Here is a 112710-nt window from a genome sequence, read left to right on the forward strand (position 1 = left end):
CCTTATGGTGATGCGGTAGAGGAGCGTTCTGTAAGCCTGTGAAGGTGAGTTGAGAAGCTTGCTGGAGGTATCAGAAGTGCGAATGCTGACATGAGTAACGACAATGCGAGTGAAAAACTCGCACGCCGAAAGACCAAGGTTTCCTGCGCAACGTTAATCGACGCAGGGTTAGTCGGTCCCTAAGGCGAGGCTGAAAAGCGTAGTCGATGGAAAACAGGTTAATATTCCTGTACTTCCAGTTATTGCGATGGAGGGACGGAGAAGGTTAGGCCAGCCTGGCGTTGGTTGTCCAGGTTTAAGGTGGTAGGCTGAAATCTTAGGCAAATCCGGGATTTCAAGGCCGAGAGCTGATGACGAGTTGCCTTTAGGCGACGAAGTGGTTGATACCATGCTTCCAAGAAAAGCTCCTAAGCTTCAGATAACTGGGAACCGTACCCCAAACCGACACAGGTGGTTAGGTAGAGAATACCAAGGCGCTTGAGAGAACTCGGGTGAAGGAACTAGGCAAAATGGCACCGTAACTTCGGGAGAAGGTGCGCCGGCGAAGGTGAAGGGCTTGCCCCGTAAGCTTTTGCTGGTCGAAGATACCAGGCCGCTGCGACTGTTTATTAAAAACACAGCACTCTGCAAACACGAAAGTGGACGTATAGGGTGTGACGCCTGCCCGGTGCCGGAAGGTTAATTGATGGGGTTAGCGCAAGCGAAGCTCTTGATCGAAGCCCCGGTAAACGGCGGCCGTAACTATAACGGTCCTAAGGTAGCGAAATTCCTTGTCGGGTAAGTTCCGACCTGCACGAATGGCGTAACGATGGCGGCGCTGTCTCCACCCGAGACTCAGTGAAATTGAAATCGCTGTGAAGATGCAGTGTATCCGCGGCTAGACGGAAAGACCCCGTGAACCTTTACTATAGCTTTGCACTGGACTTTGAATTTGCTTGTGTAGGATAGGTGGGAGGCTTTGAAGTGGGGACGCCAGTTCTCATGGAGCCATCCTTGAAATACCACCCTGGCAACTTTGAGGTTCTAACTCAGGTCCGTTATCCGGATCGAGGACAGTGTATGGTGGGTAGTTTGACTGGGGCGGTCTCCTCCCAAAGAGTAACGGAGGAGTACGAAGGTGCGCTCAGACCGGTCGGAAATCGGTCGTAGAGTATAAAGGCAAAAGCGCGCTTGACTGCGAGACACACACGTCGAGCAGGTACGAAAGTAGGTCTTAGTGATCCGGTGGTTCTGTATGGAAGGGCCATCGCTCAACGGATAAAAGGTACTCCGGGGATAACAGGCTGATACCGCCCAAGAGTTCATATCGACGGCGGTGTTTGGCACCTCGATGTCGGCTCATCACATCCTGGGGCTGAAGCCGGTCCCAAGGGTATGGCTGTTCGCCATTTAAAGTGGTACGCGAGCTGGGTTTAGAACGTCGTGAGACAGTTCGGTCCCTATCTGCCGTGGACGTTTGAGATTTGAGAGGGGCTGCTCCTAGTACGAGAGGACCGGAGTGGACGAACCTCTGGTGTTCCGGTTGTCACGCCAGTGGCATTGCCGGGTAGCTATGTTCGGAAGAGATAACCGCTGAAAGCATCTAAGCGGGAAACTTGCCTCAAGATGAGATCTCACTGGGATCTTGAATCCCCTAAAGGGCCGTCGAAGACTACGACGTTGATAGGTTGGGTGTGTAAGCGCTGTGAGGCGTTGAGCTAACCAATACTAATTGCCCGTGAGGCTTGACCATATAACACCCAAGCAATTTGCTTTTGCAGATTGCGGTGGTGAAGATGACATGAACCGAAAGTTCGTAACGCATCACAAATATCACATATCCGAATTCGCTGGGCTGTCCAACAGGACATTCTGGCTACAAAATTTCTTGACGACCATAGAGCATTGGAACCACCTGATCCCATCCCGAACTCAGTAGTGAAACGATGCATCGCCGATGGTAGTGTGGGGTTTCCCCATGTGAGAGTAGGTCATCGTCAAGATTCATTTCGCAAAACCCCTATCTGCGCATGCAGGTAGGGGTTTTGTCTTTGGGCTGCAAAAAGTCTCAACGTTGCTTCTCCATCTGCCCGTGAGCAGGGCGTTGAAAAACAACAACTGTGTGTGATTAATGAATCATCCTGCGTAGGCTATGCCGCTCCGGACGAGGTCACTAGGATGATCGCCTTCGGGGCTAACTGAATTCATTCCTACCCTAGAGGCCCAAAAGGTGAAAGCCACTCGCCTGACGATGATCTGCCATGGACTAACGCTGGCGCAAAAGCGTGGGTATTTTCCTGAGCCGGAAGAGCCACTGGTGTCCGCACCCCACCGCTGCGTACCGCACGGTAAATTTCAGATCCTGACAGCGCCGGAACAGCGCGCTCAGCAAACCGCCCTGGCCTTGGGCGATGCAACAATTGCGTCAGGATTGGCGGATTGCAACATGGGGCGATGGCAAGGGCTGGCGTTAAAGCGCGTACAAGCCGAGCAGCCGTCAGCCTTGGCCGACTGGCTGGAGAACCCCGCGAGCGAGGTGCATGGAGGGGAGTCTTTTCAAGCGCTCTGCCATCGTATGAGCGTTTGGCTGAAGGATTTTGAGCTGCCGGGTGAATGGTTCGCTGTCACTCACCCAATGGTCATGCGTGCAGTATTGGTACAGGTGCTGGGCTGCCCAATGGTGGCAGCCCAACGCATCGATGTCCTGCCATTGTCACGCATCGAATTGAGCTTCAGCGGCCAGTGGCGGTTGAGGATCAACTGCCCTCAGAACGCCAGCTTATAGCCAATCAACAGTAGCATCGCGGCCAAGCACGGGCGCAGCACGCGGTCCGATATGCGCCCGGTCAGGTGGCTACCCAGGTAGATACCCGGCAGTGATCCCAGCAGCAGGTAGCCGAGCAATGACCAGTCCATGTTACCCATGCCCGCATGACCCAGCCCAGCCACCAACGTGAGCGGGACGGCATGAGCTATCTCGGTGCCAACCAGGCGACGTGTAATCAGGGAAGGGTAGAGCAGGAAGAGGGCGACGGTGCCCAGTGCGCCAGCGCCGATGGAGGTGAGCGTTACCATGACACCCAATACGACGCCGGTCAGGACAGTCAGGGTATTGAGGCTACGATCGCTCAGATGGTAATGGTCACCGGCGTGGCGGCTAGCGAATGCCTGCAACCGCGATTTGAACAAGATAGCCAAGGCTGTGAGGATCAATACAACGGCTAGGCCCTGCTTGATGATCGCGTTTACGGCCGTGGTGTCGGTGTGCAGCGTACTGAGGAACCACAGCGTCAGTGCAGCCGCGGGAACGCTCCCCAGGCTGAGGAGCCCCGTGATCTTCCAATCGATGTTCTTGTTACGCGCATGTACCCATACGCCGCTGGCCTTGGTGATCGCCGCATAGAGCAAGTCGGTACCCACTGCCGTTGCTGGGTTGATCCCGAACCACAGCAGGATTGGCGTCATCAGCGAGCCACCGCCTACACCTGTCATGCCAACGATGAACCCTACGACCAATCCTGCAATGGTAAAACCGAAAGAACCTACATCCATACGCTACTCGACTGCCCAGCTTTGCCCGTTATCGGATGCAGCCAGCATATAGATTTTTTTATAGCCAAATAGACTTGTTCGTTATTAGGTTATAACTGGGGGCAGCCCGCATCATGGCGCTGCCCCCATACGACGTTAAACAATCAGATCCGGAAACTGCCCACCAGCTGCTTCAACCGGCCGGCTTGCTGGGCCAATTGATCACAATGGCGCAGCGTTTCGTTGAGATTCTCCACACCCTGCTGGTTCAACGCATTGATCTGGGTGATATCCAGGTTGAGGCTTTCCACCACGGCAGTCTGCTCTTCGGTGGCGGTGGCCACCGACTGATTCATGCCGTCGATTTCGCCAATGCGCTGAGTCACGCTGGCAAGGCGTTCACCAGCCTGGTTGGCTACCTGAACGGTTTGCTCACTGGAAACCTGGCTGGTATTCATCGTATGCACCGCCTCGCGTGAGCCGACCTGCAGGCCGGTGATCATTCGATGGATTTCCTCGGCTGACTCCTGCGTACGGTGGGCAAGATTTCGCACTTCATCAGCCACAACGGCAAAGCCACGGCCGGCCTCGCCAGCGCGAGCGGCTTCGATGGCCGCGTTCAAGGCCAACAAGTTGGTTTGCTGAGAAATGCCCTTGATCACATCCAGGATCTTGCCAATTTCGTCGGTGCTGGCGTTCAGGGTTTCGATTTGTGCACACGATTCGCTGATGCGCTGCGACAGCGAGGTCATGGCGCTGATCGCTTCCTCCACCACGGCACGTCCATCGTGGGCCTGCTCACTGGCGCCGCTCGCATGCTGCGATGCATCGGCTGCGTTACGCGCGATTTCCTGGGTCGCGGCACCCAGTTCATTGATCGCTGCCGCCACGCTGTTGGTGCGCATGCTTTGTTCTTCAGAACCGTTGATGGAGGCATTGGAAGCGCTGACGACTTTTTCAGACAGGTCGTGGACCAGCCGTGTGGCCGAGGACACCTCGCTGATGGAGGCATGGATACGTTCAACGAAGCGGTTGAAAGAAGTAGCCAACTCGCCGAACTCATCCTGATGCTGCACCGCCAGCCGGCGGGTCAGGTCACCTTCGCCTTCGGCGATGTCACGCATGGCGCGTCCCATGGCGGTCAAGGGGCGCATCAGCACCGGAATCAGCAAGCCAAGCAGGCCTGCGATGGCAGCGACCGCGATGAGCATGGCGATCAGTGCCGAAGTACGGAACTGGCTCAGGGCTGCATAAGCCTTGTCCTTGTCGATCGAAAGACCGATGTACCACTTGGCCGAGGGCAGGCCCGCCACTGGCGCAAATGAGATCAAGCGTTCCTGGCCATTGAGCACGACGTCCTGCATACCCGGTGCAACGCGCAGGTTGGTGCCAGGGTAGATGTCCTTGAGGTTTTTCATGACCTGGTCTTTGTCAGGACTGACGATCACCTGGCCATCGCTGTCGGCGAGGAAGGCGTGGCCTATGCCGCCAAAGTCGACGCTGTTGATGATTTCGACCAGCGTATCGAGGCTGACGTCGCCGCCCACTACACCCAGCAGCTCGCCGTTGGACCGGCTTTTGACCGGGATGGCTACCGTCACCACCAAGCCACCCACAGCCGCTTGATAGGGCGGCGTCAGCAAGGTCTGGCCGGCGTTGGCAGCGGCGCTGTACCAAGGGCGTTTGCGTGGATCATAGTCTGCAGGCATTTGCGCATCAGGGCGCTGCGTGAATACCCCGTTAGCCTGGCCCATGTAGGTGAAGAGGAAGTTGCGCGTATAGGAAGGCTGATCCACCAGGCCAGCGAGGATGTCCCCCGTTCCGAGCTGGGCAATATCTTGGGCCAGGTTTTCCAGCACGAGAATGCGCCCGCTCATCCAGTTCTGCACGCTGCTGGCGGTCAATGCGCCGGATTGTTCCACCGATGCCTCGATGTTCTGCCGGATCGTATTGCGTTGCAGGTAATCGTTGTACAGCGTGAACAAGGCGAATGCCAGTACCACTACGCCGCTGGCGCTGAGCAGAATCTTGTGGCGAAATTTCAGGTTCATGTTTCGAGACCTTGAGCCATTAACGGGAGGGCACAGCGCGGGTGTGGTGCGCTGTCAGCCCTGTCGAAAGGGGTATCGGCGTGGCGGGTAAAAGGTTGATACGCCTACGGAAATTTCTCACAGCTTTCGACAAGCGGCGATCACCTCAAGGCCAGCCGCTCGACCAGTATCCTGGCAGCCTTGAGCAGCGGTTGCTGCTTACGCCAGAACACATGCACCGGGAGTTGCAGCTCGTTGCGCGTGTTCTGGAAGGCCAAACGTTTCAGGCGGCCTGCCTCCAACAGCGGCGCGACCCTGGACAGCGGCAGGTCACCCCAGCCCAGGCCTGCCTCGACCATCTGCAAGGCGAGGTCGAAGCTGTCGGTCGTCCAATGCGTGGCACCAATGACCATGCGCGGGTCGGTCAACGGCAGGTCGCGGCTGCGTACCAGGATCTGCCGCACGGCTGTAAGGTCTTCGAGGTTCTGTATTACACCAGGCCGTGCGGCCGGATGATGGGGAGCAAGGGTCGCCACCAGAGACTCGACGCCAATCAGCTGAAACCCGCGCTGCGGGTCGACGTGAAGACCTGCAAATGCCACGCACAGGTCGGCCCGACCGCTGTCCAGCAAATCCAGCGCTTGTTCTTGCGGCGCACTCAGTATCGCGACTTCAAGCAATGGATAACGTTTACCGAGCTCGGCAATGGCCGCTATTAGCAGCTGCTGATCGACGTCCGGCACCACCGCCAGGGTCAGGTTGCTTTCCAGGCCCTCGGAGAGCTCTACGGCATGCACTTGCAGCAAACCCAACTGCTCGGCAATCAACCGCGCATGGGGCTCAAGCGCAAGGGCTTGGACTGTGGGTCGAACATCGCGAGCTCCGCGCTGGAACAGGCTGTAGCCCAGCTCGGCCTCCAGGTTGCCGATTGCCATGCTGACCGCCGAGGGCACGCGCTGCAGGCTGCGCGCGGCGGCAGAGAATGAGCCTTTGTCCAGCACGGTGAGAAAAACCTGGATAGTTTCACTGGTGAATGACACACGCTTCTCCTGTCAGTCAGGCTGAAAGCTGCTGACTTTTACTGTCAGATGCAGTGACGCACTATACCCGGTCCAAGCCATTCAGATGAGGTCGATGCAGTGCAGGGTTTGAAGCGCAAACTGGTTTATGTGACGTTTTATGAATTGATTGGCCTGTGCATGTCCACCCTGGGTCTGGCCTACCTGTCCGACACCCAGGCTTCTCACACGGGGCCGCTCGCGGTGATGATCACCACCATCGCCATGATCTGGAACCTGGTCTACAACACGCTGTTTGAATATTGGGAAAGCCGGCAAGCCACACGAGGGCGCAGCGTGGCTCGGCGCGTAGTGCACGCAGTAGGGTTTCAGCTGACCCTCGTGATCTACCTGATTCCGCTGATCGCGTGGTGGTTGGACATGAGCCTGCTCGATGCGCTGCTGGTGGACATGGCATTCATCGTACTGGTGCCTTGCTATACATTTGCCTACAACTGGGCTTTCGACAAAATGTTTGGCCTGCCCAGTTCGGCAATGGCAGCAACTTGAGGCGCTGCTGTCAGCAGGTTCGCTGAAATCACCTGGCTCAGTCCAGTTGAAGCTTGGCTTCAAGCCGGTCAAGGTGCTCGTTCATCAGGGCGAGGGCGGACTGTGCATCGCCTCGCTCGAGCGCCTCGATCAGCGCTGCATGTTCTTGCCAGGCGCAATGGTCACAGCGCGGTGACTCGTAGCGCGCAATGATAAGGGACGTCATGGGCACCAACCCATTGAGAAAGCGCGACAACGGAGCATTGTCCGCCACCTGGGCCAGTTTCAGATGAAACTCACCACCTAGACGTATAGCGGCGCAGCGTTCGCCCTTTTCATGATGCACGCGTTCACGCTCGACCAATTGGCGCAGCTGCTTGATTTGCCCGGGACGGGCGCGCTCGACGGCCAGGGTTATCAGCGTGGTTTCGGCAAGCCGCCGCGCACTCAGTACCTGGCGTGCCTGATTCGGATCGGGCGCAACCAGATGAGCCGTATGGCTTGGGCGTTGTATCACTACCTGCTGGTCGCTCAAGCGCCCTAGCACTCGGCGGATGACCGTACGGCTCACGCCGAATGCCTGGCCCAGCGCTTGCTCTGGCAGCAAAGTGCCAGGCGGCAGGCGTTGCTCCAGAATGGCATCGAACAACCGTGGGTAGATCTGTTCGGCGCAAAGCCGGGTCTCACCGGCTGCAAGCAGGTCGGGCAGGTGATGTGCACCCTTCATGATTGCTCTCCTGGATTATGGGTGCCGATGTTCGTCCGGCACATTGAGCGCAATGCCCATGCGCAAACCCTCGGCGAGAATGTGTTGCCGCATCTGGGTGCTGGCCTGGGTGCTATTGCGCTCACGAATCGCCCGCACCACGGCTTCGTTTTCCTTGAGACGGGCGGCCAGGTGCTCGGGTGAATTGCGCAGCATGTCGGCGCTTTGCTTCAGGGCAATGCCCGTTTGCTGTACGACGCTCTGGAAAATGGGGTTGGTGGTCAGGGCAAACAGCGCCTGGTGGAATGCAATGTAAGCGTTCATGCCTGCTTCGCTGTCATCGGCCTCAAGGGCTTCACGCATGTCCATCAAGGTCAACCGTAACTGGCCGATGTCCTGGCTGTTGGCCGACTGGGCCACCAGTCCGACGATGAAGGGTTCGAGGGTATAGCGCAGTTCAAGCACATCGGCGAGGCTGGCCTGTGCACTGGCAGTGGACGCCGAAGCCGAGGTAGCTGTATCGGCATCCAGCACCAGCACACCTTTGCCTGGCAAAGCGCGCACCAGCCCAAGGGTCTCGAGCACGATGACCGCCTCACGCAGGCTCGGGCGGCTGATGCCCAATTGCTCGGCCAATTCTCGCTGGCCAGGGAGCATGTCGCCACTGCGCCATTGGCCACGGGCGAGGGCTTGACGCAGCTTTTCCACCACAGCGTTGACGACGGTTGATGAGCTGATCACGTTTCGCTCCTTCAGGGGCCGGCATGCGAGCCGGCCCTTTTCTTTCAGAATTCCTGTTGGTGGGCTGCAGGCTGCTTGCGCGGGTTATGCGCAAAGCCAGGCTTGCCGTCGAGCACGTTCTGAGCGCGCTCCAGGTCGATGTCTTTTTCCCAGCGGGCGATGGCCACGGTGGCAACGCAATTGCCGATCAGGTTGGTCAGCGCGCGTCCGATACCCATGAACCAATCCACAGCGAGTACCAGTACCAGGCCCACCACCGGGATCGCAGGGACTGCAGTCAGTGTCGCGGCAAGAATCACCAGCGCCGAGCCTGGAATCCCATGCGCGCCCTTGGACGTGACCAGTGAAACCAGCAAGATCGTCAGCAGGTCTGTCATCGCCAGGGGCGTACCGGTGGCATTGGCGATGAAGACAATGGCCAAGGTCAGGTAGATGGAGAAACCATCAAGGTTAAAGGAATAGCCAGTTGGAATCACCAGCCCGACCGTTGAGCTGCCGATGCCCAGGTGTTCGAGCTTGCGCATGATCTGCGGTAGCACGGCATCGGAAGAAGCCGTACCCAGGACGATGGTCAGCTCTTCGCGTAAATACTTGATCAGGGGCAGCAATTTCAGCCCCGACAAACGCATGACGGTACCCAGCACGATCAGCACGAACCCTGCGCACGTGAGGTAGAACAACGCCACCAGGCCGCCCAGATGCTGGAGCGACTCCAGGCCGTACTTGCTGGTCGTGAAGGCGATGGCGCCGAACACGCCAATGGGCGCCAGACGCACGATCATGCCCATGATGCGGAAGATCACATGGCTGAGCTCGTTGATCAGCCGCGAAATGCCCGCAGCCGAATCGCCCACCAGGTTGAGCGCGCTGCCGAACAGTACCGAGAACAACAGTACCTGCAGGATGTTGTTGTCAGCAAAGGCACCTACCACCGAGGTGGGGATCAGGTCCATAAAGAACGCTGTGGCGCCATGGATATGCTGACCACGCTCGGCCAGGCTGTTGGCATCAGCGCCGGACAACTGGTCGAGGTGGATGTTGGCGCCGCTACCGATACCACTGGTGAACGCGAACACCAGGCCGATGACCAGCGCCAGCGTGGTAAGCACTTCGAAATAGATGACCGATTTGAGGCCGATGCGACCGACCTTCTTCAGGTCACCGGCACCGGAAATACCGCTGACCACTACGCAAAAGACGATCAGGCCGATCAGCATCTTGATCAGCTTGATGAAGCCATCGCCGAGGGGTTTGAGCTGCAAGGAGAGGTCGGGGAAACTCAGGCCGCAGGCAACGCCAAGGGCCAGGCCCAGCACGACTTGAAGGAAGATCGAACGCGAGCACCATTTGAGCATGGGAGTGATCTCAGGTCGGTGTCCTTGCTTCGTTGGCCGCACGGGGCGAATGAGCGCAGGACTTAATTATTGTGGTCTTACCGGTTTGTTCAGCGCTTGGCCATAAAACGCCTATTTTCGGCGCAGTGCAAGCTTTTTTGGCCTTACCGGTCTGACCAGTCATGGTGCATGTAAACGCTCGATGCTCTGTTGGAGTGCATTAAATGTCAGCTCACCTATCAGAGGGCCTAGAGCTCAGGCAACATGCTACAGGCAGCAATAAGCTTGCCATGGAGGGCGGCATTCAACGCGAAAGCGTTTTAGATACAGATCCCAAGGGGATGTGATGAGGCTTGCGCAGGCCCGCGGGTTTAGCGCATCTGTGTTTATTGGAAACCCAATGGGGCAATAGATTGTTAGCTGAACCATACAGTGCGAATTGTCACGCGCTGGCAGGAGGAGCCGAGAGGAGTCTGGCGTTCGATATCAGAGGTGCGCGATTAGCGGTGACTAAACGCAGCGGCAGGGCGGGCAGGCTGGCCAATAATCGAATTCGCCTGAATGAGGATGGGGCGGTAGATAACCGCCCGTCGCTCAAGCAATGACGGCAGGGCCGCCATGCTCGCTTGCCTCAATCGCCGTGAAGCGTTTCGGCCGCATACAAGGTGTTTTCCAACAGGCAGGCGCGGGTCATCGGCCCCACGCCGCCTGGTACCGGGGTAATCCAGCCAGCACGGGGAAGGGCGGTTTCGTAGACGACATCGCCCACCAGCTTGCCATCCTCCTGACGGTTGATACCGACGTCGATGACGATGGCACCTTCCTTGATCCATTCGCCCTTGACCAACCCAGGCTTGCCGGCGGCAACGACCACCAGGTCCGCGCGCCCGACATGCCCTGCCAGGTCCTGGGTGAAGCGATGGCACACGGTGATCGTACAGCCGCTGAGCAACAACTCCAGCGCCATTGGCCGGCCAACGATGTTCGAGGCGCCGACGATCACCGCATTCATGCCGTACAGGTCCTGCCCGGTGCTCTGGAGCAGGGTCATGATGCCCTTGGGTGTGCAGGGGCGCAGCAGCGGGATGCGCTGTGCAAGGCGACCGACGTTATAGGGGTGGAAGCCGTCCACATCCTTGTCCGGGCGGATGCGCTCGAGCAGCAACGACGCGTCGAGGTGCGCGGGCAGCGGCAGTTGGAGCAGGATGCCGTCAATGGAGGGGTCGTCATTGAGGCGATCGATCAGTTCAGTAAGCGCTTCTTGCGTGGTGTGGCTAGGCAGGTCGAAGGCCTGCGACAGGAAGCCTACTTCTTCGCAATCCTTGCGCTTGTGCGAGACGTAGACCTGGGAGGCAGGGTCGGTGCCGACCAGAATCACTGCCAGGCCCGGCGTGCGCAGGCCCTCCTGGCGCCGCTGCGCGACACGTTGAGCGATTTGCTGGCGCAGCTTGGCGGCAATCGCCTTGCCATCGATTAGTTGTGCAGTCATAGACGCGTGATTAACCATCGGAAGGGAAACAATAAAGAACGCGTATTCTCGCACGACATGGCCGGAGGGCAAAGGCGGGCGGTCGGGCAAATGCCCTAACCCCTTCAATAATCTAAATTTTTTTTTAGAAAGTTGTTGACGACCCCAGGGGTCGGCTATAAGATTCGCCGCACTTGTCGGGCACAGCCTAGCACTGGTTGGCGAAGTCGGGCAGAATGAGTCGTTTGGCAGTGAGCTGTCAGTGCCTTGTTCGGTTAGGCTTCAAGCTTAAGCGCCCGTAGCTCAGCTGGATAGAGCATCCGCCTTCTAAGCGGATGGTCGCAGGTTCGAGTCCTGCCGGGTGCGCCACTTAGGCAGCTTTGGCAAGCAAGGTGTTTGAACGCGTTATGGTGGGCGTAGCTCAGTTGGTAGAGCGCTGGATTGTGATTCCAGTTGTCGTGGGTTCGATTCCCATCGTCCACCCCATATTCTTCGAAGGCGCCGCGCGGTAACTGGCGCCTTTGTTTTAAGCGTTACGCGGACGTGGTGAAATTGGTAGACACACTGGATTTAGGTTCCAGCGGCGCAAGCTGTAAGAGTTCGAGTCTCTTCGTCCGCACCATGCTTCAGTAAGGCAGTACCGTTACACCGCAATATGGTGGGCGTAGCTCAGTTGGTAGAGCGCTGGATTGTGATTCCAGTTGTCGTGGGTTCGATTCCCATCGTCCACCCCATCTTTAATACGAAAGGCGCCTTGATCGCGAGATCGGGCGCCTTTCGTTTTTGGTGCGCCCGGACCCTGTGTGGGTGCGCGACGCGGTCGATCCTGTGGTGATCGGGGCGGTCAACGCGCTGGACTGGCTCGCTCCCAAGCACCCGTCTTGCCTAATGGCTCGGCAGCGCTGCCTCGGGTCGTGGCGCCAGTATTTATTGCAAGCCGCCCTTGCAATCCGCTGGTTTCGTCCCAATAAAAGCTGATAGATTTCAGCCGGTTGAAACCCGGTGAAGCGGGAAATACCAGGACATAGCCAATGATCGCAAAAGAAGCCCGCCAGGCTGCCGCGCTGCAGCGTTTCGCCGAAGCGAACCCTCACTTGCTCGAAGAAATCCGCGCGCTGGATGCGCGTGAGCAGGCGCAGCAAATTCAATGGGCGTTCGAGGATGCCGCTGAAGAGCAAGGTATCCAGCCCTGGGAGCTCGCACTTGAGCTGATCGCCGAAACCCCGGAGCAATTGCGGGCCATGCGCCTTGAGACCCACCGGGAGGTGGCCGATGCGCTGGGGTTGTCCTGGGAGGAGTACTGCGAGTTCAACGAGATAGAGCCCGAATGAGGGGCGCGCAGTTCTAGGTGTATTTGTTGAGCAAGATGTTGCGGCAAGTGATCGTTGCAATGTCTGGCCAGGCTTCTTGGAAACAGGTCGCGCGGTTCGCCGTGCGGCCCTTGAAAGTTAATCGACCGGCGTTGTTTCAGGTCGTCCCGAGTGGGGTGACTTCTGCTGCGCGACTCACTAGAATGCTTGCCCTTGATTCTGGAGTCGGGCTAACGCCGGCTAACGTCTGTGCAACGAGGAATATCCATGCAAGTTTCTGTTGAAAACACTTCCGCTCTCGAGCGCCGCATGACCATCGCCGTTCCGGCTGAGCGCGTCGAGAACGAAGTCAACAAGCGTCTGCAGCAGACTGCCAAGCGCGCCAAGGTTGCCGGCTTCCGCCCCGGCAAGGTGCCCATGAGCGTGATCCGTCAGCGCTTCGAGGCCGATGCCCGCCAGGAAGCCTTCGGTGATCTGGTTCAGGCTTCCTTCTACGAAGCCATTGTCGAGCAGAAACTGAACCCTGCCGGCGCGCCGTCCGTAGAACCGAAGTCGTTCGAAAAAGGCAAGGACCTGGAGTTCGTCGCGATCTTCGAAGTATTCCCGGAGTTCACCGTTGCCGGCCTCGAGTCGATCACCGTCGAGCGCCTGAGCGCCGAAGTCGCCGATTCTGACCTGGACAAGATGCTGGAAGTGCTGCGCAAGCAGAACACGCGCTTCGAAGCCGTCGAGCGCGCCGCGCAAACCGATGATCAGCTCAACATCGACTTCGTTGGCAAGGTTGACGGTGAAACGTTCGCCGGTGGCTCGGCCAAAGGTACCCAGTTGGTGCTGGGCTCCGGCCGCATGATCCCAGGCTTCGAAGACGGCCTGGTCGGCGCCAAGGCTGGCGAAGAGCGCGTCGTCAACGTGACCTTCCCAGAGGACTACCAGAACTTGGACCTGGCCGGCAAGGCCGCCGAGTTCACCATTACCGTCAACAGCGTGTCGGCCCCTGTGCTGCCTGAGCTGAACGAAGCGTTCTTCGCCCAGTTCGGTATCAAGGAATCGACCCTGGAAGGCTTCCGCGCCGAAGTTCGTAAGAACATGGAGCGTGAGCTGCGCCAAGCCATCAAGACCAAGGTCAAGAACCAGGTCATGGACGGTCTGCTGGCTGCCAATCCGATCGAAGCGCCAAAGGCTTTGCTGGAAAACGAAGTCAATCGTCTGCGCGTGCAGGCTGTTCAGCAGTTCGGTGGCAACATCAAGCCTGAGCAACTGCCGGCCGAGCTGTTCGAAGAGCAAGCCAAGCGCCGTGTTGCGCTGGGCCTGATCGTGGCAGAAGTGGTCAAGCAGTACGACCTCAAGCCAGACGATGCCAAGGTTCGCGAGATGATCGAGGAGATGGCTTCGGCCTACCAGGAGCCTGAGCAAGTCATCGCGTGGTACTACAAGAACGACCAGCAGATGAACGAAGTGCGTTCGGTTGTGCTTGAAGAACAAGTTGTGGATACTGTTCTGCAGAAAGCGACTGTGACTGACAAGTCGGTCTCGTATGAAGAGGCCGTCAAGCCAGCCCAGGCACCTGACGAAGCCGAGTAAGCGGTCTTTTCGCAGGAAGCCCCCACAAGCCAGCCTTCGCGCTGGCTTGTGTGTATTCAAGCCATGACTATTTGGGAGTGAGCGCAGGACATGTCCCGCAATTCTTTTATTCAGCAGAGCTCTGACATCCAGGCTGCAGGCGGCCTGGTCCCTATGGTTATCGAGCAGTCCGCCCGTGGCGAACGCGCCTACGACATCTACTCGCGCCTCCTGAAGGAGCGCGTGATCTTCCTGGTTGGCCCGGTCGAAGACTACATGGCCAATCTCGTCGTCGCACAGATGCTGTTCCTTGAGGCGGAAAACCCGGACAAGGATATCCATCTGTACATCAACTCGCCGGGTGGGTCCGTAACCGCCGGCATGTCGATCTACGACACCATGCAGTTCATCAAGCCGGACGTATCGACCATCTGCATCGGCCAGGCCTGCAGCATGGGTGCGTTCCTGCTCGCCGCCGGTGCCAAGGGCAAGCGTCACTGCCTGCCGAACTCGCGTGTGATGATTCACCAGCCCTTGGGCGGGTTCCAGGGCCAGGCTACCGATATCGAAATCCATGCCCAGGAAATCCTGAACATCAAGGCGCGCCTGAACGAGCTTCTGGCCTACCACACCGGTCAGGATCTGGAGACCATCAAGCGCGACACCGAGCGTGACAACTTCATGAGCGCCTCGCGCGCAGCCGAGTACGGCCTGATCGACTCGGTATACGACAAGCGGCAACTGGCTTCCTGAAGCGGGAGGCCAGGGCAGGTAGGCGCATGATGCGCCTGCCTGCGGACTTGAAAAAGCCCGCAATTGCCTTCATCTTGTGTTGCAAGCCTACCGGATTGGATCGATCGAATGACTGACACCCGTAACGGCGAGGACAGCGGCAAATTGCTTTATTGCTCCTTCTGCGGCAAAAGCCAGCACGAAGTGCGCAAACTGATTGCCGGGCCCTCGGTATTTATCTGCGACGAGTGCGTCGACCTGTGCAATGACATCATCCGCGAGGAGGTGCAGGAAGCTCAGGCCGAAAGCAGCGCGCACAAATTGCCTTCGCCGAAAGAAATCAGCGGTATCCTCGACCAGTACGTCATTGGTCAGGAACGCGCGAAAAAGGTGCTTGCCGTGGCGGTTTACAACCACTACAAGCGCTTGAACCAGCGTGACAAGAAGGGTGACGATGTCGAGCTGGGCAAGAGCAACATCCTGCTCATCGGCCCGACGGGCTCGGGTAAGACCTTGCTCGCCGAAACCCTAGCGCGCTTGTTGAACGTACCGTTCACAATCGCGGACGCCACCACCCTGACCGAAGCTGGTTATGTGGGCGAGGACGTCGAGAACATCATTCAGAAGCTGCTGCAGAAGTGCGACTACGATGTGGAAAAGGCCCAGATGGGTATTGTCTACATCGACGAAATCGACAAGATTTCGCGCAAGTCGGATAACCCGTCCATCACCCGTGACGTTTCGGGTGAAGGTGTGCAGCAAGCCTTGCTCAAGCTCATCGAGGGCACCGTTGCCTCCGTACCTCCACAGGGCGGTCGCAAGCACCCGCAACAGGAATTCTTGCAGGTTGATACCCGCAATATCCTGTTCATCTGCGGTGGTGCGTTCTCTGGTCTCGAAAAGGTCATTCAGAACCGCTCCACCAAAGGTGGTATGGGCTTTGGTGCTGAAGTGCGCAGCAAGGAGGAGGGCAAGAAAGTCGGCGAATCTCTGCGTGAGGTCGAGCCTGACGACTTGGTCAAGTTTGGCCTGATCCCCGAGTTCGTGGGGCGCTTGCCCGTATTGGCAACGCTTGATGAGCTGGACGAAGCAGCGCTTATCCAGATCTTGACCGAGCCCAAGAACGCGCTGACCAAGCAGTACGCCAAGCTGTTCGAGATGGAAAGCGTCGACCTCGAGTTCCGCAGCGATGCGCTCAAGGCCGTTGCTCGCAAAGCTTTGGAGCGCAAGACTGGCGCCCGTGGCCTGCGTTCCATCTTGGAAGGGGTGCTGCTCGACACCATGTACGAGATTCCTTCTGCGAAGGAAGTCAGCAAGGTGGTGATCGATGAAAGCGTCATCGAGGGTACCTCGCAGCCGCTGATGATCTACGAGAACAGCGAGCCGCAAGCCAAGGCAGCGCCTGACGCCTGATTCAGGGCAGGTCACCTGACCGCGTAGCACAGAGGGGGCCTAGGGCCCCCTTTTTGCTTTTCCTGCGCCAGCGCTTGTAATTTCGCGGGTGTACCCCCACATTAGGTCCAAACATCAATTCCACGGTTTCCGGCCACTAAGGCCGCTGTAGAGGCGAAATCATGAAGACCACCCTCGACTTGCCTCTTTTGCCATTGCGCGACGTCGTTGTTTACCCGCACATGGTCATCCCGCTGTTTGTGGGGCGTGAGAAATCCATCGAGGCCCTCGAAGCCGCGATGACGGGCGAAAAGCAGATTCTCCTGCTCGCCCAGAAAAACCCGGCTGATGATGATCCGGGCGAAGACGCGCTATACCGCGTTGGTACCGTAGCTACTGTGCTCCAGCTGCTGAAACTGCCTGACGGTACCGTTAAAGTGCTGGTCGAAGGCGAGCAGCGGGGTACTGTCGAGCGCTTCAGTGAAGTCGACGGCCATGTGCGCGCTGAAGTGTCGCTGATCGACGAGACCGAGGCTGTCGAGCGCGAATCGGAAGTTTTCGTGCGCACACTGCTTTCGCAGTTCGAGCAGTACGTGCAACTGGGCAAGAAAGTGCCAGCCGAAGTGATGTCCTCGCTCAATAGCATCGATGAGCCCGGGCGCCTGGTCGACACCATGGCTGCCCACATGGCCCTGAAGATCGAGCAGAAACAGGAAATTCTGGAAATTGTCGACCTGCCAACGCGGGTCGAGCATGTCTTGGCATTGCTCGATGCCGAGATCGACCTGCTGCAGGTCGAAAAGCGCATCCGCGGCCGGGTGAAAAAGCAGATGGAGCGCAGCCAGCGCGAGTACTACCTGAATGAGCAGATGAAGGCCATTCAGAAAGAGCTTGGCGATGGTGATGAGGGTCACAACGAGCTCGAGGAGCTGAAAAAGCGTATCGAAGCCGCTGGCCTGCCCAAGGACGCCATGACCAAGGCCCAGGCCGAGCTGAACAAGCTCAAGCAGATGTCGCCGATGTCGGCTGAGGCCACCGTGGTGCGGTCCTACCTGGACTGGCTGGTTCAGGTGCCTTGGAAAGCCCAGAGCAAAGTGCGCCTGGACCTTGCCAAGGCCGAAGACATTCTCGATGCAGACCACTACGGTCTGGAAGAGGTCAAGGACCGTATTCTCGAGTACCTTGCCGTGCAAAAGCGCGTCAAGAAAATCCGTGGTCCGGTGCTGTGCCTGGTTGGTCCACCTGGCGTGGGCAAGACGTCCCTGGCCGAATCCATCGCCGCTGCGACCAACCGCAAATTCGTGCGCATGGCCTTGGGCGGGGTACGAGATGAAGCTGAAATCCGTGGCCATCGCCGGACCTACATCGGATCCATGCCCGGGCGGCTGATTCAGAAGATGACCAAAGTGGGCGTGCGTAACCCGCTGTTCCTGCTCGATGAAATCGACAAAATGGGCAGCGACATGCGCGGCGACCCGGCCTCGGCACTGCTGGAGGTGCTGGACCCCGAGCAGAACCACAACTTCAACGATCACTACCTGGAGGTCGATTACGACCTGTCGGACGTGATGTTCCTGTGCACCTCCAACTCGATGAATATCCCGCCAGCATTGCTGGACCGGATGGAGATCATTCGTCTTCCGGGTTACACCGAAGATGAAAAAATCAACATCGCAGTCAAATACTTGGTGCCCAAGCAGGTCAAGGCAAACGGCCTGAAAAAAGAAGAGCTGGAGATCGATGTCTCGGCTATCCGCGACATCATTCGTTACTACACGCGCGAGGCGGGTGTGCGCGGTCTTGAACGTCAGATTGCCAAGGTCTGCCGCAAGGTCGTCAAGGAGCACGCAGGGCAGAAGCAGGTCAAGGTCAAGGTCGCCGGCGAGCAGCTCGAACACCTGCTGGGCGTGCGCAAGTTCCGCTACGGCCTTGCCGAGCAGCAGGACCAGATCGGCCAGGTGACGGGTCTGGCGTGGACGCAAGTGGGGGGCGAGTTGCTCACCATCGAGTCCGTGGTCATTCCTGGCAAAGGTCAGTTGATCAAAACCGGCTCGCTCGGTGACGTCATGGTCGAGTCGATTACGGCTGCGCAGACAGTGGTGCGTAGCCGCGCCCGCAGCCTGGGGATCGCAGCCGACTTCCATGAAAAGCACGACGTTCACATTCATATGCCCGAAGGCGCCACCCCCAAGGATGGCCCAAGTGCAGGTATCGGTATGTGCACCGCGCTGGTGTCGGCCCTGACTCAAATACCCGTACGTGCGGATGTGGCGATGACAGGCGAAATCACGTTGCGTGGCCAGGTTCTGGCCATTGGCGGGCTCAAGGAAAAACTGCTGGCCGCTCACCGGGGCGGCATCAAGACGGTGATCATTCCTGAGGAGAACGTGCGCGACCTCAAGGAAATTCCAGAAAATATTAAACAGGATCTGCAGATCAAACCGGTCAAATGGATTGACGAAGTCCTGCAAATTGCGCTGCAATACGCCCCGGAGCCCTTGCCAGATGTGGCTTCCGACATTGTCGCGAAGGACGATAAGCGCGACACTGAGGCAAAGGAAAGAATTAGCACGCACTAGCAGTTTTAGCCTGGGGGGCTTTCTTGACAGTATTTTCGGCGCCTTGCTATAAAGCGGCACGTTATTGTCATCAGGCCACCCAGCACCGTTTTCACACGCTTTCTTTACATACTTAGAAACATACTCAATAGAGCACAAGGGGACTTACGAGTGAACAAGTCGGAACTGATTGACGCTATCGCCGCACAAGCTGACATTTCGAAAGCCACCGCTGGCAAAGCGCTGGACGCAGTGATCGAATCCGTCACCGGCGCCCTGAAGCAAGGCGACGATGTCGTTCTGGTCGGCTTCGGTACCTTCACTGTCAAGGATCGTGCTGAGCGTACCGGCCGCAACCCGCAGACCGGTAAGGCGATCAAGATCGCTGCCGCCAAGGTGCCAGGTTTCAAGGCAGGTAAAGGCCTGAAAGACGCCGTCAACTAAGTCGTCTCTTTCAGCCGGACCCGGCCTGGCCAGGTCCGAGCACGCTGAAGGCGGGACGCAAACGTTACCGCCTGATTCGTATGCTAAGAAAAGGCGCATCCTCGGATGCGCCTTTCTTTTATCAGGACTCTACCCACGCTCCGCGGTTGTCGACGCAGTGGTACAGCCGTCTCTGGGGGACGCATGCTGCAAAATATCAGGGACAATTCACAAGGTTGGATTGCCAAAACCATCATCGGTCTCATTGTCGTGCTGATGGCATTGACCGGGTTCGAAGCCATTTTCCAAGCCGCCAGCCACAGTCAGGATGCTGCCAAGGTCAACGGCGAAACGATCAGCCAGAACGAGTTGAGCCAGGCGGCCGACATGCAGCGCCGCCAGTTGGTGCAACAGCTGGGTAAGGACTTCGATCCTGCGCTGCTTGACGACAAGCTGCTGCGTGAAGAGGCCCTCAAGGGGCTGATCAGCCGCAAGCTGTTGCTCGAGGGTGCCAAAGACGCCAAGTTCGCGTTTTCCGACGCTGCGCTGGATCAGGTCATGCTGCAAACGCCGGAATTCCAGGTTGACGGCAAGTTCAACAGCGACCGTTTCGATCAGGTCATCCGCCAGATGGGCTATGGGCGTATGCAGTTTCGCGAGATGCTCGGTGAGGAAATGCTCATCGGGCAGTTACGTGCCGGAATCGCCGGCAGTAGCTTCGTAACCGATCAGCAAGTCGACGCTTTCGCACGCCTTGAAAAGCAGACCCGCGATTTCGCGTCCTTGACCTTCAAGGCCGACCCGGCTGCGATCAAGGTCAGCGACGAGGAGGTCAAGCAGCACTATGACGCCCATGCCAAGGAGTTCATGTCGCCTGACCAAGTCGTCATCGACTACGTAGAGCTCAAGAAATCGTCCTTCTTCGACCAAGCCAAAGTCACTGACGAGGCGCTCAAGGCTCAGTACGAGAAGGAGATCGCCAACCTTGCCGAACAGCGCCGCGCGGCGCATATCCTCATCGAGGTCAACGACAAGACGACCGATGCCCAAGCCAAAGCGCGTGCTGACGAAATCGAACAGCGCCTGGCCAAGGGTGAAGATTTCGCCGCGTTGGCGAAGGAATTTTCCCAGGATCCAGGTTCGGCCACCAACGGCGGTGACCTCGGCTTTGCCGGCCCTGGTGTGTACGATCCGGCGTTCGAACAGGCGCTGTATCAGCTGCACGACGGGCAGGTCTCAGCTCCGGTTCGTACCGAATACGGCTATCACATCATCAAGCTGCTTGGCGTCGAGGCGCCCGAGGTGCCGAGCTTCGCTAGCCTTAAAGACAAGCTGACCCGCGACCTCAAGACGCCACTGGTCGAGCAGCGCTACGTGGACGCCAGCAAGCAGTTGCAGGACGCCGCTTACGAGGCCTCCGACCTGGTACAGCCGGCCCAGGACTTGAACCTCAAGGTCCAAACGTCCGCTCCGTTCGGCCGCGAAGGCGGCGACGGCATCACTGCCAACCGCTCTGTGGTGCAGGCAGCGTTCTCGGAGGAAGTGCTGGAAGAGGGTGCCAACAGCACCGCCATCGAGCTTGATCCTGAGACAACGGTGGTACTGCGCGTCAAGGAACACCGCAAGCCTGCGCAGCTGCCACTCGAAACGGTTGCCAAGAACATTCGCGAGCACCTGGCCAAGGAGAAAGCCACCGCTGCCCTCAAGGCCAAGGCGGACAAGCTGATCGCGGGTCTGCGGGATGGCTCCATCGCCCCTGCGAGCGTTCAGGAAGGCCAGGGCTGGAAGCCCTATGAAGCCGTCTCGCGTGGTCAGGACGGTATCGACCCTGTCGAGCTGCAGGCATTGTTCCGTCTCGGCAAGCCGCAAGCCAAGGACAAACCCGTCTATGGCAGCGTAGTGCTGCGTGATGGCAGCCTGGTCGTGCTGCAACTCAAGGGCGTCAATGACGGTGCTGCGGCCACGGATGAAGAGAAGCAGCAGATCCGCCGCTACCTGGCGTCTCGTGCTGGTCAGCAGGACTTCGCCGCCTACCGCAAACAGCTGGAGGCCAACGCGGACATCACGCGTTACTAAAAGCTGTTTGGAAACACCCGACAGGCCGCCGCAAGCGGCCTGTTTTTTTACCTGAGCGAAGGCGTCGCTAGCGTTAGCGTTTGACGCCCTCATGATTGTCCAATGTGTCGCGTGCAATCTCGCGCCCCAGCGCGATCAGCTCGGGCGCCTTGTAAAACTCGAAGAAGCGGCACACACGTTTGGGCACGTTGATCAGTACGTCAGGCGGATAGCCGGCGATCTTGTACTGCGCCAGTGAAGTCTGCATGACTTCGAAGCTCTGGTTGATCAAGTCCAGCAGCGAAGCGGGCCCTACGTTGTCGATGATGAACGAGCCGGTGGCAGACTTGGGCGCGCCTTCGCTTTCGGGTGCAGCGGTGGGCTGCTGCGCCTGTGGATCTGCCGACTCGGCCAGCCAAGGGTTCGCGGGCGGAAAACGGTCGCGCGTCATGCCTTTTTCGATACGGACCAATTCTTCGGCGGGCTTGCGGCGAAATGGCAGGTGCGAGCCAAGCGAGTTGATCAGTGCATCGAATCGCATCTTGAAGGCCGCAGGCCGCTCTATCACCGGAAGTTGATAGTGCTTCTGGTTGGTCGCGTTGAGGTTGACCGCAATAATCAGGTCGCAATGGCTCGATACCACGGGCACGATGGGTAACGGATTGAGGATGCCGCCGTCGACCAGCATGCGGTTACCCTGAACGACAGGCGTGAACAGACTGGGTATGGCAGCCGAGGCACGCATGGCCTGATGCAGGCAGCCTTCCTGAAACCAGATCTCCTGCTGGTTGGTCAGGTCAGCGGCAACGGCGGTATAGGGAATGCGCAATTGCTCGATGTCGATGTCGCCTACTATCTTGCGGATCTGGCCGAAGACCTTGTCGCCTCGGATGGCGCCCAGACTGAAGCTCACATCCACCAGGCGCAGGACATCCAGATAGTCCAGGCTCTCGATCCAGCGCTTGTATTGCTCAAGCTTGCCTGCAGCGTAGATGCCGCCAACCACCGCTCCCATGGAGCACCCGGCGATGCAGGCGATTTCGTATCCGCGACGTTCGAGTTCCTCGATCACGCCGATGTGCGCATACCCTCTGGCCCCGCCTGATCCGAGCACCAATGCCACGCGTTTGTTCATCAACTTCCCTCAGCATTCGCGACTTGAACCCTACAATGCACGCATCGCACCCTCGGCATCAATGCGCAACCTGTTGAGCATGTGGTTTGCGAAGCCAAGCGGGCACTTTTGCAACGGGTTGGCGTCGAACGTGCATTGTTTCTTTCCCTCAGAGGTTCAACCGATGAAAGCCTGGATCTGCCTGCCGTTGATTGCCCTGACCCTTGCCGGTTGCGCTGGCAAGACGGCGTACCGTGACAGCTGTGCCACACAACTGGACGCCGCCTGGAAGGAGCTCGATCTGGCCAAGGCTGAAGGCTTTGCCGGGGCCGTGAGTTACTCCAAGGCGCTGTCGCTGCTCACTGGCGCCAAGACGCAACAGCAATTCGAGGGTTACGAAAGCTGCACGCGCAAGGCTGAAAAAGCACGCTTCTACATCCGTGAGTCCCGTGCCGGCCGTTGATCGAGGGTTGCCACGTGTCTGACATGATTGATCACCTCATCGCCCAGATCATCACCTTGCACGTCCGGCTCCTGGCGTGCCGCGAACGCCTGGCGGTCGACACCGACAGTGAAGCCTTGCACGATCTGCGCACCAGCGTGCGCCGCCTGCGCAGCCTGGTGCGACCGCTACGCGGGCTGCCGGGTGTGGAGCCACTCGAAAGTGCTGCCAAGGCTCTTGGAACGCTCACCACGCCGCTGCGCGATGGCGAGGTGCTGGGCGCCGCCCTCATTGCCCAGGGGGCCGAGCAAGCTGGCCGCAGGCGTCTGCAAGGGCGAGGACCATCTTATGCCAGCGTCGCACGCAGCCCGCAGCTGACCCGGCTGCTGGCGACGGTTGATGCGTTTCCCGCGTTTGTGCGTGGCGCAGAGCGCGATGGCCTGATTCAGGGGTTGGACAAGCATATCGAGAAACGCCTGCGCAAACAGTGGCGCAAACTGGCCGCGGCCTTGCAAGATCCCGAGCACGATCGCCACCGGTTGCGGTTGCTGATCAAACGGGCGCGGTACGCAGACGAAGCCTATCCCCAGTTCGGCCACGCCCCGAAGAAGCTTCAGCGCACCCTGAAACGCGCGCAGGGCGATCTGGGGGATTGGCATGACCGTCTGCAATGGCTGCTGCAAGCGCAACAGCATGCCGATCTGGCTGGCTGCATTCGCGGATGGGCACACGAACTGGAAGAGGCCGAGCGTCGGTCGGACAGCACGCTGGACGCGTTGGGTGAGGCGTTGGCCCACCACAAGCCCGGACAATGACCGATATGAAGGCTGCTGCGGGGGCTAGAGCCGGCTAGGATGGACATCCGTTACCCGTCCAGGAGCTGCCCAATGACGTTCGAACAAGTGCTTGAGGCTGCCAGAGCTCACCCCGACAGCGTACGCGTACCGGCAGGGTGGGGCCAGGGACGAGCGATCTTTGGCGGACTGATGGCTGCCATGGTGTTCGAGGCGATGCGTGCCCGGCTAGGCCATGACCGCCCAGTGCGCTCGCTGGCCATTACCTTTGTCGCCCCTGCTTCGGCAGATACTCCGATTCGTCTGGAGGTCGAAGTATTGCGCCAGGGCACGGGTGTCAGCACGCTGCTGGGCCGCGCCGTGCAGCAGGGGCGGGTGGTGACGCTGGTACAGGGCAGTTTCGGCGCCGCACGAAGCTCTGCGGTGTCCGTACTGCCCCTACCTGCGCCGCAGATGCCAGCCCTTGAGGAAAGCGCGGCAGCCTTGCCTCACATCCCGGGAGTGACCCCGGAATTCATGAAGAACCTGGAGTTGCGCTGGGCAATCGGTGGGCTGCCGTTCAGCGGCAATGACTCGCGCGTCATGGGGGGCTGGGTGCGCTTGCGTGACATGCAGGGCGGGGTAATGAGCGAGGCGCACCTGCTGGCATTGGTAGACGCATGGCCACCTAGCGTACTGCCCATGCTGAAACAGCCAGCGGCCGGCAGTACGCTTACCTGGACCATCGAGTTCGTGCAGCCTGTACGCTCGCTGAACGCTGGCGATTGGTGCCAGTACCGTGTGGAGACCGAATACGCACACGAGGGCTATGGCCATGCCGCCGCCGCATTATGGAGTGACGATGGCGCGTTGTTGGCCTTGAGCAGGCAAACGGTGACGGTATTTGCGTAAAGCCCATCACCGTCGAGGCTTATGACGGTCGCGCCAGGCCTGCCACCACGCGCCACTCAGGACGAAGCGCGGGAATGTGATGAACTGTTCGCTGAGCACGCGTTGAACCCGGTCAGTACGGTCGATGAAGGGCTCTTGAGTGTCCGCCTCCAGGCGGTGGCCGTGACGTTGAAGCGCAATGGCCGCGACCAGGGCGAGCAGACCGACGGCCAGCTGCACGATGTCCAGCCCTAACAAGCCAGACACGATCAACAACGCACCTAGAATGAACAGCGGAACCGCTATCAAATGCAGCACCAGGTTTGCAGGGTGACGATGACTATGCGGGTAGCCGCGCCATTGCCAGGCGAGCAGATTGGGTAGGCGTTTGTTCATGGGCACTTCCTCTCGGTCATGCCCAAAGCTTAGTGTGCAGGCGCGCGCAGAGCCAATCGGCGCTGGCTATGAACCTTATAGCTTCAGTTGACCTATGGCCTTGTTAAGCGCGCCGGCCAGTGTCGCGAGTTCCGAACTGGTGGTGGCCGAACCTACGGTCTGCTGCACGGTTTGCTCGGTGACATCACGGATGCTGACCACGGCGCGGTTCATTTCCTCTGCCACCTGGCTCTGTTGTTCGGCAGCCACGGCGATCTGGGTGTTGCTTTCACGCATCTGCGCCACTGCGCCGGTGATCTCGGCCAATGCCGCACCTGCTTCCTGGGCCTGTTTTACACAATCGTCGGCTTTGTAGGAGCTTTCCTGCATGAACTCGACCGCATCCCGGGTGCCTGACTGCAGGGCAGACACCATGGTGGTGATCTCGTCGGTTGATGACTGAACCCGTTTGGCCAGGTTGCGCACCTCATCGGCCACCACGGCGAACCCGCGCCCCAGGTCACCGGCACGGGCCGCTTCTATGGCCGCGTTCAGTGCCAGCAGGTTGGTCTGCTCGGCAATGCTGTGAATGACGCTGACCACGCCATTGATCTTCTGGCTGTCTTCGGCCAGTTGACGGATCATTTCGGCGGTCTGCTGGACGCCGCTGGAAAGCCCGGCAATGGACGTCTGCACACGATTGACCACGTCTTTTCCACTGCCGGCGAGCGTGTCGGCGGTCTGGGAAAGATCGCGGGTCGCCCCTGCATGCTGGGCGATATGGTAGACGGTGGCGGACATTTCATTGATGGCTGTCGCCGCTTGGTCGGTTTCGCTCTGCTGCCCCAGCATGCCGTGGCGCACGTCGTTCATGCTGGCCGCAAGACGCGCAGCACCTGAGTCGAGCTGTGCTGCAGTGGTGGCAACGGTGCTGACGATACGGTGGTAGGTACCCTGCATGGCATTGAAGGCGCCCGCCATCTGACCGACTTCGTCACCGCCCGCCAGGGGTACGCGCGCGGCCAGATCACCGGTTTTTTCCACGTGCAGCATCACGTCCTTGAGCGTGTTGAGCTGGCTGAGCAAAAAGCGGATCAGCAGTTGCGAAGCGGCGAGCATGGCCAGCATCAGAATCAGCACGCACACCGCATAATGCGAGAATCGATCGATGAAGACCTGGCGCAGGCTGGGTGACTGGGCAAGTACTGCGACGAAATGATCACCGCTTTGCAGCACATGAGCACCCTGTAATGGGTCTTGTCCCAACAGTTGGCTGGAGGGCAGTGCTACCCAGCCCTGTGCGCCGCGCAGGGCCTCCAGGGGCTCGCCGGCGAAGGAGGGCGTCTGCCCAGCACGCCAGGTGATGATGCTTGGCGAAAGAGGCAAAGGCTGGCTTTCGGGCCACGCCGCCAGCAGGCTTGCCTGTGCGGTGGCTTGGTGTACAGCCCCTTCAGCACGGGCGCGTTGCTCCAGGTGAACCGCGTACAGCACCAATAGCAAGGTGGTCACGAAGGCTACGGCGTTGACCGCCCAGAACTTGTATTTCAGTGAAACATTGCTAAGCCAGGCACCCATGGGCAGGTCTTCTCTGAGTTGAGCGAAAACAATATTGGCAAGGTGCCATCATTGTGCCCAGAGCGACTCGGAGGGTGTTGATATGTATCAAGAGATATCAGGGTAGCTACGGTAATTTGAAGAATGCCTTGGCCGTCGCAGTGGTGTGCGCGGCGGTTTCTTGCAAGGTTTCCCTGCGGTGCAGCGCCACTTCTCGCAGCACTTCAGGCAGGTACGCCGGCTCGTTACGCCCGTTCTTGGGCTTAGGGCGCAGGCTGCGCGGCAGTAAATATGGCGCATCGCTCTCCAGCATCAAGCGGCCGGTTGGGATACTGCCCACCAGTCCATGCAGGTGCGTCCCACGTCGTTCGTCACAGATCCAACCGGTGATGCCGATGTGCAGGTCCAGGTCCAGGTAGCTGAACAGGGCAGCACGTTCCCCGGTAAAGCAATGGACCACGGCTGCTTTCAACTGGTCGCGATACTCTTTCAGGATGGCCAGCAGGCGCTCGCTGGCGTCGCGCTCATGGAGAAACACCGGTAGCTGGCATTGCACGGCCAATGCCAGCTGGGCATGCAAGGCCTTTTCCTGAGCAGGGCGTGGAGAGAAGTCACGATTGAAGTCCAGGCCGCATTCGCCCACAGCGCGCACCCGCGGCTCGGCGAGCAGTTGGCGCATGTGCGCTTCGCTCTGGCTGTTCCAGCTGTTTGCATCGTGCGGGTGAACCCCGGCCGTCGCGAACAGGTGAGTTTGCGCGCTGTCCAGTTGCTGGCAAAGGTCAATTGCCTGTTCACTCACAGGCAGGCTGGTGCCTGTCAGAACCATTTGCGCGACGCCCGCTTCCAAGGCGCGGTTGACCACTTCCGCTTGGCGGTCATGGAAACTGCTGTTGGTCAGGTTGACGCCAATATCGATCAATTGCATGGTGCTACCTCGTGCCGCAGGGACGCCAGCATAGCAAAAGCCCGTGCCGAACTGGCTGTCCAAGAACTTCAAGTCCAGGGCGTGGTCTTTTTGACCTCAAGCCCAAACGTGGCGAACGTCATTGTTGGCTACCCACTCACGACGGATCCTTTGAATGCCACGCTACTGGCTCATGTTCATGCTGCTGTTAGGGCTGTCCCTGGCCAGCCAGGCGCAGACGCAGGTACGTCCCCCGGGCCCGCAGCACCACATCCCGCCGGCCAATGCCCGCGATCTCCAGCACATTCGCAGCAGCAAGGTCTTGCGCGTGCTGGTCAATCAAAGCCGCAACAGCTCCGGCGAAGTGAAGGGCGAGCCGGTGGGCGTCGAGTACTACCGCCTGCGCGCGCTCGAGCACTTCCTCAATGCCCGGGCACAGGACAGCCAGCGCATCGAACTCAAACTGATCCCCCGCGCCAAGGAGCAACTCCTGGGCGCACTGGGGCGCGGGGAGGGCGATTTGGCCGCCCCAGGCGAACTGCTCGATCCTGCCACGGTGCGTAATGTCGTGGCGACTGCCCCAGTACGTGATCAGGTGGCGCTGGTGTTGGTCGGACGCAAGGGGGAGCGCACCTTCAGCCAGGCAGAACAGTTGTCAGGCCGCACCATCGCGCTGACCAGCGCAAGTGCCGCGGGCCCGGTGATTGAGCAACTGAACCAGCGCCTGGCCTTGCGCAAGCGCCCTGCGGTCAAGGTCGAGTGGGTGGATCCGACCTTGGCCATCGAGGATGTGCTGGAGATGGTCCAGGCCGGGATCTATCACTTGACCGTGGTCGAGCAGCCAATCGCCCGCCGCTGGTCAAAGGTCATGCCGAAGCTGCGTGTCAACCCACGCGTGCACCTGGGGCCCCCGCAAGCCATGCGCTGGTACGTTGGGCGTAACTCGCCGCAGTTGCAGGCATCGGTCGACCGCTTCCTACAAAACTATCGTGCCCCTGACAACGAGGATGCAGCGTTCGAGCGCATCTATCGGCGTCAGTACCGGGTACACAACCCGCTCGCCCATCAGGACCGCCAGCGGTTGGCCTCGGTCAGTGCCGTGTTGAAAAAGCATGGCCAAGCGCAGCAGATCGACTGGCTCAACCTTGCCGCCTTGGCATTCAAGGAGTCGACCCTCAACCCGGCCGCGCGCGGGGCAGGGGGCGCACACGGGTTGATGCAGATCACGCCGGCAGCTGCCCAGCGGGTCGGGGTCAGCAACATCAAGACGGTGGACGGCAATGTCCAGGCCAGCGCGCGTTACCTGGCCCTGATCCGGCGCAAGTTCTTCTCCAGCCCCCGCATCAATGAGCGTGAGCGCATGGCGTTCGTGTTGGCCGCCTACAACCTCGGCCCCGAGCGCGTGCAAGCCATGCGCGCCGAAGCGCGCAAGCGTGGACTCAACGGTAACCAATGGTTCTTCCAGACCGAACGCATCGCCATGGAGCAGGTGGGCATGGGGCCGGTCAACTTCGTCAACAGCGTGAACAAGTACTTTCTGGCGTTCAATCGGGAGCGGCGGGTGCTGGAGCCCAAGGGCAAGCACTGAGCAGGGCCGCACCGGAGCAGGCAATTGGCCAGAATCGGGCGCTTGCATGTTCGGTTCAATCGCTCTAGCATGACGCCTGCGCCGATTTAAACAGCTACTTGCGGGGCGCAGAGACGCCCCAGGGGTGTTTCGAAATACCGCTAAAGCGCTGGTTCGGTGACGCCTCCCACCGCTGCCCAGCGAGATTGGCGAGGCGGAGAATGCACCATGAGTTGCCCACGTACCAGCGTTTGTCTAAGCCCTCTGCCTGTCAGTCAGGCATCGCGTACCCCGCGCATCCTGCTTGGGGGGCCGCACCAACCCACACTTTTGCGCCACCTCGAAGGTTTGTCCCGTCGAAGGGGCCAGGCCCGCGCATTCCTGATTCAGTTCGCCGAGACCGGCGAGCATTTCGCCCAGTACGCCAATGACCGGTTCGACCTTGCCGTGATTCAAGCACCCGCGCCCGAGGCCTCGGCCGAAGTGATCGGCCACCTGGTGCGTATCGCACGCCAAGGCCTGATCACGGCACGCTGAGCAGCCTGCGGTTCCGCGCAGCGGTGCAAAAGAATCAGGGTTTGACGAACCGGGGCGCGGTTTCGTGTGCATCGTATTGAATGTCGGTGACGTCCCAGTAGGCTTCCCCCGTTGGCGTGCGCACCGTGATCTCGTCCCCGACGCATTTGCCTATACAGGCCCGGGCCATCGGTGAATCGATGGAAATGAAGTCCTTGCGGTCGTAGATTTCATCCGCGCCGACGATTCGGAACCGCTTGCTTTCGTCCTCCTCGTTGGCGATGGTTACCCACGCCCCAAAGAACACTTTTCCTTCCTGCGCGGGCGAGTAGGGCACCACGCGCAGGTTCTCGATGCGCTTGCGAAGGTAGCGCACACGCCGGTCGATTTCCCTCAACCGTTTCTTGTTGTACTGATAGTCCGCATTTTCACTGCGATCGCCCAGGGACGCTGCCCAGGTCACTTTGCGCGTGATCTCCGGTCGCTCATCGCGCCAAAGCCAGTCCAGTTCATCTTTAAGGGCTTGGTAGCCTGCTTCGGTGATGAGGTCAGTCGCCATGTGTGCCTTTTTCCGTATTCGAACCTGGCCGACAGGGTCGCTGCGCGCACGGGGAGGCGGCGCAGGGTAGCCGGGAGGCTACAGACGTTAACCGCCCAGCAGCGCCATGTACAAGCACTGGGCACTGTGGTTGGAAGAAGGGGCGACGGCTTGGGCCGGCAGAGCCTCCGTCCGCTTACTGCGGACGGGGGCGGTCAGGGCGCAGCTCCTGGGCATCAAGCCGTTTGGCCGTGGCCTTGGGGCGTCTGGCGCTTGGCAGGATCACCCAGCCACAGCATCAGGCAGGTACCGATCAACAGAATCGATGCAACCGCGAAGAAAGGCAGCGTGAAGCTTTGCGTGGCATCTTTGATCAGGCCGATCAGGAATGGGCCGGTGAACCCGCCGAGATTGCCGATCGAGACGATCATGGCCAAGCCGCCAGCGGCCGCACGGCCGGTCAGAATGGTCGATGGAATGGCCCAGAAGGTCGCCTGGAAAGACAAAATCCCGGAGACCGCCATGCACAAGCAGGCGATCTTCATCACCGGCTGCTCGATCAACGCTGCGCCCACCAATGCCAAGGCCGCGAAGGCGAGCGCACTGGCGACGTAAGGAAGACGGTGCTCGCTGCGGTTGGCCAGGCGCGCCCATAGGGTCATGGACGCCGCACCCAGCAGGTAGGGCAGTGCTACCACGAAACCTACGGTCCCGCTGGAAATGCCCAGGCTTTTGATGATTTGTGGAAGCCACAGGCCGATGCCAATGGAGCCCACGATGCAGCAGAAATTGATCGCAGCCAGCGTGAACACCTTCGGGTTGGTCAGTGCAGCGCGCAGGGTCGTGCCGTGGGATGCACCTATCGCTTGTTGCTCCTGAGCCAGGCGCTGAGTGAGCCAGGCTTTCTCCCGGGGCTTGAGCCACTTGGCCTTGGCCGGGGTGTCGACCAACACGAACAGGCAGGCAATACCCAGCAGCACTGCCGGCATTGACTCGGTCACCAGCAGCAGCTGCCAGTTCTTGAGCCCCCAGACACCGTGCTGCTCCATCAGCCAGCCCGACAACGGTGAGCCGACAATGTTGGCCACAGGGATGCCCAGCAGGAATGCCGCCGTGGCCTTGGCCCGCCACTTGCCTGGGAACCAGTAGGTGAAATACAGGTAGACCCCAGGGGTGAAGCCCGCTTCGGCCAGCCCCAGGAGGAACCGTGCAATGCTGAAGCTGATGGGCCCGGTGGCAAATGCGGTGGCCATCGAGATCAGTCCCCAGGTGATCATGATCCGTGCGATCCATACCCGCGCGCCAAAGCGCTGCATCAGTAGGTTGCTGGGGATTTCAAACATGAAATAACCGAAGAAGAACAGGCCCGCCGCCCAACCGAACATCGTCGCTGTCAGGCCCAGGTCCTGATTCATGCTGATGGCGGCGAAACCCACGTTCGTGCGGTCGAGGTAGCTGATCACGTAGCAGATGAAGATGAATGGCACCAGGCGCCAGAGGATCCGGCGCATCAGGCGTTCACCCTCGGCGTCACTGAGCGGCGCTTGTGCGCTAGGGTTTTCGTAAGTCATGTCGTCACTCTTTTTGTAGTTGTGGTGTGCGCTGACAGGCGCGTTCAGCTGTGGGAGAACATCGGCAATCCTGGTGCGTGGGTACGGACCTGCAGGATGCTGCCGGTCTCGGATTCGGTGATGAACAACGTCTGGCCATCGTCGCCACCAAATGCCAGGTTGGTGTTGCTGATACCTGCGCAGGAGACGATGCGTTGCAGGGGCTCGGCGACCCTGGACAGCTTCCACACCGAGCCGAACCCGGTGTGAGCGATGTACAAATTGCTCTGGGCGTCCAGGGCCAGACCGTCCGGGCCCCCAAGCCCACCGTGGAGCTGCGCGAAGACGCCGACCTTGCCGATCATCGAACCGTTGCCCAGCGGGATGCGCCAGATTTGCTGAGCGCGGGTGACCGCTATCAGCAGGTGGTTCAGATTGGGGTCATAGACGATGCCATTGGGGCTGGGAATAGTGTTGAGCAGGCAGCTCAGATTACCTTGGGCATCGAGTTTGTAGACCCGTCCGGTAGGGTCCTGTAAGCCAGTCTGACCTTGGTCGGTAAAGTACAGGTCGCCGTTGGGCGCAAACACGAGGTCGTTGACGCCCTTGAACCCTTCGGAACCGGCCGAATCGAGCAGCGGTTCGATGGTCCCTGAGTGCGGGTCGAGCACCATGAGCCCGCGCTTGTAGTCCGTGATGAAGATTCGTCCGTCCTGATGGATTTTCAGGCCATTGGGCCAGCCGTCGTACTGGCACACCAATTCCCACTCGCCTTGGGGTGAGATGCGGAAAATCCGGCCGTTGGGTATGTCCGTCACGTAAAGCCGACCTGATCGATCAAACGAAGGGCCTTCAAGGAACGAATCGATGGCCCGACCCTGGCGATTGGCGTTGGCCCAGGCGGTAGGCCGTGGGCTTCGGAAATGATCGGGCAGGCGCGTGAAAACGGTGGTCTCGACAGTGGGTGGGGCAGCGAAAAAGCTCATGCTCAGGCTCCTGGCCGCTGAGGGCACAAAAGGACAGGATCGTTGGGTTTTATGTTTTTAATGCAACGTCATTTCAAAATAAATCATGACTTAGAAAAATGCGAGAGGCTTGGTTAGAGATTTTCACGCTTGACACGGTTATACCGTTTATGAGTTTCTCTAAAGGAAATGGCGTTCCAAAATAAAAACAACTGGAGATTGCTATGCAGAAGCGCTCATTGCGTTTGAGTCGTCGCCTGACGCGGCCCTTGAAGGCCTTTTCATGGGTCTTGGCCCTAGGCGCGCTCGGCAGCCCCGCACTGGCCGAGCAAGACCGCGTAACCCTGGCGATCCAGTACGGCTACGCCTACTTGCCAGTTACCGTTGCTGACAAACTGGGCTTGTTCCGTCAGCAAGCCCAGGCCCATGGTCAGCCGCAAGCCTCTTTCGAGATCAAGCGCATCAGTGGTGCGCCAGCGATCAATGACGCGCTGATCAGTGGCAACGTCGATATCGGTGGTTATGGTTTGTCAGGCACGCTGATTGCCTGGGAAAAGACGCGTCGATCGTTGGATGTGCGAGCGTTGTGCGCGCTGGTGGCAGGGGACAACGCGCTGTTCGTGAATGACCCTGCGATCAAGTCACTCGCCGATTTCAAAGCCGATGACAAGATCGCCGTCAGCTCTCCCAGTGGCCAGCAGGCATTGTTGCTGCAGATGGCTGCGCAGCGACAGTTTGGCCCTGATCAAATACACAAGCTCGATCACTTGATGGTGAGCCTGCCTCATCCCGATGCAATGTCCAGCCTGCTCAACAAGGCTGGGATCAAAGGCTATATCGGGCCCAATCCGTACAGCTATCAGCTGGGCCAGGACCCTCGTGTAAGCAAGTTGTTCGACTTCTCGAGCGAGCTCGACAAGCGCATGACCAGCGGTGTACTGACCAGCACAGGACGTTTCGTCAAGAACAACCCCCAACTGAGTGCCGCGGTAGTAGCGGCGATCAACGAAGCTAATGCGTATATCCGCAAGGAGCCACGCAAAGCCGCAGAGCTGTTCCTGGCCAGCGAGCCGTCCAGTCTGTCGCTCGATCAGGTCGAAGACATGCTGCGCCAGGTCAGCGGTGAATGGTCCGTGCAGCCGAGCGGCGTCATGGCCCTGGCCGAGTTCATGGTGCGTTCGGGGGCCTTGAAAAAAGCCCCGGACAACTGGCAGTCGGTTTTCTTCGCACCGGTCGCTGATGGGGAGGGGAGCTGATGAGTCTGTTATCTCCCATCGCCGCCCCCTCACAGGCAAAGACCCGTGCGTTGCTTTGCGTGGATAACGTGACGTTGCAGTACAAGACCCGTGACCAATTGATCACCGCGACTCACCAGGTCTCTTTTGACGTACAGCGCAATGACCGCTTTGTCCTGCTGGGGCCATCAGGCTGCGGCAAATCGAGCCTGCTCAAGAGCGTCGCAGGATTTATCGAACCCGTGGCAGGCCAGATCTGCCTGGATGGACAGGTAATCCGGGAGCCTGGCCCTGATCGCATGATGGTTTTCCAGGAGTTCGATCAGTTGATGCCATGGAAGACGGTAATGGCCAACATCATGTTCCCGATGCAGATGACAAGGCGATTTCCACGCACCGAAATTACCGAACGCGCGGCGCGTGCCGCCGCCAAGGTGGGGCTTGAAAAATTCAAGGATGCTTATCCGCACCAGTTGTCAGGCGGGATGAAGCAGCGGGTTGCCATCGCCCGAGCGCTGGCAATGGAGCCTGCGATGCTGTTGATGGATGAACCCTTCGCCGCGCTTGATGCGTTGACCCGACGCCGCATGCAGCAAGAGCTGCTGGAACTGTGGGAGCAAGCACCGTTCACCCTGATGTTCGTGACCCATTCGATCGACGAGGCCATTGTTCTGGGTACAAGAATCCTGGTCCTGACGCCACACCCGGGGCAGGTACGTGCAGAACTCGATGCCAGCGCATTCGGCTTCGCCGACCAGGGCAGCGAGCTGTTCGCTCAACTGCACCAGCGTATCAGCCATATGCTTTTCGGCCACACGGAGACAGCCCATGGATAAGCCTTCGATCCAGCCACGCGCCGATGTGGAGTATGCACCTGTGCCACCGGGACAGGTAGGGGACGTCGCTCGGCAACTGGGTCTGGTAGAGCGTGTTCTCGCTCATACCGGGATACGCCGGGCGTTGGTGCTGGTGATGTTGGCCCTGATATGGGAACTCTATGCCCGTTATCTGGACAACCCGCTGATGTTCCCAGCCTTCAGCGAGACCGTAGTGGCGATGGTTGGGGACCTGCTTAATGGTGTACTGCCCCAGGCCGTGTTCAGCTCACTCAAGGTACTTTTGATGAGCTATGCCGTGGCCATCGGTTTGGCAGCGATCCTGACCTCACTGGCCGTGTCGACCCGCTTGGGCACGGACGTACTGGCGACACTCACTGCGATGTTCAACCCGCTGCCAGCCATTGCGATCCTGCCCCTGGCCATGCTGTGGTTCGGTTTGGGTATACAGAGCCTCATGCTGGTGATTGTGCATTCGGTACTGTGGGCCGTGTCGCTCAACACCTATTCCGGTTTTCAATCTGTCAGCCATACCCAACGCATGGCAGGGCGTAACTATGGTTTGCGCGGCTTGCGCCTGGTCACGCGTATTCTCATCCCCGCTGCTGTACCGTCCATTCTGGCGGGACTGAAAATCGGCTGGGCGTTTGCCTGGCGCACCCTGATCGCCGCCGAGCTGGTATTCGGGGTGTCCGGTAATTCCGGAGGCCTGGGCTGGTATGTCTTCCAGCACCGCAACGCGTTGGAAACGCCTAACGTCTTTGCCGGTTTGCTGATGGTCATCGTCATCGGATTGGTGGTCGAAGGCCTGGTATTTCGCAGCATCGAACTTGTCACCGTGCGCCGCTGGGGCATGCAGGGCTAAGTGCTTCACCGCATCGATGCCCCTTCATGCCAGCCCTCAGCGGATGGCATGGAGGGATATCGGTGCGGCGAACAGGAGATGAACATGCAAACACCCCACGCCCCGGTGCGGCCGCAGTGGCTTGCCCAGTGGCGCGAAGCCGCCCTGGAGCCTGAGCGCGTCATCATCGACGCTCACCACCACCTGTGGGACCGCCCCGGCCAGCGCTACCTTGCCGAAGACTACCTGGCCGACCTGGCGTGTGGTCATCGGGTGGTGGGTTCCATTTACGTGCAGTGCCGCTCGATGCTGGCTGTCGATCGTCCAGAGGCCTTCCAGCCGGTAGGTGAGGTGGAATACGTCAACGGTGTCGCTGCGTACAGTGCCAGCGGCCTGCTGCAGGACTTGCGGCTATGTGCGGCCATTGTCGCAGGCGCCAATCTGTCGCTTGGCGATGCGGTGGCGCCGGTGCTCGACGAGATGCTGGCTTGTGCTGGGACGCGCCTGCGCGGTATTCGCAACACCACTGCCTGGCATGCCGATCCGAGGCTGATTTCCAACCCCAAGCCGCCACCTCCCGGCGTGCTTCTGGAACCTGCGTTTCACCGAGGCGTTGCTCAGCTTCAACAGCGTGGGCTGGTACTGGAGGTCTGGGCTTACCACACCCAGCTCGATGAAGTGCTTGAGGTCGCCCGAGCCTTTCCCGACCTGCTGATCGTCGTTGATCACCTCGGCGGGCCGCTAGGGGCTGGCCCATACGCCGGTCAACGCGATGCGGTGTTCATGCAGTGGTCGGCAGGTCTTTGCCGGTTGGCGCAATGTCCGAATGTGCGACTGAAGCTAGGGGGGCTGGGTATGAAAGTCGCGGGGTTCGACTACCACCTTGCCCTAAAACCGCCAAGCTCGGTCATCCTGGCCGAGCAATGGCGACCCTATCTGTTGCATGCCATAGATTGCTTCGGCGTGGAGCGTTGCATGTTCGAAAGCAACTTCCCGGTGGACAAGGGCATGTTCGGCTACGACGTGTTGTGGAACGCGTTCAAGCGTGTAGTGACAGACTTTACCGATCCTGAAAAGAATCGGCTGTTCAGCGAGACTGCCCGTGAGACCTATCAGCTCATGAGCTGAGCGGTTGATTCCCCTGATTGCAGGCCAGCTCCCAACCAGATGGGCTCGATCAGGCGGCGTTCCTTCGCTGCAGAATTCGCAACATTGCAATCGACGTGGTCAGCTGTGATGGCGGTCGTCGGGGCATTGCCAGATAATGGACGCTTTCAATGCCGACAATGACTTGCATCATTCACAGGTGAGGAACTCTCGATGGTAAATGTCCGGCCGCGTCCAGCGGTCAATGGAGTGGCTTCGGCCGACCGCGTGCTGACGGTGCTTTCTGCGTTTCAGGTGGGGGACACGGCGCTGACGCTCGTCGAGCTTGTCGAGCGTACCGGGCTGATCAAAAGTACCATCATGCGCCTGATGGTTTCGCTTGAGAATCACGGCTATGTCAACCGCATGGCCGACGGTCGCTATCAACTGGCCAGTGAAGTGATGCGGCTTAACGCCGTGTACGAAGAGGGTATCGATCTGGAGCGGCACGTGATGCCCAGGCTGCACCTTCTGGCCGAGCGTACGGGTGAAACGGCGTCGTTCTACGTGCGCCACGGGGCCTACCGCATGTGTCAGTACCGGGTGAATTCCCCCCATCGTCTACGCATGCACGTTCAACCTGGCGATATGCGTCCGATGGACGATGCTGCCGGCGCCCAGGCATTGCGTACACCGTTTGCCAGCGGCATCACCATGCAGCAGCCGTTCTTCTCGATGGGGGCCACGGACCCGCATGCGGCTTCGGTAGCCTTTCCCGTCTACGGGGCAGGTGATGAATTAGTCGGTGCATTAGTGCTGTCAGGCCCTTCAAGCCGCTTGACGCCAGAGTGTGTCGAGGCGATCAACGACGTCTTTCTCGACGCAACCCGCGATCTGATGCGCAGCCTCGGTTGCAAGGCCGCCTAGTCTTCAATGTCTCTTCAGGTAGCCGTTCACCGCCGTCGCACAATGCGCGGTCTTGATTCGAAAGCCTGGTGATCTGCGAGGCTTCTCGCCCCCTCAAGCGCCAGGCACGTCAGGCTTGGCGACCTTCTCAGTTGGCGCGCTTGCAACCAACGCAAATGAGGCTTGGCGCAAGCGTGGGCCTGCGCCTAAGCTAATTCCAAAAAGATATTTATAAAAGATTTTTAAGATCGATTAGATTTAACTCGATCGGCGCGATTCGCTGCGTTCGCCGATCAGCTTGCAGCCGCTCGATCATTCAGGTCGCAGGCTTGCGGCTTAATCAATCTCACCCCCTGAAGCCAGCGCCTGCTTGCAACAGTGGTTTCATGCTCGGAGTCCCCCGTGACAATCAATCAGAGTGCCTTGGCCGAGAATCCCCTTCCGTCTCGCCACGTTATCGCTCGTCCTGACAACGACAGAGGGCGTGGCGTCGATGCCGTCCTTGAGTTCAGGGGCGTTACCAAGGCCTATCCTGGCGGCGCATCCGTGTTGCCCGCTGTCGATCAGGTCAACTTGGAAGTGCGGCGGGGAGAAGTGTTGTGCTTGATGGGCACATCCGGCAGCGGAAAGTCCACGTTACTTCGGCACATCAACCGCCTGATAAAGCCCTCCAGTGGCGAAGTCCTGGTCGATGGTCAGGCCATCGGCGACCTGGACGCAAGGGCGCTGCGAGCGTTGCGGTCCCGGCGTATCGGCATGGTCTTCCAGCACTTCGGGCTGTTACCCCACCGCACCGTCCTGGACAATATCGCATTGCCATTGGAATTGCGGGGTACCCCGGAAGCGGTCCGTCATGCAGCAGCCAAGGTGCAGCTACGCGCAGTCGGGCTGGAGGGCTGGGCCGAGCATTATCCCCACCAGCTGTCCGGCGGCATGCAGCAGCGGGTCGGCCTGGCGCGGGCTTTGGTGAGCGAACCGGACATCCTGCTCATGGACGAGCCCTTCAGCGCGCTCGATCCTACCATTCGACGAGACCTGCAAAATCACTTCATGGCGTTAGTCCGTGAGCGCGGTATTACCACCTTGTTGGTTACGCATGACCCCGCAGAGGCCCTGCGCCTGGGTGATAGGATCGCGATCATGCGCCAAGGTCGCCTCGTTCAGGTCGGTACCCCAGCGCAATTGCTGGAAGCACCGGCCGACAGCGAAGTGGCCGACTTCTTTCAGGACCACACCAAGGTCATGCCGCGCGCACGTTCCGTCGCCCCTGCGGCTCCGAAAGACAAGACCCGAGCAATGCCTGGCCGCACCGTCGTTGGCCGCTGGCAAGCCCTGTTGATGGGGCCTGCGGCGCTGGCCGCCGCCGGCAGAGGCGGCGCCTTCTGGCTCTGCTTGGCCACTGAACTCGCAGCGCTTGCGGTATTGGCCCAGAGCATCGTCGGTTCATCGACGTTGGCAGCCCTGGCGGCCCTGGCCGTATTCGTGACGAACCGAATCATAGCGGCCTCGTTGAGTCGCCAACCGGTGTCGCTCTCCGAGTCAGGCTGGGCGGTGCCGCTTGCAGTACTGATGGTGAGTCAGGTGCTGGTGATCTGGCGTGTGTTTGCACCCGAGACAGGTCACGTTTTGCAGCAGTTTCCGGCTGACCGTCAGCTGATGTTGCAGGTGGCCCAGAGCATCGACCAGTTCATCGCATGGTCGCAGGTGAACTTCGAGCGTGCTTTCATTGGGGTCATCTACATCGTACGCGGCGTCATCGACGGTATCGAGAGTGGGCTGGGCTGGCTGCCTTGGCCCGTTCCTGCCTTGGCGCTGGTACTTCTGGCTTGGCGCTCGGCTGGAACGACGCTTGCGCTGACCAGCACTGCGGCAGTCTTGTACATCGGTCTGTTCGGCTTCTGGGAGCGCACTGTCTCCACCTTGGCGCTGGTCGGCTCTTCGGTGTTGATTGCATTGCTCATCGGCGTTCCGACCGGAATCCTGCTGGCCAAGCGCGCGCGGGTGCGACGGCTGGTCACACCGCTACTGGATGTGATGCAAACGCTGCCAACGTTCGTTTATCTGATCCCTGCAGTGGCCTTTTTCTCGGTAGGCAAGACCCCGGCTGTGATCGCCACGGTGGTTTTCGCCCTGGCGCCGATGATCCGTCTGACATCGCTTGGCATCCAGGAAGTACCCAAGGAAACCGTCGAGGCAGCGCTCGCCCATGGCGCAAGCCCTTGGCAAGCGCTGCTCAAGGTGGAGTTGCCGTTGGCACGCCGGTCCCTGTTGCTGGGTATCAATCAGACCATCGTCATGAGCCTGTCGATGGTCGTGGTCGCCGCGCTGATCGGCGCTGGTGGGCTGGGCTACGACGTCATGACTGCGCTGCGCAACATCAAAGGCGGGGAGGGCGTGCTGGCAGGCGTGGCGATAGTGCTGTGCGCGCTCATACCCGACCGGATCATTCAATCGAGCTTGCGCCAGCAAGACCCTCTTCGTACCTGAACACAGCGAGAACCCACATGAACAGACACCTGCCCAGCAAACTGGGGACCGCCGCACTGCTGGTTTCCCTTATCTTGCCTGCAGCAGCCTCGGCGAAGGAATCGATCGTCATCGGTGAGCAGAACTGGACCGGCGCGATTGCCATTCAACACATCCTGGGCGAAGTCATTCAGAGCCGTCTGGATGGCGAAGTTTCTTACCTGGCAGGCGATGTGCCTGTGCTATTGAGCGTTGCGGCAAAAGGGGATGGCTCGGTTGACGTGCTGACCGACATCTGGCTGCCGAACCAGTCGGCGGCCTGGGCCAAGTACGTCAGCGGTGGGACCAAGTCCTTGGTACCCAATGCCCATCCGTACACCGGTGTTCAGGGCTTCTACATCCCGGGTTACCTGCAGGACAAATACGGCGTCAAGTCCATCTACGATCTCAACAAGCCTGAAGTGGCCAAGCTGTTCGAGCCGTTGGGCGGTGGTCAGGCGCAGTTGCTGGTGGGCCCTGCGGGTTGGGAATCCACCTACATTGGCCAGATCAAGGCCAAGGATTACGGCTTTGCCGACAAGTTTGAAGCGATCTCGACCGAGGCCTCGGTGACGTACGCCAAGCTGGCGTCAGCCTACAAAGCGCAGCGCGGTGTGGTGTTCTACGCCTACACGCCCGATTGGGTGTTTTCGGCATTCGACCTGCGGCGCCTGGAAGAGCCGGCGTTTGACGGCTATGCCCAGGACAACAAGAAGGGTGATCCGCTTTACAAGGCCGATGGATGCTGGAAGTTCATAAGCCCTACAGTAGACGCCGATTGGCTGAACAAGAGCAAGATCACCTGCGCGTTCCCCGATGCCAAGGTCTATGTGCTTGCATCCGCTGGGCTGCAAAAACGCGCGCCGAAGGTCGCAGCGTTCCTGCACAATTTCGCCATTGACCCCAGCGATCTCAATGCGTTGATACTGAAGATCGAAAAGGAACAGGTACCTGCTGATGTCGCAGCCAAGGCTTGGATCCAGGATCATCAGGCCACCGTCGATCAATGGCTGGCCGCAGCTCCCGCACAGGGCCAAGCCCAATGAGCCAGGGTCCGATTCACCTGCTTGACGGCGGAATGGGGCGGGAACTCAAGCGCAGCGGAGCGCCTTTCAGGCAACCGGAATGGTCAGCGCTCGCGCTGATCGAGTCCCCAGAGCACGTGCTCCAGGCGCACGAGGCGTTCATAAGGGCCGGCGCGCGGGTCGTGACGACCAACAGTTATGCTGTGGTGCCTTTTCACCTAGGCCAGACGCGCTTCGCCGAGCAGGGGCGAGCGCTTGCCGATCGCGCAGGACGGCTTGCTCGCCAAGCGGCTTCGCAAAGCGCTGTCCCTGTACGCGTCGCCGGCTCCCTGCCGCCGGCGCTCGGATCTTATCGACCCGACCTGTTCGACCATCAGGCTTCTGTGGCCATCCATCAGGAGCTGATTGCAGGGCTGCAAGAGCATGTAGACGTATGGCTGGCTGAAACGCAAAGCTCAACGGCCGAAGTGCAGGCCGCTGCCCAGGCGCTGGGTGAGCGTTCCAAGCCGCTGTGGGTGTCCTATACGCTGATCGACGATGCCGATCACGCGCCACGTTTGCGTTCAGGGGAGTCGGTGGCTGATGGCGTGCGCTGCGCCCTCTCGGTCGGAGCCAAGGCAGTGCTGTTCAATTGCAGTCAGCCAGAGGTCATGGGGGCTGCGTTGGAGCAGGCTCAGGCCGTCCTTGGCGGTATTGAGCAGCGTGTGGAGCTGGGGGTTTATGCCAACGCTTTCCCGCCGGTGTCGCAAGAGGCCGAGGCCAACACTACGTTACTGGACATCCGTGCAGACCTCGGGCCTGAGCCCTACCTGGACTGGGCCAGAAACTGGGTCGCCGCAGGCGCCACGATCATAGGCGGGTGCTGTGGTATCGGCCCTGAACATATCGAACAACTTCATAGACACTTCGCGATTGAGCCAGAGGGCATCACACCATGACGGACAGACAACCACAGCAACGTGTGGAGCAGGCGACTTTTGGTGCGGGCTGCTTCTGGGGCGCCGAAGCGGCCTTCCGGGCTTTGCCGGGTGTAGTAGACAGCCGAGTGGGCTTTGCGCAATCGGCCCAAGGGGAGGCTGACATGATCGAGGTGGTCCAGGTCGACTTCGATCCAGGCCTGACGTCGTACAGCCAACTGGTGGGGCATTTCTGGGCGCTGCATGATCCTACGTCGGTCGACCGTCAGGGCACGGATATTGGCGTCAAATATCGCTCTGCACTCTTCGTGAGTAACCCTGCTCAGGCTGAACTGGCACAAGCCGCCAAGCAATACTTGGAAGCCTCAGGGAAACTGAGCAAGCCAGTGGCGACCGTCATCTTGCCATTGGGTGACTTTCATTTGGCTGACCAGGACCAGCAGCGGTATTTGGAGAAGCACGGCCTGGGCAGCTGCTCGCTGTAAGCCTGGCATGTCGCCAAGACGGTCCTGCGTCACGCAGAACCGTCCTGGCTTCACCCTTCACGCAGGACCACCAGCGGTGAGGCGTTAAGTGCGCGGCGAGTGCCGAGCACACCCGCGCAGCCGACCAGCAGCGCGCCTGCAACGGGCATCAGCAGCAACCACGGGTGCAGGCTCCACGGCAGTGCGAAAGCGTAGTGATACAAGACGAAGGTGATCAGTTCGCACCCCAGCGCCGCCAGCAAACCGCTCAGTGCTCCCAGCAAGCCGAATTCGATGCGCCGTGTCTTGGTCAGCAATTGGCGTTGGGCCCCCAGGGCACGCAACAGTGCACCTTGACGAATGCGCTCATCCAAGGTGGCTTGAAGGCCTGCGAACAAAACGGCCATTCCTGCGGCCAGTACGAACAGCAGCACGTACTCTACAGCCAGCGTGACCTGAGCAAGTATGCTGCGTAGCTGGGCGAGCAATGCATCGACCTGAAGGATGGTCACCGCAGGAAATGCGCGTGACAGGGCGACGATTTCCTGATCATGCCCGGGTGCGAGGTAAAAACTCGTCAGATAGGTGGTAGGCAGCCCTTGCAACGTACCGGGTTGGAAGATCATGTAGAAATTGGGCTGAAAGCTGTCCCAGTGAACGCTGCGCAGACTGGTCACCTTGGCCTGGCGCTGCTGGCCCCCAATATCGAACGTGAGCCTGTCCCCCAGTTTCAGCTGAAGGCTTTCGGCGAGCTGGGCCTCCACCGATACGCCAGGTACATCGTCATCGCTTGGTGATCCTTGCCACCAATGACCACCGGTCAATTGATTGCCGTCAGGCAACTGCGCCGCCCATGTCAGGCTCAGGTCCCGTTGCACGGCGCGTTCGCCTGCAGAGTCCTTCGTGACGATCTGTTGGACCGGCTGCTGGTTGATCTCGATCAGCCGCCCAGGTGTGACTGGGTACAGGGGAGCCGCAGCGGCGTTGATCTGTTTGAGCTGTTGGGCGAAGCGGTCCTGGTCGTCAGGCAGAATATTGAGTGCGAAATGATTCGGGGCATCTTCAGGCAGCTGTGCCTGCCAGGTGTCGAGCAGCTCCGCACGCAGCAGCGCGACCAGGCCCATGGCGAGCAGGATCAGCCCGAAAGCCAAGGCCTGCCCGGCGGCGGCCGTGGGGTGGCGAAGCAACTGCCCCAGCCCCAGGCGCCAGGCCAGCGGCGCCCCTGACAGGAGTCGGCGCAGGCTGCGCAAACCCAGCCACAGCAACCCGCCCAGCACCAGGGCTGCCGCCAGGCCGCCTGCCAGGAGTGCGAAGGTGAGCAGCAGGTCAAGGCTCAATCGCCACATGATAAGCCCCAGGGCGAACAGGGCTGCACCGTAGACCAGCCAGCTACTGGGAGGTACAGGGAGCAGGTCACGACGCAGCACCCGCAACGGGGGCACTTTACCCAAGGCTGCAATCGGCGGCAGAGCAAAGCCTGCCAGCGCGACCAGCCCCGTGGCGACGCCAGCCAAGGCCGGCCACAGGCTCCCTGGCGGCACGTCGCTGGGCAGTAATCCGTGCAGCAGCTTGAACAAACCCAGCTGCGCAAGCCAGCCCACTGCGGCGCCCACGATTGCAGCTGCAAGTCCGAGCATGGCCAGCTGCAGGCTGTACAGAAGCAGCGCCTGGCGCCGCGACAGGCCCAGGCAACGCAGCAGGGCGCTGGCGTCCAGGCGCCTGGCGGCATAGCGACTGGCAGACAGCGCCACGGCGACACCGGCCAGCAATACTGCAACGAGGCTGGCCAGGTTCAGGTAACGCTCGGCTTTGCCCAATGCGCCGCCGATCTGCTGGTTGCCATCGCGGGTGTCGCGCAACCGCTGGCTGGCCGAAAGCGTGTTCTCGACGCTGGCGCGGTATTGCGCCAATGCCTCGGCAGGGCCGCTCCACAGGTCACGGTATGTCACGCGGCTGCCGGGTTGCACCACGCCGGTCGCTGACAGGTCCGCCAGGTTCATCATCACCCGTGGGGTCAAGCTATAGAAGTTGTTTGCCCGGTCCGGTTCATAGGTCAGTACGCGGCTCATGCGCAGGGCCTTCATGCCCACATCGATGCTGTCGCCGACGTTCATGCCCAATGCCGCCAGCAGCCGTGGTTCTACCCACACCTCGCCGGCTGCCGGCCCGCCGCCTGGTTTTTCCTCGGCATAAGGCTCGGCGGCGCTGCGCACCTGGCCGCGCAATGGGTAGGCGTTATCGGCGGCCTTGACCCCCGCGAGCTGGATACCGTTATCTGCGCCCACCACGCTGGTGAACTCGACCACCTGCGCGTGATGCAGCCCCAAAGCCTCGCCGATTGCAATCTGTGGCGCCGCGGCCGGGGCGCTGCCCTGCAGTACCAGGTCAGCGCCCAGGAACTCACTGGCACGCAATTGCATGGCGGCATTGAGCCGGGCGCCGAAATACCCGATGGCGGTACTGGCCGCCACGGCGACCAGGAGCGAAAAGAACAATACCCGCACTTCGCTGGCCCGAAGATCGCGCAGCAGCTGTCGCCAGGCCAGCCCCAGCAGGCGGGGCGCCGGCATGCCCTTCATCCGGCCTCCAAGGGGCTGACCAACTGGCCCGCATCCAGGCGGATATGGCGGTGGCAACGGCGAGCCAGCCGCTCGTCATGGGTCACAAGGATCAAGGTGGTGCCGCGCTCCTGATTCAGTTCGAACAGCAGGTCGCTGATGCGCTCGCCCGTATGGCTGTCGAGGTTGCCCGTCGGTTCGTCGGCAAACAGTACGGCGGGCTGAGCAGCAAAAGCACGGGCAAGAGCCACCCGCTGTTGCTCACCGCCCGACAGCTGCCGCGGCGTATGGGTAAGCCGTTGCCCTAACCCTACGCGTTCGAGCAAGGTGCGCGCGTGATCGCGCGCGTCTGCGCGACCATGCAGTTCCAACGGCAACATCACGTTTTCCAGCGCATTGAGGCTGTCGAGCAACTGAAACGACTGGAACACAAAGCCCACGTGCTCGGCCCGAATGCGGGCCCGCTGGTCCTCATCGAGCACGCCTAGGTCGTGCCCGGCGAGCGTCACCGAACCTTGGCTGGGCTGATCGAGCCCGGCCAGCAGCCCAAGCAGGGTCGATTTGCCTGAACCTGAGGCGCCGACGATGGCAAGGCTGTCCCCTGCGGCCAGCTCCAGCGACATGGGGTGCAGGATGGTGAGTTCACCTTCCGCGCTGGTGACCACTTTGCTAAGGTGCTGAGCAACGAGCATGCTGGGGCCCATGGAGAATCCGATGCGAATGTGGTTGATAAGTGCCGGTCTGGCCCTGTATTGCCTGGCCCAGAGCGCGACTGCGGGAACGGTGCTGATTGTCGGTGATAGTATCAGCGCAGGTTTTGGCCTGGATACCCGCGAAGGTTGGGCATCCTTGTTGCAGACCCGCCTGCGTCAGGAAGGTTTCGACGACAAGGTGGTCAACGCCTCGATCAGTGGCGACACCAGTGCCGGCGGGCAAGCGCGGCTGCCAGCGTTGCTGGCGGCGCACACGCCCGATGTGGTGGTGCTGGAGTTGGGGGGCAACGATGGGTTGCGCGGCCAGCCGCCGGCGCAACTGCGACAGAACCTTGCCGCGATGATCGATCAGTCGCGCCAGGCAGGTGCCAAGGTCTTGCTGCTGGGGATGCAGCTGCCTCCCAACTATGGCGTCCGCTATACCACCGCTTTCGCCGAGGTGTACAAGGAGTTGGCCAAGGACAAGCAGGTAGCATTGGTGCCGTTTTTCCTGGAAGGGGTTGGCGGCGTTCCTGAGTTGATGCAGGCAGACGGCATCCATCCTGCCCAGGGCGCCCAGCAGCGGCTGCTGGAAAACGCCTGGCCGGCGCTCAAACCCTTGCTCTGACGCTTTAAACGGGGGCGGGTTTGGGCTAATGTTGCGCCCCCCGTTCCGAGTACCCCCGATGCCGCGCCCTGCCTGGTCCCTTTTCGCCTACCAATTGATCGAGCCCGACGAACAGCTTGACCTGTTCGCCTGCCAGGAAAGTCGCGTTCACCTGGTCGCGCGGCAGCTCGAACTCGGCGTGCCGGTGGACAGAACATTGTGCGGGGGGCTGTTGCCTGCGCACCCTCGCTGGTCCGGCGTGCCACGCACCATCTATCGCGATACCCGGCTGTGCGAGCTGTGCCGCGCCATTCTCGATGCGCAGCGGCGAGGCATGCGACCGGTCTGGCCACAATTGCAGGCGGTCTGAGGCGCGCACCTTTCATCATCTGTAACCGCGTCCGGCTCAGGATGCCTCCCGCTGTCTGGGGTGGGGGTGTACAATCATGCCTTTCGTCCCACCTCCCAAAGGATTTACCGGATGTCGCCGCGCTTTCCCGCCGTCACTCGTAGCCTGTCCCTGGCCGCCTTGCTGGTAGCGGGGCCCGCTGTCGCACTGGAGTTGCCACTGCCGCCACCTGGGGACGACATCGTCGGTCAGGTGCATGTGATCAAGGCCAAGTACGAAGATACATTCGCCGATATCGGTACGGCCAATGACCTGGGCTATCTGGAGATGATCGCCGCCAACCCGGGTGTCGATCCCTGGCTGCCTGGCGCAGGCACCGAAATCATCTTGCCCACGCGCTACATCCTGCCACCGGGTCCTCGTGAAGGCATCGTCATCAACCTTGCCGAGTACCGCTTGTATTACTACCCCAAAGGCGAGAATGTGGTGCACACCTTCCCGTTGGGGATCGGTCGCGAAGGCTGGGGCTCGCCGATTGCCAATACCAAGATCATCGCCAAGACGCCAAACCCTACGTGGACGCCGCCGGCGTCGATCCGGGCCGAGCATGCAGCCGATGGCGACATCTTGCCTGCCGTGGTTCCAGCAGGCCCGGACAACCCGCTTGGGCCCTTCAAGTTCACCCTGGGTGTACCGGGTTACTTGATCCATGGCTCAAACAAGAAATTCGGGATCGGCATGCGTACCAGCCATGGCTGCTTCCGCATGCTCAACAACAACGTGCTGGAACTGTCAGGCATGGTGCCGGTGGGCACTCCCGTTCGCATCATCAACGAACCGTACAAGTTTGGAGTGAGCGGGGGCAAGGTATACCTCGAAGCCCACACGCCGCTGGATGATCAGGGCAATCCGTCGGTGGTCGACAAGCATACGGCGGTCATCAACGCGTTGCTCAAGCGTGAAGATCTGGCCAATAACCTGCGCATGAACTGGGACATGGTCCGCGACGTCGTGGCTGCCGAAGATGGCATGCCGGTGGAGATTGCCGTGCCCGTCGACAATCAGAGCGCTACGCCCATGGTCTCGACGCTTCCCGAGGAGATGCAGTAACCCTCTCTGCGAACTGCGTTGACGGCGACGTAGTGCGCAATCGCGCCTCGGTGTCAAAAAATCGCAAAAAAAAGCCGACCCCAAAGGGGTCGGCTTCATAACAGCCCCAAGGGACTATTATTTGCGGCTGGCTTTGTCCAGCATGCGCAGTGCGCGCTCATTGGCTTCGTCAGCGGTCTGCTGAGCTTTCTGAGCGGCTGCCAGTGCGTCGTCAGCCTTGCGGTAGGCTTCATCGGCACGAGCTTGTGCGCGGGCTGCTGCGTCTTCAGTTGCAGTCAGGCGAGCTTCGGTTTCTTTGGAGACGCTGCTGCAACCGGTAGCCAGAACTGCGGCCAGAGCCAGAGCAGAGAATTTCAGAACGTTGTTCATCGTGTTCCCCTTCAAGGACTTTCTATTAATGAGCCATCTCTCAGAAAAGAGAAACTGGCCGGCGTACATAGTACCCATTACTTGTAGTAAGTAAACTGACTGAACGCAAGAACTGCAAAAAAAAACAGTGCGCAGTTTCTGCGCCAGCCGAGGGGCGCGGCTCATCGCCCCGAGCCAGCAGGGTAACTCTGCACTAACGGCAACTTTCATGTTGAACTAAGGGTGACTTCTACTGTCTTTGTGCGTCTTAGTCCTACATGATTTGCCGGCACTGTCAATGTCACACTTAACAGCGTAAGCCGTTAATGGCTGGCTTTCATCCGAGCGCTTCACTTGAGTAATCCTTCGGTAAGCGCCTAGTATGTGGGTCTACAGAAAACCCGAACGAACGCAGACGTCCAGCGGTCCAACGCGCAATAGACGATGCATGTGCCAAGTGTGCCGGGTATTGACCATCGGTTAGGCTATGGGTCTGCCAGAAAGGCCCGCGAGGAGTAGTGATGAGCGAAGCGCTGACCATCCACCATGACCAGGCGGGTCATCAGTTCGAGACCAATGTGGACGGTCATCGTGCCTATCTGACCTACATGGACTTGGGTAAGCAGACGCTGGACATCTACCGCACCTTCGTACCCAACGCCTTGCGCGGGCGTGGGATCGCAGCTGCCCTTACCGAGCGCGCGCTGCAATATGCCGAGCAGATGGGCTACACGGTGATACCGTCCTGCTCGTACGTGGAGCGTTACATGGAGCGTCAGCAGCGTCACGCCAGCAAGGTGTGATCGCTGCTTTGAACACTGGGGCCTGAACAGCCCCCAAAGGTCTCAGGCGCGATTGCGCTGAGGGAGTACGTCCTTCAACTTCGCGCGCATGCTGCGCAGCGTCTTCTCGGTCGCCGACCAGTCGATGCAGGCGTCCGTCACCGAAACGCCATACTGCAGCTGGGACAAGTCCTTGGGAATGGATTGGCAGCCCCAGTTCAGGTGGCTCTCGACCATCAACCCAATGATCGATTGGTTGCCCTCCAGAATCTGGTTCGCCACGTTTTCCATCACCAGCGGTTGCAAGGCCGGGTCCTTGTTGGAGTTGGCATGGCTGCAATCGACCATGATGTTGGCCTTGATCTTGGCCTTGGCCAGGTCTTGTTCGCACAGGGCGACGCTGACCGAGTCGTAGTTGGGTTTGCCATTACCGCCGCGAAGCACGACATGCCCGTAGGGGTTACCCTTGGTGGTCACGATGGAGACGCCACCTTCCTGGTTGATCCCCAGGAACCGGTGCGGCTTGGACACCGACTGCAGGGCGTTGATAGCGACGGTCAAGCCACCGTCGGTACCGTTCTTGAAGCCGACGGCCGACGACAGGCCAGAGGCCATTTCGCGGTGGGTCTGCGACTCGGTGGTACGGGCACCGATGGCTGACCAGCTGATCAGATCCTGCAGGTATTGCGGGGAAATCGGATCCAGTGCCTCAGTGGCCGTGGGCAAGCCCATTTCGGCGAGGTCCAGCAGCAGCTTGCGACCGATATGCAAACCATCCTGGATCTTGAAGGAGTCGTCCAGATATGGGTCGTTGATCAGGCCCTTCCAGCCCACGGTGGTACGCGGTTTTTCAAAATATACCCGCATGACCAGGTACAGCGTGTCGGACACTTCTTCGGCCAGGGCCTTCAGGCGCGCTGCGTATTCATGCGCGGCCTTGATGTCGTGGATGGAGCAGGGGCCGACCACGACGAACAGGCGGTGATCCTTGCCATCGAGAATATTGCGCACCACGTCTCGGCCAGCAGTCACGGTCTGCAGGGCCTGGGCGCTAAGGGGGATTTCCTTCTTGAGCTGGTCGGGGGTGATCAGCGTCTCGTTGGATGCAACGTTCAAGTCATCGATCGGTAAATCAGCCATCGTGTTACTCGTCAGGTCACGGGTGCCGGCCGCCAGCTATCCCCGTGCGGCCCAGCAGCAAGAATAATCGCAGCGGGGAGCCGAACCTTAGCGCGTTAGCGTGTGCGCCACAATGGGCATTGCCCCGTGCAGGCGGGGTTTTTCCGGGTAGCAGGGGTCGACGGCGAGCATCGATCTGCGCGAAGGTGCCCAACCGGTGTAATAAACAGGCTGACATGAGAAGGAGAACCGCATGCACGCGCGCAACCCCCGGATTGGCATCATCGGCAGCGGTGCCATAGGCGGCTTTTACGGGCTGCTGCTGGCAAAGGCCGGCTTCGATGTGCACTTTTTGCTCAGAAGCGAGTATGAAGCGGTCAGTCATCACGGGCTGACCGTCCAGAGCGCTGTCCATGGTCGGCTGCACGCCAAAGTAAATTGCTATGCCGACGCCGCGCAAATGCCGCCGTGCGATTGGCTATTGATAGGCGCCAAAGCCACCGGCAACCCGCAACTGGCGCCATTGATCGTGCAGGCCGGTGCACCGGATGCGAGAGTGGTGCTGCTGCAGAACGGACTGGATGTCGAAGGGCGACTGCGCCCGTTACTGCGGGCTGATATGCACCTGCTTGGCGGGTTGTGCTTCGTCTGCGCCGACCGCCAAGCACCCGGGGTGGTTCGCCATCAGGCGTTGGGTACCGTGAACGTGGGTTATCACAGTGGTCCTAGTGACGATGGCGGGCGCCGCCTGGTGGAGCAGGGGGTTTCATTGTTCCAGGCTGCGGGGGTGAGTTCTGTGGGCATGCCTGATCTGGCTGGCGCCCGGTGGCAAAAGTTGGTGTGGAACGTGCCTTTTAACGGCCTGTCAGTGTTGCTCGGCGCCAGCACTGCCCAGCTGCTGGGCGACAGCCATGCCCGCACGCTGGTGCAAGCCTTGATGGAGGAGGTGATGGTGGGCGCTGTCGCTTGTGGTCATGCCATGCCCGCAGGCTATGCTCAGCAACTGCTGAGCATGACCGAGCGCATGCCTGATTACTGGCCCAGCATGTACCACGACCACGTTCATCATCGACCTCTAGAGACAGAGGCCATCTATGCAGCGCCTCTGGCCCGCGCCCAGTCCGCGGGTTGCCATTTGCCCCGCATGGAGATGTTGTACCAGTCGCTGAGGTTCCTTGGTAAAAACAGTGAAGGGGCCATGCTCTAGGCGCAGTCATGCGCCGGGCTGGGCAAGCGAGGCGCCGATGCGCTGCTAAGCTCAAGTTTGCCCTGCCGCCATGGCAGTCGAGGAGGTCGAATGATCCGCTCTCTGCTGTACGCCACAGACCTCGGCGTCTATGCGCCATTCGTGATGCAGCATGCGCTTGCGTTGGCGCGCACATTCGGTGCCGAGTTGTACGTCATTCATGCGGTCGAACCGATGGGCCAGTTTGCCGAATCCCTCCTGCAAAGTTACCTGGACGAACACACCCTGGACCAGCTGCACAGCCAGGGTGTGGGTACGGTAATGGCCAACATCGAGCAGCGTGTACTGGAAAATTTTCGTGAGGAGCTGGGGGAGCAAGCCGATCTGGCGGTGCTCAAGGCGGTGCGCGTGCGCCAGGGCGACCCTGCGCAAGTCATCCTGGATCAGGCCCAGCGCCTGAGCGTCGACCTGCTTGTCTTCGGCAGTCACAGCGCCGGGGCGGGCGTGGACGTGCCCTTGGGTAGGACGGCGGTCAGATTGCTCCAGCTCTCGCCTGTACCGGTCTATATGGTCCCCTTGGCACAGCATCTAGGTCGTAGGAAAGGCTGAATCACGCTGTGGGAATATTCCGGGCGGTGTAACAAAATAGTTCTAGATTTATTACGATTACCACTAATATAGTTATATATCGTCGCTGCCCGCTGCCGCTGACCCACGCTGAACTGAGGGAACCTTATGAAGCTTCAACAACTGCGCTACATCTGGGAAGTAGCGCACCATGACCTCAACGTCTCTGCGACAGCACAAAGCCTGTATACCTCGCAGCCGGGGATCAGCAAGCAGATCCGACTGCTCGAAGACGAGTTGGGCGTCGAGGTATTTGCGCGTAGCGGCAAGCACCTGACGCGTGTGACCCCAGCAGGGGAGCGCATCATCAACACCGCTGGCGAAATCCTGCGCAAGGTCGAAAGCATCAAGCAGATCGCCCAGGAGTTTTCCAACGAGAAAAAGGGCACGCTCTCCATCGCCACCACCCACACCCAGGCTCGCTACGCTTTGCCTCCGGTGATCAGTGGCTTCATCAAGCAGTACCCGGAAGTGTCCTTGCACATGCATCAAGGCTCCCCGATGCAGATCGCCGAGATGGCCGCAGACGGTACGGTGGATTTCGCCATCGCCACAGAAGCGCTCGAGCTGTTCGGCGACCTGATCATGATGCCGTGCTACAAGTGGAACCGTTGCGTGGTGGTTCCGCAGGGTCATCCATTGGCCAAGCTTCCCAAGCTGACCCTCGAAGCGGTGGCCGAATATCCCATCGTTACCTATGTGTTCGGCTTTACTGGGCGCTCCAAGCTGGACGAAGCTTTCAGCAATCGCGGCCTGACGCCCAAGGTGGTGTTCACGGCGGCGGACGCGGACGTGATCAAAACGTACGTGCGCCTCGGTTTGGGCGTGGGAATCGTTGCAGGCATGGCAGTTGACGCCAAGCTGGACGGTGACCTGGTAGCCCTGGACGCCAGCGAACTGTTCGAAGCCAGCATCACCAAAATCGGCTTCCGGCGTGGCACTTTCCTGCGCGGGTTCATGTGCGACTTCATCGAGAAGTTTGCGCCGCACCTGACCCGTGAAGTGATGGCCAAGGCCATCCAGTGTCACAACAAGCAGGAGCTGGAGGCATTGTTCGAAGGTGTCGAGTTACCGGTGCACTGAATCCTCGGGCGCAAGGGCCGCCACGCGGCCCTTTTCAAAGGTATCGCCCGCGTTTCAGGCCTTGGTGATCAGGTTGCCGGCGTGCAGGCCGCATTCCTTCTGGGTCGACTCTTCCCACCACCAGCGGCCTTCGCGCTCGTGCTGATTAGGTAGCACAGGGCGCGTGCAGGGCTCGCAACCGATGCTGATGAAACCGCGCTCATGCAGGCTGTTGTAGGGCAGCTCGAGCATGCGGATGTAGCCCCAGACTTCTTCGCTGCTCATCTGAGCCAGAGGGTTGAACTTGTAGAGCGTGCGCTCCGGGGTGGAGAAGCCGGTGTCGATCTCCAGGGCTGCGATCTGGCTGCGCGTGCCGGGGCTCTGGTCGCGGCGCTGCCCCGTGGCCCAGGCACTGACGGTCGCAAGCTTGCGGCGCAGGGGCTCGATCTTGCGGATGCCGCAGCACTCGCCGTGGCCGTCACGGTAGAAGCTGAACAGGCCTTTGTCTTTGACGAACGGGTCGAGCTTGCTGCGATCGGGGCTGAGGATTTCGATGGGCAGGTTGTACTGCTCGCGCACCTGATCGATAAAGCGATAGGTCTCCGGATGCAAGCGCCCGGTGTCGAGGCTAAAGACTTTGACCTGTTTGTTCAGCTTCCAGGCCATGTCCACGAGTACCACATCTTCGGCACCGCTGAAGGAGATCCACAGATCGTCGCCGAAATGCTCGAAGGCGAGCTTGAGAATGTCCTGTGGGGACTTGTTCGCGTAGGCCGCTGCCAGGGCAGCGACATCGAAAGGTTGGCTCATCAGGCGGTTTCCATCTTGGCTGTGGCGCTGGGCGCTCGTAGTGAGGCAATGGTAACAAAAAACCCATCCTGGTTGCGGGGCACGCCAAGCTGCGTTCAGCGGTTCACGGGTAAGCCAGCTTTCAAAGCCTCTGCAAGGTCTGCATCAGCACCCGCACTTTGGCAATGGACTCCTCGTACTCGGCCTGCCATTCGGAGTCGGCCACCACGGCGCCACCGCCCCAGCAACTGACCTGGCCGTCCTTGATCAACAGGCTGCGGATGGCGATAGAACTGTCCATCTCGCCGCGTACATCGACATACAGCAGCGATCCGCAGTAAAGCGCTCGGCGAGTGGGTTCAAGCTCATCGATGATCTGCATCGCGCGGATCTTGGGCGCGCCGGTGATCGAGCCGCCAGGAAAGCTGTCGCCGATCAGATCCAGTGCGTCCCGGCCAGCCGCCAGCGTGCCTGTCACGCTACTGACCAGATGGTGCACATTGGGGTAGGTTTCCAGGCTGAACAGCTCAGGCACTTTGACGGAGCCAATTTCGCACGTACGGCCCAGGTCATTGCGCAACAAGTCCACGATCATCAGGTTTTCCGACCGGTCCTTGGGGCTTTGCTGCAGTTGCTCGGCATTGCGCGCATCCTCGGCCGCATCGTGACCCCGCGCACGGGTGCCCTTGATCGGACGGGTTTCCACATGACCCTTACTGACCCGAATGAACCGCTCGGGCGAGAAGCTCAACAAGGCGCTGCCGTCTGCCAATTGCTGGAACCCGGAGAAGGGCGTTGGGCATGCCTGGCGAAGGGCTTGATAAGCTCGCCAGGGATCGCCCTGGCAAGCAGCGCGAAACCGTTGGGTCAGGTTGATCTGGTAGCAGTCACCTGCCTGGATGTAGCGTTGAACCTGCTCGAAGGCTGCATGGTACTGCTCGGGCGCAAGGTCACCAGCCATTGGGGCGAGCAGCTTGAAAGCCCCGCTAACCCGAGGTTCACACCCCTCGAACAGGCGCACCAGTCGCTCACGCTCTTCACGGCCCAGGCTTGGGTGAAACACCAGTTGGCTGGTACGGGTGGCGTGGTCGGTAACCAACGCCCATGCGTACACGCCCAGTTGGGCATCCGGCAGGCCGAGGTCGTCCACCGCCTGGGTCGGCAAGTGTTCCAGCCGACGACCAAAATCGTAGCTCAGGTAACCGATCAACCCACCGGCAAACGGCAGCTCGCTCTCTGGCGGTAGATGTGCAGCGCCCAAGCGAGCCAGCGCAGCGCGCAACCGCTGCAGGAAGGCGCGCCCTGTTTCGTCCGCCAGCACCTGCAACTGCTGCACTGGCCACGCGCTCAGCAGGTCGAAGCGGCCGCGTTCAGCGCCGGGGCGAGCGCTGTCGAGCAAAATGGCGCCTGGAGCATCACGCAAGCAGGAAAAGTAGGTAGCCGGGTCAGGCTGGTAGGGCAGGGCGTACAACGTGCAGGTCGGCATCAGTAGGGACGGCGATTAAAAGCGAGGACGGCGATTGTAGTCCGGTGCAGGCATTGCGCCTAGCGTCAGGGCGACATTCGCCATCTTCATCTGGCCGGGGCTGGTGGCCAACCCCGCGCCTTAGTGACCGGGCCTGTGGCCGAACAGGCCTTGGGCAACGCGCACGCGTTGCTCGGCATCTTCGGTCACACCCTCTTTGGCCAGTGCCTCAAGATGCGCCTCGATCGCATGGGTGCGTTGCGTCAGGCCGCAATCGTTGGCGATCTGGATATTCAGCCCTGGGCGAGCGTTGAGCTCGAGGATCAGTGGGCCTTTTTCCTGGTCCAGCACCATGTCCACGCCAATGTAGCCCAGGCCGCACAGCTCATAGCAGCCGGCGGCCAGCTTCATGAACCCGTCCCAGGTCGGCAGCTGCACGCCGTCCACTGCGTTGGTGGTGTCGGGATGCTTGCTGATGATGTTGTTCAGCCAAGTGCCACGCAGCGTCACGCCTGTGGCCAAATCCACGCCCACACCGATGGCGCCTTGGTGCAGGTTGGCCTTGCCGCCGGACTGGCGGGTGGGCAGGCGCAGCATGGCCATGACCGGGTAGCCCATCAGGACGATGATGCGGATGTCCGGTACGCCTTCATAACTGATGCTCTTGAAGATCTGGTCCGGGGTGACCCGATACTCGATCAGGGCGCGGTCGCGATGGCCGCCGAGCGAGTACAGCCCGGTGAGGATGCTGGAAATCTGGTGCTCGATTTCCTCATGGCTGATGATCTTGCCGGACACCGTCCGGTAACGGTCTTCGAAACGGTCGGCGATGACCATGATGCCATCACCCCCGGCGCCCTGAGCCGGCTTGATCACGAAGTCGCTGCGCCCGCCGATGATCTCGTCAAGCTTCTCGATCTGCTTTTCCGTCTCGATGACGCCATACATTTCCGGCACATGGATGCCGGCGGCCAGGGCGCGCTCCTTGGTGATGATCTTGTCGTCGACGATCGGGTACAGGTGGCGCTTGTTGTACTTGAGTACATAGTCTGCATTGCGCCGATTGATACCCATGATGCCCCGGGCCTCCAGGGCTTTCCACGTTTTGATCAGGCCGAACATCAGGCGTCCGCCTTCTTCAGGAATGCCTTGAAGCGGACCAGCTCGGTCAGGCGGTAGCCGCGATAGCGACCCATTGCCAGCATGAAGCCCACCAGAATCAACAGCACGGCCGGGAAGGTGAACACGAAGTAGACCAGCTCCGGTACCATCATCAGCAGGTGCGCGAGAGAGGCGGCGAACAAGGTGCCGATGGCCACTTTCATGGCATGACCGCCGCCGCGTTCTTCCCAGGTGATCGACAGGCGTTCGATGGTCATGGTCAGGATCACCATCGGGAACAGCGCGACCGACAAGCCGCGCTCAAGGCCCAGTTTGTGGCTGAACAGGCTGATGGCGGCAATCAATACCACGACGAATGTCAGCACCACCGAAAGGCGGGGCAGCATCTGCAGCTTCAGGTGTTCGAGGTAGGAGCGCAGCGATAGCCCCAGCGCGGTGATGACGGTGAACAGCACGATCCCGAAGCCCAGCTGTGTTTCGCGGAAGGCCAGGGCGATCAGGACCGGTGTGAAAGTACCCAGGGTCTGGATGCCGATCAGGTTGCGCAGCACCAGAATCACCAGCACGCCGATGGGAATCATGACCATGATCATGAAGGTCTGCTGGGTCTGCAGCGGCAGCCCGTACAGGGAGTATTCGAGGAAGTCGGCGTCGGTGTTCTCGTCTGTCAGCTTGGCCAGGCGGATGGCGTTCATCTCGCTGTTGTTCATGCTGAAGGTGACGTTAGCCCGCTTGCCGCCATCGACCGTGATCAGGTTGTCATCCCCGGTCCACCACAATAGCCGATCGTTGGGCAGGCCTTGCTCACCGGTCTCGGGGTTGAAATACAGCCAGTCATTGCCGTTGAAGCTGCGCAACCACAGTTCCGGGGTTTGCGGGGTGTCGGCCACCAGGCGGATCGTGTGGACCTTCTCCATCGGCACGTGGGCAATGGACAGCAGCAGGTCAATGACCTGCGCCTTCTTCATCGGTGAGGTATCGCCTGCCAGCAGCAGCTTGACGTTGTCGTCGTTGAGGTTGTTGACGCGCTTGATGGTTTCGCTGACGAACGTCTCGACATCGGCCGAATGCTGACGAATCGGTGCCATCAAGGCTTCGGCGGCGATCTTCTCGGGGCCTTCTACTGCGAGGCTGTCGCGGAAGGTCGGGCCCTTGACCTTGGCTTTCTCGGTGCTATAGCGCTTGGTCAGCACCAGCCGGTAGTAAAGGGTCTGGTTGCCGCTGGCGCGCCGCGCGGACCAGGTGACCTTGCGGTTGCCGTCGGCGCGGTTGACGCTCACACCATAGTTGTTGGAAATGAAGCTTTCGTTGAGGCTCACATAATCCCGATTCAGGGGCGGCACGAACATCTGGACCTTTACCGGGTCCTTGGTGCTGGCCACAAATTCGATCTTGGCATCGATGTTCCACAGATCGTCCGTTTCATCCTCGGTCACCGGGATGCCAAGTACGAAGATCTGATAAGCCGTGACCGCTACGCCCAGCAACACCAGAACGGTGATCAGGACTTTCAGATGGAGGGTAAGAGAGCGCATCGGAATTACTCTGCTTTGGGAGCGTCGGTGGCACAGGCAGGTTTGCCGGCCGCATATTTAAGGCTTGGGTCGACCAGGGCGTCGAAATGCTTCAAAGCCTCCGAGCCGATCAACAGTGGGAACTGGAAAGCGCTGCGATCGGTGAGGTTGACTTCGATGGTGCGCCTGGCCTGGCCCATGCAGATGTCCAGCTCGATGACGGGGCGTGCGGTGTAGGCCTTGCCTGATTCGGCGTCGTAGTCGCCAGCCCTGCGCTTGATCTTGCTCACGCGCGCCAGCGGGCGTTCGATGGGATGGGAATGGGCAGCATCGATGGCCAGGTAGAAGCGCACCCAGCTTTCGCCATTGCGCTTGAAACGCTTGATGTCGCGGGCGCTGAGCGAGGCTGTCTTGGCCCCGGTGTCGAGCTTGGCCGCCACTTCGAGGTCGAGGTCGCCCAGGCGAGCATATTCGTTCAGACCGTACACGGTCTTGCCGGCTGCCTGGCTCAGGGCCGGCAACAGGAGGAGGCTAATCAGCAAAGCAAAGGGTGTCAGTTTCATAGTCCTGGCGCGGTATTGTGCAAAGTTCGGGGTAAGGCGACTGGCAACGGCTGCACAAGCTTCCTCGTTGATCTGCCGGCACCATGCGGGCGGGGCAGACGGGCTATCCATACTCCATCGAAGGCGCGGCATTCTATCACGCCGACGTATTGACGCCAGCGGTGCGCGATCTGACAGTTTGATCGGAGGGTAGTTTCTTGTTGGGTGCATTGTTGACAATGTGGCTTAAGGCTTTGACTATTACGTGACCCAGCGTTAGATTTAACGCCATGTTTTGTAAAAGGTGTCAACAATATGCAGGCGCTCTCAACGGGTAACCCGACTGGCAACGAGGAATCGGAAACCCTGTCCGAGCATGTCTTCAGGCGGATTCAGGCGGCCATTGTACGGGGGGACATAGCCCCGGGGAGCAAGATTTCCGAGCCGGAGCTTGCCCGCACCTATGGCATCAGCCGAGGCCCGCTGCGTGAAGCCATTCACCGCCTCGAGGGCCAGCGCCTGCTGGTTCGTGTGCCCCATGTGGGCGCACGGGTGGTTTCACTGAGTCACGCCGAACTCATCGAGCTCTATGAAATCCGCGAGTCGCTCGAAGGCATGGCCTGCCGCCTGGCGGCCCAGCGCATGGGCCGAGCTGACATCGACGAGCTGCGCCAGGTGCTGGAAACCCATGAGCGCGATGCTGCCTTCCAGGCGGGCGTGGGCTACTACCAGCAGGAAGGTGACTACGATTTTCACTATCGCATCATTCAGGGCAGCGGCAACCAGACCTTGGTCAAGATGCTCTGCGGCGAACTGTACCAACTGGTGCGCATGTACCGTATCCAGTTCTCGGCTACGCCCAATCGGCCGCGTCAGGCCTTCGCCGAGCACCACCGCATCCTGGACGCCATCGCCGAGGGTGACGGCGAGTTGGCCGAGCTGTTGATGCGTCGTCACATCGCTGCGTCCAAGCGCAACATCGAGCGCCATTACCAAGGCGACCACACCCACAGCACACGAGGTGAACAATGACCGTCCAGAGTACCCCAGGCCAACGTTTTCGCGACGCAGTGGCCGCAGAGCGCCCGCTGCAAGTGGTCGGCACCATCAATGCCAACCACGCCTTGCTGGCCAAGCGTGCCGGTTTCAAGGCCATCTACCTGTCCGGCGGCGGTGTGGCAGCAGGCTCACTGGGTTTACCTGACCTGGGCATCAGTGGCCTGGACGACGTGCTGACCGATGTCAGGCGCATCACTGATGTATGCGACCTGCCACTGCTGGTGGACGTGGACACCGGGTTCGGTGCCTCGGCCTTCAACGTTGCCCGCACCGTGCGCGCCATGAGCAAGTTCGGCGCCGCCGCCATTCATATCGAGGATCAGGTGGGCGCCAAGCGTTGTGGCCACCGTCCGAACAAGGAAATCGTCACCCAGCAGGAGATGGTCGATCGCATCAAGGCGGCGGTCGATGCCCGCCTTGATGACAGCTTCGTGATCATGGCCCGTACCGATGCGCTGGCGGTCGAGGGGCTCAATGCGGCGCTGGATCGGGCGGCCGCCTGTGTCGAGGCCGGCGCGGACATGATCTTCCCCGAAGCCATCACCGAACTTGCGATGTACAAGACGTTCGCCGACCGGGTCAAGGCCCCCATCCTGGCTAACATCACCGAGTTCGGTGCCACGCCTTTGTACACCACCGAAGAGCTGGGCTCGGTCGATGTGTCGCTGGTGCTGTATCCACTGTCGGCGTTCCGCGCCATGAACAAGGCTGCCGAGAACGTCTACGCCGCCCTGCGCCGTGATGGCACGCAGAAGAACGTGATCGATACCATGCAGACACGCATGGAGCTTTACGACGCCATTGGCTATCACGCTTTCGAGCAAAGTCTCGATGCATTGTTTGCCCAGAAAAAAGGCTGACCTGCCCACTGCGCGCGCTGCAGCGCCCTGGTTCAGGGGTAGATAAGGGTTAGCCAGCCTGCATTCCATAACAAGTTCAAGAAAGGAGAAGCACCATGGCCGAAGCAAAAGTACTCAGCGGCGCAGGCCTACGCGGTCAGGTTGCCGGTCAGACGGCCCTGTCGACGGTCGGTCAGGCCGGCGCAGGGCTGACCTATCGCGGGTATGACGTCCGCGACCTGGCTGCCCACGCCGAATTCGAGGAGGTGGCTTACCTGTTGTTGTATGGCGAGCTGCCCTGCCAGGCCGAGCTTGCCGACTACAAGCACAAGCTCAAGGGCCTGCGCGACCTGCCCCAGGCGTTGAAAGAAGTACTGGAGCGCATCCCGCGCGACGCTCACCCGATGGACGTGATGCGCACGGGCTGCTCCGTGCTCGGAACCCTGGAGCCCGAGCTCACCTTCGATGCCCAGCGCGACAAGACCGACCGGCTCCTGGCCGTCTTCCCGGCGATCATGTGTTACTGGTACCGCTTCAGCCATCACGGCGTGCGCATCGACTGTGTCAGTGACCAGGACACCTTGGGCGGCCACTTCCTGCAGTTACTCCATGGCAAGCAGCCCAGTGAGCTGCATGTGAAGGTGATGAACGTATCGCTCATTCTCTACGCCGAACACGAGTTCAACGCCTCCACGTTCACCGCCCGCGTGTGTGCCTCGACCTTGTCCGACCTGTACTCCTGCGTCACCGCCGCCATCGGTTCGCTGCGCGGCCCGCTGCACGGCGGCGCCAACGAGGCGGCCATGGAGCTGATCGAGCGCTTCCAGAGCCCGCAACAAGCGACGACCGAGTTGCTGCACATGCTCGAGCGCAAAGACAAGATCATGGGCTTTGGCCATGCCATCTACAAAGAGTCCGACCCGCGTAACGAGGTGATCAAAGGGTGGTCCAAGCGCCTTGCCGATGAGGTGGGCGACACGGTGCTGTACCCGGTGTCCGAAGCCATCGACAAGACCATGTGGGAGCAAAAGCGCTTATTCCCCAACGCCGATTTCTACCATGCCTCGGCGTATCACTTCATGGGCATACCGACCAAGCTGTTCACCCCGATCTTCGTCTGCTCGCGGCTTACCGGCTGGGCAGCGCACGTGTTCGAGCAGCGTGGGAACAATCGCATCATCCGTCCGAGTGCCGAATACATCGGCGTCGAACAGCGTCAGTTCGTGCCGATCGAGCAGCGCTGATGGGCGCTCACCCCGCGCAGGCCTTGTTGGCCTCGCGGGATGAGCCCAGCACGTCGTCCTGCACGCGCACCCTTGAACGCCATCCGTGACCGAGCCTGATAACGATATGAATACTGCCTACCGCAAAGCCTTGCCAGGCACTGACCTGGATTACTTCGACGCCCGCGCTGCCGTCGAGGCCATCAAGCCCGGCGCCTACCAGGGCTTGCCCTACACCTCGCGTGTGCTGGCCGAGAACCTGGTGCGCCGCTGCAGCCCTGGCACGCTCCAGGCGTCGTTGGCCCAGCTGATAGAGCGCAAGCGCGACCTCGATTTCCCCTGGTATCCGGCCCGGGTCGTCTGCCATGACATCCTGGGTCAGACCGCGCTGGTCGACCTGGCCGGCTTGCGCGATGCCATCGCCGACAAGGGCGGTGACCCTGCCCAGGTCAACCCGGTGGTGCCAGTGCAGCTAATCGTCGATCACTCACTGGCCGTCGAGTGTGGCGGCTATGACCCCCAGGCGTTCGAACGCAACAGGGCCATTGAGGATCGCCGCAACGAAGACCGTTTCCATTTCATCAACTGGACCAAGAAAGCGTTCAAGAACGTCGATGTCATACCGCCTGGCAACGGCATCATGCACCAGATCAACCTGGAGAAGATGTCGCCCGTGGTACACAACGATGACGGCGTGGCCTACCCGGACACCTGTGTCGGCACCGACAGCCACACCCCGCATGTGGACGCCTTGGGCGTCATCGCCATCGGCGTGGGCGGGCTTGAGGCCGAGAACGTCATGCTCGGGCGCGCCTCCTGGATGCGCCTGCCGGAAATCGTCGGCGTCCAGCTCACTGGTAAACTGGCGCCCAACCTGACGGCAACCGACCTGGTATTGGCCCTGACCGAATTTTTGCGCAAGCAGAAGGTGGTCGGCGCCTACCTGGAATTTTATGGGGAAGGCGCCCGTGCCCTGACGCTCGGCGACCGCGCCACCATCTCCAACATGGCCCCTGAATATGGCGCCACTGCGGCCATGTTCGCCATCGATCAGCAAACCATCGACTACCTGCGCCTGACAGGCCGCGAGGAACAGCAGGTCGTACTGGTAGAGACCTACGCCAAAGCCGCGGGTCTGTGGGCTGACAGCTTTACCGAGGTGGTCTACGAGCGCACGCTGGACTTCGATCTGTCCAGCGTGGTGCGCACCATGGCGGGCCCCTCAAACCCCCATACCCGGGTGGCCACCAGCGAGCTGGCCGCCAAGGGGATCGCAGGTGCCTGGGAGCAGGTACCCGGTCAGATGCCGGACGGGGCGGTGATCATTGCAGCCATCACCAGTTGCACCAACACCAGCAACCCGCGCAACGTGATCGCTGCCGGGTTGCTGGCGCGCAATGCCAATAGGCTGGGGCTGACGCGCAAGCCTTGGGTCAAGTCATCCCTCGCCCCTGGATCCAGGGCAGTGCAGCTGTACCTGGAAGAGGCGGGCCTGGAGGCGGAGCTCCAAGCGTTGGGCTTCGGCATCGTCGCCTTCGCCTGCACCACCTGCAACGGTATGTCCGGCGCCCTCGACCCGGCCATCCAGCAGGAAATCATCGATCGGGACCTGTATACCACCGCGGTGTTGTCGGGTAACCGAAACTTTGATGGCCGTATTCACCCGTATGCCAAACAGGCATTTCTGGCGTCCCCGCCCTTGGTTGTGGCCTATGCCATCGCGGGTACGATCCGTTTCGATATCGAGAAAGATGTACTGGGCGTGGCATCGGATGGCCGTGAAATTCGCCTCAAGGACATCTGGCCCAGCGATGAAGAAATCGATGCGATGGTTCGCGCTGCGGTCAAGCCCGAACAGTTCCGAAAGGTCTACATCCCCATGTTCGCCGTGGAGCAAGATCGTGGACCCAAGGTAGCGCCGCTGTACGACTGGCGCCCCATGAGCACCTACATCCGTCGCCCGCCCTACTGGGAAGGCGCCCTGGCGGGAGAACGCACCTTGCGTGGCATGCGCCCGCTGGCGTTGCTGCCGGACAACATCACCACCGATCACCTGTCGCCCTCCAATGCCATCATGCTCGACAGCGCGGCGGGGGAGTACCTGGCCAAAATGGGCTTGCCTGAAGAGGACTTCAACTCCTATGCCACTCACCGTGGGGACCACCTCACGGCTCAGCGCGCCACCTTCGCCAACCCCAAGCTGTTCAACGAGATGGTGCGCAATGAAGATGGCAGCGTAAGGCAGGGTTCGCTGGCACGCCTTGAGCCCGAAGGCCAGGTCATGCGCATGTGGGAAGCGATCGAGACCTACATGCAGCGCAAGCAGCCGCTGATCATCGTGGCCGGTGCCGATTACGGTCAGGGCTCTTCACGCGACTGGGCTGCCAAAGGGGTGCGTCTGGCGGGCGTGGAGGCCATCGTCGCCGAGGGGTTCGAGCGCATCCACCGCACGAACCTGGTGGGCATGGGCGTCTTGCCCCTCGAATTCATGCCGGGTACCGACCGTAAGGTACTGGGCCTGGACGGCAGCGAAACCTATGACGTGATAGGCATCCGTACTCCCCGCGCTACCTTGACCCTGGCGGTGACCCGTCGCACAGGAGAGCGTTTTGACGTGCCGGTGACCTGTCGTCTGGATACAGCCGAAGAGGTGTCGATCTACGAAGCGGGCGGGGTGTTGCAACGCTTTGCCCAGGACTTCCTCGAAGCGACCGTTTAACGCAACGTGGCCGCCTTGCGGCCCCCAGTCGCCCGCACTGGCTCGGACCACCGGGCCATCCAAGAGGCTTCAATCCATGGCACATGCACCTCAAATCAAGATTCCGGCTACTTACATGCGTGGCGGCACCAGCAAAGGCGTGTTCTTCCGCTTGCAGGACCTCCCGGCGCAGGCGCAAACGCCCGGCCCGGCACGCGATGCCTTGCTGCTGCGGGTAATCGGCAGCCCCGACCCCTATGGCAAGCAGATCGACGGCATGGGCGGGGCGACGTCCAGCACCAGCAAGGTCGTGATCCTGTCCGCCAGCAAGCGCCCTGATCATGATGTGGACTACCTGTTCGGCCAGGTCAGTATCGACAAGCCTTTCGTAGACTGGAGCGGCAACTGCGGCAACCTTTCCGCAGCAGTGGGTGCGTTCGCCATCGGCAGTGGCCTGATAGAACCCACGCAGGTACCCGCCACCGGTGTCGCCACGGTGCGTATCTGGCAGGCCAACATCGGCAAGACCATCGTAGCTCATGTGCCGATGAGCGACGGTCAGGTGCAGGAGACCGGCGACTTTGAGCTTGATGGCGTCACGTTCCCTGCCGCCGAAGTGCAGCTGGAGTTTCTTGATCCGGCAGCCGACGATGATGGGGAAGGTGGGACGATGTTCCCTACCGGCAACCTGATCGACGAGCTTGCAGTGCCGGGGGTTGGCACCTTCAAGGCGACGTTGATCAATGCCGGTATCCCAACGGTGTTTCTCAATGCAGCCGATCTTGGTTACAGCGGCATGGAGTTGCAGGATGCCATCAATGGGGATCCGGCTGCCCTTGAGCGGTTCGAGGCGATACGGGCCCATGGTGCGCTGCGCATGGGGCTGATCGAACATGTAGGGCAGGCTGCCGCACGCCAGCATACCCCCAAGGTGGCATTCGTGGCGCCGGCACAGGCTTATCTCGCCTCAAGTGGCAAGCAGGTGGGGGCAGAAGATATCGACTTGCTGGTGCGCGCCTTGTCCATGGGCAAGCTTCATCACGCGATGATGGGCACTGCCGCCGTCGCGATCGGTACGGCTGCGGCCATCCCGGGGACACTGGTGAACCTTGCTGCAGGCGGCGGTGAGCGCAGCGCTGTACGCTTCGGGCATCCATCGGGCACCTTGCGGGTAGGTGCGCAGGCGTGCCTGATCGATGGGCAGTGGTCGGTGACCAAAGCGATCATGAGTCGCAGCGCGCGTGTGTTGATGGAGGGCTGGGTACGCGTTCCTGGCGATAGTTTCTGACAGGCGTGCTCGCCATCGCCGGCCCGTCACGTTCAAGAAGGCGTCTGGGCGTGATTTAGTCGGTGCCTGACTGTTCTGAATGAAAAAAAGCCCCGGCATCACTGCCGGGGCTTTTTTCATGGAGCCAGTGGATGGCTGTCTGGCTTACGCCTGGACCACTGGGATCTTGGCGTTAGCGGCCGCTTCGCGGAACTCGGCGATCTGGTCGAAGCTCAGGTAGCGGTAGACGTCGGCAGACATGCTGTCGATGTCCTTGGCGTACTGCATGTACTCTTCGACGGTCGGCAGCTTGCCGATGATCGAAGCCACCGCAGCCAGCTCGGCCGATGCCAGATACACGTTGGTGGCGTCGCCCAGGCGGTTCGGGAAGTTACGGGTCGAGGTCGACACCACGGTCGAACCGGTCTGCACCCGCGCCTGGTTACCCATGCACAGGGAGCAGCCTGGCATTTCCATCCGCGCACCGGCTTTGCCGTAGATGCCGTAGTAGCCTTCTTCGGTCAGCTGATGAGCATCCATCTTGGTCGGCGGAGCCAGCCACAGACGGGTCGGAATACCACCCTTGACCTTTTCCAGTAGCTTGCCAGCGGCGCGGAAGTGACCAATGTTGGTCATGCACGAACCGATGAACACTTCGTCGATCTTCTCACCCTGTACCGAGGACAGCAGGCGAGCATCGTCCGGGTCGTTCGGGGCGCAGAGCACAGGCTCCTTGACGTCGGCCAGGTCGATTTCGATGATTTCGGCGTATTCGGCATCGGCGTCGGCCGACAGCAGTTCTGGGTTGGCCAGCCAGGCTTCCATGGCCTGGGCGCGACGCTCCAGGGTGCGTGCATCGCCGTAGCCTTCGCCGATCATCCAGCGCAGCAGGGTGATGTTGGACTTGAGGTACTCGGCAATGGCTTTTTCCGGCAGCTTGATGGTGCAACCGGCGGCGGAGCGTTCAGCCGAAGCGTCCGAGAGCTCGAAGGCCTGCTCGACGGTCAGCTCGTCCAGGCCTTCGATTTCAAGGATGCGACCGGAGAAGGCGTTTTTCTTGCCTTTCTTCTCGACGGTCAGCAGGCCCTGCTGGATGGCGTAGTAAGGGATGGCATGCACCAGGTCACGCAGGGTGATACCAGGTTGCAGCTTGCCTTTGAAGCGCACCAGGATCGACTCTGGCATGTCCAGTGGCATCACGCCGGTGGCGGCCGCGAAGGCTACCAGGCCGGAGCCTGCAGGGAAGGAAATGCCGATCGGGAAGCGGGTGTGCGAGTCGCCACCGGTACCCACGGTATCGGGCATCAGCATGCGGTTCAGCCAGCTGTGGATGATGCCGTCCCCTGGGCGCAACGACACGCCGCCACGGGTGCGGATGAAGTCTGGCAGGGTGTGGTGGGTGGTAACGTCAATGGGCTTCGGATAGGCCGCAGTGTGGCAGAACGACTGCATCACGAGGTCAGCGGAGAAGCCCAGGCAGGCCAGGTCCTTGAGCTCGTCACGGGTCATGGGGCCAGTGGTGTCCTGGGAACCCACGGTGGTCATCTTCGGCTCGCAATAGGCGCCTGGACGTACGCCTTGGCCTTCCGGCAGGCCACACGCGCGGCCGACCATCTTCTGCGCCAGGGTGAACCCTTTGCCGGTGTCGGCAGGCTGCTCTTGCTTCTTGAACAGGTCCGAAGGGCCCTGGCCAAGCTCGGCACGGGCTTTTTCGGTCAGGCCACGGCCGACGATCAGTGGGATACGGCCACCAGCACGCACTTCGTCGAGCAGCACTTCGGTCTTGAGCGCGAATGTGGTGACCAGCTCATTGCTTTCGTGACGGCGTACTTCACCTTTGAACGGGTAGACGTCGATCACGTCGCCCATGGCCAGGTCGGTGCAATCGAACTCGATCGGCAGGGCGCCGGCGTCTTCCATGGTGTTGTAGAAGATCGGGGCAATCTTGGTGCCGAAGCAGAAACCGCCGGCACGCTTGTTGGGCACGTACGGGATATCGTCGCCGAAGAACCACAGCACCGAGTTGGTGGCGGATTTGCGCGAAGAACCGGTACCCACCACGTCACCCACGTAGGCGACCGGGAAGCCCTTGGCCCTGACCGCTTCGATCTGAGCCAGTGGGCCCACCGAGCCCGGCTGCTGCGGCTCGATACCGTCGCGGGCCATTTTCAGCATGGCCAGGGCGTGCAGCGGGATGTCAGGGCGTGACCAGGCATCCGGGGCAGGGGACAGGTCGTCGGTGTTGGTTTCGCCAGGCACCTTGAACACGGTCAGGGTGTATTTGTCGGCGATGGCCGGGCGCGAGGTGAACCACTCGCCGGCAGCCCAGGATTCCAGCACGGCCTTGGCATGAGCATTGCCGGCCTTGGCTTTTTCAGCCACGTCGTGGAAGGCATCGAACATCAGCAGGGTGTGCTTGAGCTGCTCGGCCGCGACGGCGCCCAGCTCGGCGTCATCCAGCAGCGCGACCAGCGTCTCGATGTTGTAGCCGCCCTGCATGGTGCCCAGCAGTTCAGTGGCGTGCTTGCGATCGATCAGCGGCGAGGTGGCTTCGCCCTTGGCGACGGCCGAAAGGAAGGCTGCCTTGACATAGGCGGCCTCATCGACTCCAGGCGGTACGCGGTTGGTGAGCAGGTCTACGAGGAAGGCTTCTTCGCCGGCCGGCGGGTTTTTCAGCAACTCGACCAGGCCTGCAGTTTGTTCGGCGTTCAGCGGCTGGGGCACGATACCCAGAGCGGCGCGCTCTTCGATGTGTTTGCGGTAGGCTTCAAGCACAGTTATTTCCCTCATCAGTGGCCCCTTTAAGGAGGTCCGGGACGCTCATCCAGCATTCCTTGCACCCATGCGCCGTCATGGCTTCTTGGGCCGCTTGGCCAGGGTCGCAAGGAATCCTTGCGGAAGCTGCTTTCAAAGTTTTACGCCTGCAGAACGAACATCTGATGAGGGCTGGCTCGGGCCTGCGGGGATGCAGGCCCGGACCAACGTCGTTCTGCCGGATCAACTGTGCTCGTGACGCTTTGAAAACAGCTTCCAACGGACATTGGTGCCTTCGAAAAGGCCGGATGATTCTACGGTAAAAAACGCTGGAAGGTAAGGCGGCGATGATGACTTTAACGGGTGACCCTGGTTAGACAAAGGGCTAACATGGCCGCGTACTCCACCTTCAAGCCGTTGTATTTCATGTCCAACAAGTCCATCAAAACGCCCTGCGTCGGCCTGTGTTCCACGGTTTACGGAGACACGGTATGCCGAGGGTGCAAGCGCTTCCACCATGAGGTCATCCACTGGAATGGCTATGACGATGCGCAAAAACGCGCGGTTTGGTTACGCCTGGAGCAACTGCTGGTTCAGGTAATGATGGCCAAGCTTGAGGTGTTCGACAAAGGCTTGTTGCGCCAGCAACTGGAGCAACGTGCCATACGGTATGTCGAGCAGCAGTCCGAGTACTGCTGGGCCTACCAGCTCATCGCCCGGGGCGCGCGCATGATTCGGGACCTGGAGGCCTACGGCATGGCCTTGCTGCCCGAGTTCCGCGATTGGGAACTGCCACAACTGCGCGATGCGATTGATCGTGAGTTCTTTCTGTTGTCAGAGGCGCATTACCAGCGCTACATCGCGCCCTCGTTTCTCAACAGCGCCTTGGAGTAGTCACCTTTCCCTCTATTTCGCTGCTTGGCTAGCCCAGGGCGTTGTGCTTGCGACGATCAAACGGAGCATCTCGATGGACGGCTATCCCTGCAGGCCTGAAGTGTGCTTCACGAACGGTCCTGGCAACCGGGCGGTGTCCGGATTGCAGACGGAGCGTGGCGTACCGCCCTACGGCATCTGGCCCCGCTGTGGATGCGTTTCGAAAGTGGTGACGGCGCTAATGGCTGTATGCAATCGAAGCCTGAGGGCGCATTGCAATCGTCATTCACGCCTTCTCAAAGATGTCGGTATCTTGTGCCCTGCCCTGTAGTATGGCGTCTATCAGATCTCCTGTTTTTGACCCTGCCAGGGAAGCGGTCAGGTTACAAGCAGTTTGGCCGCCCTTGCCTCGCCGCGCTCCGTGGGGGGGGGGGGCGGCGCGGGGCGCTCAGTCTCCACGTGATTGACCATTGAGTAACGCCTCATCGCAGGCCGCTGGAGTAACCCCTAAGGTCAGTGCCAGTTCGGTGAGCGCATGTCGATCCCGTTCGACGTTCTTGATGTAGAACGCTTCCTTCTGCAATGCGCGGCCAGCGTTGCTTAGCGTGTGGCTCACCTTCTCTACCCAAGAGTGAGCGATCATGACCGACTACATTTATCACCCCGAGCTCTCGTTTGTTGCCCGCTGCTGGTGGCAGTTGACCGACGAGCTGATTCACCCCGATCAGTGGTGGGACTGCCAGGACAAGCTCGCTCCGATGTGGCTGCACGTCGGCGGGGCGAGTATCCACAACGATCATTGGTACAATTACTGGCGAGCCGAGCCGGAGGGGCAAGGCCCACTGCGACTGGCGCCAGAGGACTACACCCAGGACGGTCACCGGTATGGCGAGCTGTTCTGGTTCGGTGCCTACGTGGCTGCCTCAGGGGAGGATGGGGCCAGGTTGTGCTACGAAATCCGGCCTTACGACAGGGAGTGGCAGCCGCTGAACCGTGTTCTTTACAACAACCCCTCCACGTTTTCGGGGTATGTCGGAGTCAAGCGCGCGAATGAGCCAAGCGCCGGGCAGCCGCGTCTTTCCAATCCCACCCATTTATGGTCGGTGCAAGCGATGGACTACGCCGATATCAAGCGCGGTGCGCGAATTTGTAACCTGGTTCTGGAAAATGCCCAAGGACATTGCGTAAGGCGCTATGCAACAGCCGACGCAGCGCTCATCAATACTGTCAGCGGCGAGCCTGGCCGGATAGCACTGGAGATCCTCGACTATGGGCATCAGGCCCGCGAGTGGGCTTGGGGAGTGGGACTGGAAAAAACAGGCGCCAGGTACAGGTTTCAACCTAAATACAGTTTCATTGGGCGTGCCTGGTGGCGGCCTGAGGGTGAATCAACCGCAGGAGGCTTGGTAACAGCAAGGTTCGACGAAGGCAGCGAGTGGTCACCTAGGGCTGGGCTAGTCGTCGAGAGAACTGATCTCTTTGACGATCGTTGGCACACCCCTGAATTTCGCATGGCATGCGACCGCTTTTGGTTTGCCGCCTACAGCGATGGAAACAGGCATGTCTATGAGCTGTGGCCGCTCGACAGTCACGGCAGGAGACTTGACTTTACCCTAAGAGAACAGCGCGGTTGGACGACAAGCCTAGCCAAGCGCTGGACCAGCCAGCGAGCGCTGCCAGATTTTCTCTGGCAGCTGGAAGGACTCGATCCCACCACCCTGGAAGAAGGTACAGCTGTCCACAATGTGCAGTTGCAGCACGCGGGCGGCGAGCCTGTGGCCTTGCTGTGGCCACATAACCGCCGCCGGTTGGTCGCGGGCAGCCAAGGGCAGCAGGGTTTGCTAACGATTGATGTGCTTGAGACGGCTGCCAGGTGCTGACCGCATGGTACTTCGCCAAGCCCAGGTGCGCCGAGAGGCAACTGCGGCACCTGGCCAGGCGGGACGACGCGGCATGGACGTGGGCGTCAGCGCTTAAACGGCCTGCCTCTGAGCTCAGTCACCACTGTATTCGCAGCCACTGGTGCAGGTCTCGTGAATACGCACCTTGGACAGCTCTGGCAGCAACGGTTTGACCTGATCCCAGATCCATTTGGCGATGACTTCGCTGGTGGGGTTTTCCAGGCCGGGAATGTCGTTCAGATAGTTATGATCGAGCTGCTCGTAAATGGGCTTGAACACGGCCTTGATCTCGGCGAAGTCGCGAATCCAGCCGGTATGCGGGTCGAGCGGACCCGTCAGATGAAGGCCGACCTTGAACGAGTGCCCATGCAGACGCCCGCATTTATGGCCTTCGGGCACATGGGGAAGGCGGTGGGCGGATTCGAACGTAAATTCCTTGAAGATTTCCACGCAGTCAAACTCTGTCTGAATCAGTTATGCGCGCAGTTTACCAGCATGCCTCTCACAAGGCTTGCAGTCGTTCATGCAGCCGCCCGGTGGCGACCAATTCCAGAAACTCGTCGCCCAGGCGTTGGCTTTCATCGATGGCCTTGTACCAGTAGCGCTTGCGCGCCGGTGCGTCGCCCATGAAGCGTTTGAAGTCGTTTCGATCGGGCAGCTTCCCATGAGGCAGGGTTGCCAGGTAGGCCGGCGAGGGTGCTAGCAGCAGTACGTTCTGCAGGCGCCTGGCATCGCCCTTGCGCCATGGCAGGGCCTTGTCGAACCAGCCAGGGACGACCTTGTCGGTGAAGTGCGGGTAAACCACCAGGTCATCGCCGCCGTAGGGCAGATCGAGGTGATAGTCCAGCAGCCCGCCATCGCGGTACATGCCGGTCCCGGCCCCTGGGATGTCCCGTACGCCCTCCATGACCATGGGGATCGATCCCGAGGCAAGCAGGGCATGGCGCAGGTTTGCCAGGTCCAGCGGCAGGCAGCGCGTCGGGAAATCCGTCAGGGCATCAAGCGGTGGCAGGCTGCGGCTGTCGTGCAGAATGACCCGCTCGAAATGTCGGGCCAGGCGGGATCTGCCCAACAGGTTACTGGCGATCACCGAGCCAAGGCCCATACCCAGTCGGCCGCGATGATCGTGAGCGAGCTGGCCATGGCTTTTGACGACCAGGATATTCAACCGGTACGCCGGGCTCGCCAGCACTTGGCCGTCGCGACCCTGCAACAGCTCGTCGAGCATGCGCTGGCAACTGCGTGTTATCTGGGCTGGGGTAACGCCTTTTGCAAAATCCTGCTCGGTGTAGAGCATTCCCAGCCGCCGCAGCCCGGCAACCGGGTCGTCAAGGCAGGCGCTTGCGAAGCGCCAGGCGCCAATCGATGCGCCAATCAGTGCGCGCTGGCGAGGGGCCGATGGCAGGAACTGACCGAACAGCGCCAGGTCCAGGCCCTGAATGCCCAGCGGCTTTGGCCCACCTGCTGCGCCCGGGAGCACGCCGACGTCGGCCGCCTGCAGCCCGCGCTCTCTGATTTGGCTCAAGGCGCGTTGGCCAGCCTTCAGGGTAAGGGCGGGGTACTTGACGTGTATAGCGCTCATGGCGGACCTCTGCGGCGACGGGCGCTGCATTATAGAGTGATGCAGCCGTTCGAGACGTGCCCTGTTGACCTGCCGGCTACGCTATCATGCGGCCAGCTGTTTTCAGGTTGAGTTAAGGACTGCTGGTTAATGTTGATTGCGTAGACAACGTGTACAGCATTATGGAGAAACGAACGATGAAAACCTTGACTGCACTGTTCACCGCCGCTGCCCTGTCGCTGGGTGCCAATGCTGCATTCGCCAAGGATGTGCAGCCTGACGAAGTGGTCAAACTGGTCAGCGCCAAGACCATCAAGTCCCTGGACGAACTCAAGGCGGCGGCCATTGCCAAGCACCCGGGTTCCACCGTCACGGACTCGGAACTTGAAGACGAATACGGCCGCTACGTGTACAAGGTCGAACTGCGCGATACCCAGAATGTGGAGTGGGACGTGGCTTTCGATGCCAAGACCGGTGAACTGCTGAAGGATGAGCGAGACAACTGATGAACCCACCACCACGGGCGGCGCGCTACCTGGCCCTCGCCCTGCTGGCAGCGTGCTCGCTGGCCGCTGCCCGTGACCTGGACCAGGATGAGGCACTGGCTTTGCGCCAGAAGGGCGTGATTCTACCGCTCGAACACTTGCTGGAAACGGCCATGGCTCGTCACCCAGGGGCGCGTTTGCTGGAGGCAGAGCTTGAAGAAGACGACGACCGCTATGAGTACGAGGTCGAGTTGCTGACGGTGGACGGCGTAGTACGGGAGGTCAAGCTCGATGCTGCCACCGGTGCCCTGCTCAAAGACGAGGAAGATGACTGAATGCGCCTGTTGCTTGTCGAGGATAATGTCCCGCTGGCCGACGAACTTACCACTGCGCTGCAGCGTCAGGGGTACGCCGTCGATTGGCTGGCCGATGGCCGAGATGCGGTCTACCAAGGCCAGTGCGAGCCTTATGACCTGATCATCCTGGATCTTGGTCTGCCAGGGTTGCCTGGCCTTGAAGTCCTGGCCCAGTGGCGTGCAGCCGGGCTGCTGACACCTGTGCTGATTCTGACGGCGCGTGGCTCCTGGGCCGAGCGCATCGAAGGCCTGAAGGCCGGCGCCGACGATTACCTCAGCAAACCCTTTCACCCCGAAGAATTGCAGTTACGCATCCAGGCGCTGCTGCGCCGCGCGCGTGGACTTGCCAACCAGCCAAAGCTCGAGGCTGCCGGCTTGCATCTGGACGAACGTCGTCAATGCGTAAGCCGCGAGGGCGTCGATATCCAGCTTACGGCCGCAGAATTTCGCCTGTTGCGCTACTTCATGCTGCACCCCCAGCAGATCCTGTCCAAAAGCCACCTGGCTGAGCACCTCTACGACGGCGAGACCGAGCGCGACTCCAACGTGCTTGAGGTTCACGTCAACCACTTGCGCCGCAAACTAGGCCGTACGGTGATCGAGACACGACGCGGCCAGGGCTACCTGTATGCCGGGAGCGCTGCGTGAAGTCGATCCAGGCGCGGCTCAGCCTGGGCCTGGTGGCCGTGTTGGTGGTAGTAGGGGTGGTGCTGGCGCAACTGACGCTGTGGCTGTTCGAAGCCGGGTTGCAACGTTACCTGGAAAACGGCCTGCGCAATGAAAGCGAGAACCTGTTGGTGGCGCTGGTGCGCGGGCCTGCGGGCATGCAGCTCGACGAGCAACGCATCTCGGCTGCCTATCAGCGACCGTTTTCCGGCTATTACTTTCGCATCGACTTTGCTCAGGGCACGTGGCGTTCACGCTCCCTGTGGGACATGAACCTGCCCAAACCGTCGATCCCTGGTCTGTCGGACCGGCACGAGCTTGGGCCAGAAGGGCAGGAGTTACTGACGCTGCGTGCCGATTACCGGCGCCTGGGGCAGGACATATCCATCAGTGTCGCCCAAGATTACTCACCTGTGCGACAAGGCTTCCGGCGCCTTCAGCAAATTGGGCTGGGCATGGGCCTGGTCGCGCTGGCCCTGGTGCTGGTCCTTCAGCGCATGACCGTCACCCGCTCGCTGCGCCCGCTGGAGCGGGCGCGCCAGCAAATCGCCCAGTTGCAGCAGGGGCAACGCTCCCAGCTCGATGCCCAAGTGCCCAGTGAGCTGGTGCCGCTGGTTGGGCAGATCAACCATTTGCTCAGCCATACCGAAGACAGCCTGAGACGCTCGCGCAATGCACTGGGTAACCTGGGCCACGCCCTGAAAACGCCCCTGGCGGTGCTGCTTAGCCTGGCATCCAGCGAGCGCCTGCAGGGCTTGCCTGAGGTTCGTGCACAGATGCGCGAGCAGTTGCAGCAGATCGAGCAGCGCCTGGCCCGTGAGCTCAACCGCGCACGCCTGGCAGGCGATGCGTTGCCGGGTGCGCAATTTGCCTGTGATGACGAGTTGCCGGGGTTGCTGAGCACCTTGGGCATGATCCATGGCGAGGGCCTGCTGCTGAGCCACGCCGTGCCACCTGGCCTGCTGCTGCCCTGGGATCGCGAAGACATGCTGGAACTGCTGGGTAACCTGCTGGACAACGCCTGCAAATGGGCGGACAGCGAGGTGCACTTGGGCATCGCAGCCACCGAGGAACACTATCAGCTGTGGGTTGACGACGACGGCCCTGGTATCCCTCACCAGCAGCGTGTGCAAGTGCTTGAACGGGGTTCTCGGCTTGACGAGGAAGTCGATGGACACGGTCTGGGGTTGGGCATCGTGCGTGACATCGTCCAGGCTTGGGGCGGGAAACTGCAACTGCTTGAGAGTCCGATGGGTGGATTGCGTGTGGATATCCAGTTGCCGCGCCGGAGCCTGTGACCAGCGCGGCGTCACACAGGTCGGCCCCGTTGCCGCTGGCAAACGGCTGTACTGCAAAAAAAATGCATCACTGCCACATTTTTTTGAATTAGCCCAAATGGACGTCGCTCGGCAGAATCGCTGCATGTAGCCTTCACTGGCCGACGGGCCAAGGCCTACGTTTCTTCTTCCGTCCAGACCTACAGAACCCGAAACGACATGCCTGCCTCGCGTACCGACCGTCTTTTGCAGTGGTTATTACCGCCGTCCCTGAACATCCCCCCCACCCAATGGCTGCGCGCCGGTATCGGCGCATTGGTCGGCCTGTTTCTCGCAGGCTGGCTGACGAGCCTGGCGTATGGCCCGGATATCGCCTTGCACCTGCTCGGGCCGTTGGCGGCCTCCGCGGTGCTGGTGTTCGCCGTTCATTCAGGTCCCCTTGCACAGCCTTGGCCAGTGCTTGGCAGCTATACCCTGGCCGCGATCGTTGGCTTGGCAATGCGAGACGGTTTTGGTCCAGGGCTTGGGGTCGCCGCCGCTGCCCTGTGTCTGTCCATCCTGGTGATGTGCTTGCTGCGCTGCCTGCACCCACCCGGTGGGGGAGTGGCGGTCAGTGCGGTTCTGGCCGACCCAGGGCTGACCGCCTTGGGTGACCATCTGCTTGAGCCAGTGCTGCTCAACGCGCTGATTCTTGTTGCGGTGGCTACCCTCTATAACCGCTTGACCGGGGTGCGCTACCCGAAAGGCCCTGCACCGCGTAAGGATTTGCACCACACCCACGATCCGCTGCCCAGTGAGCGCGTCGGCATCCGCGGTGAGGACCTGGATCAGGCGCTGGAAGAGTTGGGCGAGTTTGTCGACGTCACACGCGACGAGCTGGAGCGCATCATTCTCGCCACCGAGCAGCACGCGCTGCAGCGCAGTCTCGGTGGCATAACGGCGGCGTCGGTGATGTCGAAGGACGTGCAGTTCGTCAGCCCCGAGACCACCTTGCAGCAGGCCTGGAAGCTGCTCGACAGCCACCATGTCAAGACCCTGCCGGTGCTGCAGGACGGCGCCTTGGTGGGGATCGTCAGCCTGAGCGACCTGGTAGGCCCGGCCATGCAGCAGGCGCGTTTGAGCTGGCGGGGCCTGTTCGGGCGCAAGCCCGTGCGCATGGCGCAGGTGATGAGCCGCCGGGTCGTGAGTGTCAGCAGCCAGCACCCGCTGGAGCGCCTGTTGCCGCTGCTGTGCGAGCAGGGGCTGCACTGCCTGCCGGTGCTCGACGGTGATGGGTTGGTAGGGGTGGTCACCCAGACTGACCTGATCGCCGGGCTCAAGCGCCAGTTGCTCAGCAGCGCCAATGCCTCAGAGCGTCGGGTCCCAGCGTTGTGACCAGTCGCTGGCCTCGGCTGCGATAAGCCGGCGCAGAATGCCCAGGGCCTGTTGCAACGCTTCGCTGTCACGCTCGCGGGCGTAGACCAGAAAGGTGGGATAGGTGAATTCCGGCGCCTGCGGTACGCGCTCGAAGACGCCACTGTCCAGATAAGCCTGCACCACCCGCGTGCGAAAATAGCCGCTACCGCCCTTGTCGAGGATGAACTGCAAGGCAAGCGGCCCCAGGTTGAAACGCAGCGCCGCACGGGCGCAGTCGGGCAGGGCGGCGTCATGTTGCCGGCGGAAGGCCTCACCCCAGTCGATATAGATGTACGGCTCCGGCCGTTCGACCCGCCGGATTCGCACCAGCTTTTCTTCCATCAGCTGCTCGACCTGCAAGCCCGGCCCGTAGATCGGCTGGTACACCAGAGCAGCGTCCAGCACGCCCATCTCCACCTTGCGCAGCAACGACTCGCCGTCGCTCACTTCGCTGTGGATGCTCTGGCCAGGCAGCTCCTGATACAGCGCCGTGACCCAGTCAAGCATCATCGGGTTACCAAGGCTCACCTCGCCCCCAAGGTGCAGTACCTGCTGGTAGCCAGGCGGCAAGGGCAAGTCGCGTCGTGCCGCCTCCCAGGTCTGCACCAGCTGGTTGGCATACCCGACGAAGGCTTCACCGTGGCTGGTCAGGCGGGCGCCACTTCGGCTTCTTGTGAACAGGGTGCAGCCCAGTTGCTGCTCGAGGCGCTGCAACCTGGCGGTGACCGCTGTCTGCGATACGTACAGGCGCTCCGCAGCCGCCACTAGGCTGCCGCTGCGCACGACTTCCAGAAAAGTGCGGGCCTGATCGATGTCCATTGAGGTGCTCACCGTAAAAAACTGGTCGCTATTCTAGTGAGTTCGTCGCCGCATTGAACGACTTTTGCCCAAGTTGCAAAAATGCAGGTCGGTTAGGCCATATCGCGCCTGGCGTCTGGGTGCAGGGCATCCATACTCAGCGTTCGCCCTTCAAGAACAACAACATCGGGTCAACTCACCATGAGCTATCAGCACAGTTACGCCCAATCCATTGCCGACCCCGCCGCCTTCTGGGCAGAGCAGGCGCGCTCGGTAGCTTGGTACCGCGAACCCACCGTAGTCCTCGAGAACAATGCCGATGGCACTCACCAGTGGTTCCCTGACGCAAGCTTGAACAGTTGCTACCTAGCTCTGGATCATCAGATCGAGCAGGGTCGGGGGGATCAGTTGGCGCTGATTTACGATTCCCCGGTGACCGGCACACAGCAGACATTCTCTTACCTTCAGCTTCGCGAAGAGGTCGCGCGGCTGGCCGGCTTGCTGCGCCAGCTGGGGGTGCAAAAAGGCGATGGCGTCATCATCTACATGCCGATGGTGCCCCAGGCCGCCATGGCCATGTTGGCCTGCGCGCGCATTGGTGCTGTTCACTCGGTGGTATTCGGCGGGTTTGCGGCCAATGAACTGGCGTTGCGCATCGATGACGCGCGCCCGGTGTTGCTGCTGACCGCTTCCTGTGGGCTGGAGTTCGAGCGGGTCATCGAGTACAAGCCATTGGTTGATCGCGCCCTGGCGCTAGCTCGCCACCGCCCGCACAACGTATTGGTCTGGCAGCGGCCCCAGGCGCAAGCGCCATTGCAGGCAGGGCGAGACCTGGATTGGGCTCAGTCCGTAGCCGATGCGCAGCCAGTGGCGCCTGTTGAACTGGATGCGGCAGACCCGCTGTACATCATGTACACCTCAGGTACCACCGGAAAACCTAAAGGCATCGTTCGCGAGAATGGCGGCAATGCCGTCGCGCTGCACTATGCCATGCGCACCGTCTACGGCATGCAGCCAGGCGATGTCTGGTGGGGCATCTCCGATGTGGGCTGGGTGGTGGGGCACTCCTTGATCGTGTACGGGCCGCTGATGTGCGGCTGCACGAGTGTATTTTACGAAGGCAAGCCCATCCGCACGCCGGATGCTTCTGCCTACTGGCGGGTGGTTGAGCAGTACAAGGTCAATGCGCTGTTCTGTGCGCCCACGGCCATGCGTGCCATCCGCAAGGAGGACCCTGACGCCGAGCTGCTACGCAAGCATGACCTGAGTTCGTTGCGCCAGTTGTTCCTGGCAGGCGAAAAACTCGATTCCAGTACCCATCAATGGCTGGAGCAGGTAAGCGGCAAGCCGGTGCATGATCATTGGTGGCAGACCGAGACCGGCTGGCCGGTGACTGCGCCCTGCGTGGGGCTCGAGGGTAGCGCGGCAAGAGCAGGGTCGAGCAATCGCGCGGTGCCTGGATATCATGTGCAGGTGCTCGATGACGACGGCCATCTGGTCGGGCCCAATCACCAGGGCGCGATCGTCATCGCACTGCCGTTGCCGCCAGGCTGCAGCCAGACGTTGTGGGGCGATCACCCGCGCTATGTCCAGGCTTACTTAAGTACGTACCCCGGCTACTACCACACAGGTGACGGCGGCTATCTGGATGAGGACGGGTTCGTCTACATCATGGGTCGCACAGATGATGTGATCAATGTTTCCGGGCATCGTCTTTCCACGGGCGAGATGGAGGATCTGGTCGCGCGTCATCCTGCTGTCGCCGAGTGCGCAGTGATCGGCGTTCACGATGACATCAAAGGGCAGGTGCCACTCGCGTTGGTGGTGCTCAAGGACGGCGCCGGCATTGTGGAATCGCAGTTGCTCGTCGATCTTGTGGCCAGCGTACGGGAGGAGATTGGCGCATTGGCCTGCTTCAATCAGGTCCGGCTGGTCAAGCGTCTGCCCAAGACCCGATCTGGCAAGATTCTGCGCGCGGTACTGCGCAAGATCGCCGATGGCCAAGCGTACACGCCTCCCTCTACGGTGGACGATCCGGCAGTCCTGCAAGAAATCGAAGCGGTGCTCTCAGGGCTTGCGAGGGCGAGCTAAGAAGGCTGATCCGGCCCCGCTCAGCTTTCGGCGCCTGCGGGGCCCACTTGCTGTAGCTGGCCCAGGCGACTGCGCGTGCGCATCAGGTCTGCGAGCGATCCTTCAAGGCTTTCTACCAGCGGGCGTGAGCCAATGAGAGTCAGTTGTCGGTCCTGGTCGTAGAGCACGTCGACCACGTTGACGAAACGCTGCTGGGCAGCAAGCGAGCATGTCCCCAGGTCGCCCAGGCCTTCGATGATCCAGTGCGAGTATTGCCGGGCCAGTGCCAGGTAATCGATCACGGCTGTGGGCTGCTCGCACAGGTCTTCGAAAGTGAACCTGATCTGGTCGCCCTCAGCGCCCTGTAGGCGTAGCGGACGATTATTGACCATGAGGGTATCGCCCTGGGTCGTCGGCATGTGCAGGGACTGGCGCTGCATATCGGTACCGGGCCAGATGTAACGGCCCTGCGTGAAGCGTTGCAGTGCACGGTTGGCCGGCAGGCTGCGAAAGTCCGTTTTACCGCCGACTTCCTTGATGACCATGCAGTGGTTGATCAGGTCGATCACAGGCTGGAATCGCTGGTGGTAAAGCGGATTGGGCAGCAACCCTTCAGGTGCGTAGTTGCTGGTGAGCACCAGCAATGTGCCCCGTGCGAACAGGGCCTCGAATAACCGCGTCAACAGCATGGCATCCCCAATGTCATGCACATGAAATTCATCGAAACACAGGATGTCGTTCTGTCCGATCAATTCGTCGAGCGTGATGCCGATGGCGTCACCACTTGCCTGGTGGCGATGCACGCCCTGATGCAAGCGGGCGAAGAAATCATGGAAGTGCCAGCGCAGCTTGGCTGGGCTGGGCACCCACTGGAAGAAGCCATCGAGTAACCAGCTTTTACCACGACCGACCGGGCCGTGCAGGTACACGCCCGTAGCGTGCCCCGCTCTGTGCTGTTCAACCTGCTGCGACATGCAGGTGATGGCCTGACGTTGACTCTCGCTAAGCGTAAAGCCGCATCGGCGGGCCTTGTCATCGAAAGCGGCAGCCAAGTCATTGCTGGGCGCTGCTGCACAGTGACTAAAGCGCTTGCCAAGGTGGCGCAGCGGGGCAGGTATCCAGGCGGGCAAAGGCTCGTTTCCTTGTAACAGACGGTAGCGAGAATCTTGCACTAGCCTTGGCTGTATGACCAATCGAGAAAGTGACCGCCAGTGATCACCTGCTGCGATAGGTCACCGCACCCGGGCACCTTATGCCTTGGGTTGCAGTTGACGCTCGATCATGTACTTCACGGTCAACCGGCGCTCCTTGAGACGACGAAGGTCTTCGTCCTCGAAATTGCCTGCCGAGATGGATTCGGCCGCCAGCACCTGGTTGTCGATGTCGACATATTCGTCGAGCAAGCGGTCCAGGGCTTTATCGGTCTGACGACGTTGTTGAACGATTTCACGAGGGTAGTGCAGGTCTTGATACAGATCGTGTGAAACAGGCATGGCATCCTCCATGGGCATGACGGTGGCGATAACCATTGGAATGAAGGTTTGCGATTGCGTTGACGAGAAGGGGCAGGAATGCGACGAACGGTATTGCCGCATTGTTGCTGACGACTAACTCGCTGTTTTTTGGTAATTTTTTTAACAGAGGGCTTCCCAAGCTCCAACATTGTTGATAAAGTGCCGCGCATTCCAAGACAACAACGCGTTGTCAGTTACTTGGAGTTGTCAGAGCAGCTTCAGCTGCATCCGATACAGGGGCGTCGCCAAGCGGTAAGGCAGCAGGTTTTGATCCTGCCATGCGTTGGTTCGAATCCAGCCGCCCCTGCCATTTTCTACATTTCTATTTTCAGTGCATGGGCTACCAGCGCTGAATTCGTCGTTTCTGAGATTCGCAATTTTCCGGCAGACTGCATTTGATCGAGAGGCGCATCCTGCAAAGCGCCTCTTTTCAAAAGCCGTCCATGGCGGATCCTCAACCTATGCGTCAGCTCGCTGTACCCAGCATCTCGTTCAGTGCCCTGGCAAGTTCGTCAGCTTGTACCGGCTTTTGAATGACCAGGCTATCGGGCAAGTCCAGCCCTTGGAGCTCCGCATAACCCGTCAGGAACACCACGCGCAGGTTGGGGTAGCGCTCTCTCGCCGCCATGGCCAGCTGAGCACCATTGAACTCAGGCATGGCGAAGTCGGTGAGAAGCAAGTCGATATCATCGTCCAGCAGGGCCAGTGCCTGCTCCCCGCTGTGTGCCTGACGAACCTGATACCCATACTGACGCAGGACATCGCCTAGCATGTCGCGCACCAGATGGTCGTCATCCACCAGCAGCACATTACGGTTGTAGCCGCTCTCGGTGATGGTATGGGTCAATGGCAGCGGTTCCGGTTCGCTCACGACCTGATCCTTCACCGCAGGCAAATAGACGGCCACTTCGGTGCCTCTACCCGGTGCGGTATCAATGCGCACCCCGCCGCCCGACTGCTTGGCAAACCCGAAGACCTGCGCCAGGCCCAGGCCGGAGCCCTTGCCGATGTCCTTGGTGGTGAAGAACGGTTCGAAGACCTTGGCCAGTACCTCCTCGCTCATGCCGCACCCCGTGTCGCGGATGCTCATCATGACGTACTCGCCAGGGTCTGGATCTTCCGGGCGGCGTGGCAAGTCATCGATGCGCGTGTTGCGTGTGGACAAGGTCAGCTGGCCGCCCTCGGGCATGGCGTCGCGGGCGTTGATCGCCAGGTTCAGGATGATCATCTCGGTCTGGGTCGGGTCCGTAAGCGCCTGCCAGAGTGATTTGTCCAGGTCCAGGCGTACGGAGACATTGCCGCCCAGGGTACGGCGTAGCAGTTCTTCGAGTCCGTCAAGCGTGCGGTTCAGGTTCAGTGGCACGGGTTCGAGCCGTTGGCGCCTGGAAAATGCCAGCAATTGCGAGGTCAGCTTGGCGCCGCGTTCACCTGCTTCCCTGATGTGAGTAAGCCTGGTTCGTGCCTTCTCGACATCGGCTTTCACCAGGTCGCGCTCCAGAAAGCTCGCCCCAGTCAGGATCACGGTCAGCAAGTTGTTGAAGTCGTGGGCCACCCCCGCGGTAAGCTGGCCCACAGCCTCCAGACGCTGCATCTGTTGCAGGGCGGCCTCGATACGCTCACGCTCGCTGATCTGTTCGCGCAGGCGGGCATTGGCCTCGGCCAAACCCATTGCAGTTTCACGCTCGCTGGTAATGTCCCGCGCGACCACGTAGAGCAGGGTGTCCTCCGGTACCACAACCCACGACAGCCAACGCTGCTGGCCACCTGCGTGAAGAATCCGGCCCACAAACCGCGCGCTGGTGCGCCCATGGGCCAGGGACGCCAGTTCGGTTAGCAGCAGTTCCTGATCCGCCTCCGGCAACAGGTGCAGCAGCGAAGACTGGCTCAAGCGTTCCCGCGACAGGCCCAGGCTGGCTTCCCAGGCTGGGTTTAGCGCCACCGGTGTCAGGTCGTGGTTGAGCACGGCCAGCAGGTCCTGGGAGAGCTCCCAGGCGCGATCGCGCTCACGGGTACGTCGTTCGACACGCTCGCCGAGCATTTCGTTGAGTTGGCGCAATGCCTGAGTGGCCACGCGCTGGGTGTGAATATCCTGAAGAACACCTGAAAAACGTACGCACTTGCCGTCGACGAACTGGCTCTGGCCACTGCTCAGGACCCACCGGGGCTCCTGGCCATCGGGCGGCACGATGCGAAACTCCATGCGATAGTTGCCGCCACTTTCCGGGCGCATGGCCAGGTCGACGGCTTTGCGAACCATCTCCACGTCGTCTGGATAAATGCCAGCGTAGAACACCTCCAGGCTCATCTCGGTGTCCGGCGGCAGGCCGAACAATGCCTTGCAGCGTTCATCCCACGCCAGCACTCCCTCTTGGGGCCTCAAGTCCCAGGTCCCCATGCCCGCAGCGTTGATAGCAATGCGCGCGCGTGCTTCCACCTCCGCCAAGGCCTCTTCGGCACGGCGTCTGCGCTGGCGCTCCTGCACCTCGGTGAGTGCACGGCGCACCGCCTTGGGCAACAACGGCAGGTTTTTCTTTAGCACGTAATCGGTGGCGCCCAGGCGAATCATCTCTACCGCATGTTCCTCTCCGTAGATACCGGAGAGGAAAATGAAGGGCACATCAGGGGCCAGACGCTGGGCGATCGAAAGCACTTCGGTACCGGATGAACCAGGCAGCACGCAATCGCACAGGATCAAGTCATAGCGCCCTTCGCGAAGGGCATGCTCGACGCCGTTGTGATCGAAGACAAGATGAGACTGGATGCGCAACCCGCTGCGCTCAAGGCGCATCAGGGTTAGCTCGGCGTCCATCGAGCTGTCTTCGACCATCAGTAGATGTAGCGGGGTAGACTGCATCGTGGTGCAGGCCTCAGTTGCCGCGACGGTTCAGGCGCAACGAGCCGGGTGGAGGCTCGTTGAGTACCGCCCAGAAGATGCCCAGGTCGGAAATGGCGGCAACGAATTCCTTGAACTCGACGGGTTTGACCACATAAGCGTTGACGCCCAGTTCGTAGGCGCGCAGCAGGTCGGGTTCTTCGCGGGACGAGGTCAGCATCACGGTCGGAATGCTGCGCAGCTCCGGGGAGGCGCGCAGCGCCTTCAGTACTTCCAGGCCATCAACTTTCGGCAACTTGAGGTCGAGCAAGATCACGGCAGGGTTGCCGTCATCGCGGTCGGCGTAGGCCTCGCGGCGCAACAGGTAATCCAAGGCATCTGCGCCGTCGCGCAGCACGATGACTTCGTTGGCCAACTGGCTGCGCTCCAAGGCCAGGAGCGTCAGCTCCAGATCCCGAGGGTTGTCCTCGACCAGCAGGATGGGTTTTAGCATGATAGGTGCGGTACCTCAGTGTGTCGCGGATGGGCGCGGTAGTGTGAAATGAAAACTGGCGCCTTTGTCGATCTGGCCTTCGGCCCAGACACGGCCATCGTGCCTTTCAATGATGCGGCGAACACTGGCAAGGCCAATGCCCGTGCCTTCGAAATCCTCCATGCGATGCAAGCGCTGGAAGACGCCGAACAGCTTGCTGGCATAGGCCATGTCGAAGCCCACGCCATTGTCCCGGACACAGACCTCGGTCTCGGTTGGGTGCTGCACAGCTGTGATCTCGATGCGGGCAGGTGTTCGTCCACGGGTATATTTGATGGCATTTGCCACCAAGTTGTTCAATGCCAGGTTGATGAATGCCGGGTCGCCATAAGCCCGGGGCAGCGGCGCGATGTCCCAGATGATCTCACGCCCGGCGTAGTCGGGTGCCAGTTCAGCGCGAATGGCTTCGACCAGAGCGTTGAGGTCCACTTCCGACATGCGCAGGGCAGAGCGGCCCATGTGCGAGAAATGTAGCAAATTGTCGACCAGGTTGCCGGCAAAATGCGCCGCTTCGCCGATGTGTTGCAAGAACCTTTTGCCCCGTTCACTCAAACCGTTGCCTTCCATTTCGCCCAGCAATTCCGTATACCCCGCGATATGGCGCAAGGGCGCCCGCAGGTCGTGGGAAACACTATACGAGAATGCCTCGAGCTCCTTGTTGGAGCGGCGCAATTCGTTGGCCATCTGCGCCAGTTCTTCAGCCTTGCGCAGCACGATACCCAGGACCGCATTGCGCAACTCCATTACGCCCTCGATGACCAACGGGTCCCAGGGTGCACAGTAACCGTGCAGTTGCTCCTGCCAGCGTTCGAAACTATGGCGAGGCGCGAGGTTGCCCAGTGGTGCGACTTCCTTGGTAGGCTGCCCAGCCCATTGGACGCTACGCACCTGTTCGGGGCGGAACCACAGCAGGTAGTGCGAGTGGATTTTAGAGATGGCCACTGCCAGTACGCCGCCGGCATGCTCGGCCAATTCGGGCAGCTCGCTGACGTCACGGCGTACATTATCCGTCTGGAAAACATCTTCACCTTGGCGGGCCAGCCAATGGACCAGCGCATTGACCTGTGCCTCTGGCGGGGCAGCTCCGATCAGCTCGCAATGCTCGGCAGAAATGATCGCAGCGCCTTGAGCACCTGCAAACGCCAGGAGCACATCGGGCAACGTACGCAGGCCTTCGCTGACACTGTCGTGGTCGGCCATGGAAGAAATCATCCGCACGATGTATTGCCGCAATTCCAGTAACTGGTGAGTGCTGGCATGGGCTTCACGGGATTCGATCTGCAGGGACAGGACGCTGGCCAGCAGTTCACAAGCGGTACGTGTACGCAGGGCCACCGATCGCGGCTGTGCGTGATGGCACGAAATGAGTCCCCACAGTTTGCCATCCACCACGATGGACAATGACATCGATGCCAGCGTATCCATGTTGCGCATGTATTGCAGGTGCACGGGCGACACGCTACGCAAGCTCGTGAAGCTCATGTCCAGCGGTTTGCCGGTGGTTGGGTTGAGTGGCGGTACCAAGGGAGACGGCTGATAGTTGGCATCCTCGATGACGCGGATGCGGTTGACCCGATAGAGCTCACGCGCCTGGCGCGGTATATCCGAGGCAGGGAAGCACAGGCCCAGGAAACTTGGATAACCTGCGTCGGCAACCTCGGCCAATACCTCACCATTGCCGTCGGCATCAAAGCGATAGGCCTTGACCCGTCCGAAGCCGGTCACGCGCTTGAGCTGTACAACCGTCTGCTGCAGCAATTCCTCCAGGCTACCCGCCAGGTGCAGGCTACTGACGAAGGTGCGCACCAATGGGTAGTAGTCACCTTGAGCAGTCAGGTCCTCGGGCACTCTGAGCGGCTCGAACTCGACGATCAGCACCTGGTCGTGCCGATGCGCCAGCAGATGGAGCTCCTCCCGGCTAGATGCCCTGTCGTGCAAGCGCACATCACCGATATGAAAAGGAAAGACCTCGTCCTCCGGCAGCCTCGCCAAGTGCTGGCGCAGGTCGAAGCCGGCCTGGACGATTTCGCCGAAGCTGCAACCGAGCACCGATTCGGCGGGCGCTCCCAGCCACTGCACGATGTTGTCACTTGCCTGCAGGACCTGCAGATGCTCCGGATCGAGCACCAGAACAAAACCGTGAGGCTGAACGCTACCCGGCACTTGAATGGGCTCTTGAGCGCAGCGTTCGATCGCCTGTGCAAGTGTTCGGTCGGTGGTCATCGAAGAAAACGCTCCTGTCATTTGGGACCCTGCAAGCCGCACGAGTCTGGGGCAGGATGATGGTGATACACCCTATCAGAATATCGCTTCGCCTGCCGTGCTTTGGCCGTTGAAACCCACCTTGCATGGAGGCTGCTTCGCGCTGTCCAGATCTTGCCATGGCCGTTACTGCTTTTTTGCTAATACCAAAAAACAGGCGTGTCGGCCGGTTCGAAAGTGAGCCCGCTGCTAGGCTTGAAACGAGAGTTGAATGGCAGGGACGCTAACGTGAACAATCGTTTGTTTGCCGCGCTTGTGGGCCTGCTGCCAGTCGGCAGTGCCCTGGCGGCAGATTTTCTGGTCGAAGTGAGGGTATTGGTGGAGCGCGGCTGCATGCTCGTCAACCCTGCCCGGGAGGCGGGAGCACAGGCACTCGGGCGCATCGACTTTGGTGCAGTGTCACGATTGGATGGCCCGCAAGCACCTCGAAGTGGAACGCTGTTGGGGCCTTCAGTGCCGCGGCTGGAGTGCAACCCGGACACGCCCTATCAGGTACGCGTGGACGCTGGCCAACATGGTGGGAGCGGGGCGGTGCGGTTCCTGGCCATGTCAGGCTCCAGCGCCAGGCCCATTCCCTACCGGTTATTTCGTGATGCGGCCGGGCGGCAGCCGATGTTGGTCGATGAGCCGCAATCATCACGGGTGCCTGGCAGCGGCTGGGTCGACCTGCCGTTGTACGCGAGGCTGGACAAGCTGGCCTGGGCCCCTGAAGCAGGGCGGTATGCCGACATGCTCAAAGTGACGGTCACCTGGTAGGTCAACCTATGCACAAGGACGTGAGGCCATGAACCGTTCCTCGATGCTGCTGCTGACCCTTGGTCCCTTGCTCGTACCGGGCGGCGCGGCGCACGGCACCAGCACCGGTTTCATCCAGGCGCAACTGATCATCAGCGCTGCTTGCCAGATCAGCAGCGATGAAACGCAACCGGCGACACTGGCCAACCCTGGATTGATGGATTTCGGTGCCCGAGGCCCTAATTGGGAAGAGCCCGTGCGCAGTCGGGTGGATGACGTCGGCACGCAGGGCAGCTTGCAGATCAGCTGCACGCCTGAAGTGCGTGCGTTCAAGGTGAGCATCAATGCGGGCATGAACGGCGACGACGGGATACGCCGCCTGAGCAATGGGCGCGAGTTGATCCCTTACCAACTGGCCGTCGATCCTGCCGGCCGCAGCCACTATCCGGTCGGCCAGGCCCGGCCCTTCGTCATCAGCAGCACCCGGCAGATGCCCATTCCCATATATGGCGTGCTGGTCGCACAGCCTCGTGCGCTACCCGCTGGCCTGTATCGCGACACCCTCAGAGTGACCCTGGACTGGTAACCCATCAAGGAGATATCGATGCGAACCCACCTCTCACGCTGCATCCTCGCCGGGCTGGGCATGGCGCTGGCGTCCCAGGCGCCGGCAGCCACCGTCACCGGTACCATCAACTCGACACTGACCCTGATTGCGGCTTGCCAGGTCAACGGCAGCTCAGGCACCTCGGGCCTGAATTTCGGCAGCCTGAACTTCGGCACTCAGGATGCCTTGTTCGGTACGGCCAACGCGCAGGTGCTCGGCGGCAGCGGCGGGGCACTTAGTGTGCTGTGTTCAGCGGGCACGGTGCCGGCCATTCGGGTACGCGCAGGCGCCCACGATGGTCAGTCCACCGGGGGCACCCGTGCTCTGGCAGACGGCGCCGGCAATTTCGTTCCCTATGACTTCTATACCGATGCGGGGCGCACGCAGTTGCTGGCCATCGACGGCACGATCACGTTGCCGACCAGCACCGGGGTTGCGCAAACCGTCAACCTCTATGGGCAGGCACGTGGCAAGGCAGGTCTGCCCGCGGGGGTCTATACCGACACCGTCGCCGTCGAGCTGTCGTTCTGAGGCATGCGCGTTTGGCGTGCAGGGACCGTTGCCGGGTGCATGCTGATGCTGGCTGGCCCCCTGGGTGCGGCCACCACCAGTACCTTCGCGGTAAATGCGCAAGTTGTCGCCGGTTGTCTGGTCATAGGGGGCGCCACGCAGTACGGCACCCTGAACTACGGTACGCAGTCAGCCTTGTCCACGGCCGTGCTGAGTACGGCATTGGGCGGTTCGAGCGTGACGCTGCAGTGCACGCCAGGGGTAGTGCTGAGCATGAGCCTGGATGCTGGCCAGAACGCGAACGCAGGCGTGCGCAACCTCAAGCGTACGGGAGGCACGCAGGTAGTGCCCTACCAGTTGTACCAGGATGCTGCGTTGGCGCAGGGCATCGGCATTGGGCAAAACGTGAACGTGAGTTATGCCGACCCTGCAGCGGTAAGGCTGCCAGTCTACGGAAGGCTCCAACTACCCGGAACGGTGCCTGCCGGCACCTACACCGACGTAGTCCAAGTGACATTGACCTGGTGACCGGTCGATGTCGCCAACATACCGTCCAGGGAGGGCTTCATGAGAGAGCGCAGCAAATGGATCCGAGCCTTGATGCTGATGTGCAGCGTGGCTGGCCAGCCGGTGTTAGCCGCCACGTCGGTACTGATCTGGCCCATTGACCCTGTGCTGGAAGCGGGACAGAAGGCGGGGGCGCTGTGGCTGGAAAATCGCGGGACCGCGGCGGCAAGCCTTCAAGTGCGTGTATTTGCCTGGCGTCAGGGCCGCTTCGAGGAGCAGTTCAGCGCACAACGTGAAATCATCGGCAGCCCGCCGGTGGCCACTATCGCACCCGGTCAGAAGCAACTCATTCGCCTGACGCGCACAGGTGCGGCACCCGCCGGTCAGGAACAGGCCTACCGCATCATCATCGACGAAATTCCCCCCGCAGTGCCCGTGGACAAGGCCGAGGCCGGGACCACGGCCGCAATTCGCCTGCAGATGCGCTACTCGGTGCCGCTGTTCGTCTACGGGGAAGGCCTGTGGGGCCGCCCGGACCCGAACGGCGAGCGCAACGAGCAGGGTGTAGGCAAGCCCCAGCTGACCTGGCAGCCGGTGATGGTACAGGGCAAGCCGTACATCGAGTTGCGAAACACCGGCCCGGTGCATGCACGCCTGACCGATGTGGTGGTGCAGCAAGGCAACCAGGCCAAACCAGTTGCAGAAGGGCTGCTGGGCTATGTACTGCCCGGGGCCAGCATGCGCTGGCCAGCGCCGCTGGCCGTGGGGGCCGGTGGAATACTCAAGGGCCGGGTCAACGGCCAGGGCGAGGCGGCCGTCATCAACCAGGGTCGATAAGTTACAGGCAAGTCACAGGGCCAGGGAGGGCCCGGCAATGGTCAGGACCGATGCGTGAAGAGGTTCGCGACGAAGCGCCTGGGGTATCTGGGGCTGGCACTGGCCGGTTCTACCCTGGTGCTGGCGGACGACCTGCCGCCGCCGCCAACGGAGCTGTCGGCGGTTGCCGATGCCACCTTGTACCTGGACCTCACGGTGAACCAGATGCCAAAGGCTGAATTGGTGCCGGTGCAGCAAAGGGCCGGGCGCCTTTACATAGGCAGTGACGTGCTGCGCGCAGCAGGCCTTGCGTTGCCCGGCGATCCCTCAGGCGACGTGGCCCTGGACGCCGTTGCTGGGATGCATGCCGAATATGACAGCCAGAACCAGCAACTGCGGCTGGATGTGCCCCCAGGCTGGTTGCCGGACCAGCAAGTCGGTGAGCGCACGCTTTACCCGCCTACCGATGCGCGCAGCAGCTTCGGTGCCTTGTTCAACTATGACCTGTACCTGAACGATACCGATGACAGCGGCACCTACCTCGCCGCCTGGAATGAACTACGCGTGTTCGACAGCTGGGGGACTGTGTCCAGCACTGGCCAATGGCGGCGCTCGTTCAACGGCGTGACGCGCAGTGGCACGGGTGATGGATTCCTGCGTTACGACACCACCTGGCGCTTCACCGACGAGCAACGGATGCTGACCGTCGAGGCCGGTGACCTGATCACCGCCGCCTTGCCCTGGAGTAGCTCAGTGCGCCTGGGCGGGCTGCAGCTATCCAGGGATTTTGCCGCCCGGCCAGACCTTGTGACCTACCCGTTGCCCGCCTTCGCAGGCGAAGCGGCCGTGCCAACGTCCCTTGAGCTTTTCATCAATGGTTACCGGGCCAGCACCACCGAGTTGCAGCCTGGCCCCTATACCCTGACCAACGTCCCTTTCATCAACGGTGCCGGCGAGGCTGTGGTGGTGACCACCGACACCCTGGGCAGGCAAGTGTCCACGACCCTGCCGTTCTATGTGACCAGCAGCCTGTTGCAAAAAGGGTTGACCGACTATGCGGTGGCAGCCGGCAGTCTCAGGCGTGACTATGGGGTGCGCGACTTCGGATACGGCCCAGGCGTGGCCTCGGCCAGCCTGCGCCACGGCCTGAGCGATACCTTCACGCTGGAGGCCAATGCGCAAACGGCCGAGTCCCTGATGCTCGGGGGCCTGGGGACGAACATGCGCCTAGGGCAGTTCGGGGTGCTCAATGCTGCACTTGCCCAAAGCCGTTTGGAAGGCAACCAAGGTCAGCAAACCGCCCTGGGTTATCAATACAACAGTCAACGCCTGGGTTTCAGCTACCAGCGCCTGCAACGCCATGGCGATTACGCCGACCTAACCCGCATCGACCGGCGCGACATGCAGCTGAGCAGAAGCAGTGAGCAGGTGACGCTGAGTTTGAACCTCAACCAGTATGGGAACCTGGGCGCCGGTTATTTCGATGTACGCGCCGGTGACGGCACGCGCACGCGTTTGATCAACCTCAGTTACAGCAGGCCCCTGTGGGGCAACAGCAGTATTTACTTCTCTGCTAACCGAGAGGTGGGTGATCGCCAATGGGCGGCGCAGGCGCAACTGGTGATTCCGTTCGACATGACCGGCACCCTGGCCTTGGGGATCGAACGCAACAAAGACGGCCAGCACCAGCAGCGGGTCAACTACAGCCGGGCGGTTCCGGTGGGCACCGGGGTGGGCTACAACCTCGGGTATGCCACCGGTAGCGATCGCCAGGCTTACCGCCAGGCCGACGCCACCTGGCGCCTGCAGTCGGTCCAGCTGCAGGCGGGTGTCTACGGCAGCAGTGGAGAAATGACCCGGTGGGCCGATGCCAGCGGCTCGATCGTGTGGATGGACGCCGGCCTGTTCGCGGCCAACCGCATCGATGATGCGTTCGTTGTGGTCAGCACCTCTGGCTACGCCGATGTGCCCGTGCGTTACGAAAACCAGCCGGTAGGCCGCACCGATAAACGTGGTCACCTGCTTGTGCCCTATAGCAGTGCCTACTACCGAGGCAAATATGAAATAGATCCGATGGATCTGCCGCCTGACATTCTGGCGCCGCAAGTCGAGCAACGCGTTGCCGTGCGCCGTGGCAGCGGTTATCTGCTCGACTTCGAACTCAAGCAGGTGCAGGCAGCCAGCCTGGAACTGGTGGATGGCAATCAGCAACCGCTGAGCCTGGGCAGCCGCGTCAGACACGTGCAAAGCGGCGCGCAGGCCGTGGTGGGGTGGGATGGGCTGGTCTACCTGGAAAATTTGCAGGCCACTAACCGCTTGCAGGTCGAACTGGCGGGGGGAGGGCAGTGCGAGGTTGACTTCACCCTGCCAGAAAGCACCGGCTCGATCCCACTGATCGGGCCGTTGGTGTGCAAGTGAGCCGCCATCAAGCCTGGCTCTGCGCAGGGCTTCTAGCGCTCTGCGCAGAGCCTGCCCTGGCCAAGTGCGCGTCGGTAGCCACCGCGCCCGCTCTGTTCGGCGCCCTCAATTCAACCCAGGTTCGCACCGCCGTGCAGACAGCATCCACGGCGAACGCCGGTTTACAGTGCAATGGCACGGTATTGAGCGTGCTCAGCAACACCGACTCGTTCAAGCTGACGGTACAGCCGTCCACGGGGGGGTTGCTTGGCCCTACAGGGGATGTCATCCCGTATACGCTCTACGCCGATGCCACCACCAACTTTCCCATCAGCCGCGGTGTTGCATTCGAGTACGGACGCACGGGTATCCTCGACCTGCTGGGCTTGCTCAACGGTACGCCCAAGACTGTACCGTTGTACCTTCGCACCCAGATCGGGAGTAACGTGGCGGCAGGTCTCTATCAGGAGACCCTCAAGCTGGACTGGACCTGGAACTATTGTGAAGGGCTTTCGCTGGGCGGGTTGTGCATCGGGCGGGATACCGGATCAGGCACCCAGTACCTGACCGTCAGCCTGACGGTGACCAATGATTGCCAGATCGTTACGCCGAATATCAACTTCGGTTCTGCGCCTGTGGTCAGCGCCTTCGCAACGGTCAACCAGAGCCTGAGCGTTTCCTGTACCAAAGGCAGTGCCTACAGCGTCGGGCTCAGCGATGGGCAGAACGTGCTGAGCGGGCGGCGGCGCATGAAGTCGGCTGCCAACAATTACCTGGCGTACGACATCTACAAGGGCGCAGGCACCGTTCGCTGGGGCGCGAGCGGTAGCGCCAGGCGGGCCAGTGCCGAGGCCGACGTCAACCCGGGCATAGGCACTGGCACTGGCAGTCAGGTTTTCAACTACAACGCCCGCGTCTATACCGACCAGGCTACGCCGCCGGCGGCGAGCTACTCGGACAGCGTGGTACTGGACGTCCAGTTCTGAGAGAAGGCTCAGCGCAGGTCGTCTACCATCGCGGCGAGCGTATCCAATACGGCGCTCGCCAATGCCTTGGAGCGCAGCCCTGACCAGCCCGTGCGCGGGTCGGGGGCATCGTCGTGGTCCTTGAACGGCATCTCCAGGGTCAGTGACAAGCAGTCGTGCGCCATCCCCACGGCGTTGCAGGCCAACGTCGTGTTGGCCTGGCCTGGCGCGTCACGGGTGTAGCCATGGGTGGTCTGGAAGTCTGCCGTCAGGCTCATCAGCGTGTTGCGGAAGGTTTCTTCCAGGTGGGCGAGGCGGGCTGTGTAACCTGGGTTGCCCTCGCAGGCGGCAGTGAATACATGGGGGATTTCTTCATCCCCGTGCACGTCGATGAAGGCGTCCACGCCATACTGTTTCATCTGCGCCTGGGCGAAGAACACTTCCGGAGTGAGCTCGACATTGGCGTCCTGCCAGGCGCGGTTAAGGTCCTTGCCGGCGTAATTGGTGCGCAGATGGCCCAGGAAGGCACCATCAGGGTTCATGTTGGGAATCAGGTACAGATCAGCGCGGCTCAGCAGTTGCTGGACAGTGGCGTCGCCAGCCTGCAAACGGTCGATCAGCCCCTCCATGAACCACTCGGCCATGTGCTCACCGGGATGTTGCTGGGCGATGAACCACACCTTGCGCTTGCCCGCTGCACCGTCGCCTGCGCGCAGCAGCGGGATGTCGCGACCCTGGACGCTGCGGCCGCTGGCCAGCAATGTGATGCCTGGGAGGGCGAGCGCACGTTCGATCAGTTGATTGTGGCGTGCACGGGGGTAGGGCTCGAAGTAGGCGAACCAGATCTGCGGTTGCTGCGCCGTGATCTCGAAGCCCAGGGCGGTACCATCGAATTGGCTGGGCACCCGAAACCAGGTCTGCTGGTCGTAAGAGGCCACGGCGTTGTAGCCAGTCCAGGCATTCTTGTAAGACGAGCCAGCAGCGTTGTCGAGGCTGAACCGGTGTTTCTGCCCAGGCGTCAGGCCGCTGACGCGAAAGTGAAACCACTGGTAGTGGCCACTGTGGGTGTCCGGCCGGATGGCGAGGCGGACCTGGGCAGGATTGCTGGCGTCGATGACTTCGATGTTGCCAGAATCGAAGTCGCAATCGATATGCAGCGGTGACAGCGTCACGGTCATGGGCAGGCTCCTTGGCGATGTTGTTGTGCAGCTACTGTACACCGCTTGCAGGCCTCAAAGCGCCTCTGTGCGCCTGGCCATGGTCAGAGCCCCAGCTGGCTGAGGCTAGGATGATCATCAGGACGTCGGCCGAGCGGCCAATGGAACTTGCGCTCGCTTTCTGCGATTGGGTGCTCGTTGATGCTGGCGTGCCGATAGTGCATCAGCCCGTCCGGGGCGAACTCCCAGTTCTCGTTACCATACGCCCGGTGCCATTGGCCGCTGTCATCGCGGTACTCGTAGGCATAGCGCACGGCAATACGGTTTTCGGTAAAGGCCCAAAGCTCCTTGATCAGCCGATAATCGAGCTCGCGGTTCCATTTGCGGGTCAGAAAAGCCTCAACCTCGACTCGCCCGCGGGGAAACTCGGCGCGATTGCGCCATACGGTATCGGGGGTATAGGCCAGCGACACCTTGGCAGCATCGCGACTGTTCCAGCCGTCTTCGGCCAGACGGACTTTCTCAATGGCGCTCTCGCGGGTGAAAGGTGGCAGGGGTGGACGGGACATCGCTCGACTCCTCGGCATGAATGTGTCCGAAAAGCGTAGCGTGGCTGGGGCAAAGCGAGAATCATCACCGGGCAGACTTCACAATTGCGTCGGCGACAACAATGCCGATGTGTGCGGAGTATCGGTGTGGTCGAGTGTGGGGGCTGCCCGTCACGACCGTGGCAGGTGCACGGCCGTGACGAACAACGGGCTCAGCGCCGGCGGAACAAAGGCAGCGGCTGGTCCGTGGCACCCTGGTAGGTGACCGAGAAGTCCTTCAGGCCCTGCAGGGCGTCTTCGGGGTCCTTGTCGGCGCGGATGGCGAATGCATCGAAACCGCAACGGGCCATGAAGAACAGCTGGTCGCGCAGCACATCGCCGATGGCGCGCAACTCACCCTTGTAGCCGTAGCGGTCGCGCAGCAGGCGCGCATTGGAATAGCTGCGCCCGTCCGTGAAGGCAGGGAAATTCAGGGCGATGACCTGGAAGTGTTGGACGTCCTCGCCAATCTCCTCAGCCTCCTGGTCGCTGTCCAGCCAGATGCCCAGGCCACCGTCGCGGGCTTTCAGGGCATGGGCATGGTCGCGCCACATCTGCAAGGGCACGATGTAGTCGTCGCAGTTGGTCAGTTCGTCGAACGAAGTTTCCTTAGGCAGCAGGTGCCAGGTTTCGTCGACGATCTGGTTGTGCTTAATGATTCGCTGCATACACGCGTTCCTTGAAGGGGTCGATGCCGATGCGTTGGTACGTGTCGATGAAACGCTCTTCTTCAGTGCGTTGTTCGACGTAGACGGCGATCAGCTTCTCGATCACATCGGCCATGTCGTCCTGGGCGAACGAGGGGCCCAGGATCTTGCCAAGGCTGGCGTCGCGCGCGGCGTTGCCGCCCAGCGATACCTGGTAGAACTCTTCGCCCTTCTTGTCCACGCCCAGGATGCCGATATGACCGACGTGGTGGTGCCCGCACGCGTTCATGCAACCGGAGATGTTCAAGTCGATCTCGCCAATGTCGAACAGGTAGTCCAGGTCGTCGAAACGACGCTGGATGGATTCGGCAATGGGGATCGACTTGGCGTTGGCCAGGGAGCAGTAGTCACCGCCTGGGCAGCAGATGATATCGGTCAGCAGGCCAATGTTCGGGGTGGCGAATCCGCTCTCGCGCAGCTCCAGCCACAGGGCATGCAGCTGGCGTTGCTCGACGTCGGCCAGGATGATGTTCTGCTCGTGCGAGGTGCGCAGGAAGCCGAAGCTGTAACGTTCTGCCAAGTCGGCTACGGCGTCGAGCTGCTTGTCGGTGAGGTCACCTGGGGCAACGCCGGTGGGTTTGAGCGACAGGGTCACGGCCACGTAACCAGGGCGTTTATGGGCGCGGGTATTGCGTGAGCGCCAGCGCGCGAACCCTGGATGTTCGCTGTCCAAGGCGCTGTAGTCGACATCGTCCAGCGCCAGGTACTGCGGATCGACGAAGTGACGCGACACGCGCTGCACTTCCGCCTCGGTCAGTGTGCTGCTGCCGCCACGCAGGTGGACCATTTCGGCCTCGACCTTTTCGGCGAAGACTTCAGGTGTCAGGGCCTTGACCAGAATCTTGATCCGCGCCTTGTACTTGTTGTCCCGGCGGCCGTAGCGGTTGTAGACGCGCAGGATAGCGTCCAGGTAGCTGATCAGGTCCTGCCAGGGCAGGAACTCATTGATGAACGAACCGACCACCGGTGTGCGGCCCAATCCGCCCCCGACCAGGACGCGGAAACCCAGCTCGCCAGCGTCGTTGCGCACCGGCTCAAGGCCGATGTCGTGTACTTCGATGGCCGCGCGGTCCTGTTTCGAACCGTTGATGGCGATCTTGAACTTGCGCGGCAGGAAGGCGAATTCCGGGTGGAACGTGGTCCACTGACGGACGATCTCGCACCAGGGGCGCGGGTCGATGACTTCATCGGCGGCAACGCCAGCGAACTGATCGGTGGTGGTGTTGCGCAGGCAGTTGCCGCTGGTCTGGATGGCGTGCATCTGCACGGTCGCCAATTCAGCCAGGATGTCGGGGATATCTTCCAGGGCCGGCCAGTTGAACTGCACGTTCTGGCGGGTGGAAATGTGCGCGTAGCCCTTGTCGTAATCGCGGGCGATTTTGGCCAGGGTACGCACCTGCCGGGCATTGAGTTGGCCATAAGGAACGGCGACACGCAGCATCGGCGCGAATCGTTGAATGTATAGGCCGTTCTGCAGGCGCAGCGGGCGGAATTCTTCCTCGCTCAGCTCACCGGCCAGGTAGCGGCGGGTCTGATCACGGAACTGCTTGACGCGGTCCTCGATGATCCGCTGATCGTATTCGTCATATACGTACATAAAAGTCCTGTCTCAGGCATGCAGCTATTCGCGCGCACGGCCGCGCACTCCGGTTCGGAGCCGGGGCACCATAGCAGGTTGTATTTATGCGCAAAAGTGATGTTTTTGCATATGAAAAGAACCAAACGGACTATGTGAGACTGACTGCCATTTATGCGCCAGTTCTGACCCGAGGGGTATAATCCTGGGTTTGCTTCAGAGACGTCAGCCTATGCTCAAGGCCCTATACCGCTGCCTTTGCCTGTGCCTCGCCCTGCCAGTGAGCGCAGGTGCGCAGCCGGTGTCAGTGGTTTTCCTCAACCCGGGCTCGCCAGACGAGACATTCTGGACCAGCTACAGCCGGTTCATGCAGTCCGCCGCTGACGAACTGGGCATGGACTTGCGTGTGGAGTATGGCGAGCGCCGGACCGATCTTGCCCTGAGCCAGGCCAGGGCGGCCCTCGATGGGCACAGGCGACCTGATTACCTGGTACTGGTAAACGAGCAGTACATCGCCCCCGAGATCATGCGCCTGTCGCAAGGGGCGGGGGTCAAGCTGTTGCTGGTCAACAACGGCTTGACGCCTAGCCAGGCGCGGGCTGTCAGCGCTCGGCCTGACAAATTCGCGCAGCCGTTGGGTTCTTTGACCACCAATGACGAACAAGCCGGTTTCCAGATGTTGCGTGAAATGATCGCGCAATTGCCTGCCACCAGTGGCCCAGTGGATTTGGTCGCGTTCTCAGGCGTGAAAACTACGCCTGCCTCGCAGCGCCGGGAAGAAGGCATGCGCCGCGCCTTGGCCGACTTCCCCCAGGTGCGCTTGCGGCAGGTGGTGTACGGCGGGTGGAGCCGGCAGCGCGCCTACGAGCAGGCGCGGTTTCTGCTCGAACGCTACCCACAGACACGGCTTGTATGGTCGGCCAACGACGAGATGGCCTTTGGGGCCATGCAGGCGTTCGAGGAAGCGGGGCTCAAGCCAGGCAAGGATGTCATGTTCAGTGCGGTGAACAGCTCCGGGGAGGCGTTGCGTGCGCGTCTGGATGGGCGCTTGAGTGTACTGATGGGCGGGCATTTCAGCCTTGGGGGCTGGGCCATGGTCATGCTGTATGACGATGCCCACGGCCTGCCGTTCGGGCGCGACGGCCTGCGCAATTACAGCCTGCCTGTGCTGCAGAGCATCGACCAGGCCAAGGCCGGGCAATGGCTCAAACGACTCGAGTTGGCCGACCACGGGGTGGACTTCAAGGCGTACAGCGCGATAGGGCGCACGGCTGGCTATCAGTACCCGTTCCTGACGTCACCGGTCGAATACTGAAAAGCCCTGCTTGAGCAAAGGTCTTTGCTGGTCTTAACTGCCGATTGTACGGTGCATTCCCATAATCACTACAAGAGGCAATGCCATGACCAACCCAACGAAGTTGCGCAAGCCCAGCCATGGCGTCGATACATGGGCAATCCTGTGCCTGGTCGCGCTGGTCGTCATCACGGCGGTGTATTGGGGCACTAACCCCTAATCCTGCTCACCGATCACATGGCGCATCAACACTGACGCGCCTTGTTTCCAGCTGCGCCCCACGGGAACCGCTGGATGCGGGTGTGCCTTAGCTGTCATACCCGAGGTTTGGCGCCAGCCAGCGCTCGCTGACACTTACTGGTTGACCTTTGCGGGTGCTGTAGCACTCGATCTGATCCTTGTCCACCTTGCCCACCGCAAAGTACTGCGCCTGCGGGTGGGCGAAATACCAGCCGCTGACAGCCGCGGCCGGGAACATGGCGTAATGCTCGGTCAGGAAGACGCCGCTTGGGCCGGTTTCGCCGATGGCGCTGCCGTCGAGCAGGCGGAACAGGGTTTCTTTCTCGGTGTGGTCGGGGCATGCCGGGTAGCCCGGCGCCGGACGGATGCCACGGTACTGCTCCTTGATCAGCGCTTCGTTGTCCAGTTGCTCCTCCCGGGCATACCCCCAATAATCCTTGCGCACCTGCTCATGCAACCATTCGGCGCAGGCCTCGGCCAGGCGATCGGCCAGGGCCTTGACCATGATCGAGCTGTAGTCGTCGCCTTTGTCCTGGTACGCCTTGGCGACTTCTTCGGCCCCGATACCGGCCGTGGTGATGAACCCGCCCACGTAGTCGGTCACACCGCTGGCCTTGGGGGCCACGAAGTCGGCCAGCGACCAGTTGGGCTTGCCGTCGGGCTTGATGGTTTGCTGGCGCAGGTGGTGCAAGGTCGCCAGCGCAGCGCCGTCTTCGCCGTACACCTCGATGTCGTCATCGGCCACCTGGTTGGCGGGCCAGAAGCCAAACACTGCGCGAGCACTGATGAGTTTTTCGTCGATCAGTTTGTCGAGCATCTCGCGGGCGTCCGCATACAGGGCAGTCGCCGCCTCGCCAACGACTTCGTCCGTGAGAATTCGCGGGAACTTGCCCGCCAAGTCCCAGGAAATGAAGAACGGCGTCCAGTCGATGTATTGGGCCAGGGTGCGCAGGTCGATGTCATGCAGGACCTTGGTACCAGTGAAGGAGGGTACGGCTGGCTGGTAGCCGGCCCAGTCGTACTGGGGTTTGGCCGCCACTGCCTGGGCGTAGGTGAGGCGCTCGGTCCGGGCGCTGCGGTTGGCCGTGCGCGAGCGTACCTCTTCGTAGTCCTGGCGTGTGCGTTCGACGAAAGCCGCCTTGAGCTCCTTGGACAGCAATTGCGTCGCCACGCCGACGGCGCGAGACGCATCGGTGACGTAGATCACGGCGTCATTGCTGTACTTGGGCTCGATCTTCACGGCCGTATGGGCCTTGGAGGTGGTGGCACCGCCAATCATCAACGGCAGCTCGAAGCCCTGGCGCTGCATCTCGCGCGCCACATGCACCATCTCGTCCAGCGACGGTGTGATCAGGCCCGACAGGCCAATGATGTCGCATTTCTCGTCCCGAGCCGTCTGCAGGATCTTCTCGGCGGGCACCATCACCCCCAGGTCGACGATGTCGTAGCCGTTGCAGCCGAGCACCACGCCGACGATGTTCTTGCCGATGTCGTGCACATCGCCCTTGACCGTCGCCATCAGGATCTTGCCCTTGGCCTCGGGCTTGTCGCCTTTTTCGGCTTCGATGAACGGAATCAAGTGCGCAACGGCTTGCTTCATCACCCGGGCCGACTTGACCACTTGGGGCAGGAACATCTTGCCGGCGCCGAACAGGTCGCCGACCACGTTCATGCCGCTCATCAAGGGGCCTTCGATGACCTCGATCGGCCGCGCACATTGCTGGCGGCACGCCTCGGTGTCCTCGACGATGAACGCCGTGATGCCCTTGACCAGCGCATGCTCCAGGCGCTTTTCCACCGGCAGCGAGCGCCACTGCTCGTTCTCGACTTCCCGCGTGGCACCGCCGCCCTTGTAGTCGTCGGCAATGGCCAGCAGCGCATCGGTGCCCTGTGGCGTGCGGTTGAGCACCACATCCTCGACCTTTTCCCGCAACGGCGCTGGGATCTGGTCGTAGATTTCCAACTGACCGGCATTGACGATGCCCATGGTCAGGCCGTTGGCGATGGCGTGGTAGAGGAATACCGAGTGAATCGCCTCGCGCACCGGGTTATTGCCCCGGAACGAGAACGACACGTTGGACACCCCACCCGAGGTCAAGGCGTGCGGCAGGTGGTCGCGGATATAGGCGCAGGCCTCGATGAAATCCACGGCATAGTTGTTGTGTTCCTCGATGCCGGTGGCGACAGCGAAGATGTTCGGGTCGAAGATGATGTCTTCTGCGGGGAAGCCCACCTCGTTGACCAGAATGTCGTAGCTGCGCTTGCAGATTTCCTGCTTGCGCGCGGCCGTGTCGGCCTGGCCGACCTCGTCGAAGGCCATGACTACCACGGCTGCGCCATAGCGCTTGCACAAGCGGGCATGGTGCTTGAACTGCTCAACGCCTTCTTTCATGGAAATGGAGTTGACGATGCCTTTGCCCTGGATGCACTTGAGGCCAGCCTCGATCACCTCCCACTTCGAAGAGTCGATCATGATCGGCACGCGCGAGATGTCCGGCTCGCCGGCGATCAGGTTAAGGAAACGGACCATGGCCGCCTGGGAGTCGAGCATCCCTTCGTCCATGTTGATGTCGATGACCTGGGCGCCGGCCTCTACCTGCTGCAGCGCCACTTCCAGGGCCTCGGTGTAGTTTTCCTCGCGAATCAGCCGCGCGAACCTGGCCGAGCCGGTGATGTTGGTGCGCTCACCGACGTTGACGAACAACGACTGGCGATCGATGGTGAAGGGCTCCAGGCCCGAGAGGCGGCACGCCTTGGCGATCTCCGGGATTGGCCGTGGCGGGTACTTGGCCACGGCCTCGGCGATTGCCTGGATGTGCCCAGGGGTGGTACCGCAGCAACCGCCAATGATGTTCAAGAAGCCACTGGCGGCGAACTCCTCGACCACGGCCGCCATTTCCGCCGGGGTTTCGTCGTACTCACCGAAGGCATTGGGCAAGCCCGCATTGGGGTGGGCCGAAACGTGAGTGTCGGCCTTGCTCGACAACTCTTCCAGGTAAGGGCGCAAGTCCTTGGCGCCCAATGCGCAGTTCAGGCCGACGGATATAGGCTTGGCGTGCCGGACCGAGTTCCAGAAGGCTTCGGTGGTCTGCCCGGATAATGTGCGGCCGGAGGCATCGGTGATGGTGCCGGAAATCATGATCGGCAGCTCGATGCCGTCGTCCTCGAACACCTGCTGTACGGCGAAGATCGCCGCCTTGGCATTGAGGGTGTCGAAGATGGTTTCGATCAGGATCAGGTCGGCACCGCCCTCGATCAGCCCGCGGGTGGCCTCGATGTAGTTTTCCACCAGCGCGTCGAACGTGACGTTGCGGTAGCCCGGGTCGTTCACATCGGGAGAGATCGAGCAGGTGCGGCTGGTCGGGCCGAGTACGCCCGCCACGAAGCGCGGCTTGTCGGGTGTTTCCAGCGTCTTGGCATCGGCCACTTGGCGGGCGATGCGCGCCCCTTGCACGTTCAATTCATACACCAGCGATTCCATGCCATAGTCGGCCTGGGAGATCTGGGTGGCGTTGAAGGTGTTGGTCTCGAGGATATCGGCGCCCGCGTCCAGGTAAGCCTTCTCGATGGCCGCGATGATATCTGGACGACTCAGCAGCAGCAGGTCATTGTTACCTTTGACGTCGCTTGGCCAATCGGCAAAGCGCGTGCCACGATAGTCGGCTTCCTCCAACCGGTAGCTTTGAATCATGGTGCCCATGCCGCCATCGAGAATCAGGATGCGCTCTTTAAGTGCTTGTTGAAGGGCGTGAAGACGAGCGCTGCGGTCGGACATATGAACTACCTGGACGGGCGGAAATCAGAAAGTGCTGAATCATAACAAAGCTGCACGGTTTTTAGGGGTGCGCTCGGTTTCCATGAAATATGTTCATGTTGCCTGGGTCTTACTCAGCTATTAATACAAACACTGCCCATGCTTATTGCGTTGGCTGCACATAATCAGGACATCTCGCACATGGTGCATCGTATGCTTGCCGGCTTTGTCGCTCTCTTACTCAGTAGCGCGGCGTTCGGGCAAGGTCTTCAAGCAAGTCCAGCCATCTCCTACACCCGTGATGTCCAGCCGATCTTCACCGAAAAATGCGTCGCCTGCCACGCCTGCAACGACGCTGCCTGCCAGCTGAAGCTGGAGGCAGCCGAAGGCGCCGTGCGCGGCGCCAGCAAGGCGCCCGTTTATCAGGGCGAGCGCAGCAAGGCCGTGGCGCCCACCCGGTTGTTCTATGACGCTCATGGCGAGGCCGAGTGGCGCAAGAAGGGCTTCTATTCGGTGCTCGAAAACCAGGGCAGCCAAGCCGCTTTGATGGCGCGCATGCTCGAACTGGGGCACAAGACGCCGCTCACCCCGAATGCCAAGGTACCGGATGAGATTGCACTAGGCCTGAACCGCAACAATATGTGCCCGTTGCCCCACGAGTTCGACGCCTACGCCGGTGCGCATCCCAAAGAAGGCATGCCGCTGGCCGTCACCGGCCTGACGGACCAGGAATACGCGACACTGCGTGGCTGGCTGGCGGCGGGTGCGCCAGTCGAGTACCAGGCGATCAAGCCCAGTGCCAGCGAAGCCCGTCAGATCGCCGAATGGGAAGCGCTGCTCAATCGTCCAGGAGCTTCAGAAGCCTTGGTGGGGCGTTGGTTGTACGAGCATCTGTTCCTCGCCCACATCCACTTTACCGGGGGTGAGCAGGGGCACTTTTTCCAATGGGTGCGCTCGCGCACGCCCAGCGGGCAGTCTGCCGATATCATCGCCACGCGCAGGCCCAATGATCCGCCCGGAACAGAGTTCTTCTATCGCCTGATTCCCATCCAGGGCGTGATCGTGCACAAGACACACATCACCTACCCCCTGGGTCCGCAAAAACTCAAGCGGGTCAAACAGCTCTTCTACGCCGGCGATTGGCAGGTGACCACGCTGCCAGGCTACGGCCCTCGTCACCGCGCCAACCCTTTTGAAACCTTCGAGGCGATCCCGGCGGTGGCCCGCTACCAATTCATGCTCGACAACGCCGAGTACTTCGTACGCACCTTCATACGCGGGCCGGTGTGCCGTGGGCAGATTGCCACGGACGTGATCCGCGACAACTTCTGGGCGCTGTTCCAGGAGCCTGCCTTCGACCGCTACGTCACCGATGCCCGTTACCGTGGCAAGGCCACGCCCTTGCTCGCCATGCCGGGTCAGAACGACGATGTGGGCAGTGTGCTCGCACTGTGGCGCGCCTATCGCGACAAGCGCAACGAGTACGAGAAACTGCGTCGTGAGGCCTATGCCGACATGCCGGCCCCGGGCTGGTCGACCTTGTGGACAGGCAACGACAACGCGTTGCTGAGCATCTTCCGTCACTTCGACAGCGCTACAGTGACCAAGGGCCTGGTGGGGGATGTGCCCCTGACGATGTGGTTGTTCGACTACCCCTTGCTCGAGCGCACCTACTACCAGCTGGCGGTCAACTTCGACGTCTTCGGCAACCTGTCGCACCAGTTGCAGACGCGCCTGTACTTCGACCTGATCCGCAACGGCGCCGAGGTCAACTTCCTGCGCCTGATGCCGGCCGAGGCGCGCCAAAGCATCCTGAGCGACTGGTATCAGGACAGCGGCAAGATAAAGATGTGGCTCGACTACGAAAACATCGACGCCGATACCCCGAGCGGCCTTGCCCTTAGCTCACACGACCCCAAACGCGACTTCGGGTTGCAGCTGATCGCGCGGGCCGCCAGCATCAATGCTTCACCCGACCCGATCAACCGCTGCCAGGGGGCGTACTGTTCGCGGCCGCAGTTAACTGAAGAGTTCCGCAATGCAGAGCAGTCCCTCAGCCGGCTGGTCTCGCGTCCGGCCGCAGGGTTGAAAGTGATCAATCAATTGCCCGAGGCGACGCTGCTGCGCATCGAAGGGCAGGGTGGGCAGCGGCAGGTCTATACTTTGATGCGCAACCGGGCGCACAGCAACGTGGCATTCCTGTTGGGCGAGGCTTATCGTTACCAGCCGGGCCTCGATACCCTGACCTTGCAGCCCGGGGTCATGACCAGCTACCCCAACTTCATGTTCAACGTGCCAGCCGCCGAAGTACCGGTTTTCGTCGACCTGATGAGTCAGGCCAAGGATGATACCGCTCGCTTCGAGCGCATCGTCGAGCGATGGGGTATACGCCGAACCCACCCGCAATTCTGGCGTTATTTCCATGACCTGAGTGCGTTCATACTGGAAACCGACCCGGTGGAGGCCGGCGTGCTGGACATGAACCGCTACGAAAACCTCTGATCGGGGCGCGCTGACCTTTCGCGCCCTCCTGCGGTCCCAAGCCATGAGTGGCACCGGCAGCTGCGTTGCAGCCGGTGCCTGAATGCACCGGCAAACGCAGGGTACTTCATGCTGTATTCGCTTCAGGCACTTCGTGCTTTCGCCGCCTGGGTGGTCGTATGCCACCACTTCATGCAGGTTTTTTTCGACTTTCACGCGTCCGGGCCTGTCGGCCAATTGTTCACTGATCGGGGTGCGGTCGGCGTGGATATCTTCTTCGTCATCAGCGGGTTGGTCATCTATCTTTCGACCTGCGACAAGCAGGTTGTCCCGCATCAGTTTCTGCTAAACCGAGTGCTGCGTATCGTGCCGGCCTACTGGTTCTACTCGGCCTTGATGGCCTTGATGCTGCTGGCCTTCAGTCAATGGATACCGCATCAGGTGTTCACCTGGCAGCACCTATTGCGTTCACTCTTTTTCATACCGGCAGAGAACCCAGGCGGCTACGGTATGTACCCCACCCTGAACGTCGGCTGGACCTTGAACTTCGAGATGATGTTCTACCTGCTGTTCGGGATGGCGTTTCTCGTTGGCCGGCGCCTGCACTTGCTGGTGGTGGCCGGGCTGTTGGTAGTGGTGAGCGAGGTCCTGGGGCGCCTGGGCGTGGTCAGTCATTTCTACAACAATGACATCGTCTATGAATTCCTGCTCGGCATCGGTATCGGGGTGCTGCATCGCCGTGGTCTGATCCGTCAGGGTGTCTGGGTCCCGCTGGGGCTTCTGGCAGTGGCCGCGCTGGCCATTTATCAGCTAGACGCCTCTCAACGGCTGCTGCATTGGGGCCTGCCCAGCGCAATGGTCGTCCTGGCCTTCATCGCCATGGAGCCGCTGTTCACTGGCAATCGCGTACTCAAGGCGCTGGGCGACTGCTCGTATTCGGTGTACCTGATCCATGTGCTGGTCCTGCACCTGGGCTGGTTTGCCAGCCAGCAACTGGGGTTGGACCCGTACCTGACATTCGCCGTCTGCGTGCCTTGCATCGCACTGCTGTCGTGGCTCAGTTACCAGTGGATCGAGCGCGGCCTGTACCGTCACATGCAGGCCTGGATGCAAGCACCGAGCGTGCAGGCGCAGCCGTATGTGCTTTCCCGAGTCAAATACTAGGACTTTGTTAGAGGGCTGCGTTGGCGTACACTGGCGCACAAGTCTGTGAGGAACCTACATGAGCGCTATAACCATTACCGACGCCGCCCATGACTACCTGGCTGATCTGCTGTCCAAGCAGAACACGCCGGGTATCGGCATTCGTATCTTCATCACCCAGCCGGGTACCCAGTACGCCGAGACGTGCATCGCCTATTGCAAGCCGGGGGAAGAGAAGCCTGATGACACGGCTGTGGGCCTCAAAAGCTTCACTGCCTACCTCGACGCTGTCAGCGTGCCGTTCCTGGAAGATGCGCTGGTGGACTATGCCACCGACCGCATGGGTGGCCAGTTGACCATCAAGGCGCCTAACGCCAAGGTGCCGATGGTCAATGAAGACAGCCCGATCAACGAACGCATCAACTACTATCTGCAGACCGAAATCAACCCTGGCCTGGCCAGCCATGGCGGTCAGGTGAGCCTGGTGGATGTCGTCGACGAGGGCATCGCTGTCCTGCAATTTGGCGGCGGCTGCCAAGGTTGCGGTCAGGCGGACGTCACCCTCAAGGAAGGCATCGAGCGGACACTCCTCGAGCGCATTCCTGAGCTCAAGGGTGTGCGTGACGTGACTGACCATAGCCAGAAAGAAAACGCCTACTACTAGGGCGTCAGGGGTTGCACCGAGCTGGAATCTGGCTGGGCGCTGGCCCTGTAAGGCAACGTGCCGCACTGCACTAGCAACAAACTGTTACGTTTGCAAGCCCTGCGACAATCGGCCGCTGCCCGTAATCAGCGGCCTGCAGGGGTTAATCGCTGCCAGTGGGTAGAAGGTACTTAGGGGGCATGCCAGAATGCGCCGGTTTTCTGCCCGGCCCGCCCCGAGGGTCGGCACCTTCCCTGTAAAGGATGGTTTCATGAATGATCTTCTGAGTCGGCGTGCAGTCGTCGCCGGCATGGGCGTTCTTGGGCTTGGCCTGCTGGCAGGTTGCAGTCCGGCGCGTGGGCTCGAGTTCAAGTATGGCAAGAACATGAGCAACGAAATCCTTGGGCGCAAGTTCTCGCTGCGCGATCCCCAAGGCAACGTCCGTACCCTCTCAAGCTTCTACGGCAGCATGCCGATGGTCTTCTTCGGCTTCACCCAGTGCCCGGCCATCTGCCCGACCACCCTGGCACGAGCCGCCCAGATCCGCAAACTGCTGCGCGGTCGAGACCGTGATCTGTTCCAGGTGGTATTCATTACCCTCGATCCAGAACGCGATACGCCGCAAGTGCTCGATGCCTACGTCAAGGCGTTCGACCCGACCTTCGTCGCGCTCACCGGTACGCCTGAAGAAATCGACGCCGTGGCCAGGGAGTTCAAGGTGTTCTACGAAAAGGTCCCGGCCGGTGACACCTATACCATTTCACATTCGTCCACCAGCTACGTTTACGACACCCGTGGCACCCTGCGGCTGAGCCTCGGGCATTCCCTCACAGCCAAGGAATGTGCCGAAGACCTGGTTACCCTGATGGAGATCTGCTGAATGTCATTGCAATCCGTTAAGCGCGGCCTGGCTGCGTTGATCCTGCTGGGCCTCACTGGGCCGGTAATGGCCCAGACCACGGTCAGCGAGGCGTGGGTGCGCGCCAGCGTGCCTCACCAGCAGTCGACCGGTGCCTTCATGACCATTACCGCCAGTAGCGATAGCAAGCTGGTCGGTGTCGCCTCGCCTGTGGCCAAGACTGTACAAGTGCATGAAATGACCATGAACGGGGACGTCATGGGCATGCGTGAGGTCAAGGCTGTCGCGCTGCCGGCCGGTAAGCCTGTCACCCTGGACCCCAATGGCCTGCACGTGATGCTGATGGGCTTGAACGATCAGGTGAAGGAAGGCCAGCAGGTTCCGCTGACGCTGACGGTAGAAACCGCCGATGGCACCGCCGAGACAGTGGCCGTGCAAGCTCAGGTACGCGCGCTCACTGCCCAGGCGCAAGGTGAGCATGAACATACGCACATGAGCCACCCGTAACACCTGGCGGGGCTGCCTTGCGGCCCCAGCTGGGTCAACTGCGAAACTTCGGCAGTGGCCTGTCCAGCGTCAATGACGTCAGCGCACGCCGCACACGTGCTTCGTCTGCTTCCAAGGCTTTCAGGCTTGCCCTTATTTTGCCGGCCGCCGGCAGGTCGCCCTGGCGATCGATCCAGTCGGCAATCTCCTTGCAAGCAGTGCTAAGGCACGCTTGCCGCTGGTTCATCAGTGACAGAAGGGTGGTGATCTCTCGTTCGGACATGACGGCTCCTCCTTTCAGCCTTTTGAGTGTAGCAGCGCCATGGCCAGACGCCTGCGCCGCATTGACGCGCTCACGCGGCGAAGCAGGCCAGCCGGTAGGCCCCCGGGGTGATGCCATAGGCTTGCTTGAACTGTCTGTTCAGATGGCTCTGGTCGGCAAAGCCCAGGCTGAACGCCACTGTCGCAGGCGGCTGCCCCTCCTTGAGCAGCTCCCTGGCCCTTACAAGACGTCGCTGCTTCAGCCAGGCGTGAGGGGGCATGCCCGTTGCCTGGCGAAACACCCGTGCGAAGTGAAACGGTGACAGGTTGACGGCAGCCGCCAGTAACTCCAGCGACGGCGGGTCAGCCAAGTGGGTTTCGAGCAACTCTCGTGCGCGTGCAACAGCGCGAGGCTCGCGACCAGGGGCAGACAGATCGGCCAGGCGTCCGTGGCGTTGAACCAGCGCCAACACCGCCTGGCGCCATACGGTTTGCTGTTGCAGTGCGCTGGCGCTGCTTTCGGACAGCTGATGCAGTTGGCTGAAGGCGCTGGCAAGGCCAGCATCATGGATCACGCTATCGCGAAAGCGCGGCATCCCCCCATGGCCCAGTTCCAATTCATCCAGCACACCGGTAACGCGCTCATGTTCAGGGTAGAACCCGCGATAACGCCACCCGGCCTCGTGGGCCTTGGCACCGGTATGCAGTTCGTCCGGATTGATCAGGACCATGCTGCCAACCGGTGCAAGATGCTCGCTGCCCCGGTGCCAGAAACGCTGGGCACCGGATTCGATCACCGTGAACACATAGCCTTCATGCACGTGTGGTGCAAACCGTTGTTGCACATACCGGGCGTGCAGCATTTCCACATCGCCCAGCGCCGGTGCCTGCCATAGATGCGTTTGCTCACGGGTAGTGGTGTTCATGAAAGGACGCTTCGCAGGACGAAGAAAATCAACATGCTCAACAGCATGCTCAGCATCACGCTACGGGTCAACCACACCAGTGCGGCAGCCACCACCGCCCCCAGCAGGTACGGGTTGAGCGGTTGCAGGTTAAGCGTATGCCTTGGCAAGAAGATGATAGGGCCGCAGATGGCCGTGAGCATACCTGGCACCGCAAAGCCCAGGAATTGACGCGCATGGGCGCTCAGGCGCAACGGTAGGCGCGGTTCGAGAAAAGCATAGCGATTGAGGAACACCACTATGCCCATACCAATGATAAGCATCCAGGTCATCACACGGTCCTCCGAAGTTTCTGGCATGCGAAGCCGGTGCTCATCCCAAGCAGGCCGGCGCTGACCAAGGCCGTTTCCCAGTGCCAATGGCTGAACAGTACTGAAGCGGCCAGTGAAACGGCGACGCACGCGAGCGTAGGCAGATTACGTACCAGGGGCGTGATCAGGGCGACGAAAGTGGCGACGATGGAGAAGTCCAGGCCTAGCTGATCAAGGTGTGGAATGCTTTGCCCCAGCACGATTCCGACCCACGTGAACAGATTCCATGCAACGTAGAATGTGAAGCCTATGCCCAACGCATACCAGCGATTGAAATGCTGGTGGTCGTGCCGACTGGTCAGGGCAAAGAATTCATCGGTCAGGAGAAATCCGAAACCCAGGCGCCAGTGCAGTGGCAAAGGGGAGAGCGCTGGGCGCATCGACAGCCCGTAGAGCAGGTGCTGTGAGGTGATTAATAAGGTTGTCAGCAGTATAGAGGCCAGGCTGGCACCGCTTTTGAGCATCCCGATGGCCACCAGCTGCGCGGCACCGGCAAAAACGATCGCCGAGAGCCCTTGGCCTTCCCAGGCGCTGAGGTTGGCTTCGATGGCCATGGAGCCGGCAAGCAGGCCCCAGGGCGCGACAGCAAGCGACAATGGCATGATGGCGATGGCGCCCTGCAGAAAGGCGTGACGTGCGACAGACGGCATAGGAATTGGACATGTGGACAAGGTAGACCAGCATGCCAAGCCATCATAGACGCTGGCTTGAACGTTCTTGCTCTGTTGTCACCCATTTGGTGCGCCGCGCTGAGCCCCCGGCGGCCTGGGGTCAAGGCCGGCTGGTCAAATGCTGCTGCGCCGTTACACAGCCATTGGTCTCTACCGCTTTTTGCAGCAATGAGTGGCGATGTTGCGGGTCCAGATCACCCAGCAGGCGGTAGACCTCGGCCTGATAATCGCGCTGCCGCCCCCATAGCATCTCAAGGCCCTGGGGCTGGCTGCGGCTGCAGGCCATGCGGGTGGCAGGCTGGGGATAGTAGGGCGCATAGAGGGTCGCCATGCTCGGTACGGCCTCCAGTGCGGCGCGGTACTGTGCGCTGGCGTTGTAAGGTGGGCACCAGGTGGCAATGGCCGGCGCGGCCGGCGCAAACCCCTGGTCGAGGCTTGCCTGGAGCAGAGGGCAGGCAGCGTCGGGTATCTGCGCGGCGGGCAGGTAAGTCATGTAGTAAAGCGCCAGACGGTACTGCGCCACTGGGTGGCCGAGTGCGACCGATTTCTTGAGCAGTGTCACCGCAGTCGGCAACGTGTGGGCCATGGCCTGCCCCTGGCGACGCAGCTCCGGGTCGCTACCCAGGGCTGTTCGCAAGACGCTTTCATCCTCTTGGGTATCGGCCTGTTCCAGAAGGGGCAGTGCCTGGCGGTAGAGCAGATCTGCATGGGGGTCGATGGACACTTCCAGTGCGTGCACCGCCGTAGGCAGCAGGGCGGCCAGCATCAGCGCCATCTGCGGCAAGCGACTCACAGGCTCGCCTCGCCAGTTGCCAGGCAAGGATGGACGGCTTCTCTATTCATGACAGTCAAGCGTACGCCTCAGGCAATCGGAACGACGGGCTATTCTAGCCATGCAACAGGGCCGTCCGAAAGACCACCCGACGATTGTCAATCAGCAAAGCACTATAGAGTGCTCGCGGGCAGTGGTTTTTCCCGGGCAAGGCCGAGCTTGGCCGTGATCACGTTGGCCAGCGCGGTCTGCCCCAGGTCGTTGAGGTGCAAGCGATCGATGAACAGGTCCGAACCGAAGGCTGGCGAGCTGTCGAGCATGCAGTTCATGTCGAAGCAGGGCACCGGTGCGGCTTGTTCGCGAATGCGGCGAAAGAATGCCGCATGCACCTTGCGATCAAAAACGCCTTCGAGCAAGCGGTCGATGTTCCCTGGCGTTTGCTGAAGTGCGCTGAGCATGAACTGCTCACCCGCTGGCAGGGTCTCGCGACACCAGTGCACCAGGGGTTGAAGGATGAAGGTGAGGGTAGTGTGAGCGCTGCCTAGCAGTCGATCCCATTGCTTCACTGAGCGAGCAATATGGTCGGCTGCCTGGGTCGTGCGTTTTTCTGCTGGGGAAAGTGCCTCGAAGGGCTGACGAGGCCGAGGCGCGGCGGCCGGAGGCGCCAGCACCTGGCTCAGCCGCTGCCAGAGGCTCAGGGCAGGCTGTGATGCTGCCTGGGCTTCCTCTGAACCGGCCAGCGACGTTTGCCAGTCATTGATCTGCTGAGGCTCATGTGAGCAGGCGCTGATGTCCCAAAGCGCTTCGTGTGCCAGGCTGTTGAGTCCGCTGAGTATGACCACATGTCCCAGCGGTGCCAGGCGGTGCTCATGCGTGAGGAACATCAAAAGTTCCTGGCTCGCATCCAGCCCGCAGCCGGCCAGGCTCAGCCAGAGTTCTCCGGTTAGCGCCGACAGCTGCGAGGCCACGGTGTATTCATCGGAACTGGCGCCGATGCCCATCGCCACCGAGCCTCCGACCAGCAGATTGATCCGCGCGGTGTTGTCGCGTTCAGCCACCGAAAACCGCCGGCCGTTGAAATGGCTGTAGCGAAGGCCCAAGGCGTCGGTATTGACGACGGCCGAGCTGAACCCGGTTTCGTGCACCCGAACGCGTTGGGTGGCGCACTGGGTGGCCTGGGCAAGCAGCTGTTGGTACTCAAGCTGCAAAGGCGCAAGCCCTTGGCGACTGGGAGTGGACATCGGGTCTCCTGGCAAGACAGCGCGTCAGGCAAGGGGCTAGGCGGTAAGCTCCTTGAGGTTGTACAAAAGCCCGCCGATGGCGATCAACAGCAATGCCACGCCAGACGCGATGCTGATGAATCGTTGGCTGCGCGCTGACGCGATCTTGCCGATGGCAAAGATGTAAAGACTCAGCACGGCGAAGTCGATCACGATCCAGAGCAGTGAAAGCACGACCATGCTTTTGCCGAACGACTCGGTGATCTGGATGAACTGCGGGAAGAAGGCGATGAAGAAAATGATGTCCTTGGGGTTGGAGATCCCCACCATGAAGCCTTGCCACAGCCCCCCGCGGCTCGCGGGTCTGGCGCTTTCGGACCGTTGGTCTGGCTGCGGGCTTCCGAGCGCCTCCCTGAGCGTGCCGACGGCGATATAGCC

At 60.9% G+C, this 112710-nt stretch carries 101 protein-coding genes, 5 tRNA genes, 2 rRNA genes and 1 pseudogene (2 of these 109 only partly in view); 63 read left to right on the forward strand and 46 right to left on the reverse strand.

The features are described from left to right. The 3 genes from CWR53_RS08175 to CWR53_RS08185 form a co-directional block, all read left to right on the forward strand. Nucleotides 1-1732: ribosomal RNA gene (locus CWR53_RS08175) — 23S ribosomal RNA — on the forward strand; it begins 1161 nt to the left of the window's first position. Between the two features lie 134 nt (nucleotides 1733-1866). Next, nucleotides 1867-1982: ribosomal RNA gene (rrf, locus tag CWR53_RS08180) — 5S ribosomal RNA — on the forward strand. 227 nt (nucleotides 1983-2209) lie between these two features. Next, nucleotides 2210-2764 carry a histidine phosphatase family protein gene (locus tag CWR53_RS08185; RefSeq protein WP_100851218.1) on the forward strand — a complete coding sequence of 185 codons (555 nt, stop codon included), beginning with the start codon at nucleotides 2210-2212 and terminating at the stop codon, nucleotides 2762-2764. Here CWR53_RS08185 and CWR53_RS08190 read toward each other — a convergent pair. The 4 genes and pseudogenes from CWR53_RS08190 to CWR53_RS08200 form a co-directional block, all read right to left on the reverse strand. Next, on the reverse strand, nucleotides 2746-3531 hold the full coding sequence (locus CWR53_RS08190) for a sulfite exporter TauE/SafE family protein (RefSeq protein ID WP_100851219.1): 786 nt from the start codon (nucleotides 3529-3531) through the stop codon (nucleotides 2746-2748). The two genes, CWR53_RS08185 and CWR53_RS08190, sit on opposite strands and share 19 nt — an antisense overlap. Before the next feature lie 143 nt (nucleotides 3532-3674). Then, entirely contained in the window at nucleotides 3675-4415 is a 741-nt protein-coding gene (locus CWR53_RS23470; RefSeq protein ID WP_371259668.1) for a methyl-accepting chemotaxis protein, read from the reverse strand. A 162-nt stretch (nucleotides 4416-4577) separates the two neighbouring features. Further along, nucleotides 4578-5561: pseudogene (locus CWR53_RS23475) on the reverse strand (cache domain-containing protein); the annotation flags it as partial. A 140-nt stretch (nucleotides 5562-5701) separates the two neighbouring features. Continuing rightward, nucleotides 5702-6580 (reverse strand): LysR family transcriptional regulator, encoded by an 879-nt coding sequence (locus tag CWR53_RS08200; protein WP_058603772.1) that lies wholly within the window; start codon nucleotides 6578-6580, stop codon nucleotides 5702-5704. A gap of 99 nt (nucleotides 6581-6679) precedes the next feature. Between CWR53_RS08200 and CWR53_RS08205 the strand changes: the two genes are divergently transcribed. Next, the gene (locus tag CWR53_RS08205; protein WP_058603773.1) at nucleotides 6680-7108 is read left to right on the forward strand and encodes a PACE efflux transporter; all 429 of its coding nucleotides are present in this window, start codon (nucleotides 6680-6682) and stop codon (nucleotides 7106-7108) included. A gap of 37 nt (nucleotides 7109-7145) precedes the next feature. Here the strand turns inward: CWR53_RS08205 and CWR53_RS08210 are convergent, their stop codons facing one another. The 4 genes from CWR53_RS08210 to folD all read right to left on the reverse strand — a co-directional run bounded on the left by CWR53_RS08210 (nucleotide 7146) and on the right by folD (nucleotide 11357). Further along, nucleotides 7146-7814: a GntR family transcriptional regulator gene (locus tag CWR53_RS08210; RefSeq protein WP_100851221.1), complete on the reverse strand. Its 669-nt coding sequence runs from the start codon at nucleotides 7812-7814 to the stop codon at nucleotides 7146-7148. Between the two features lie 15 nt (nucleotides 7815-7829). After that, on the reverse strand, nucleotides 7830-8534 hold the full coding sequence (locus tag CWR53_RS08215) for a FadR/GntR family transcriptional regulator (protein WP_100851222.1): 705 nt from the start codon (nucleotides 8532-8534) through the stop codon (nucleotides 7830-7832). Between the two features lie 44 nt (nucleotides 8535-8578). Beyond that, nucleotides 8579-9889 carry a C4-dicarboxylate transporter DctA gene (locus CWR53_RS08220; RefSeq protein WP_058603776.1) on the reverse strand — a complete coding sequence of 437 codons (1311 nt, stop codon included), beginning with the start codon at nucleotides 9887-9889 and terminating at the stop codon, nucleotides 8579-8581. Nucleotides 9890-10499: 610 nt separating this feature from the next. Continuing rightward, nucleotides 10500-11357 (reverse strand): bifunctional methylenetetrahydrofolate dehydrogenase/methenyltetrahydrofolate cyclohydrolase FolD, encoded by an 858-nt coding sequence (folD, locus tag CWR53_RS08225; protein WP_058603777.1) that lies wholly within the window; start codon nucleotides 11355-11357, stop codon nucleotides 10500-10502. Between the two features lie 271 nt (nucleotides 11358-11628). On the opposite strand from folD, the gene CWR53_RS08230 reads away from it, so the two are divergent. From CWR53_RS08230 to CWR53_RS08280, 11 genes are all read left to right on the forward strand, one after another. Continuing rightward, nucleotides 11629-11705 (forward strand) — tRNA-Arg (locus CWR53_RS08230). 41 nt (nucleotides 11706-11746) lie between these two features. After that, a tRNA-His gene (locus CWR53_RS08235) sits at nucleotides 11747-11822 on the forward strand. 51 nt (nucleotides 11823-11873) lie between these two features. Continuing rightward, nucleotides 11874-11958 (forward strand) — tRNA-Leu (locus CWR53_RS08240). A gap of 36 nt (nucleotides 11959-11994) precedes the next feature. Beyond that, a tRNA-His gene (locus CWR53_RS08245) sits at nucleotides 11995-12070 on the forward strand. A 297-nt stretch (nucleotides 12071-12367) separates the two neighbouring features. Beyond that, a complete protein-coding gene (locus tag CWR53_RS08250) occupies nucleotides 12368-12667 on the forward strand; it encodes a DUF6388 family protein (RefSeq protein ID WP_058603778.1) in 300 nt (99 codons plus the stop codon). 246 nt (nucleotides 12668-12913) lie between these two features. Continuing rightward, on the forward strand, nucleotides 12914-14227 hold the full coding sequence (gene tig, locus CWR53_RS08255; RefSeq protein ID WP_058603779.1) for a trigger factor: 1314 nt from the start codon (nucleotides 12914-12916) through the stop codon (nucleotides 14225-14227). Between the two features lie 90 nt (nucleotides 14228-14317). After that, entirely contained in the window at nucleotides 14318-14959 is a 642-nt protein-coding gene (gene clpP, locus CWR53_RS08260; RefSeq protein ID WP_023536171.1) for an ATP-dependent Clp endopeptidase proteolytic subunit ClpP, read from the forward strand. Nucleotides 14960-15067: 108 nt separating this feature from the next. Further along, the gene (gene clpX / locus CWR53_RS08265; RefSeq protein WP_023536000.1) at nucleotides 15068-16351 is read left to right on the forward strand and encodes an ATP-dependent Clp protease ATP-binding subunit ClpX; all 1284 of its coding nucleotides are present in this window, start codon (nucleotides 15068-15070) and stop codon (nucleotides 16349-16351) included. Nucleotides 16352-16512: 161 nt separating this feature from the next. Next, nucleotides 16513-18909: an endopeptidase La gene (gene lon / locus CWR53_RS08270; protein ID WP_058603780.1), complete on the forward strand. Its 2397-nt coding sequence runs from the start codon at nucleotides 16513-16515 to the stop codon at nucleotides 18907-18909. Between the two features lie 150 nt (nucleotides 18910-19059). Continuing rightward, the gene (gene hupB / locus CWR53_RS08275) at nucleotides 19060-19332 is read left to right on the forward strand and encodes a nucleoid-associated protein HU-beta (RefSeq protein WP_058603781.1); all 273 of its coding nucleotides are present in this window, start codon (nucleotides 19060-19062) and stop codon (nucleotides 19330-19332) included. 183 nt (nucleotides 19333-19515) lie between these two features. Then, on the forward strand, nucleotides 19516-21387 hold the full coding sequence (locus CWR53_RS08280; protein ID WP_058603782.1) for a SurA N-terminal domain-containing protein: 1872 nt from the start codon (nucleotides 19516-19518) through the stop codon (nucleotides 21385-21387). Between the two features lie 73 nt (nucleotides 21388-21460). Here CWR53_RS08280 and CWR53_RS08285 read toward each other — a convergent pair whose 3' ends face one another. Then, nucleotides 21461-22501, reverse strand: coding sequence for a patatin-like phospholipase family protein (locus CWR53_RS08285; RefSeq protein ID WP_100851223.1), 1041 nt, complete (start codon nucleotides 22499-22501; stop codon nucleotides 21461-21463). Between the two features lie 163 nt (nucleotides 22502-22664). On the opposite strand from CWR53_RS08285, the gene CWR53_RS08290 reads away from it, so the two are divergent. From CWR53_RS08290 to CWR53_RS08300, 3 genes are all read left to right on the forward strand, one after another. Next, nucleotides 22665-22943 carry a hypothetical protein gene (locus CWR53_RS08290; protein ID WP_023536014.1) on the forward strand — a complete coding sequence of 93 codons (279 nt, stop codon included), beginning with the start codon at nucleotides 22665-22667 and terminating at the stop codon, nucleotides 22941-22943. Between the two features lie 14 nt (nucleotides 22944-22957). Beyond that, nucleotides 22958-23737: a CHAD domain-containing protein gene (locus tag CWR53_RS08295; protein WP_100851224.1), complete on the forward strand. Its 780-nt coding sequence runs from the start codon at nucleotides 22958-22960 to the stop codon at nucleotides 23735-23737. Nucleotides 23738-23809: 72 nt separating this feature from the next. Next, complete coding sequence (locus CWR53_RS08300) at nucleotides 23810-24607, forward strand: acyl-CoA thioesterase II (protein ID WP_100851225.1); 798 nt, start codon at nucleotides 23810-23812, stop codon at nucleotides 24605-24607. 6 nt (nucleotides 24608-24613) lie between these two features. Here CWR53_RS08300 and CWR53_RS08305 read toward each other — a convergent pair whose 3' ends face one another. From CWR53_RS08305 to CWR53_RS08315, 3 genes are all read right to left on the reverse strand, one after another. After that, nucleotides 24614-24982, reverse strand: a complete 369-nt coding sequence (locus CWR53_RS08305) for a hypothetical protein (protein WP_058603786.1) — start codon at nucleotides 24980-24982, stop codon at nucleotides 24614-24616. Nucleotides 24983-25057: 75 nt separating this feature from the next. After that, nucleotides 25058-26536: a methyl-accepting chemotaxis protein gene (locus CWR53_RS08310; RefSeq protein WP_100851226.1), complete on the reverse strand. Its 1479-nt coding sequence runs from the start codon at nucleotides 26534-26536 to the stop codon at nucleotides 25058-25060. A 106-nt stretch (nucleotides 26537-26642) separates the two neighbouring features. Then, a complete protein-coding gene (locus CWR53_RS08315) occupies nucleotides 26643-27440 on the reverse strand; it encodes a TatD family hydrolase (protein WP_058603788.1) in 798 nt (265 codons plus the stop codon). 154 nt (nucleotides 27441-27594) lie between these two features. Here CWR53_RS08315 and CWR53_RS08320 point away from each other — a divergent pair, with 154 nt between their 5' ends. Together CWR53_RS08320 and CWR53_RS08325 are read left to right on the forward strand one after the other, a co-directional pair. Beyond that, nucleotides 27595-29007, forward strand: coding sequence for a transglycosylase SLT domain-containing protein (locus CWR53_RS08320; RefSeq protein ID WP_100851227.1), 1413 nt, complete (start codon nucleotides 27595-27597; stop codon nucleotides 29005-29007). A 207-nt stretch (nucleotides 29008-29214) separates the two neighbouring features. Further along, nucleotides 29215-29523, forward strand: coding sequence for a hypothetical protein (locus tag CWR53_RS08325; RefSeq protein WP_100851228.1), 309 nt, complete (start codon nucleotides 29215-29217; stop codon nucleotides 29521-29523). A gap of 34 nt (nucleotides 29524-29557) precedes the next feature. Here the strand turns inward: CWR53_RS08325 and greB are convergent, their stop codons facing one another. From greB to CWR53_RS08340, 3 genes are all read right to left on the reverse strand, one after another. Next, complete coding sequence (gene greB, locus CWR53_RS08330; protein WP_058603791.1) at nucleotides 29558-30061, reverse strand: transcription elongation factor GreB; 504 nt, start codon at nucleotides 30059-30061, stop codon at nucleotides 29558-29560. A 215-nt stretch (nucleotides 30062-30276) separates the two neighbouring features. Beyond that, nucleotides 30277-31611: an MFS transporter gene (locus CWR53_RS08335; RefSeq protein ID WP_058603792.1), complete on the reverse strand. Its 1335-nt coding sequence runs from the start codon at nucleotides 31609-31611 to the stop codon at nucleotides 30277-30279. Between the two features lie 44 nt (nucleotides 31612-31655). Beyond that, nucleotides 31656-32576 carry an SMP-30/gluconolactonase/LRE family protein gene (locus tag CWR53_RS08340; protein ID WP_058603793.1) on the reverse strand — a complete coding sequence of 307 codons (921 nt, stop codon included), beginning with the start codon at nucleotides 32574-32576 and terminating at the stop codon, nucleotides 31656-31658. A gap of 203 nt (nucleotides 32577-32779) precedes the next feature. Between CWR53_RS08340 and CWR53_RS08345 the strand changes: the two genes are divergently transcribed. The 9 genes from CWR53_RS08345 (at nucleotide 32780) to msrA (ending at nucleotide 42394) form a co-directional block, all read left to right on the forward strand. Beyond that, the gene (locus tag CWR53_RS08345; RefSeq protein WP_058603794.1) at nucleotides 32780-33811 is read left to right on the forward strand and encodes an ABC transporter substrate-binding protein; all 1032 of its coding nucleotides are present in this window, start codon (nucleotides 32780-32782) and stop codon (nucleotides 33809-33811) included. After that, nucleotides 33811-34626 (forward strand): ABC transporter ATP-binding protein, encoded by an 816-nt coding sequence (locus CWR53_RS08350; protein ID WP_100851229.1) that lies wholly within the window; start codon nucleotides 33811-33813, stop codon nucleotides 34624-34626. Before CWR53_RS08345 ends, CWR53_RS08350 begins: the two co-directional genes overlap by 1 nt. Next, a complete protein-coding gene (locus CWR53_RS08355) occupies nucleotides 34619-35491 on the forward strand; it encodes an ABC transporter permease (RefSeq protein WP_100851230.1) in 873 nt (290 codons plus the stop codon). The genes CWR53_RS08350 and CWR53_RS08355 overlap by 8 nt, the downstream gene beginning before the upstream one ends. 84 nt (nucleotides 35492-35575) lie before the next feature. After that, nucleotides 35576-36598, forward strand: coding sequence for an amidohydrolase (locus tag CWR53_RS08360; protein ID WP_100851231.1), 1023 nt, complete (start codon nucleotides 35576-35578; stop codon nucleotides 36596-36598). 192 nt (nucleotides 36599-36790) lie between these two features. Beyond that, nucleotides 36791-37483, forward strand: coding sequence for an IclR family transcriptional regulator (locus CWR53_RS08365; RefSeq protein ID WP_078478792.1), 693 nt, complete (start codon nucleotides 36791-36793; stop codon nucleotides 37481-37483). A gap of 435 nt (nucleotides 37484-37918) precedes the next feature. Then, on the forward strand, nucleotides 37919-39949 hold the full coding sequence (locus CWR53_RS08370; protein WP_058603941.1) for an ATP-binding cassette domain-containing protein: 2031 nt from the start codon (nucleotides 37919-37921) through the stop codon (nucleotides 39947-39949). 17 nt (nucleotides 39950-39966) lie between these two features. Next, nucleotides 39967-41013 carry a glycine betaine ABC transporter substrate-binding protein gene (locus CWR53_RS08375; RefSeq protein ID WP_100851233.1) on the forward strand — a complete coding sequence of 349 codons (1047 nt, stop codon included), beginning with the start codon at nucleotides 39967-39969 and terminating at the stop codon, nucleotides 41011-41013. Next, nucleotides 41010-41930: a homocysteine S-methyltransferase family protein gene (locus CWR53_RS08380; RefSeq protein WP_058603799.1), complete on the forward strand. Its 921-nt coding sequence runs from the start codon at nucleotides 41010-41012 to the stop codon at nucleotides 41928-41930. The genes CWR53_RS08375 and CWR53_RS08380 overlap by 4 nt, the downstream gene beginning before the upstream one ends. After that, a complete protein-coding gene (gene msrA / locus CWR53_RS08385) occupies nucleotides 41927-42394 on the forward strand; it encodes a peptide-methionine (S)-S-oxide reductase MsrA (RefSeq protein WP_058603800.1) in 468 nt (155 codons plus the stop codon). Before CWR53_RS08380 ends, msrA begins: the two co-directional genes overlap by 4 nt. Before the next feature lie 50 nt (nucleotides 42395-42444). Here the strand turns inward: msrA and CWR53_RS08390 are convergent, their stop codons facing one another. Both CWR53_RS08390 and CWR53_RS08395 read right to left on the reverse strand, forming a co-directional pair. Then, entirely contained in the window at nucleotides 42445-44952 is a 2508-nt protein-coding gene (locus CWR53_RS08390; RefSeq protein ID WP_100851234.1) for an ABC transporter permease, read from the reverse strand. Further along, nucleotides 44949-45635, reverse strand: coding sequence for an ABC transporter ATP-binding protein (locus CWR53_RS08395; protein WP_058603802.1), 687 nt, complete (start codon nucleotides 45633-45635; stop codon nucleotides 44949-44951). The genes CWR53_RS08390 and CWR53_RS08395 overlap by 4 nt, the downstream gene beginning before the upstream one ends. Before the next feature lie 10 nt (nucleotides 45636-45645). Between CWR53_RS08395 and CWR53_RS08400 the strand changes: the two genes are divergently transcribed. The 3 genes from CWR53_RS08400 to CWR53_RS08410 all read left to right on the forward strand — a co-directional run bounded on the left by CWR53_RS08400 (nucleotide 45646) and on the right by CWR53_RS08410 (nucleotide 47689). Next, a complete protein-coding gene (locus tag CWR53_RS08400) occupies nucleotides 45646-46251 on the forward strand; it encodes an arylesterase (RefSeq protein ID WP_100851235.1) in 606 nt (201 codons plus the stop codon). Between the two features lie 58 nt (nucleotides 46252-46309). Then, a complete protein-coding gene (locus CWR53_RS08405) occupies nucleotides 46310-46600 on the forward strand; it encodes a hypothetical protein (RefSeq protein ID WP_058603804.1) in 291 nt (96 codons plus the stop codon). A gap of 111 nt (nucleotides 46601-46711) precedes the next feature. Then, nucleotides 46712-47689: a L,D-transpeptidase family protein gene (locus tag CWR53_RS08410; protein ID WP_058603805.1), complete on the forward strand. Its 978-nt coding sequence runs from the start codon at nucleotides 46712-46714 to the stop codon at nucleotides 47687-47689. A 117-nt stretch (nucleotides 47690-47806) separates the two neighbouring features. On the opposite strand, the gene oprI is transcribed toward CWR53_RS08410, so the two are convergent. Next, nucleotides 47807-48058, reverse strand: a complete 252-nt coding sequence (gene oprI, locus CWR53_RS08415; RefSeq protein WP_003259780.1) for an outer membrane lipoprotei OprI — start codon at nucleotides 48056-48058, stop codon at nucleotides 47807-47809. A gap of 500 nt (nucleotides 48059-48558) precedes the next feature. On the opposite strand from oprI, the gene CWR53_RS08420 reads away from it, so the two are divergent. Beyond that, complete coding sequence (locus tag CWR53_RS08420) at nucleotides 48559-48840, forward strand: GNAT family N-acetyltransferase (RefSeq protein ID WP_023536046.1); 282 nt, start codon at nucleotides 48559-48561, stop codon at nucleotides 48838-48840. A 42-nt stretch (nucleotides 48841-48882) separates the two neighbouring features. Here CWR53_RS08420 and CWR53_RS08425 read toward each other — a convergent pair whose 3' ends face one another. Continuing rightward, nucleotides 48883-49959 carry a 3-deoxy-7-phosphoheptulonate synthase gene (locus tag CWR53_RS08425; RefSeq protein ID WP_058603806.1) on the reverse strand — a complete coding sequence of 359 codons (1077 nt, stop codon included), beginning with the start codon at nucleotides 49957-49959 and terminating at the stop codon, nucleotides 48883-48885. 232 nt (nucleotides 49960-50191) lie between these two features. Between CWR53_RS08425 and CWR53_RS08430 the strand changes: the two genes are divergently transcribed. The 3 genes from CWR53_RS08430 (at nucleotide 50192) to cysB (ending at nucleotide 52834) form a co-directional block, all read left to right on the forward strand. Next, entirely contained in the window at nucleotides 50192-51145 is a 954-nt protein-coding gene (locus CWR53_RS08430) for a putative 2-dehydropantoate 2-reductase (protein WP_100851236.1), read from the forward strand. A 90-nt stretch (nucleotides 51146-51235) separates the two neighbouring features. Continuing rightward, a complete protein-coding gene (locus CWR53_RS08435; RefSeq protein ID WP_058603808.1) occupies nucleotides 51236-51733 on the forward strand; it encodes a universal stress protein in 498 nt (165 codons plus the stop codon). Nucleotides 51734-51859: 126 nt separating this feature from the next. After that, nucleotides 51860-52834 carry an HTH-type transcriptional regulator CysB gene (gene cysB, locus CWR53_RS08440; RefSeq protein ID WP_023536044.1) on the forward strand — a complete coding sequence of 325 codons (975 nt, stop codon included), beginning with the start codon at nucleotides 51860-51862 and terminating at the stop codon, nucleotides 52832-52834. A 54-nt stretch (nucleotides 52835-52888) separates the two neighbouring features. Here cysB and CWR53_RS08445 read toward each other — a convergent pair whose 3' ends face one another. The 5 genes from CWR53_RS08445 to CWR53_RS08465 all read right to left on the reverse strand — a co-directional run bounded on the left by CWR53_RS08445 (nucleotide 52889) and on the right by CWR53_RS08465 (nucleotide 58266). Then, the gene (locus CWR53_RS08445) at nucleotides 52889-53623 is read right to left on the reverse strand and encodes a phosphoadenylyl-sulfate reductase (RefSeq protein ID WP_100851237.1); all 735 of its coding nucleotides are present in this window, start codon (nucleotides 53621-53623) and stop codon (nucleotides 52889-52891) included. Between the two features lie 121 nt (nucleotides 53624-53744). After that, nucleotides 53745-55088 carry an aminodeoxychorismate synthase component I gene (gene pabB, locus CWR53_RS08450; protein ID WP_100851238.1) on the reverse strand — a complete coding sequence of 448 codons (1344 nt, stop codon included), beginning with the start codon at nucleotides 55086-55088 and terminating at the stop codon, nucleotides 53745-53747. A gap of 120 nt (nucleotides 55089-55208) precedes the next feature. Beyond that, a complete protein-coding gene (locus CWR53_RS08455; RefSeq protein ID WP_023536214.1) occupies nucleotides 55209-56189 on the reverse strand; it encodes an alpha-L-glutamate ligase-like protein in 981 nt (326 codons plus the stop codon). After that, a complete protein-coding gene (locus CWR53_RS08460; protein ID WP_027914607.1) occupies nucleotides 56189-57724 on the reverse strand; it encodes an inactive transglutaminase family protein in 1536 nt (511 codons plus the stop codon). The genes CWR53_RS08455 and CWR53_RS08460 overlap by 1 nt, the downstream gene beginning before the upstream one ends. Before the next feature lie 5 nt (nucleotides 57725-57729). Further along, entirely contained in the window at nucleotides 57730-58266 is a 537-nt protein-coding gene (locus CWR53_RS08465) for an ATP-dependent zinc protease (protein ID WP_058603812.1), read from the reverse strand. Between the two features lie 294 nt (nucleotides 58267-58560). Here CWR53_RS08465 and CWR53_RS08470 point away from each other — a divergent pair, with 294 nt between their 5' ends. The 5 genes from CWR53_RS08470 to prpF all read left to right on the forward strand — a co-directional run bounded on the left by CWR53_RS08470 (nucleotide 58561) and on the right by prpF (nucleotide 65352). Then, entirely contained in the window at nucleotides 58561-59277 is a 717-nt protein-coding gene (locus CWR53_RS08470) for a GntR family transcriptional regulator (protein WP_058637391.1), read from the forward strand. Beyond that, on the forward strand, nucleotides 59274-60164 hold the full coding sequence (gene prpB, locus CWR53_RS08475; RefSeq protein WP_058637390.1) for a methylisocitrate lyase: 891 nt from the start codon (nucleotides 59274-59276) through the stop codon (nucleotides 60162-60164). Before CWR53_RS08470 ends, prpB begins: the two co-directional genes overlap by 4 nt. 95 nt (nucleotides 60165-60259) lie before the next feature. Then, on the forward strand, nucleotides 60260-61387 hold the full coding sequence (prpC, locus tag CWR53_RS08480) for a 2-methylcitrate synthase (RefSeq protein WP_100851239.1): 1128 nt from the start codon (nucleotides 60260-60262) through the stop codon (nucleotides 61385-61387). A 106-nt stretch (nucleotides 61388-61493) separates the two neighbouring features. Then, nucleotides 61494-64085, forward strand: coding sequence for a Fe/S-dependent 2-methylisocitrate dehydratase AcnD (acnD, locus tag CWR53_RS08485; protein WP_100851240.1), 2592 nt, complete (start codon nucleotides 61494-61496; stop codon nucleotides 64083-64085). Between the two features lie 76 nt (nucleotides 64086-64161). After that, entirely contained in the window at nucleotides 64162-65352 is a 1191-nt protein-coding gene (gene prpF / locus CWR53_RS08490; RefSeq protein ID WP_058603817.1) for a 2-methylaconitate cis-trans isomerase PrpF, read from the forward strand. Nucleotides 65353-65496: 144 nt separating this feature from the next. Here the strand turns inward: prpF and acnB are convergent, their stop codons facing one another. Beyond that, the gene (acnB, locus tag CWR53_RS08495) at nucleotides 65497-68106 is read right to left on the reverse strand and encodes a bifunctional aconitate hydratase 2/2-methylisocitrate dehydratase (protein WP_058603818.1); all 2610 of its coding nucleotides are present in this window, start codon (nucleotides 68104-68106) and stop codon (nucleotides 65497-65499) included. 405 nt (nucleotides 68107-68511) lie between these two features. Between acnB and CWR53_RS08500 the strand changes: the two genes are divergently transcribed. After that, nucleotides 68512-68979 carry a DUF1289 domain-containing protein gene (locus CWR53_RS08500; RefSeq protein WP_100852605.1) on the forward strand — a complete coding sequence of 156 codons (468 nt, stop codon included), beginning with the start codon at nucleotides 68512-68514 and terminating at the stop codon, nucleotides 68977-68979. A 427-nt stretch (nucleotides 68980-69406) separates the two neighbouring features. On the opposite strand, the gene CWR53_RS08505 is transcribed toward CWR53_RS08500, so the two are convergent. Further along, nucleotides 69407-69601 (reverse strand): hypothetical protein, encoded by a 195-nt coding sequence (locus CWR53_RS08505; protein WP_058603820.1) that lies wholly within the window; start codon nucleotides 69599-69601, stop codon nucleotides 69407-69409. On the opposite strand from CWR53_RS08505, the gene CWR53_RS08510 reads away from it, so the two are divergent. Next, on the forward strand, nucleotides 69600-70838 hold the full coding sequence (locus tag CWR53_RS08510) for a hypothetical protein (RefSeq protein ID WP_100851241.1): 1239 nt from the start codon (nucleotides 69600-69602) through the stop codon (nucleotides 70836-70838). The genes CWR53_RS08505 and CWR53_RS08510 overlap by 2 nt on opposite strands. 114 nt (nucleotides 70839-70952) lie before the next feature. On the opposite strand, the gene queD is transcribed toward CWR53_RS08510, so the two are convergent. Together queD and CWR53_RS08520 are read right to left on the reverse strand one after the other, a co-directional pair. Beyond that, nucleotides 70953-71309 carry a 6-carboxytetrahydropterin synthase QueD gene (queD, locus tag CWR53_RS08515; protein ID WP_033695042.1) on the reverse strand — a complete coding sequence of 119 codons (357 nt, stop codon included), beginning with the start codon at nucleotides 71307-71309 and terminating at the stop codon, nucleotides 70953-70955. 52 nt (nucleotides 71310-71361) lie between these two features. Then, nucleotides 71362-72441, reverse strand: a complete 1080-nt coding sequence (locus CWR53_RS08520; RefSeq protein WP_058603822.1) for a hypothetical protein — start codon at nucleotides 72439-72441, stop codon at nucleotides 71362-71364. Nucleotides 72442-72617: 176 nt separating this feature from the next. Between CWR53_RS08520 and CWR53_RS08525 the strand changes: the two genes are divergently transcribed. From CWR53_RS08525 to CWR53_RS08545, 5 genes are all read left to right on the forward strand, one after another. Continuing rightward, nucleotides 72618-72926, forward strand: a complete 309-nt coding sequence (locus CWR53_RS08525; RefSeq protein WP_058603823.1) for a PepSY domain-containing protein — start codon at nucleotides 72618-72620, stop codon at nucleotides 72924-72926. Then, entirely contained in the window at nucleotides 72926-73240 is a 315-nt protein-coding gene (locus CWR53_RS08530) for a PepSY domain-containing protein (RefSeq protein WP_058603824.1), read from the forward strand. Before CWR53_RS08525 ends, CWR53_RS08530 begins: the two co-directional genes overlap by 1 nt. Further along, on the forward strand, nucleotides 73241-73909 hold the full coding sequence (locus tag CWR53_RS08535; protein WP_058603825.1) for a response regulator transcription factor: 669 nt from the start codon (nucleotides 73241-73243) through the stop codon (nucleotides 73907-73909). Continuing rightward, nucleotides 73906-75225 (forward strand): sensor histidine kinase, encoded by a 1320-nt coding sequence (locus CWR53_RS08540; RefSeq protein ID WP_100851242.1) that lies wholly within the window; start codon nucleotides 73906-73908, stop codon nucleotides 75223-75225. The genes CWR53_RS08535 and CWR53_RS08540 overlap by 4 nt, the downstream gene beginning before the upstream one ends. 198 nt (nucleotides 75226-75423) lie before the next feature. After that, nucleotides 75424-76578: an HPP family protein gene (locus CWR53_RS08545; protein WP_100851243.1), complete on the forward strand. Its 1155-nt coding sequence runs from the start codon at nucleotides 75424-75426 to the stop codon at nucleotides 76576-76578. On the opposite strand, the gene CWR53_RS08550 is transcribed toward CWR53_RS08545, so the two are convergent. Next, complete coding sequence (locus CWR53_RS08550) at nucleotides 76552-77418, reverse strand: LysR family transcriptional regulator (RefSeq protein ID WP_058603828.1); 867 nt, start codon at nucleotides 77416-77418, stop codon at nucleotides 76552-76554. The genes CWR53_RS08545 and CWR53_RS08550 overlap by 27 nt on opposite strands. A gap of 180 nt (nucleotides 77419-77598) precedes the next feature. On the opposite strand from CWR53_RS08550, the gene CWR53_RS08555 reads away from it, so the two are divergent. Then, complete coding sequence (locus CWR53_RS08555) at nucleotides 77599-79488, forward strand: propionyl-CoA synthetase (RefSeq protein WP_100851244.1); 1890 nt, start codon at nucleotides 77599-77601, stop codon at nucleotides 79486-79488. Between the two features lie 20 nt (nucleotides 79489-79508). Here CWR53_RS08555 and zapE read toward each other — a convergent pair whose 3' ends face one another. Together zapE and CWR53_RS08565 are read right to left on the reverse strand one after the other, a co-directional pair. Beyond that, entirely contained in the window at nucleotides 79509-80597 is a 1089-nt protein-coding gene (gene zapE / locus CWR53_RS08560) for a cell division protein ZapE (protein ID WP_100851245.1), read from the reverse strand. A gap of 120 nt (nucleotides 80598-80717) precedes the next feature. Beyond that, entirely contained in the window at nucleotides 80718-80960 is a 243-nt protein-coding gene (locus tag CWR53_RS08565; RefSeq protein ID WP_058637376.1) for a DUF465 domain-containing protein, read from the reverse strand. Nucleotides 80961-81216: 256 nt separating this feature from the next. On the opposite strand from CWR53_RS08565, the gene CWR53_RS08570 reads away from it, so the two are divergent. Further along, nucleotides 81217-81291 (forward strand) — tRNA-Gln (locus CWR53_RS08570). A 156-nt stretch (nucleotides 81292-81447) separates the two neighbouring features. Here the strand turns inward: CWR53_RS08570 and CWR53_RS08575 are convergent. From CWR53_RS08575 to CWR53_RS08585, 3 genes are read right to left on the reverse strand one after another with little or no spacing between them, the layout of a single operon-like run. Continuing rightward, nucleotides 81448-83835, reverse strand: coding sequence for a response regulator (locus CWR53_RS08575; protein WP_100851246.1), 2388 nt, complete (start codon nucleotides 83833-83835; stop codon nucleotides 81448-81450). Nucleotides 83836-83848: 13 nt separating this feature from the next. Next, a complete protein-coding gene (locus tag CWR53_RS08580) occupies nucleotides 83849-84307 on the reverse strand; it encodes a response regulator (RefSeq protein ID WP_027914629.1) in 459 nt (152 codons plus the stop codon). A 15-nt stretch (nucleotides 84308-84322) separates the two neighbouring features. Continuing rightward, nucleotides 84323-86569, reverse strand: coding sequence for an ATP-binding protein (locus tag CWR53_RS08585; RefSeq protein ID WP_100851247.1), 2247 nt, complete (start codon nucleotides 86567-86569; stop codon nucleotides 84323-84325). Nucleotides 86570-86836: 267 nt separating this feature from the next. Here CWR53_RS08585 and CWR53_RS08590 point away from each other — a divergent pair, with 267 nt between their 5' ends. The 7 genes from CWR53_RS08590 to CWR53_RS08620 all read left to right on the forward strand — a co-directional run bounded on the left by CWR53_RS08590 (nucleotide 86837) and on the right by CWR53_RS08620 (nucleotide 93166). Then, nucleotides 86837-87364: a spore coat U domain-containing protein gene (locus tag CWR53_RS08590; RefSeq protein WP_100851248.1), complete on the forward strand. Its 528-nt coding sequence runs from the start codon at nucleotides 86837-86839 to the stop codon at nucleotides 87362-87364. Nucleotides 87365-87392: 28 nt separating this feature from the next. Then, on the forward strand, nucleotides 87393-87929 hold the full coding sequence (locus CWR53_RS08595; protein ID WP_058603834.1) for a spore coat U domain-containing protein: 537 nt from the start codon (nucleotides 87393-87395) through the stop codon (nucleotides 87927-87929). A gap of 18 nt (nucleotides 87930-87947) precedes the next feature. Further along, nucleotides 87948-88481, forward strand: coding sequence for a spore coat U domain-containing protein (locus CWR53_RS08600; protein ID WP_058603835.1), 534 nt, complete (start codon nucleotides 87948-87950; stop codon nucleotides 88479-88481). A 3-nt stretch (nucleotides 88482-88484) separates the two neighbouring features. After that, nucleotides 88485-88988, forward strand: a complete 504-nt coding sequence (locus CWR53_RS08605) for a spore coat U domain-containing protein (protein WP_058603836.1) — start codon at nucleotides 88485-88487, stop codon at nucleotides 88986-88988. Between the two features lie 39 nt (nucleotides 88989-89027). Beyond that, nucleotides 89028-89804 (forward strand): molecular chaperone, encoded by a 777-nt coding sequence (locus tag CWR53_RS08610; protein WP_100851249.1) that lies wholly within the window; start codon nucleotides 89028-89030, stop codon nucleotides 89802-89804. Between the two features lie 99 nt (nucleotides 89805-89903). Continuing rightward, nucleotides 89904-92201 carry a fimbria/pilus outer membrane usher protein gene (locus CWR53_RS08615; RefSeq protein ID WP_100852606.1) on the forward strand — a complete coding sequence of 766 codons (2298 nt, stop codon included), beginning with the start codon at nucleotides 89904-89906 and terminating at the stop codon, nucleotides 92199-92201. Then, on the forward strand, nucleotides 92198-93166 hold the full coding sequence (locus tag CWR53_RS08620; RefSeq protein WP_100851250.1) for a spore coat U domain-containing protein: 969 nt from the start codon (nucleotides 92198-92200) through the stop codon (nucleotides 93164-93166). The genes CWR53_RS08615 and CWR53_RS08620 overlap by 4 nt, the downstream gene beginning before the upstream one ends. A gap of 8 nt (nucleotides 93167-93174) precedes the next feature. Here CWR53_RS08620 and CWR53_RS08625 read toward each other — a convergent pair whose 3' ends face one another. From CWR53_RS08625 to CWR53_RS08640, 4 genes are all read right to left on the reverse strand, one after another. Then, nucleotides 93175-94323 carry a M14-type cytosolic carboxypeptidase gene (locus tag CWR53_RS08625; RefSeq protein ID WP_058603840.1) on the reverse strand — a complete coding sequence of 383 codons (1149 nt, stop codon included), beginning with the start codon at nucleotides 94321-94323 and terminating at the stop codon, nucleotides 93175-93177. Nucleotides 94324-94406: 83 nt separating this feature from the next. Then, complete coding sequence (locus CWR53_RS08630; protein ID WP_100851251.1) at nucleotides 94407-94871, reverse strand: nuclear transport factor 2 family protein; 465 nt, start codon at nucleotides 94869-94871, stop codon at nucleotides 94407-94409. 191 nt (nucleotides 94872-95062) lie between these two features. Continuing rightward, on the reverse strand, nucleotides 95063-95557 hold the full coding sequence (locus tag CWR53_RS08635; RefSeq protein ID WP_027914639.1) for a DUF934 domain-containing protein: 495 nt from the start codon (nucleotides 95555-95557) through the stop codon (nucleotides 95063-95065). Beyond that, complete coding sequence (locus tag CWR53_RS08640; protein ID WP_027914640.1) at nucleotides 95541-97193, reverse strand: nitrite/sulfite reductase; 1653 nt, start codon at nucleotides 97191-97193, stop codon at nucleotides 95541-95543. The genes CWR53_RS08635 and CWR53_RS08640 overlap by 17 nt, the downstream gene beginning before the upstream one ends. 211 nt (nucleotides 97194-97404) lie before the next feature. On the opposite strand from CWR53_RS08640, the gene CWR53_RS08645 reads away from it, so the two are divergent. Further along, nucleotides 97405-98487, forward strand: a complete 1083-nt coding sequence (locus CWR53_RS08645; RefSeq protein ID WP_100851252.1) for an ABC transporter substrate-binding protein — start codon at nucleotides 97405-97407, stop codon at nucleotides 98485-98487. A 286-nt stretch (nucleotides 98488-98773) separates the two neighbouring features. Here CWR53_RS08645 and metH read toward each other — a convergent pair whose 3' ends face one another. After that, a complete protein-coding gene (metH, locus tag CWR53_RS08650) occupies nucleotides 98774-102481 on the reverse strand; it encodes a methionine synthase (RefSeq protein ID WP_100851253.1) in 3708 nt (1235 codons plus the stop codon). 180 nt (nucleotides 102482-102661) lie between these two features. Here metH and CWR53_RS08655 point away from each other — a divergent pair, with 180 nt between their 5' ends. The 5 genes from CWR53_RS08655 (at nucleotide 102662) to CWR53_RS08675 (ending at nucleotide 108093) form a co-directional block, all read left to right on the forward strand. Next, complete coding sequence (locus CWR53_RS08655; protein ID WP_100851254.1) at nucleotides 102662-104962, forward strand: fatty acid cis/trans isomerase; 2301 nt, start codon at nucleotides 102662-102664, stop codon at nucleotides 104960-104962. Between the two features lie 108 nt (nucleotides 104963-105070). Further along, nucleotides 105071-106105, forward strand: coding sequence for an acyltransferase (locus CWR53_RS08660; protein WP_058603847.1), 1035 nt, complete (start codon nucleotides 105071-105073; stop codon nucleotides 106103-106105). Between the two features lie 58 nt (nucleotides 106106-106163). Next, entirely contained in the window at nucleotides 106164-106748 is a 585-nt protein-coding gene (gene nfuA / locus CWR53_RS08665; RefSeq protein WP_023536208.1) for a Fe-S biogenesis protein NfuA, read from the forward strand. A gap of 250 nt (nucleotides 106749-106998) precedes the next feature. After that, nucleotides 106999-107607, forward strand: coding sequence for an SCO family protein (locus tag CWR53_RS08670; RefSeq protein WP_058603848.1), 609 nt, complete (start codon nucleotides 106999-107001; stop codon nucleotides 107605-107607). Further along, complete coding sequence (locus tag CWR53_RS08675; RefSeq protein WP_058603849.1) at nucleotides 107608-108093, forward strand: copper chaperone PCu(A)C; 486 nt, start codon at nucleotides 107608-107610, stop codon at nucleotides 108091-108093. 34 nt (nucleotides 108094-108127) lie between these two features. Here CWR53_RS08675 and CWR53_RS08680 read toward each other — a convergent pair whose 3' ends face one another. The 7 genes from CWR53_RS08680 to CWR53_RS08710 all read right to left on the reverse strand — a co-directional run. Continuing rightward, a complete protein-coding gene (locus tag CWR53_RS08680; protein WP_027914647.1) occupies nucleotides 108128-108355 on the reverse strand; it encodes a hypothetical protein in 228 nt (75 codons plus the stop codon). 70 nt (nucleotides 108356-108425) lie between these two features. After that, nucleotides 108426-109259, reverse strand: coding sequence for an AraC family transcriptional regulator (locus tag CWR53_RS08685; RefSeq protein ID WP_058603850.1), 834 nt, complete (start codon nucleotides 109257-109259; stop codon nucleotides 108426-108428). After that, nucleotides 109256-109570 carry an AzlD domain-containing protein gene (locus CWR53_RS08690; RefSeq protein ID WP_100851255.1) on the reverse strand — a complete coding sequence of 105 codons (315 nt, stop codon included), beginning with the start codon at nucleotides 109568-109570 and terminating at the stop codon, nucleotides 109256-109258. The genes CWR53_RS08685 and CWR53_RS08690 overlap by 4 nt, the downstream gene beginning before the upstream one ends. After that, a complete protein-coding gene (locus CWR53_RS08695) occupies nucleotides 109570-110259 on the reverse strand; it encodes an AzlC family ABC transporter permease (RefSeq protein ID WP_100851256.1) in 690 nt (229 codons plus the stop codon). Before CWR53_RS08695 ends, CWR53_RS08690 begins: the two co-directional genes overlap by 1 nt. A gap of 121 nt (nucleotides 110260-110380) precedes the next feature. Continuing rightward, complete coding sequence (locus CWR53_RS08700; RefSeq protein ID WP_375335489.1) at nucleotides 110381-111055, reverse strand: sel1 repeat family protein; 675 nt, start codon at nucleotides 111053-111055, stop codon at nucleotides 110381-110383. Nucleotides 111056-111225: 170 nt separating this feature from the next. Continuing rightward, entirely contained in the window at nucleotides 111226-112293 is a 1068-nt protein-coding gene (locus CWR53_RS08705; protein WP_100851257.1) for a hypothetical protein, read from the reverse strand. Nucleotides 112294-112329: 36 nt separating this feature from the next. Continuing rightward, nucleotides 112330-112710, reverse strand: the 3' portion of a protein-coding gene (locus CWR53_RS08710) for a LysE family translocator (RefSeq protein ID WP_100851258.1). The gene runs 249 nt beyond the window's last position; the window shows 381 of its 630 coding nt (coding positions 250-630); its start codon lies beyond the right edge, outside the window — the gene reads right to left on this strand; it ends in the stop codon at nucleotides 112330-112332.

The sequence above is a fragment of the Pseudomonas sp. SGAir0191 genome, from assembly GCF_002812565.2.
Taxonomy (GTDB): domain Bacteria; phylum Pseudomonadota; class Gammaproteobacteria; order Pseudomonadales; family Pseudomonadaceae; genus Aquipseudomonas; species Aquipseudomonas parafulva_B.

Excerpts from the sequence above, each read along its gene's own strand:
- CWR53_RS08190 (WP_100851219.1), bottom strand. The coding sequence starts at position 3,531 with ATGGATGTAGGTTCTTTCGGTTTTACCATTGCAGGATTGGTCGTAGGG.
- CWR53_RS23470 (WP_371259668.1), bottom strand. The coding sequence starts at position 4,415 with ATGCGCACCAACAGCGTGGCGGCAGCGATCAATGAACTGGGTGCCGCG.
- CWR53_RS08210 (WP_100851221.1), bottom strand. The coding sequence starts at position 7,814 with ATGAAGGGTGCACATCACCTGCCCGACCTGCTTGCAGCCGGTGAGACC.
- CWR53_RS08220 (WP_058603776.1), bottom strand. The coding sequence starts at position 9,889 with ATGCTCAAATGGTGCTCGCGTTCGATCTTCCTTCAAGTCGTGCTGGGC.
- folD (WP_058603777.1), bottom strand. The coding sequence starts at position 11,357 with ATGACTGCACAACTAATCGATGGCAAGGCGATTGCCGCCAAGCTGCGC.
- CWR53_RS08250 (WP_058603778.1), top strand. The coding sequence starts at position 12,368 with ATGATCGCAAAAGAAGCCCGCCAGGCTGCCGCGCTGCAGCGTTTCGCC.
- tig (WP_058603779.1), top strand. The coding sequence starts at position 12,914 with ATGCAAGTTTCTGTTGAAAACACTTCCGCTCTCGAGCGCCGCATGACC.
- clpP (WP_023536171.1), top strand. The coding sequence starts at position 14,318 with ATGTCCCGCAATTCTTTTATTCAGCAGAGCTCTGACATCCAGGCTGCA.
- clpX (WP_023536000.1), top strand. The coding sequence starts at position 15,068 with ATGACTGACACCCGTAACGGCGAGGACAGCGGCAAATTGCTTTATTGC.
- lon (WP_058603780.1), top strand. The coding sequence starts at position 16,513 with ATGAAGACCACCCTCGACTTGCCTCTTTTGCCATTGCGCGACGTCGTT.
- CWR53_RS08280 (WP_058603782.1), top strand. The coding sequence starts at position 19,516 with ATGCTGCAAAATATCAGGGACAATTCACAAGGTTGGATTGCCAAAACC.
- CWR53_RS08285 (WP_100851223.1), bottom strand. The coding sequence starts at position 22,501 with ATGAACAAACGCGTGGCATTGGTGCTCGGATCAGGCGGGGCCAGAGGG.
- CWR53_RS08290 (WP_023536014.1), top strand. The coding sequence starts at position 22,665 with ATGAAAGCCTGGATCTGCCTGCCGTTGATTGCCCTGACCCTTGCCGGT.
- CWR53_RS08300 (WP_100851225.1), top strand. The coding sequence starts at position 23,810 with ATGACGTTCGAACAAGTGCTTGAGGCTGCCAGAGCTCACCCCGACAGC.
- CWR53_RS08305 (WP_058603786.1), bottom strand. The coding sequence starts at position 24,982 with ATGAACAAACGCCTACCCAATCTGCTCGCCTGGCAATGGCGCGGCTAC.
- CWR53_RS08310 (WP_100851226.1), bottom strand. The coding sequence starts at position 26,536 with ATGGGTGCCTGGCTTAGCAATGTTTCACTGAAATACAAGTTCTGGGCG.
- CWR53_RS08315 (WP_058603788.1), bottom strand. The coding sequence starts at position 27,440 with ATGCAATTGATCGATATTGGCGTCAACCTGACCAACAGCAGTTTCCAT.
- CWR53_RS08320 (WP_100851227.1), top strand. The coding sequence starts at position 27,595 with ATGCCACGCTACTGGCTCATGTTCATGCTGCTGTTAGGGCTGTCCCTG.
- CWR53_RS08325 (WP_100851228.1), top strand. The coding sequence starts at position 29,215 with ATGAGTTGCCCACGTACCAGCGTTTGTCTAAGCCCTCTGCCTGTCAGT.
- greB (WP_058603791.1), bottom strand. The coding sequence starts at position 30,061 with ATGGCGACTGACCTCATCACCGAAGCAGGCTACCAAGCCCTTAAAGAT.
- CWR53_RS08335 (WP_058603792.1), bottom strand. The coding sequence starts at position 31,611 with ATGACTTACGAAAACCCTAGCGCACAAGCGCCGCTCAGTGACGCCGAG.
- CWR53_RS08340 (WP_058603793.1), bottom strand. The coding sequence starts at position 32,576 with ATGAGCTTTTTCGCTGCCCCACCCACTGTCGAGACCACCGTTTTCACG.
- CWR53_RS08345 (WP_058603794.1), top strand. The coding sequence starts at position 32,780 with ATGCAGAAGCGCTCATTGCGTTTGAGTCGTCGCCTGACGCGGCCCTTG.
- CWR53_RS08350 (WP_100851229.1), top strand. The coding sequence starts at position 33,811 with ATGAGTCTGTTATCTCCCATCGCCGCCCCCTCACAGGCAAAGACCCGT.
- CWR53_RS08355 (WP_100851230.1), top strand. The coding sequence starts at position 34,619 with ATGGATAAGCCTTCGATCCAGCCACGCGCCGATGTGGAGTATGCACCT.
- CWR53_RS08360 (WP_100851231.1), top strand. The coding sequence starts at position 35,576 with ATGCAAACACCCCACGCCCCGGTGCGGCCGCAGTGGCTTGCCCAGTGG.
- CWR53_RS08365 (WP_078478792.1), top strand. The coding sequence starts at position 36,791 with ATGGTAAATGTCCGGCCGCGTCCAGCGGTCAATGGAGTGGCTTCGGCC.
- CWR53_RS08375 (WP_100851233.1), top strand. The coding sequence starts at position 39,967 with ATGAACAGACACCTGCCCAGCAAACTGGGGACCGCCGCACTGCTGGTT.
- CWR53_RS08380 (WP_058603799.1), top strand. The coding sequence starts at position 41,010 with ATGAGCCAGGGTCCGATTCACCTGCTTGACGGCGGAATGGGGCGGGAA.
- msrA (WP_058603800.1), top strand. The coding sequence starts at position 41,927 with ATGACGGACAGACAACCACAGCAACGTGTGGAGCAGGCGACTTTTGGT.
- CWR53_RS08390 (WP_100851234.1), bottom strand. The coding sequence starts at position 44,952 with ATGAAGGGCATGCCGGCGCCCCGCCTGCTGGGGCTGGCCTGGCGACAG.
- CWR53_RS08395 (WP_058603802.1), bottom strand. The coding sequence starts at position 45,635 with ATGGGCCCCAGCATGCTCGTTGCTCAGCACCTTAGCAAAGTGGTCACC.
- CWR53_RS08400 (WP_100851235.1), top strand. The coding sequence starts at position 45,646 with ATGCGAATGTGGTTGATAAGTGCCGGTCTGGCCCTGTATTGCCTGGCC.
- CWR53_RS08405 (WP_058603804.1), top strand. The coding sequence starts at position 46,310 with ATGCCGCGCCCTGCCTGGTCCCTTTTCGCCTACCAATTGATCGAGCCC.
- CWR53_RS08410 (WP_058603805.1), top strand. The coding sequence starts at position 46,712 with ATGTCGCCGCGCTTTCCCGCCGTCACTCGTAGCCTGTCCCTGGCCGCC.
- oprI (WP_003259780.1), bottom strand. The coding sequence starts at position 48,058 with ATGAACAACGTTCTGAAATTCTCTGCTCTGGCTCTGGCCGCAGTTCTG.
- CWR53_RS08420 (WP_023536046.1), top strand. The coding sequence starts at position 48,559 with ATGAGCGAAGCGCTGACCATCCACCATGACCAGGCGGGTCATCAGTTC.
- CWR53_RS08425 (WP_058603806.1), bottom strand. The coding sequence starts at position 49,959 with ATGGCTGATTTACCGATCGATGACTTGAACGTTGCATCCAACGAGACG.
- CWR53_RS08430 (WP_100851236.1), top strand. The coding sequence starts at position 50,192 with ATGCACGCGCGCAACCCCCGGATTGGCATCATCGGCAGCGGTGCCATA.
- CWR53_RS08435 (WP_058603808.1), top strand. The coding sequence starts at position 51,236 with ATGATCCGCTCTCTGCTGTACGCCACAGACCTCGGCGTCTATGCGCCA.
- cysB (WP_023536044.1), top strand. The coding sequence starts at position 51,860 with ATGAAGCTTCAACAACTGCGCTACATCTGGGAAGTAGCGCACCATGAC.
- CWR53_RS08445 (WP_100851237.1), bottom strand. The coding sequence starts at position 53,623 with ATGAGCCAACCTTTCGATGTCGCTGCCCTGGCAGCGGCCTACGCGAAC.
- pabB (WP_100851238.1), bottom strand. The coding sequence starts at position 55,088 with ATGCCGACCTGCACGTTGTACGCCCTGCCCTACCAGCCTGACCCGGCT.
- CWR53_RS08455 (WP_023536214.1), bottom strand. The coding sequence starts at position 56,189 with ATGTTCGGCCTGATCAAAACGTGGAAAGCCCTGGAGGCCCGGGGCATC.
- CWR53_RS08460 (WP_027914607.1), bottom strand. The coding sequence starts at position 57,724 with ATGCGCTCTCTTACCCTCCATCTGAAAGTCCTGATCACCGTTCTGGTG.
- CWR53_RS08465 (WP_058603812.1), bottom strand. The coding sequence starts at position 58,266 with ATGAAACTGACACCCTTTGCTTTGCTGATTAGCCTCCTCCTGTTGCCG.
- CWR53_RS08470 (WP_058637391.1), top strand. The coding sequence starts at position 58,561 with ATGCAGGCGCTCTCAACGGGTAACCCGACTGGCAACGAGGAATCGGAA.
- prpB (WP_058637390.1), top strand. The coding sequence starts at position 59,274 with ATGACCGTCCAGAGTACCCCAGGCCAACGTTTTCGCGACGCAGTGGCC.
- prpC (WP_100851239.1), top strand. The coding sequence starts at position 60,260 with ATGGCCGAAGCAAAAGTACTCAGCGGCGCAGGCCTACGCGGTCAGGTT.
- acnD (WP_100851240.1), top strand. The coding sequence starts at position 61,494 with ATGAATACTGCCTACCGCAAAGCCTTGCCAGGCACTGACCTGGATTAC.
- prpF (WP_058603817.1), top strand. The coding sequence starts at position 64,162 with ATGGCACATGCACCTCAAATCAAGATTCCGGCTACTTACATGCGTGGC.
- CWR53_RS08500 (WP_100852605.1), top strand. The coding sequence starts at position 68,512 with ATGTCCAACAAGTCCATCAAAACGCCCTGCGTCGGCCTGTGTTCCACG.
- CWR53_RS08510 (WP_100851241.1), top strand. The coding sequence starts at position 69,600 with ATGACCGACTACATTTATCACCCCGAGCTCTCGTTTGTTGCCCGCTGC.
- CWR53_RS08505 (WP_058603820.1), bottom strand. The coding sequence starts at position 69,601 with ATGATCGCTCACTCTTGGGTAGAGAAGGTGAGCCACACGCTAAGCAAC.
- CWR53_RS08520 (WP_058603822.1), bottom strand. The coding sequence starts at position 72,441 with ATGAGCGCTATACACGTCAAGTACCCCGCCCTTACCCTGAAGGCTGGC.
- CWR53_RS08525 (WP_058603823.1), top strand. The coding sequence starts at position 72,618 with ATGAAAACCTTGACTGCACTGTTCACCGCCGCTGCCCTGTCGCTGGGT.
- CWR53_RS08530 (WP_058603824.1), top strand. The coding sequence starts at position 72,926 with ATGAACCCACCACCACGGGCGGCGCGCTACCTGGCCCTCGCCCTGCTG.
- CWR53_RS08535 (WP_058603825.1), top strand. The coding sequence starts at position 73,241 with ATGCGCCTGTTGCTTGTCGAGGATAATGTCCCGCTGGCCGACGAACTT.
- CWR53_RS08545 (WP_100851243.1), top strand. The coding sequence starts at position 75,424 with ATGCCTGCCTCGCGTACCGACCGTCTTTTGCAGTGGTTATTACCGCCG.
- CWR53_RS08550 (WP_058603828.1), bottom strand. The coding sequence starts at position 77,418 with ATGGACATCGATCAGGCCCGCACTTTTCTGGAAGTCGTGCGCAGCGGC.
- CWR53_RS08555 (WP_100851244.1), top strand. The coding sequence starts at position 77,599 with ATGAGCTATCAGCACAGTTACGCCCAATCCATTGCCGACCCCGCCGCC.
- CWR53_RS08565 (WP_058637376.1), bottom strand. The coding sequence starts at position 80,960 with ATGCCTGTTTCACACGATCTGTATCAAGACCTGCACTACCCTCGTGAA.
- CWR53_RS08575 (WP_100851246.1), bottom strand. The coding sequence starts at position 83,835 with ATGCAGTCTACCCCGCTACATCTACTGATGGTCGAAGACAGCTCGATG.
- CWR53_RS08580 (WP_027914629.1), bottom strand. The coding sequence starts at position 84,307 with ATGCTAAAACCCATCCTGCTGGTCGAGGACAACCCTCGGGATCTGGAG.
- CWR53_RS08585 (WP_100851247.1), bottom strand. The coding sequence starts at position 86,569 with ATGACCACCGACCGAACACTTGCACAGGCGATCGAACGCTGCGCTCAA.
- CWR53_RS08595 (WP_058603834.1), top strand. The coding sequence starts at position 87,393 with ATGAACCGTTCCTCGATGCTGCTGCTGACCCTTGGTCCCTTGCTCGTA.
- CWR53_RS08600 (WP_058603835.1), top strand. The coding sequence starts at position 87,948 with ATGCGAACCCACCTCTCACGCTGCATCCTCGCCGGGCTGGGCATGGCG.
- CWR53_RS08605 (WP_058603836.1), top strand. The coding sequence starts at position 88,485 with ATGCGCGTTTGGCGTGCAGGGACCGTTGCCGGGTGCATGCTGATGCTG.
- CWR53_RS08610 (WP_100851249.1), top strand. The coding sequence starts at position 89,028 with ATGAGAGAGCGCAGCAAATGGATCCGAGCCTTGATGCTGATGTGCAGC.
- CWR53_RS08625 (WP_058603840.1), bottom strand. The coding sequence starts at position 94,323 with ATGACCGTGACGCTGTCACCGCTGCATATCGATTGCGACTTCGATTCT.
- CWR53_RS08630 (WP_100851251.1), bottom strand. The coding sequence starts at position 94,871 with ATGTCCCGTCCACCCCTGCCACCTTTCACCCGCGAGAGCGCCATTGAG.
- CWR53_RS08635 (WP_027914639.1), bottom strand. The coding sequence starts at position 95,557 with ATGCAGCGAATCATTAAGCACAACCAGATCGTCGACGAAACCTGGCAC.
- CWR53_RS08640 (WP_027914640.1), bottom strand. The coding sequence starts at position 97,193 with ATGTACGTATATGACGAATACGATCAGCGGATCATCGAGGACCGCGTC.
- CWR53_RS08645 (WP_100851252.1), top strand. The coding sequence starts at position 97,405 with ATGCTCAAGGCCCTATACCGCTGCCTTTGCCTGTGCCTCGCCCTGCCA.
- metH (WP_100851253.1), bottom strand. The coding sequence starts at position 102,481 with ATGTCCGACCGCAGCGCTCGTCTTCACGCCCTTCAACAAGCACTTAAA.
- CWR53_RS08655 (WP_100851254.1), top strand. The coding sequence starts at position 102,662 with ATGGTGCATCGTATGCTTGCCGGCTTTGTCGCTCTCTTACTCAGTAGC.
- CWR53_RS08660 (WP_058603847.1), top strand. The coding sequence starts at position 105,071 with ATGCTGTATTCGCTTCAGGCACTTCGTGCTTTCGCCGCCTGGGTGGTC.
- nfuA (WP_023536208.1), top strand. The coding sequence starts at position 106,164 with ATGAGCGCTATAACCATTACCGACGCCGCCCATGACTACCTGGCTGAT.
- CWR53_RS08670 (WP_058603848.1), top strand. The coding sequence starts at position 106,999 with ATGAATGATCTTCTGAGTCGGCGTGCAGTCGTCGCCGGCATGGGCGTT.
- CWR53_RS08675 (WP_058603849.1), top strand. The coding sequence starts at position 107,608 with ATGTCATTGCAATCCGTTAAGCGCGGCCTGGCTGCGTTGATCCTGCTG.
- CWR53_RS08680 (WP_027914647.1), bottom strand. The coding sequence starts at position 108,355 with ATGTCCGAACGAGAGATCACCACCCTTCTGTCACTGATGAACCAGCGG.
- CWR53_RS08685 (WP_058603850.1), bottom strand. The coding sequence starts at position 109,259 with ATGAACACCACTACCCGTGAGCAAACGCATCTATGGCAGGCACCGGCG.
- CWR53_RS08690 (WP_100851255.1), bottom strand. The coding sequence starts at position 109,570 with ATGACCTGGATGCTTATCATTGGTATGGGCATAGTGGTGTTCCTCAAT.
- CWR53_RS08695 (WP_100851256.1), bottom strand. The coding sequence starts at position 110,259 with ATGCCGTCTGTCGCACGTCACGCCTTTCTGCAGGGCGCCATCGCCATC.
- CWR53_RS08700 (WP_375335489.1), bottom strand. The coding sequence starts at position 111,055 with ATGGCGCTGATGCTGGCCGCCCTGCTGCCTACGGCGGTGCACGCACTG.
- CWR53_RS08705 (WP_100851257.1), bottom strand. The coding sequence starts at position 112,293 with ATGTCCACTCCCAGTCGCCAAGGGCTTGCGCCTTTGCAGCTTGAGTAC.